This window comes from Microbacterium rhizomatis (genome assembly GCF_008710745.1).
Classification (GTDB): domain Bacteria; phylum Actinomycetota; class Actinomycetes; order Actinomycetales; family Microbacteriaceae; genus Microbacterium; species Microbacterium rhizomatis.
This window is the reverse complement of record NZ_VYSA01000001.1, coordinates 1,713,813-1,811,712: the sequence shown is the minus strand read 5'-3', so window position 1 is coordinate 1,811,712 and position 97,900 is coordinate 1,713,813. Positions and strand designations below refer to the sequence as shown.

Below are 97,900 nucleotides of genomic sequence, written 5' to 3'. Positions count from 1 at the left end.
GGCACAGGAGAACGCTGGGAGGCAGGATGCTGAGGGCCGGAGCATCCTGTGTGCGTGCGTTCTCCTGCACCCGTGCAGCCGGCGCACCGGCACAGGCGTCGGCTCACCGGCGCAGGCGTCGTCGCACGCACGGCAGAGGCGTCGGCGCACTGACGTAGGCGTCGTCGCACTGACGCAGGCGTCGTCGCACCGGCACAGGAGAACGCTCGGGGGCAGGATGCTTAGGGGCGGAGCATCCTGTGTGCGTGCGTTCTCCTGCACCCGTGCGGCCTGCGCACCGGCACAGGCGTCGGCTCACCGGCACAGGCGTCGGCGCACCGGCACAGGCGTCGTCGCACGGCACCGGCGTCGTCGCACCGGCACAGGAGAACGCTGGGAGGCAGGATGCTGAGGGCCGGAGCATCCTGTGTGCGTGCGTTCTCCTGCACCCGTGCAGCCGGCGCACCGGCACAGGCGTCGGCTCACCGGCGCAGGCGTCGTCGCACCGGCACAGGAGAACGCTGGGAGGCAGGATGCTGAGGGCCGGAGCATCCTGTGTGCGTGCGTTCTCCTGCACCCGCGCGGCCGGCGCACCGACGCAGGCGTCGTCGCACCGGCACAGGAGAACGCTGGGAGGCAGGATGCTGAGGGCCGGAGCATCCTGTGTGCGTGCGTTCTCCTGCACCCGTGCAGCCGGCGCACCGATCAGGCGAGGGTGTCGAGGATCCCGGTGAGGATCTCGTAGGTCGTCAGCGGGCTGATGATCGCGAAGCGCAGCACCGGCTCGCCGGCGTGCGAGCTGGGCACCACGAACCCGATCTGCTCTTCGAGCAGGCGGTCCGACCATGCCTGGTAGTCGGCGGCCGACCACCCCTCGCGGCGGAAGACGACGACCGAGAGCTGGGGATCGCGCACCAGCGAGAGGCCGGGGCGTGCCTCGATCTCGTCCGCGATGCGGCGCGCGAGTTCGATGCCGTACTCGATCGCGGTGCGGTACAGGTCGGTGCCGTGCGTGGCGAGCGAGAACCACAGCGGCAGACCGCGCGCCCGGCGGGTGAGCTGAATGCCGAGATCCGACGGGTTCCAGTCGGGCGTCTCGGTGAGCGTGTCGAGGTACTCCGCCTTCTGGGTGTGGGCGGCGAGAGCCTTCGCGGGGTCGCGGTAGATCAGGGCGCACGCGTCGAACGGCGCGAACAGCCACTTGTGGGGGTCGACGATGAGCGAGTCGGCGTGCTCGACCCCGGCGAAGGCGGGCCGCATCCGTTCGACGAGCATCGCCGCGAGCCCGTAGGCGCCGTCGACGTGCAGCCAGACTCCGCGACGCGTGGTCACCTCGGCGATCGAGGCGATGTCATCGACGATGCCGAAATTGGTGGTGCCGCCGGTCGCGACCACCGCGAAGACCGCGTCGCCGTATTCGTCGAGGGCGGCATCGACGCCTGCGCCGTGCATCCGTCCCTCGGCGTCGGATGCGACCGCGACGGTGTCGACGTCCATCACCTCGGCGGCCGAGACGATCGACGAATGCGCCTCGGCGCTGCAGACCACGACCCAGCGCGCGGGGTTCGGCCTGCCGGCATCCGCATTCCGTCGACGTGCCGCGGTGCGAGCCGTGACCAGCGCCGACAGGTTGCCGATCGTGCCGCCCTGCATGAACACACCGCCGGCGCCGGCCGGCAGCCCGAACTCGGCCGCGAGCCAGTGCAGTACCTCGTTCTCGGCGAAGACGGCGCCCGACCCCTCCATCCACGACCCGCCGTACACGGACGAAGCCGAGACGACCAGATCGAACGCGATGGATGCCTTGCTCGGCGCCGACGGGATGAACGAGAGGTAGGCGGGGTGATCGGTCGACACGCACGCCGGGGCCAGGACGTTCTCGAACAGGGCCGCGGCGCGCCGGCTGCCGATGCCCTCCGCGGTGATCGTGCCGCCGGCGAGACGGGAGAGGTCGCTCGGTCGCAGCGGCTTGTCGAGCGGGACGTCCTGATAGGTGACGCGGCGTCGCGCGTAGCTGAGCACGTCGTCGACCGTCGAGGCCGTATCTGCTGAGAAGGCGTGCATCGCCGCCGCGTGGGTCTGATCTGTCATGTCGTCTCCGTTGTTGAGGGCAAGCTGCGGCGCTGCGCTACAGCTTGCGCAGCAGTACGCTCTCGACCTTGTGGTCGGCGCCCTTGGTCAGCACGAGCGTGGCCCGATGCCGGGTCGGCAGGACGTTCTCGACGAGGTTCGGGAGGTTGATGCCGTTCCAGAAGCCGAGGGCCGTCGCGACGGCCTCCGCATCGGAGAGCTCGGCGTACTTGTTGAAGTACGACGCCGGGCTCGCGAAAGCGCCCTTCTTCAGCGCCATGAAGCGATCGACGTACCACCGGGCGATCTCGTCCTGGTCGGCGTCGACGTAGATCGAGAAGTCGAAGAGCTCGGCGATCGATGTGCCATCCGACCCCGGCGGCGGTTGCAGGACGTTCAGGCCCTCCACGATCACGACGTCGGGGCGGCGGATCGTGACGTGCGCGTCGGGCACGATGTCGTAGCGCAGGTGCGAGTAGATCGGGGCGTGCAGCTCGGGCGCGCCGCTCTTGACGAGCGTGAGGAATTCGAGGAGGGCCCGCCGATCGTACGACTCCGGGAAACCCTTGCGCGCCATGAGTCCGCGCCGCGCGAGCTCGGCGTTCGGGTAGAGGAAGCCGTCGGTCGTGACCAGATCGACGCGGGGGGTGTCGGCCCAGCGGCTGAGCAGCTCGCGCAGCAGACGCGCGATCGTCGACTTGCCCACCGCGACCGAGCCGGCGATGCCGATGACGAACGGCGTCGTGGTGTCGGGCTCGTGCAGGAAGGCGCTGGTCGAGGCGCCCAGCGCCTTCGCCGCCCGCGCGTACAGACTCAGCAGGCGACTGAGCGGCAGATAGACCTCGCGCACCTCGTCCATGTCGAGGCGGTCGCCGAGCCCCCGGATCTGAACGAGCTCGGTCGCGCTCAGAGGCTGGGGCATCCCCGGCGCCATCGCCGCCCACTCGGATCGCACAATCCGGCGATACGGGCTGAGAGCGGAGGGGGCCGGATCGGTGCTGCTCGTCATGGCGTCACGGTGATCAGGCACGTCAGCTCAGGCCGTCGGTGAGGAGTCCGGCGATGAGGTCGAGCACGGCGTCCGCCACTTCGCGCTTGCTGCCCGCCACTTCGGCCACGACGTCGCCTGAGGCGGAGATCACGATCGTGTCGTTGGCGTCGGTGCCGAAACCTCGGCCCCCGCCGACCGGGTTGGCCACCAGGAGGTCGGCGGGCTTGCGGGCGACCTTCTCTCTGGCGAGCGCGATGAGCTCGTCGCGATCGTCGGCGGTCTCGGCGGCGAAGCCGACGACGATCCTTCCCGTGACCGGGTGGGCCACGAGTTCGCCGAGCACGTCGCGCGTGCGCACGAGCGCGAGATCGAGCCGTTCGCCCTGTCCCGCCTTCTTGATCTTGCGGTCGGCGGTGACCTCGGGGGTGAAGTCGGCGACCGCCGCGGCCATGATGACGACGGATGCGGCGCCCGCGCGCTCGTCGACGGCTGCGGCGAGCTCAGCCGCCGTCGAGACGGACACGACCCGCACGGAATCGCCCGCTGCCGCGGCGAGGGCCGCCGCCGGCTCGGCGTCGAGGTGGGCGGCGATGACGGTCACCTCCGCGCCGCGAGCGGCCGCGGCGAGGGCGAACGCGACACCCTGCTTGCCGCTGGAGTGGTTGGCGAGGTACCGCACGGGATCGATGGGCTCCCTCGTGCCTCCGGCAGTGATGAGCACGGTGCGGCCGGTGAGGTCCTGCACGGACGGGGTGCGATCCGCGTTCGCCTGGCCGGCAGCATCCAGAACCGCGGCGACGATCGTGCCCGGCTCGCTCACGCGGCCCGGCCCGACGTCGGGCCCGGTCAGCCTGCCGGTCTCGGGGCCGACGATCACGACACCGCGCTCACGCAGCGTCTGGATGTTGGCCACGGTGGCAGGATGCTGCCACATCTCGGTGTGCATCGCGGGCGCGATCACGAGCGGCGCACGGCTCGCGAGCACCGTCGTGCCGAGGAGGTCGTCGGCGATCCCGGCGGCGAGCTTGGCGATCGTGTTCGCCGTGGCGGGGGCGATGACCACGACGTCGGCCTGCTGGCCGAGGGCGACATGCCGGACGGCCGCGACGTCGTCGAAGATCGAGGTGTTCAGCGCGTTGCGGCTGATCGCCTCCCACGTCGGAGCGCCGACGAACCGCAGCGCCGCGTCGGTCGCGATGACGCGCACGGTGTGGCCGGCGAGCACGAGCTCGCGCACCACCTGGATCGTCTTGTAGGCGGCGATGCCGCCGGTGACGCCGACGACGATGTTCAGCGATCGATCGGCGCCCGCGTGGTCTGCGCTCATGCGTCCATCATCCGTGGCTTCATCGCCGGTCGGCTCCTCGCTCATGTGTACATCGTCCGGTAGGAGGGAACGTGGCCGGTCGGTGTGGTCACCGGCTCGACCGCGAGAACGGCGTGCACGATCGCGCGTGCCATGACGTCGGCACCCGCGGTCAGCACCTGGTTGACCCGGTCGCCGGGGTGCAGCGCCTCGATGGGGCCTTCACCCGGCGGCCACGCGCCCGTTCCGGTCGACACCGCGAAGGCGACATCCCCGTCGGACAGGGTGTGGATCGGGCGGATCGCACGCGCCATGCCGTCATGGGCGCACCCGGCCAGGCGCAGCAGCTCTCCACGGCTGAGCGGGATGTCGGTGGCGACCACCGCGAGGGTCGTGTTCAGCGGTCGCATGGGCAGCCGCCCGCCGGCGAGTTCGGCCAGCGCGGTCAGGGCGCGCTGACGCGCCGCTTCGGAGGGAGGGACCAGGTCGAATTCGGGGGTGCCGTCGTCGTGAGCGAGTCCGAACATCTCGCCCCACGGAAGGCCCGTGCGCTGATTGACCGTGCTGCCGGCGGAATTGACGACGACGAGTGCGCCGACCACCCCGCCGCCCGGGAGCACGACGCTCGCCGTGCCGACGCCGCCCCGGATCTCGCTCGCGATCGCGCCGGTGCCGGCGCCGACCGATCCCTGCGCGACGGCCGCTCCGTCGTCGCTCGCGAGGGCCGCTTCGAGCGCCTCCCGGGCGAGGGCGGCATCGGGGCGCGCGAAGAAGTCCCCGCCGCGACCGAGGTCGAAGAGGGTGGATGAGGGCACGACCGGCACGACGTGCGTCGGTTCCGGGCCGACCTGGAAGCCCAGGCCGCGCTCGGCGAGCCCCGCCATGACGCCGCCCGCGGCATCCAGTCCGTATGCGCTTCCCCCGCCCAGGTACACCGCGTGGATGCGCTGGACGACTCCGGTGGGGTCGAGCGCGGCGATCTCGCGGGTCGCCGTGCCGCCGCCGCGCGCGTCGACGGCTGCGGTCACCCCCGTCTCGCCGCCGTAGACGACGGTCGAGCCCGACAGCCACCCGTCGCCGACACGCTGCGCATGGCCGACGCGGATGCCGGTGACATCGGTGATGGCGTTGCGCGGGCCGATGCGCAGTCGGCCCGTGCCGCCGACGCGCCAGTCGAGCCGGGTCACATCCACGCCCCCACCCTAGTGCGGCCCTCGCCCTCGTCGCGGCCCCTCCCGCAGCGCCTCACCGGCCCCGCTCACCCACGCGACACGCCCTTCGGTGCGGCGGTGACGGGCGTGTTCCGCCGGGTGAGCGGTCGCGGTGGGGTGAAGCAGGAGCCGGGGGTCAGCGCGGGGTGACGCGGAGCCAGACGAAGCCGTGCGGGGGCAGCGCGACGCCGTGGGCGAGGTCCACCTCGCGCGCGGTCACGATGTCGGTCGCCTCGGGGGCGAAGCCCGAGAGGGTCAGCGGGTCGATCAGCGCGAGGTCGTCGCCGACGTTCGCGAGAACCAGCACCGCGCCGGCCTCACCCGGCCGTTGGTAGGCGAGCACGGTCGGGTGGTTCGCGCCGAAGCCGATGAGCGCGTTGCCGCCGAACTCGGGCGTCGCTTTGCGGGTCTCGATCAGCCGCGACAGCCGCTGATACACGCGGCCTGCGGTGGTCGCCGCATCCGTCCGCGCGTCGTACGCGGCAGCCGGCCGCTCGGGGCGGTGCACCCACCGCGTGTCTCCCGCGCGGTCGGGGTCGTCGCGGAACGAGTAGTCGTTGAGCTGCCCCACCTCGTCGCCGAGGTACAGCAGCGGGATGCCGCCCGTCGACATCGCGATCGCGTGGGCGAGCACGACTCGGTCCTCGCCCCCCGCGTCGCCCGCCTCGATGCCGGCGAGCGACGCGGTCGTGCCCGTCACCCGCGCATCGCCGGTCTTCGGGTTCTCCTGGAACGGAACGCCGCGGGCGAAGCTGCCCTCGACGCGGTTCACGTAGAAGTCGTTGAGGAAGCGGCGGTGCGGGTACCCCTGGATGCCGAGCTCGGCTGCGTCCTCGTCGGCGAAGGTCCAGCCGATGTCGTCGTGACTGCGGACGTAGTTGACCCACGCCGTTCCCGCCGGCAGCGCGTGCCGGCGTTCGAGAGCCTGCTGCAGAAGGCGCGGATCGCGGGTCGCGAGCGCCTCCCACGTCAGCGCCATCTGGAGCGGGTTGTACGACAGCTCGCACTCGTCGGGAGAGATGTAGGCCGCGACCTCGTCGGGGTGCACGATCGCCTCCGACTTGAAGAGCATGGACGGTGCCGCCAGGTGCAGCACGGCGTTGAACGCCTGCAGCAGCAGGTGGGCCTCCGGCAGCGATTCGGATGTCGTTCCGAGACGCTTCCAGATGAAGGCGACGGCATCCATCCGCAGGATCTCGACGCCCTGGTTCGCGAGGAAGAGCATTTCGCCGGCCATCGCCCGGAACACCGCCGGGTTGGCGTAGTTGAGGTCCCACTGGAAGTGGTAGAACGTCGCCCAGACCCAGCGCCCGTCCTCCAGCGGCACGAACGCGCCGGGGTGGTCGTCGGGGAAGATCTCGCGCACGGTCTCTTCGTACGCGTCGGGCATCGTCCGGTCGGGGAAGATCAGATAGAAGTCCTCGAAGCCGGGTACGCCCGCCACGGCGTTGCGGGCCCACTCGTGCTCGTTGCTCGTGTGGTTGAAGATGAAGTCGACCACGAGCGAGATGCCCGCCAGCCTCAGGTCGGCGGCGAGTTCGGCGAGCTCTTCCATCGTGCCGAGCGCAGGGTTCACGCGGCGATAGCTCGACACCGCGTACCCGCCGTCGGAATTGCCCTCCGGCGCCTCGAACAGCGGCATGAGGTGCAGATAGGTGAGCCCGAGCTCCTGGAAGTACGGGATCGCCTCGCGCACCCCCGCGAGCCCGCCGGCGTAGCGGTCGACGTAGCAGACCCCGCCCAGCATCCGCTCCGATTGGAACCAGTCGGGGTCGTCCGCGCGCTGCGCGTCGCGGGCACGGAGTTCGAGAGGGCGACGACTCCAGGATGCCGCGGCCTCACCGACCACGGCGCTCAGCTGCTCGCGCGCGTCGGCGCGATGGCCGTACAGGGTGGCGAACAGGGCGTGCAGGCGCGGGAACTGCGCATCGAGCCGCTCGACGAAAGAGGCGTCGAGCGTTCCCGCGCCGGCCTCGACGGCGTCTCGGACGGCGTCGAGGTCGGCCGCGGCATCCGTGAGGGCGGTCATGCCGGCCTCCGCACGAGGACCTCGTCGAGGAAGGCGTAGATCGTCGCGTGCAGCGCGGCCGTCGCAGCGTTTTCGATCGTGCCGGCGTGCCCGCCCTCGACCGGCTCGAGGTAATGCACCTGGGCGTCGGTGTCGGCCAGCAGCCGGGCCGCCATCTTCCGCGCCTGCGCGGGGCCCACGCGGTCGTCGCTCGTCGCGGCGTAGATGAGGGACGGCGGGTAGGCCCGCCCCGGATCGATGAGGTGGTACGGCGAGAAGGTGCGCACGAACTCCCAGTCGGCGGGGTCGTCGGGGTCGCCGTACTCGGCGATCCAGCTGGCGCCCGCCGAGAGACGGGTGTAGCGCCGCATGTCGAGCAGGGGCACCCCGCACACGATCGCGCCGAAGCGCTCGGGGAACTGCGTGAGCATGTTTCCGACGAGCAGGCCCCCGTTGCTGCGCCCGTGGCACCCGATGCGGTCTGCCGTGGTCACGCCGCGATCGACGAGATCGGCGGCCACTGCGGCGAAGTCCTCGTAGGCCTTGTGCCGGTTCTCGCGGAGCGCGGCGAGATGCCACGCGGGCCCGAACTCGCCTCCGCCGCGGATGTTCGCCACGACGTACACGCCGCCGCTCTCCAGCCACGCCGGCCCGACGAGCGTCGGGTACTCCGGTGTGAGCGCGTGCTCGAAGCCGCCGTAGCCGTTCATCAGCACGGGCGCATGGGCAGCGTGCTCGCGCGGGCCGACTTCGAAGTACGGGATGCGGGTGCCGTCGGCCGACACCGCCCAGTGCTGGGTCGCCGCCAGCGCCGTGGCATCGAAGGTCTCGCGCGACCGCGCGACGGTGGTGGGCCCCTGGTCCACGGCATCGGTGACGATGAGCGTCGGGGGAGTGAGGAAGCCGCGCACGACGATCCACAGTTCGTCGTCTTCGTCGGCGTCGGCCGTCGCCACCCCGGCGCTCAGCAGGTCGTCGGGCGACGCGCCGAGGTCGAGGTCGGTGGCACGCCAGCCGTCGGAGGGGTCGAGCGCCAGCATCCGCGACTGCACGTCGTCGAGGAGCGTGAGCACGAGGCGGCGCTTGGTCCAGCGCCACGAATCGAGCACCGTCGTCGAGGTCGGGGTGAACACGACCTCCAGCCCGGAGCCGTCGCCGTCGGTGACCGTCTCGAGCGGGCCGACCAGGAGCGACCCGGCGGCGACCTCGTGACCTGCGACCGTCCACGCCGTCGTGGTGCGGATCACGACGGAGGCTCCGTGCACCGCAACCAGGGCGTCCTGCGGGGCGGCGACGAGCTTCGGGGCAGCGCCGAGCGCAGCATCCCAGACGTACTCCTCCGAGTGGAAGAAGTCGTGCGCGACATCGACGGTCGCCGTCGCCATGCCATCGGTGCGATCGACGCTGACGAACACGCCCACGTCGGTCGTGGCGGCCTCGATGGCGGTGAAGCCCGAGTACACGGGCGTGCCGCGCTGCCAGACACGGGCGGTGAGCGGGTAGCCGGAATCGGTGCTGCCGCCGCCGGCCAGAGCGGTCGCCACGAGCAGTTCGTCGGCGCTGATCCACGCCACCGATGTCTTCTCGACATCGAGCGCGAACGGGGTCTCGGTGACGAACGCGACCGTGGCGAGGTCGAACTCGCGGAGCACCGTCGCATCGCCACCGTCGGGCGAGAGCTGCAGCAGGACGCGGTCGGTGCCCGCGGGCCCGTGGATCGCCCGCGAGAACGACCACGTCGTGCCTTCGGCACGGCCGAGCGCATCGATGTCGAGCAGCACCTGCCACTCGGGCGTGCCGGCGCGGAACGCATCGCGGCCGCACCGGCGCCAGAGGCCCCGGGGGTTCTGTGCATCGCGCCACACGTCGTACATCCACTCGCCGTGCCTGCTCGGCACGACCAGCCGATCAGGGTCGTCGAGGATGCCTCGAAGCCGCTCCTGGAGAGCGCTGCGCGCCGCGGAGGCGAACCTCGCCTCCGTCTCGGCCGAGCGCTCGGCCGCCCACGCGAGGGCGTCGTCGCCGCGGACCTCTTCGAGCCAGAGATACGGGTCGGCGGGTTCGTCGGCGGCGTCGGTCGTGGGGGCGCTGGTCGTGCCGGACGTGCTGTCGGTGGTGGTGCGGGTCACGCCGTCAGCCTAAGCGCCGGTCGTCGAGCCGCACTACGCCGGTCGCAGCCTCGAGGACGGAGTGGGTTTCATCGCTGCCCGCACTCCCGACGCACCCGGCGTAGCCTGGGGGGATGAGCGCCTATGTCTCGGCGTTCGAGCTGTTCTCCATCGGTGTAGGACCCTCGAGCTCCCATACGGTCGGCCCGATGCGGGCCGCCCTCGATTTCGTCGAGCGGCTGAGGGCGTCCGGCTCTCTGACGCGCGCCTCCCGCCTCGCGTGCACGCTGTACGGATCACTGGGCGCGACGGGGATCGGCCACGGCACGCCCGACGCGGTCGTGGCCGGATTCCAGGGTCTGGAGCCCGCGACGGCTGATCCGGATGCCGTGCGCTCGGCCTGGACCGACTGGCCCGAGGGTCGCCCGCTGCTGCTGGCGGGGGTCCACCCGATCCCCTTCGCCAAGGGCGACATCACGTTCGCCCCGCGGACGCGGCTGCCGGGGCATCCGAATGCCATGACGATCGAGGCGTTCGACGCGGGCGGCTCGCCCTTGTCGAGCCAGACCTACTACTCGGTCGGCGGCGGCTTCATCCGCCGCGACGGCGAAGCGCCGCGCGTGCAGGCCCGGCCGTTCCCCCTCGACTTCGACGACGCCCAATCGCTCATCGCCCTCTGCGACGAGCGCGGCATCACGATCGCCGAGGCCGCAAGGGTGAATGAAGAGGCGCTGCGCACCGATGCGGAGATCGCTTCCGGCCTCGACGCGATCTGGGACGCGATGGCGGGCTGCGTCGAGGCGGGGCTGCAGAACGACGGAGTGCTCCCCGGGATGCTGCGGGTCAAGCGGCGAGCCTCGGCCATCCGTGCACAGCTCGAAGCGGCCGAGGCCGACGGGCACCGCGAACTGCCGGGGGAATGGCTGGGCGCGTTCGCGCTCGCCGTCAACGAGCAGAACGCCGCAGGCGGGCGGGTCGTGACCGCACCGACGAACGGCGCTGCCGGCATCGTGCCGGCGGTCGGGATGTACTGGTGGCGCTTCCTCGCCGACTCGGGGCTCGGGGTCGGCAATGCCGTCACGCCCCATGGGGAGCTGGTCGGCAGCGCGCTGCTGGGTTTTGCCGGGCCGCGCTCGTTGAGCGATGCGTTCGGGGCTGCCTCGGCAGGCGCGTGGGACGAAGACGCGGTGGCGGAGGCGAACCGCCGCCGGGGCATCCGCCGGTACCTCCTGACTGCGACGGCGCTCGGATCGCTCTTCAAGGCCAATGCCTCGATCTCGGGCGCGGAGGGCGGCTGCCAGGCCGAGGTCGGGTCGGCGTGCGCGATGGCGGCCGGCGGCCTCACCGCGGTGATGGGCGGCACCAGCCGCCAGATCGAGAACGCCGCAGAGATCGCGATGGAACATCACCTCGGGCTCACGTGCGACCCGGTCGGCGGGCTCGTGCAGATCCCGTGCATCGAGCGCAACGCGATCGCCGCCTCGACCGCGGTCACCGCTGCGCGGCTGGCGCTTCGCGGCGACGGGAGCCACTACGTGTCGCTCGACACGGTGGTCGAGACGATGCGCCAGACGGGAATCGACATGTCGACGAAGTACAAGGAGACGAGCGAAGGCGGCCTCGCCGTCAACGTCATCGAGTGCTGAGCGCCCACGCGGCGCCCTCCGGCCCCCGAGTCGCCGCCGTCGAGGTAGGCGGGCCAGTTGGGGTCGCTCTCGTCGGGTTGTGGCGGCGCAAGCCGGCCCCCGAGTCGCCGCCGTCGAGGTAGGCGGGCCAGTTGGGGTCGCAACGAGGGGCGCGATGCGGCAGGAAGCGGCCCACGAAGCTCGCGGAGTGGTTCGCGGGCCAACTCCGGTCGGATGCTGTCACTCGAGGCGCTCACGGGCGCCAGCCGCGACGGTAGAGAACCTCTCGGACGATGGCGGAGGCCTTCGGGTCGGCGCCGCGGATGTGGGCCGAGGTGAGCCTGATGACCTCCCATCCTTCCGCGACATATGCCGCGTACTTCTCGATGTCGCGGTTCCACTGCTTCCTGCTCGTCCGGTGATGGTCGCCCTCGATCTCGACCAGAACCTTCCACCCGCGGTACGCGATCTCGGTGATACCGAGCCGACGCCCGCGCGTGCACATGATGTCGACGTCCAGCTCGGGGTCGGGGAGGCCGCTGGCCGCGGCATCCAATCTGTACTCGGTCTCCAGCGGCGAGGAGCTGCCGACGCGGATGAGTTCTACCGCCTCACGCAATCTCGACACTCCGGGGCGACGCCCCGCGGCCATAGCCCGGCGAAGTTGCTCGATGTCGGTCAGCTGTGCGAGTGGGCGACGAACGCCGCGGTCGTCACGCGGCACGCGAACGAGACCGTCGCCGACGATGACGAGTTCGCGCACGCTGAGCTCCGAGGCGAGCATGGCCCAGGTCGAGGCAGGGCTCGAAAGGCGCAATCCGTCGAACTCGCGGATCGTCGCCAGCTTCCGCTCCACCTTGATCCCGCGCACGCCCCGGCGTCGGATCGATCTCGCCGGGACGTGCACTCCCACGTCGAGGTCGTCGCCGTGTGCGATCGGGGCCCGGTAGATCACTGCGGCGGTGCGCGCGGCGAAGAAGGCGTGCGCCGGCATCACGTGCGTGTACGCCTGGGCAAGGCGCAGGACACGTCGGCGGGTGCGGCGATCCGCCGCAAGCGGATCGTCCTCATCGGTGTCGACGATCGCCTTCTCCGGCCTTGCGCGGACTCCGCGGAATGGTGTCTCGAGATCTTTCGCCCGCAATCGCCGCTCCGTGACCCCCGCCGCGACCGCCTCGCGGCGCGCGAAGGACGCGCCGAGGCCCGGGGGGAGGGGTGACGGAGGCCGCGACATCCGTCCACTATTGCCGTCCCACGGCCTCCCCCCGGGCCGACGGCCGCGCATTCGTGGAAGGCGGGCTCGCGGCACCCTGTGGGGGAGGAGCCACCGCGTGCGCGGGTTCTCGCATTTCGCGGGCCGGATGTCGTCGGTTCCGGTGGCGCGAGGCGGCGAGAGCCGCCCCGTGAGCTGGGGCAACGTGGTGTTCGCGGGACAGCTGGCGGCACATGCATCAGAGGACGCGGCGCCCTAGGCTGGCTGGGACAGAACGTGACGGAGGCCGGTGCATGTCATTCCAGTCGTACCTCGACAACATCGAGGACAAGACCGGGCTCACGCCACGGCAGTTCATCGACCTCGCGACCGAGAAGGGCTTCGGCCCCGGCACGAAGGCGGGTGAGATCGTGACCTGGCTGGCCGAGGACTACGGCCTGGGCCGCGGCCACGCGATGGCGCTGGTGCACGTCATCACGAAGGGCCCGCAGATCTCGGCGAAGCACGTCGGCACGGGCGCGGCGCACAGCGACCCATCCGACACGCTCTGGCTCGACGGAAGAGCGACCAACCCGGCCGGCTGATCCCGGTCTGATCTCTCGGCGCCCGTCTCCGATCCCGCCACGGCGCCTCAGCGTCGAACGGCCGGGACCTTCCCTGTGTTTCGCGCCGCCCGGGCGCCTCGGGGCCTGTTTCGTCTCGGCGGTCTGACGGCCGGGCGAGGCGGCTCAGCACTCCGGTGCGGGCCTGCGCAGCTTCTCGGTGAGATCGCGCAGCTGCACCAGCTCCTCGTCGTCGAGCTGCGACATGCGCTCCGCGATCGACCTGCCGTGCGCGAGGGCCACCAGACGGAATGCCGCCGCCCCCTCCTCGGTCGCGCGGACGAGGGCGCCACGACCGTCGTCGGGATCGGAGCACTTCGAGATGAGCCCGCGCGCGGCCATCCGCTCGACGAGCCGCGAGACGCTCGGCTGGCTGATCAGCATGTTCGCCGTGACGTCGCGCAGCCGCGCGGTCATGTCGTCGCCGCGCGTGACGGTCAGCAGAACGTCGTATTCGGCCTGGCTCAGGCCGGTGTCGTCGAAGTCGCAGCTGATCTCGGCGAACACCTCGTGCTGCGCCCGGAAGAGACTCTCCCAGGCGTCGACGGCGAGGCGGCGATCGGTCATGCACTAAAGAATAAGCCGCACAGTGTGCGCATAGGCTATGGCGCATGGGGCGGATTCTTCGTGTGCTCGCGGCCGCCCTCGCGGTGGTCGCAGCATCCGTGGCGCTCGCGGCGTGCGGCGGAGCCGCGGCAGCGCCAGAGCTCGCCGCCAGCCGGGTCGTTCCGGCAGGCCTGCAGGACTTCGGGTTCGACAGCCTCGACGTCGACTACACGCTGACGCGTGCCGACGACGGCACCAGCCGGATGACGGTGGTCGAGACCTTCGACGCCGTCTTCCCCTCGTCCGACCAGAATCACGGGATGCAGCGCAGCATCCCCGACTCGTACAACGGTGCGCCGCTCTTTCCCCGGCTGGTCTCGATCACCGACGGGGCGGGAAACCCCCGGCCCTCCGAGACCGGCTCCGACAGCGGCACGTTCACGATGACCTCTCGCGACGCCGACTTCGTGCACGGCCCGCAGACGTACGTCTTCACCTACACGCTCGAGAACGTCACGTATTCCTTCGCCGACACGGACGCCGACGAGTTCTACTGGGACGTCAACGGCGTCGAGTGGGCACAGACCTTCGGTCGTGTCACCGCGCGCCTGCATGTCGCGCCCGACCTCGCCGACGCCCTCACCGGGGCGGCATCGTGCTACGTCGGCTACCAGGGCTCGACGCAGACCTGCGACATCGCTCGGGATGCCGGGCCCGACGGCGGCGCGATCGTCCGGGCCGACGCGGGGCAGGTCTACCCGTACCAGACCGTGACAATGGCGGTGGCGTTCGAGAGGGGCACGTTCGCGCCGTTCGATGCGTCCTACCTGGCCTCGCCGTGGGGCTGGCTGCAGGGAGCGGCCGGTCTCGGCGTGCTCGCCGCCCTGATCGCGGCGATCATCGTGCGGGTACGCCGGCTGAGGGATGAACCGGGGCGCCCGACGATCATCGCCGAGTACACCCCGCCTCCCGGCGTCGACGCCCTGCAGGGCGCCGTGCTGCTCGGCAAGGACGCCAAGGCGATCCCGGCCGAGGTTCTCGAGCAGGCGGTGGTCGGCAGCATCCGCATCGTGGAGGGCGGGCACAGCTGGTTCGGGCGCGTCAAGCTCGTGGCCGAGCTGCTCGACCCTTCGCGTGCGGACGGCGACGGACGGATGCTGCTGGCCGGCCTGTTCGGCATGATGTCGCCGGGTGCGACCTTCGAGTTCGGCCGCAGCGACGCGCGCTTCTCGGCCGCGGCGCAGTCGATCCTGAAGGCGGCCGGCGCCGAGCTCGCCCGCCGCGGGCTGCGCCGCCAGGTGGCGGCTCGCACGCGGGCGCTGCCCGTCGTGCTCGCGGTCGTCGCGGCCGTTCTGGTCTGGGTGCTGGGCTTCTTCGCCCTCGGGGCAGGGGTGTCGGCCCTCATCCCGATCCTGCTGATGGTGGTGTCGATCCCGGTCGTGTTCATCGTCGGCGGGCTCGTCGCGCGCAAGCCCCTCACGGCCGCGGGCGCAGAGGTGCGTGACCACCTCGCGGGGCTCAAGGTGTTCATCGAGTGGGCCGAGGCCGACCGCATCCGCATGCTCCAGTCGCCGTCCGGCGCGGAGCGGGTGCGCGTCGACCCGAGCGATCCGCGGCAGATGCTCAGGCTGTACGAGGTGCTGCTGCCGTTCGCCGTCGTCTTCGGCCAGGAGAAGGCGTGGGCCCAGCAGCTCGCCGTCCTATATGGACCGGATGCGACGCCCTACTGGTACGCGGGCACCTCGGGGTTCAACGCCGCATCGTTCTCCGCCGGGATCTCGTCGCTGTCGGCGGTCGCGTCGTCCTCCTCGTCGACCTCGGGCGGATCCGGCGGCGGCGGTTCTGCGGGCGGCGGAGGCGGGGGCGGCGGAGGCGGCGGCGTCTGACCCGCGCCCCGGAGGTCTGCGGCCTGGGCCGGCCCGCGGTCCTGTGCCCCGGGCCTAACCTGGACGCATGGCAGAGGTATCCGCTCGCACAGCCCTGGAGATCGCCGATTGGCGCCGCCGGGTGTTCGCCCTCTACGACGCGGTGCGCGCCGCGGACGACCCGGAGGACGCGCACGAGCTCTGGCGCATCGAGCGTGACGACCTCATGGCACGGCACCCCGCGACGCCCCTCATGCCCGCCGACCGCTGGGGCTTCACCGGCCTGCCCATCGCGCCGTACGACCCCGATTGGCGCTTCGAACTGCCGATCCTCCCGACCGAGCCGGCCGGGTTCGGATTCGAGACCGGCACCGACGGCACCGTGCCGTTCGAACGCATCGGACTCGTCGACATCCCGGATGTCGGAACTCTCGACGTCTGGCGCCTCGCGTCGTACGGCGGCGGCGTGTTCGTGCCGTTCCGCGACGGGCTGGCCGGCCGTCCCGGCGGCACGTACGGCGGGGGACGCTACCTGCTTGACACCATCAAAGGTGCGGATCTGGGCGCGGATGCCGCGGCCGGCACGATCGTCGTCGACTTCAACTTCGCCTACAACCCGTCGTGCGCGTACGACCCCGCGTGGGCATGTCCGTTGGCGCCGCCGAGCAACCGGCTCGCCGTGCCCGTTCCGGTGGGCGAGCTGTACGGCTGAGCTCCGGGACGTCCAGACAGTCGGGCGTGTGCGGAAAGGGCCGGCCGGAGATTCCGACCGGCCCGTGTCCCTGCACCAAGAGTGTCCTGCAATCACATGACGGTCGCTGCCACAGCAAACAACTTCCGCTTCCAGAACTGTATAACGGCGAGGTAACGACGGCAAGGGGTTTCCGTTATCTTTCCGTGATTCTTTTCTCGCGCATCGTCGATGCCCAGAATGGGCCGGCATCCGTCGGTTCGGCATCCTCAGGCATGATGGCACCGGAGAGGTGACCGGATGACGATGACGCACACCCGAGCCGGAGCCGTCCGCGGCCGCGAGGTGGTGGGGGGCATCCAGGAGTTCCGCGGCATCCCGTATGCCGAGCCTCCGATCGGCGAACGGCGCTTCCAGCCACCCCTCGCCCGCGAGCCGTGGGAAGGGGTTCGGGATGCGGTCGACTTCGGCGCCACCGCGCCGCAGCCGGCGCACGGAGCGCTCGAGGGCCTCCTGCCGAACCGCGTCCACCCCGGCGACGACTACCTGACCCTGAACGTCTGGACGCCCGACCTCTGGGGGTCGGCCCCCGTCATGGTCTTCATCCACGGCGGCGCCTTCAGCACGGGCTCGGGGTCCGTGTCGATCTACGACGGGGCCCGGTTCGCGCGCGACGGCGTCGTGCTCGTCACGATCAACTATCGCCTCGGTGTCGACGGCTTCCTCTGGACCGGAGAGGGCGTGCCGAATCTGGGGCTGCTCGATCAGGTCGCCGCCCTGGAATGGGTGCGCGACAACATCGCGGCGTTCGGAGGCGATCCGGGCAACATCACGATCTTCGGTGAGTCTGCCGGCGCGATGAGCGTGTGCACCCTGATGGTCATGCCACGCGCGAAGGGCCTGTTCCATCGGGCCATCGCGGAGTCGGGTGCGGGCGTCTCGGCGATCAGTCCGGAATCGGCGAAGAAGGTCGCCGCCCGCGTCGGCGAGGTCCTCGGCGTCGAGGCCACCCGCGAGGCGATCGGCGCGGTACCGATCGAGCGCGTGCTGGCCGCGGCAACCCAGGTGAGCGCCGAGGTCTCGGCGAAGCCCCGCAAACGGCTCTGGGGTGATGTGGCTCGAAACCTGATGCTGTTCGAACCTGTGGTCGACGGCGAGGTGCTGCCCGGCATCCCGGAGGACCTCCTGACAGCCGGCGTCGGCAACGGGGTCGACCTGCTGATCGGGACCAATAGCGACGAGGCGCGGCTGTTCTTCGTGCCCAGCGGCGCGATCGACAGGATGCCGCGGGTCGTGGCGTCGCTCTTCGGCTGGACGTACGGCGCTCGCCGCCCCGGGACGGTCCGGCGGTATCGGCGCAACCGCCCCGGCGCCGGGAGCGGCGAGATCGCGGCGGCGATCATGACGGACGGCTTCTACCGGATGCCGGCGCTCCGCCTCGCCGAGGGGCACGCGGGGTCGTTCGTCTACGAGTTCGCATGGCGCTCCGGCGCCTACGACGGCCGGCTCGGCGCGTGCCATGCGCTGGAGCTCGGGTTCGTCTTCGACGCCCTCGACGATCCGGCCGGCGCGGCGATGCTGGGCGGACCCGCCCCGCAGGAACTGGCCGACGCGATGCACTCGGCGTGGGTGCGGTTCGCGGCGACCGGAGATCCGGGGTGGCCCGCGTACACGCCCGCCACGCGGATCGCGATGAGGTTCGACACGGTGAGCGGCATCGTCGCCGACGATCGCGCCGACGAACGCGCGCTCTGGCGCCGTCCCTGACCCGCGGCGCCGGGCCCGACCCGGACATCTGGAAGGACAGAGGGCCTGCCGGTTCGGCGCGGGGGCCACTCCCGTGCTCACCCGCACCATCGATCCTTCGAGATGTTCGCGAACGACCCGAGAAGGCGAGACGCCGGTTAACGGGTGAGGGCCGGTCGGAGAGGCATCCGACCGGCCCGTGTCCCTTTGCACCAAGAGGTTCCTGCAATCACATGACGGTCGCTGCCACAGCAAACAACTTCCGCTTCCAGAAGCGTATAACGACGAGGTAACGGAACACCAGCCCTGTCGTTATTTCTTCGTTATGTGATCTCCCAGCGGCAGCTGGGAAGCGTGCGAACCTCAAAGTAGTTTCCTCAGGACATTGACTCGCCACCGAAGGCGGCATAGAGTCGCGTGCGTTGGAACGATTCATCGACGTTTCGACACACTGACGTGTTCGAAGGAGAACCCATGTCGATCGAAGACCTCGCGAAGCTCGTGGCCTCACCGGCGATCGAGTACCGCCCCGAACTGCGATGGTGGCTGGCCGAAGGCCTGCACACAGACAAGACGCTGCGGCACGAGATCGAGACCGCGCACCGCCTCGGATTCGGCGGGATGGAGTTCCTCGCAATGGATGAGGAGGCGATCGACCACTCCCGCTACGGCTGGGGAGCCGAGGAGTGGGTGCACGATTCGCAGATCGTCGTGGAGGAGACGACCGCACGCGGCATGTCGGTGAGCTTCACCTCCGGCACGAACTGGTCCAACGCCAATCTCCCGTCGATCGATGCCGACCACCCGGCCGCCGCGAAGGAGCTCGACGTCACGATCGAGGATCTGAAGGGAGGCGGCCGTCGGGAGGGCGCTCTCGCCCGCATCGACCTCGAGGCCGAACCCCCCGCGGGGATCCTTCCCGGGCATCGGGGCACGATCCGCGATCAGCACCTGGTCGCCGTCGTCGCGGCACGCGTGGTGAGCGGGAACATCCTGGATGCCGAGTCCCTGACGGATCTCACCGACCAGGTCTCCGATGAGGCCCTGGACTGGACCGCCCCCGACGGCGAGTGGAAGCTGTTCACCTTCTGGATGCACGGCACCGGCCAGACCGCGTCGCCATCGGCGTCGGTCAACTACACCGTCAACTACGTCGATCCCGACGGCGCGCTCGCGGTCATCGACTACTGGGACACCGTCGTGCTGACGCCGGAGCTGCGCGCCCAGATCGCCCAGAACCCTCGCGCTCAGATGTACATGGACTCGCTCGAGCTGACCACCTACGGTGCGGGCGGACTGTTCTGGGGTCGCACGGTGGCCGCCGAGTTCCGCGCGCGCCGCGGCTACGACATCGCGCCGTGGCTGCCCTTCCTCACGCGGAGCGTGCCGTTCATGGCGGTCGGGACGATCTACCACTACGAGCCCCTCGCAGAGCAGTCCGTCACGATCGAGAAGGTGCGCTTCGACTACGTCCGGACGCTCACCGACCTCTACATCGAGAACATGCTGCGCCCGTTCGCGGCGTTCCTGCACCGCAACGGGATGACGCTCCGCTCCGAGATCAGCTACGGGCTCCCGTTCGAACTGACCCGCCCGGGGCCCGAGGTCGACGGCATCGAGACCGAGTCTCTCGAGTTCGGCTCGCAGATCGACGCCTACCGGCTGCTCGGCGGCCCCGCGCACCTGTTCGGCAAGCAGTACTCGTCCGAGACCGGGGCGACCACGCGCAACCACATGCTCGACCACCGCTTCTACGATCAGATCATCGCCACGCAGCTCGCGGCAGGCATCACCAAGACCGTGCTGCACGGCTGGGCGAGCACCGCCGGAGCGGAGAGCGTCACCGAGTGGCCGGGCCACGAGGGCATGTGGAGCATGTTCTCGGAGCGGTTCGACACCCGGCAGCCGGCATCCGAGTTCTATCCGCTCTGGAACGACGCGATCGGGCGCTACCAGGCGGTGCTCCGGCAGGGTCGCCCGCGCATCGACGTCGGTATCCTCCGCACCGACCACTTCACCGACAACACGTCGGGCTTCGCGTTCGGCGACGGCCGGGGCGGCCGTATCCCCGACGAGGTCGCCTATGGCCGGATGTGGATGCGCGACCGGCAGAACCACTGGTGGCAGGACCTCGGGATGCAGGATGCCGGGTGGACGTACGAGTTCTTCGACGGCTCGCTGCTGATGCACGACGAGGTCTCGTTCGACGGCGAACTCGTACAGCCGGACGGCCCCGGGTACCAGGCGCTCATCGTCTACCAGGGCGAGCTCGATCCCGACGTGGCGGCCTACGTGCTGAGCTGGGCCGAGCGCGGGCTGAAGGTGCTCGTCGTCGACGGCGCGCGCGAGCTGAAGCAGCTCGCCACCGGGGAGCACTCGGTGTATCCGCACGCGGCCGCCCGCACCCCGGGGCTGGACGGGCGCGACGATGAGCTCGCCGCGACGATCGCCGCCCTGGTCGCCCAGCCCACCGTCGCCCGCATCGACGACCCGGCCCGCACGGTCGAGGCCCTCCGCGGTCTGGGGGTGACGGGGCGCGCCGAGTTCGTGCGCGAGAACCGGAGCATCCTGACGCATCTCCGCGAAGACGGCGACCTGCTGCACGTCTACGTCTACAACTTCCTGTACGAGACGGGTCAGGCGACGACCGTCGAGCTGGCCCTCCCCGGCCGGGGGGCGGTGCATCGCATCGACGCGTGGTCCGGGGCCGTGCGCCCCCACGCGGGGGTGCGCGCCGACGGCGACCGCACGATCGTGTCGGCGCGGCTCGCCCCGGGTGAGACGGCGCTGTTCACCCTCGATCGGTCGGGGGCCGCGGCATCCGATTCCGAGATCCGCGAGCCTGAGACGGTCGCCGAACTGGCTGAGTGGCGGATCGCCGTGGAGAGCTGGGATGCCGGCGAGCTCGAGGTCATCACCGAAGACCGCGGGCTCGGGTACGAGTCGCGCGAGGTGCGTCCGCATACGGCAGTCACGCGACGGGATGCCGGCACCGGGGCGCTGCGGTCATGGCACGAGATCGCCGAGGTCGGGCCCGACGTGTCGGGCGTGGGCGAGTATGCGACCCGCTTCGGGGTCGACCTCGTCGAGGGGGCCAAATACCTGCTGCAGCTCGGATCGACGGCGGGTGGGCTCGGGTCGGTGCGCGTCAACGGCGGTGCGCCGCGCGGGCTCGACACCGCGCATCCGGTCGTCGATGTGACCGACGACCTCCGCCAGGGTGAGAACGAGGTGGTCGTGCGCGTCTCGAGCTCGCTGAACAACCGGCTGCTCGCGCGCGGGTACTACGACGATCTGCCGGACATCATGGGCCAGATGGCCGGCGATGCGGGGCTCATGCAGAAGACGCACGTGCGCGAGTACGGCCTGCTCGGCCCGGTGCGTCTCGTGCGGGAGTGAGGCCGCTACTGTTCTGCTGAGCCACGGCGAGGCTGTCGTGCGGGTGTTCCGGTGTCAGGGTTTTCCCGGTGTCGGGGTCTTCCGGGTTGAGGCGAGCGGGCGAGGGGGATGAGCATGGCGCGGAGCGAGTCTCTCGAGGCGGGTGCGGTCGATCTGAGCGCGGTGATCGAGCAGGACCCGCTCGACCTGCGCATCTCGGTGTCGTCGATCGTGCACTGGGCCGACAGTCACGAAGTGCGGCGGCGCGTGATGGCCGCGGTCGACTTCCCGATCGACGACATGGCCATGTTCCTCGTCGTCAACCAGCTGAGCTACCGCGGGGCCATGCGCCCGAGCGAACTCGCTTCGGCGCTCGGCACGGGCCGGGCCAACCTCACGAAGATCACCCATCGGCTGCACGACGCGGGGTTGGTCGTGCGCGTGGCGGCGCCGGGCGACGACCGTGGCGTGCTCGTCGCGCTCACGCCGACGGGGCGTGAGATCGGCGCGCGCATCATGAACAACGCCGGGAGTACGTTCCGAGCGGCTCTCGCGCAGTGGGATCCGGCCGACGTCGATACCCTCCGTCGCCTGCTCGCACGGCTGGCCGAGGAGACGGTTTCGCGGCCCTGAGGTTCGCCTTCTCGTAGCCCTCCCCAAGCGCTCGACCTCGCTGCTATCCACAGCATGGGCGAAGATATGAACGAATGTCCGTTGGACTCTGGCATTCTGTATATATGAACATTCTCACGTCGATGCGCGAGCGACTCGACGCGCTCGCGGGGTGGGAAGAGCTCGATGTCGATGCCGCCGTCCTGCCGGCCTTCGCCTTGAGACTCAGTGACGAGTCGGTGGTCGGTGCTCTGGCTGACGTCGCGGCGCTGGCCAATCACGCGGGTCGGCTGCAGGCGGTACTCGCCGGTGTCGCCGCGCAACGCTCTCGTCGCGGTGAGGGGCACACCGGGTTGGCGGCGGGGCACGGGCACGCGACCCCCGCGTCGCTGATCCAGTCGATCACCGGGGGCACGAAGGCCGACGCCGCCCGGCAGGTGCGCGTCGGGGTGTCGCTGTTGGAAGGCGTGGCAGACCCTGTGTCGGCTGAACCCACGTCGCCGCCTGCTCTTCAGGCCCCGCCGTGGGATGAGCCGCTGCGGCGCGCCCTGCTGGGTGGCGCGGTGACTCCGGCGCAGCACGATGCGATCCGGTGCGGGCTCGGCGATCCTGATGTCGCCGCTCCGCCCTCGGTCGAGGGTGGAGCGGGCGAGTCTGCTGACGCGGATCAGGCTGCCGTACGCGAGGCGTGGATGCTCGCTGCCGAAGGCCTCGTGGCGGAAGCATCCGGTATGCCAGTGGAAGAGCTGGCGAAGCGCTCGCGTGTGGTGCGAGACCTGCTGGATCCGACCGGAGCCGAGGCGCGGTACGCGCGGCGCTACGAGAATCGCAGCTACCGGGCGTGGGTCGACGGCGGCGGGCAGCACCACGCGCGGATCGTCTTCGATGACGAGATGGCGCTGTGGGTGCGGTCGATGCTCGATTCCGCACTGCGCCCCCGCCGCGGCGGACCCCGCTTCGTGAACAGCGACGATCGTGCCGTGGCGGATCAGTTGCGCGACGATCCGCGCAGCAATGAACAGCTCGCTTATGACCTTGTCATGGACGTATTGCGCGCCGGCGCCCTCGCCACCGCGAGGGATGTGTTCGGTGCTCGGCAGCCCGGCGTGCGCATCGTCACGGTCAACGACATCGAAGGACCGCGCGACGCGTTCGGGCGGCTCCTGGCGATCGGGCACGCCGAGGACGGCGGCGACGCGCTGCCGGGGTCGGTGGTGGGCCGCGCCGTGTGTGCGACCGGCACCGTGGCGGTGACGGTTGACCGGCACGGCAATCCCCTCGACGTGGGTCGCGAACATCGCCTGTACACCCCGAAACAGACACTCGCCCTGGCCGTCCGCGACGGGGGGTGCCGGTGGCCCGGCTGCGCTCGCCCCGCCTCGTACTGCGAAGCCCACCACTGCGACCATTTCAGCGAGGGAGGCGGCACCGACATCGATCGAGGCATTCTTCTCTGCCGCCACCACCACATGACCCTGCACAATCAGGGCTGGCGGATCACTCGCGACCGGCTCGACGAGTTCGTCCTTCATCCGCCGGGTGGGGGTGAACCCACCCCGATGCCGACGAACGCGGCATGGAAGTGGGCATGGGATCCACCGCCGCCCCCGCAACGAGCACAATGGCGTGCGGCGTGATGTGCCGCTCGAGGGAGAGGCGAGCCCTTCGCCTCGGCCCGTCTTCTCGTGCACGCTTGTGCAAGAGAGTCACAACCCAGGGCTGCGGGGTGAGCAGCGGTGTCGGCTCACAAGCGACTGTCAGGGTCGGCGCCCACTCACCGCGGGCCGACACGAGCTGGACTATCGGCCCGCGGCTACTGTCCGTGCCATCAATTACCGGGATCTACGAACCCGTTTCCGGGGCGGGTTCGCCGTCGGGCGCGGTCACGGTGATGCTGTCACGGTGCGGCCCGCTCCGGTCGCTATTCTTTCCAGTAGAACTGGAAGGTATAGGTTCCCTCGGTGGTAGGCGTTCCGCTGATCTTTCCGGTCAGGCTGTCCATGCTCAGCGCGGAGGCAGCGCTCCGTCGGTGATCTGCACCTCTTGCGCGTTGACTTCACCCACGTTGTAGGTGACGTCATACGGGGCATTCAGCCGCGCGGCCTCAGCCGGTGGGTGGCGGAGTTTCGATGAGCTCGCAATGCAGAATAATCGTGACTTCATTACGCATCCAGCTGTAGTTCCTCATACGGATTTCTGTCGCGCCGATCCGGTTGCCGACGGCATCGTTGAGGTTTGTTCCCACCAGCGCGACGAGGTCTCCGATCACCTCGACTCCCCGCGGCACCACTCTCATCGGAGAGTAATCCCGATTCTCCAGCCGAAAGCCAGCCGGACAACTCATCTCCTGGTTTGAAACGACTTCATTACCGTCGAGGGTCCAGGTCCTCGACACGGTCGTGGTCGGCGGCGGGGTGACGATTGCGGTCTCTGTCGGAGCGGCGTACGCCGCGACGGGGACTGCGACCCCCGCCATCAGTCCTGACATGACCACACTTGCCACGATAAGAGAACTCCGCAGCTTCATGCTGACACCAACTTTCAAGACGAGGAAATACCAATATATTACAGGGGGTGGAGCCCGCCCGTGACCACTCGACGAGAACGGACTACCGACCCCCCGGCGTATCGTCGGGTGACGTGATCGACCTGCGTACAGCCCGCCTCACCCTCCGACCCTGGACCGACTCGGCCGACGACCTGGCATTCCTGTTCGACATGTACTCGCGCGAGGAAGTGCAGCGCTACATCGGCGTGACCCCACAGCTGATGCAGAGCACCGACGAAGCCCGCGAGCGCGTCGCGCGGTGGAAAGGCATGCACGACGGATGCCGCGGAGTGTGGGGCGTCACCCTGCACGACGGCACCCGACTCGGGACCGTGCTCTGCAAGCGCATCTCCTGGTCGGCGGGCGCGGTGGAGAAAGGCGCGGTGGAGAAAGGCGCGGTGGAGGTGGGGCTCGCGCCGCAGGACACGGGGCAGGATGCCGCTCAGGACACGGGGCGGGATGCCGAGCAAGACACCGAGATCGGCTGGCATTTTCACCCCGATGCGTGGGGCCGGGGTTACGCGAGCGAAGCGGCGACCGCCGTGCTGCGGCATGCCTTCGAGGCCGGACTCGAGCGTGTGGTCGCCGTCACGAATCCGGCGAACACCGCCTCTCAGCGCGTCTGCCTGCGGATCGGCATGACCGATCTCGGGCCCACGACGAGCTACTACGACACGACGTGCGAGCTCTTCGAGCTCGCGGCACCCGGGCGCCGGTGCGTCGCGTTCTTCCGCAACGTCAACCAGGGGCAGCGCGGGCATCCTTCGGGGACCCACCTCGGGGAGGCGATGACGGATGCCGGGTTCCTCGGCTCAGAGGGATTCCGGGCCAACGGCATTGTCGTCGGCACGGCTGTCGGCGCCCCCGCTCAGCTCGCCGCGGACACGGCCGACGCCCTCGCCGCGAGGAGCGGTCTGCAGCGCGCCGTGTTCGTGCTCGCGTTCGACGAGGTCGCCGACATCGTCGACGCGTTCGCGCCCGTCGACGTCGATCGCCTGCAACCCGGTGTAGCCGACGGGGTCGCGCCCGATGAGGTCTCGCACCTCGAGTTCTCGGTGTTCGATCGGCGCGTCGTCGTCGAAGGGGTGCCGGTACGCGGCATCCACTGCGAGGTGATCGCGAGCGGTCACGGGTGGGCCGTGACCCGTAACGACCACGTCGATCGCTCGCAGGGCACGCCGACGATCGAGCGCCTGATCGGCTCGCCGGTGACCTCGCGGGGGATGTCGACGATGCGCGGACTCGTGAGGAGGTATTCATGAGCGTGGGTCGGTAACTCGCTCGCAACAGTTGTGGTGAATGCTTAGGCCATGTCGATCAAGGTGTCGCTGACGCACTTCACGGGCTATGAGTTCGCCCGCCCGGTGAAAGTCACTCCTCACGTGGTGCGCTTGCGCCCCGCCCCGCACTCGCGCACCCCGATCGAGGCGTACTCGCTGGACGTGAGTCCGAAAGAGCACTTCATCAACTGGCAGCAGGACCCGTTCGGCAACTGGGTGGCGCGCCTGGTGTTCCCCGACAAGATCGATCACCTCTCGATCACGGTCGGGCTGGTCGCCGACCTGATGGTGATCAACCCGTTCGACTTCTTCATCGAGGAGTACGCCGAACGCTTCCCTTTCGAGTACGAACCGGGGCTGAAAGCCGACCTCGCGCCCTACCTGCGACCGGTCGACGACAGCGACGGCGCCGACGCGTGGCGCCGGCGCCTGCCCCCGCTCCCGCCCGAGGGCGTGCCGATGGTGCAATTCCTCGCCGGACTCAACTCGGCGGTGAATCGCGACGTCGCCTACGACGTGCGCATGGAGCCCGGCGTCCAGACTCCCGACCTCACGCTCGAGCGCGCCATCGGATCGTGCCGCGACAGCGCATGGCTGCTCGTCAGTCTGCTGCGGCAGTACGGCCTCGCCGCACGATTCGTCTCGGGCTATCTCGTCCAGCTCGCCGCCGACCAGAAGTCGCTCGACGGTCCGAGCGGCCCCGAAGCCGACTTCACCGACCTCCACGCCTGGACCGAGGTGTACGTTCCGGGCGCGGGCTGGATCGGCATGGATCCCACCAGCGCCCTGTTCGCGGGCGAGGGGCACATTCCGCTGAGCGCGACGCCGCATCCCTCCAGCGCCGCCCCGATCGAGGGCGCCACCGAACCCGTCGAGGTCGCCTTCGCGTTCCGGAACGAGGTGCTGCGCATCCACGAGGATCCGCGCACGACCAAGCCCTACACCGACGATCAGTGGGAACGGATCGACGCTCTGGGCGCCGCGGTGGACGAGCGTCTCGCCGCCGGCGATGTACGGCTCACGATGGGCGGTGAGCCGACGTTCGTCGCGCTGGACGACGCGACGAGCAAGGAGTGGAACACCGACGCCGACGGCCCGCACAAGCGCGAACTGGCCGGCGGCCTTGCCGAGCGCCTCCGCGCGACGTACGCCCTGGGCGGGGTCGTGCATCGCGGTCAGGGCAAGTGGTACCCCGGCGAACCGCTCCCGCGCTGGAACATCGCCCTGCAGTGGCGCACGGACGGCGTGCCGCTCTGGAACGATCCGGCACTGTTCGCCGACCCGTGGGCGAAGGATGCTCCCGCCGCCGTCGCCGCGAAAGCCGCCGCGGCAGCGGCCGACGCAGAGAAGAACGAGGTGCCCGGCCCCGCGCTGCGCGCCGCGCGCGCCGCGGCCGAGGCGGCCGCGGCGGAGGCCGCTGAGGTCTCCGCCGCCGCGGTGCGGCAGGCCGAGTCGCTCGCCCGCACGATCACGGCGGTGCTCGGGCTGCCCAACCGGCAGCTGATCCCGGCCTATGAGGATCCGCTCGCCGTGATCGCCGCAGACCTCCGCACCCCCGACGGTCCTGCACCCGGGGAGCCCGAACCCGGCACCGACGACGTCGCCCGCCTCGACGATCGCGTGGGCGAGCCCACCGGGTGGGTGCTGCCCCTCACCACCGACGACGACTGGACGAGCCCCTCGTGGACGTTCCGCCGAGGTCGCCTCGTGCTCATCCCCGGGTCGAGCGCCGTCGGGCTGCGCCTTCCGCTCGACGCGGTCTCGTGGGTCGATCCCGAGCACCCAGGCGAGCCCTCATACCTCGAGGCGGGGCCCACCCGCGCGCCAGGGGTGCCCGAGGTGACGGTGGTCGCCGCCGACGGTGCACCCACCACAGCGCTCGCGATCGAGTCCCGCGACGGCGAGCTGTACGTGTTCCTGCCCCCGACGCTGACGCTCGAGGCGTACGCCGACCTGCTCGCGGTCATCGAGCGGGCCGTGCAGATCGTGGGGTGCCGGATCGTGCTGGAGGGGTACGGCCCCCCGCCCGACCCCCGGCTGAACCAGCTCGTCGTCACGCCCGATCCGGGTGTGATCGAGGTCAACGTGCAGCCGACGTCGTCGTGGAACGAGCTGCGCGACCTCACTCTCACGCTGTACGACGAGGCGAAGCAGAGCCGCCTGGCGACCGAGAAGTTCGACCTCGACGGCCTGCACACCGGGACGGGGGGCGGCAACCACATCACCCTGGGCGGCACGCAGCCCGTCGATTCCCCGCTTCTGCGGCGCCCCGACCTGCTGGCCAGCCTCGTGACGTACTGGCAGCGGCATCCGAGCCTGTCGTACCTGTTCTCGGGCCGCTTCATCGGCCCGACTAGTCAGGCGCCGCGGTTCGATGAGGGCCGCCCCGAGGCGGTGTACGAGATGGAGATCGCGCTGCAGCAGGTCGCGCGACTCGTGGAGCACGCGAACTCGATCGACCAGCATCCGTCCCCGTGGGGCGTCGACAGGGCGCTGCGCCACCTCCTCACCGACCTCACCGGCAACACGCACCGCGCCGAGTTCTGCATCGACAAGCTCTACAGCCCCGACAGCAGTCGCGGCCGGCTCGGCCTGCTCGAACTGCGCGGCTTCGAGATGCCGCCGCATCCGCAGCTCGCGCTCGTGCAGGCGCTGCTCGTGCGCTCGCTCGTTGCGATGTTCTGGGAGAAGCCGTACCGCGCACCCCTCGTCCGCTGGGGGACGAGGCTGCACGAAGACTTCCTGCTGCCGCACGGGGCATCGGCCGACATCGCCGAGGTCGTGGCCGATCTTCGCGCCCACGGCATCCCGTTCGAAGACACCTGGCTCGATGCATTCACCGAATTCCGGTTCCCGCGCATCGGCATGGCGCGGGTCTCCAGTGGGCTCGGCGGCGCGCTGTCACCCACGGAGGCGCGCTCGATCGAGCTGGAACTGCGACAGGCGATCGAGCCGTGGAACGTCCTGGGCGAAGAGGCGACGGCAGGTGGAATGTCGCGGTACGTCGACTCGTCGGTCGAGCGCGTGCAGGTGAAGGTCCGCGGCATCGATCCGCATCGCCACGTCGTGACATGCCAGAATATTCCTGTGCCGTTGATCCCGACCGGCCGGAGCGCCGAGTACTACGCCGGTGTGCGCTACCGCGCCTGGGCGCCGTGGTCGGCGCTTCATCCGTCGATCCCCGTGCACGCGCCGCTCGTCTTCGACGTCGTCGACACCGAGTCCGCCGTCAGCCTGGGCGGAGCGACGTACCACGTCGTGCACCCCGGCGGCCGGGCATACCATTCCCCACCGATCAACGCGAACGAGGCGGAGGCGCGACGCGCGAGCCGCTTCGAGCCGCACGGGCACACCGCGGGCCGTCTCGACGTGGCCGCACTGCAGGAGGCCGCGCGTCGCGCCTACAGCCCGGACTATCCGCACACCCTCGATCTGCGGAGGGTCACCGCACCGTGAGTCATCCCGCATGAGCCTGATCCGCGATTACGCCTCGTCGCTGGCGCAGCCGACGCTCCCCTTCGGGCCGGGCGAGGGGGAGCGCGGCGCGCGATTCGACGAAGTCGTCTCGCCCGACGGCACCCTTCGCCTGGCGTGGAAGGGGATGGCGGCGCTCGCCGTCGACCTGACCGCCGGCGACCTCGATCGCGTCGACCGCGAGATCACGGCGCTCCTCGCGGATGAGGGCGTCACCTACGAGAGCCCCGAGGCCGGCTCGCAGCCCTGGCAGCTCGATCCGATGCCGCTGGTGCTGGATGCGGCGACCTGGGGTCGCCTGGAAGTCGGGCTCGCCCAGCGGGCTGAGCTGCTGAACGCCCTCCTGGCGGATGTCTACGGCGAGCGCAGGCTGCTCGCCGAAGGGCTGATCCCCGCGGCGGCGGTCTTCGGGCACGCCGGCTACACGCGGCCGATCGCCCGCGCGACGGGTTTCGACCCGCACCCGCTCATCCTCTCCGGGACCGATCTCGGCCGCGACGCGGCGGGCGAGTGGAGGGTGCTCGCCGATCGTGTGCAGGCGCCGTCGGGTCTGGGCTATGCGATGGCGAATCGCCGGGTGATCGCACGCGTGATCCCCGAGCTGTATGACGAGGCGGGCCTGCACCGCGTGGAACCATATTTCTCGGCGGTGCGGTCGGCGCTGCTGCAGGCCGCGCCGGCGGAGGTCGCCGACCCGCGCGTGGTCGTCCTGTCACCGGGCACGCACTCCGAGACGGCGTACGATCAGGCCTTCCTCGCCAACATCCTCGGATTCCCCCTCGTGCAGGGCGGCGACCTCGTCGTCCGCGACGGCTGGGTATGGATGAAGCCGTCCGGCTTTCCTCGCCAGGCGCCCGTCGAGCGCGTCGACGTCATCCTCCGCAGGGTCGACGCCGACTGGTGCGACCCGCTCGAGCTTCGAGGCAACTCGCAGCTGGGCGTGGCGGGGTTGACCGAGGCCGTCCGGCGCGGCCGGGTTCGGCTCGTGAACGGCCTGGGCGCCGGGGTCCTGGAGAACCCTGCCCTCATGCCCTTCCTCCCCGCGGTGTGCGAGCGTCTTCTCGGCGAGCAGCTGCGTCTCTCGTCGGTTCCCACCTGGTGGTGCGGCACCGGCGAAGGCCTGGACGCCGTCTTGGAGGCCATCGCGCGTGACCGCGATGGCCTCATCGTGCGCCCGATCGACGGACGTGTCGCCGACCTGGAAGAGCTGGACGACGCGGCGCTCCGCGACCGCATCCTGATGGCGCCGCACCGCTATGTCGGCCAGGAGCGCCTGCCGCTGTCGCAGGCGCCCGGGTGGGGCGACGAGGGGCGCCGGACGGGCCGTGCGACGCCGCACTCCGTCGTGCTCCGGACGTTCACGGTCCGCGACGGCGCCGCCTACCGTCCCCTGGTCGGCGGCCTCGCCACGCTCGTCGACGACACGCGGGCCGCGCCGAGCACGAAAGACGTGTGGGTGCTGAAGGCGAACCCCGGCGACCCCGATCAGGGACTGGCGGCCATCACGCCGCTCACGGTTCCCCGCGTCGCTCCCATGCTCGGCCCGCGCGCCCTCGAGGACATGTTCTGGGTCGGCCGGTACGCCGAGCGCGCCGAAGACCTCATCCGCCTCGTCCTCACGGCGCACGCGCACGCGGAGCAGCTCGACTTCGCCTCCCCCCTCCAGGGCGACGCCGTCCTCGCCGCGCTGATCGGCGCGCTCCGGCGCCTGTGCGGCACGCGGTCGGTCGATGCGGATGCCGAGCTGCGCTCGCTCCTCCTCGACATCGACAGGCCCGGATCGGCAGCGCATTCGCTGGACAGGCTCCGCGACGCGCTCGAGGGTGTCCGCGACCAGCTCTCGGGTGACACGTGGCGCGTCTTCGGCATCACCGACCAGTCGATGAAGCTGCTGCGGGTATCGCGCCGTTCGCCCCAGATCGCCGAGTCGGCGGGACGGATGCTCAGCGGCCTGCTCTCTCTCCAGGGCGTGACCGCGAACATGATGCGCGATGACGGGTGGCGCGCGATCGAGATCGGGCGCTACCTCGAGCGATCGGTGCAGGTGTGCAGCCTTCTCGCCGCCACGACAACCGTTCCGCCGGGCGCGGGAGTAGAGCGCGCGGTGCTCAACGGCGTGCTGATGGCGGCCGAGAGTGCCGTCACCCACCGTCGTCGCTATCGCGGTGGGGTGCGGGCGTCCGGCGTGCTGGAGCTGCTCCTGAGCGACCCGGGCAACCCCCGGTCGGTCGGATTCAGCCTGGCGCGGCTGCGCGAGCACCTCGGCGAGCTGTCGTCGTCGACGGGTTCCACGCGGCCCGAGCGGCTCCTCGAGCACCTGGAGGATTCGCTCGAGGCCACCGACATCGCCGCGCTCGCGGCATCCGAAGGCGGGAGCAGGCCGCGCCTTGCGGAGTTCCTGTCGGAGACCCGCGCGCAGCTGCACCAGCTCGGTGATGCGATCGCCCACGTGCACTTCGAGGGCGGCCCTCGTCCGCAGTCGCTGTCCGCGCTCGCGCTCATCGAGCTCGGCGTCGGATCGACGGGCGGGACGCTCTCGTGAAGTATCGGGTGGCGCACCGTACCGAGTACTCGTACGACGACGACGTCCGCGACAGCCTCGGACTCGCGCACGGCGTTCCGCGGCCGCTGCCGTGGCAGCAGGTGGCGTGGCATCGCGTGACGGTCGACCCCGCCCCGGGGGACCTCACCGAAGACCTCGACGGGTATGGAAACGTCGTGTCGTACTTCCACGTGACCGAGCCGCATCGACGCCTCACGATCGAAGCCCAGAGCGAGGTGACGGTGGTCGCGCCCGAGTACGACGCGGCGGCCCTCGCCGAGCCGTGGGAGCGCTCGCGACCGCTCGTACATCCTGACGTGCCCGGTGCCTGGGCGGCGACGGAGTTCGTGCTCGAGTCGCCGAGGGCGAAGCATGTGGATGAGGCGCACGATTATGCGAGAGCATCCCTCCTCCCCGGGCGCCCGATCGGCGAGGCGGTCACCGATCTGATGCACCGGATCAAGGCCGACTTCCAGTACGACAGCAAGGCGACGACCGTCACGAGCACCGTCGCCGACGTCATGGCGACCAGGGCCGGGGTGTGTCAGGACTTCGCGCACCTCGCCCTCGCGTGCCTGCGGACCCACGGGGTCGCCGCCCGCTACGTCAGCGGCTATCTGGCCACGCGTCCGCTGCCCGGCCGCGAGCGGGTGGTCGGGGCGGATGCCTCGCATGCGTGGGTCGCCGCGTGGATACCCGGTCCGGGGCGTTCGGGGTCGGGTCAGTGGCTCGCGTTCGACCCGACCAACGACCAGTGGATCGCTGATCGCCATGTCACGGTCGCGTGGGGTCGCGACTACGGCGACGTGTCGCCGGTGAAGGGCATCATCTTCACGGAAGCGAAGAAGTCGACGCTGCGGGTCTCGGTCGACGTAGCTCCTCTCGAGGAGTACGCGCAACCCTGACGGGCAGTGATGGTCGGTGTGCGACCATTCACACGTGAAGGCCTACCGATGCCGCGTCTGCGGGAACCCGCTCTTCTTCGAGAACTCCGTCTGCGTGTCGTGCGGAACAGCACTCGGCTACTCGCGCGCTGAGGGTGAGATCGTCCCGCTCGACGCGACCGGGAGGTACGTCGACACGTCGGGACTGGTGTGGCACATCTGCCGCAACCTCAACCTGTCGGGCTGCACGTGGCTCGCCCCGCTCGAGGGCGGACAGTGCTTCAGCTGCGACCTCACCCGCACCAGGCCGAACGATGCCGACCTGGACGGGATCGAGAACTTCCCGCTCGCGGAGCGCGCGAAGCGTCACCTGATCGCCGAGCTCGACGCGCTCGGGTTCCCCGTCATGGGCCGCAACCCTGCGACCGGCGGTGATCCCGTGAACGGACTCGCGTTCGACCTTCTCTCGAGCACGAACGAGAAGGTGATGATCGGCCACGACGACGGCATCATCACGATCAACCTCGCCGAGAGCGACCCCGCCTACCGGGAGCGCGTGCGCGGTGAGCTCGACGAGCCCTACCGCACGATGCTGGGCCACTTCCGTCATGAGATCGGCCACTATTACGAGTGGCAGCTGCTCGAGGTGGCGCAGCGCAGCGATCTGCTCGCGCGAGCGCGCGAGCTGTTCGGCGACGAGCGCGTCTCGTACCAGGAGTCGCTCGACCGGCACTATGCCGACGGCCCGCCGAACGGGTGGGCCCGGTCGTACCTCACGACCTACGCGACGATGCACCCCTACGAGGACTTCGCCGAAACCTGGGCGCACTACCTCCACATCTGCGACACCGTTCAGACTGCGGCCGAATACGGGCTGACCGCGGTCGCCGTCGGTGCGTTCTCGCGATTCCGCGACCTCGTGACAGGGGTGTGGGTGCCGCTCTCGACCGCGCTCAACATGATCAACCGGTCGATGGGCAAGGAAGACCTGTACCCGTTCGTGATTCCCGTGCCCGTGCTCGACAAGCTCGACTTCGTGGCGTCGCTGCGCCCGGCCGCCTGACCCGGCTGCTGAGGCGAGTCGTGCCGTGGGTGGCCCCGGATCGCACGCGCGTGTCCGCCAGCTGGCAGGCATGGCCCGCGTCGGCGACCATCTGCCGGACACGGGATGCTGTCGACCCGCCGATCATCCCGGGTGGGAGAGGAGCGCGATTGCGTCGCGCACGGCCCGATACGTCTCGGGTCGGCCCAGGATCCGGAAGTGGCCCCTAGCCGACAGGAGGACGTTCGTCGCGCCGTCGAGGGCGCTGCCGCCCGGGATGTGCGGGTCGAACCTCCCGAACACCGACACGATCCGACCGTTCATCGACGTGTCGCGGCCGAGGCTGACAATCGTCGCGTCGGACGGGAGGAATGCCCGGATGCTGGGGGCCCACACCAGCCGCGCGAGCGGCGATCCGCCGAACGGCGTGCAGACCGCCACCATTCCGATCACGCCGAGTGCGCGCCCTTCCTGCTCGGCCGGGTCGTCCGCGCCCGGCTGATCGGGGTCGGGCTGGTCGGCGGCCGGGTGGCCCGCGCGGGGTAGCCCCGCCTCCGGCCGCCCCGCCTCCGGCTGACCGGCTCCCGGCCGCTCCGCTCCCGGCCGCCCCGCCCCCGGCTGACCGGCTCCCGGCTGGTCGGCGGGCCGCCGAGCCGCTCCCCGATGACCGGCGGATGCCGGAGCCGTCGCCCGCGCGGCGGCCTCGGCCGGATCGCCGCCTGCGTGGGCTTCGCGTGCCGCCGCGTGCGCCGCGCCCGAGGCGATCAGCAGGTGCTTGCCGATCAGTCCGCCCTTGCTGTGGGCGATGAGCACCCGCCCGGCCGCGGGCGGAGGGGTGCGGGCGAGCGCGCGACCCAGGCGCTCGGCGGTCTCGACGATGTCACGGGTGTTCGCACCGAGACCGTGCACCACCCGGACGCGGTATCCGTCCGCATTCAGCGCGTTCGCGAGGGGGCGCAGAAAGGTCCAATGCTCGTACACGCCAGGCAGGAGGATCACCTCGGGAAGGCCGACCGAGCCCCTCGCCCACGCCCGGGGCGTACCGCGATGACCGCTCGCGCCCCACGGCGGAGCGAGCACGGCGAGCTGGCGCCAGGCGGCGTACGCGTAATCCGCCGCCCACCACACCGCCCGCTGCACGAGCGACCCGCGGGTGGCCGCGGCGAGTGTCATACGGCGCAGTCTATGAGCCGGGGTGATCCCCCGGGTCGCCCGGAGCGGGTGAAAACTTCGGGAGGAATCAGGTCCCATGCCCGAGTCGGCAGGGGTGACCGCGCTTCGCGCCCGGCAGTTCGACCGAGATTCGCGAGCGCAGGCCGATCGACGTGTCGATCGGCCCTGTGCTCGATCGTCATCGTGGTGAAGCATGGAGCACAGGCCCATGCCCGACACGAAGGAATCGTCATGCGCTACACACTGCTGCTGCACTATCCCGAGATGACCGCCGACGACCTCGGCCAGGACGCCCTCGACGAGGGGATGCGGGCATTCGATCTCTATGCGAAAGAGCTCGACGCCGCCGGGGTCCTGGCCTCGGCGGAAGTGCTCCAGCCGTCCATGCTCACGACCACCGTCTCGCGAGCGAACGGCGAGCTCATCGTGCAGGATGGGCCGTTCTCGTCCACGAGGGAGCAGCTCGGCGGCACGTTCGTGATCGACGTCGACGATCTGGATACCGCGATCGCCTGGGCCCAGAAGGCGCCATCGATCGCGTGGGGCGTGGTCGAGATCCGTCCGACCGCCACCCGCTTCGTCGACCACGCCTGGGTCGGCTCGCCGAGCGTGTGACGACACCTCCGCACGCGTGATCACGCCACTGGACGAGGTACGCGCCGCAGCGTTCCGCGCGGCGCGCACCTCGTACGGGCGCCTGGTCGCCCTGCTCGCGGCGCCGACCCGCGACATCCCGCTCGCCGAAGACGCGCTGGCCGATGCATTCGAGCGGGCCCTGCGGTTGTGGCCCGATCAGGGCGTACCCGACCAGCCCGATGCGTGGCTGCTCACCGTGGCCCGTAACCGCCAGCGCGATGTGCTCGGATCGGCTTCCCGGCGCACATCGGTCGCACTCGACCCGGAGGCTCCCGTCATGTCCGCACTCGGCACCGTCGACCTGGACGCTCTCGACGACATCCCCGACAAACGCCTCGAGCTGCTCTTCGTGTGCGCCCACCCCGCGATCGACCCCGCCGCCCGGACGCCCCTCATGCTGCAGACCGTGCTCGGGATCGATGCCTCCGACATCGCCCGCGCATTCGCTGTCTCGCCGGCGGCGATGGGTCAGCGGCTCGTCAGGGCGAAACGCCGGATCCGCGACGCGCGAATCCCGTTCGTCGTGCCGACCCGGGCCGACATGCCGGTGCGGCTGCCTGCCGTGCTCGAAGCGATCTACGGCGCGTACGCGCTGTCGTGGTCCGGTTCGGAAGCCGGGGCCGATCTCGCGGGAGAGTCGCTCTACCTCGCCGTGACCCTCGCCCAGCTGCTCGTCGACGAGCCGGAGGCGTACGGACTGGCGGCCCTGATCGCGCTGTCCTCCGCGCGCTCCGATGCCCGCACCGTCGATGGCGAGTACGTCCCGCTCGAAGAACAGGATGCGACGAGGTGGGATGCCGATCTCATCGCCCTCGGCGAGCGGCTGTTGCGCACCGCTCACGCCGGGCGAGCGCCCGGCCGCTTCCAGCTCGAGGCGGCGATCCAGTCCGCCTCCGCCGTGCGCGTCCGAGGCGAGCGACCCGATTCGGCCGCGATCCTGCGGCTGCATCGCGCGCTCATCGCCGTGAGCCCCACGCTCGGGGCACGCACCGCCCTCGCGGCGGCCGCGGGAACGACGATCGGACCCGACGCGGGGCTGGCCGAGCTCGACGCCATCTCCGCCCCGTCGGCGGTCGAGCGGTTCGGTCCGTACTGGGCGACGCGCGCCCACCTCCTCGCTGCCTCCGGCCGAGACGCCACGGACGCCTACGAGCGGGCCATCGCCCTCGCAGAACGCGCCGACGAGCGCCGCTGGCTCCGCCGGCGCGCGGATTCGGCCCGTCATCGACAGGGGTGACCGGGGAGCGAGATGCACGTCGCTGCACAACGCAGGATCGCTGCTCGGCTGGCGGCTGCTCGGACGGCGTGTCGTGGCTTGGGGTGCAGATCGATCCTGCGTTGTGCAGGCGGCTCGGCGCAGATGAACCACACGACGGCCTCGTGCGACCGCCGGCGAGCGCGTCGATACCCGTCCCACCGCCGGACGACCGAGAACTGACGCACGTCTTGCGCTCGCACATCCCGTCGTCCTATATTCAACTCATCAGTTCTCAACCGTATAGTTGAATAAGGAGGGATGCCGGATGCCGACCGATCAGCTCAGCCGCACGTTCAGCGCTCTCGCTGATCCGACCAGGCGCGCGATCCTCGCGCATCTGGCCGCAGGGGAGGCTACCGTCGGCCAGCTCGCCGAGCCCTTCGACATGAGCTTCGCCGCCGTCTCGAAGCACCTGCGCGTGCTGCAGAGCGCGGGGCTCGTGACCCGTGGGCGCGACGCGCAGTATCGACCCGCCCGGCTCGATGCTCGGCCGCTGGCCGCAGCATCCGGATGGATCACCGATTTCGAGCGGTTCTGGGGCGAGAGCCTCGATTCGCTCGGCACCTACCTCACCGAGCTTCAGCAGTCAGCCACCGTCCGCGCCGACCCTGCGCGCACCGAACCGAAGGACCGATCATGACCGAATCCATCACCGTCACCCGTACGTTCGCCGCTCCGCGAGAACTCGTCTGGGAGGCATTCACCGCACCCCAGCACTTTGCGTCCTGGTTCGGCACCGACGCCGTCGAGGTGCCGCTCGACACCCTCGTCTGGAATGCTGCGCCGGGCAGCGCGTGGAGCGCCGTGATGCATCTGCCCGATGGAACCACGAAGGACTGGGTCGGCGAATTCGTCGAGGTGGATGCCCCGTCGCGGCTGGTCTTCACGCTCACGGATGTGCCGGAGCATCCCGAGAATGCGGCCCCGACGACGGTATCGCTCACCGAGGCCGACGGCGGCACGATCGTGACCCTCACGCAGGAGACGCCCGGATTCACCCCGGAGCAGCAGGCCGGCGTGACCGCCGGCTACGGCGCGTTCCTCGACACGCTCGGCCGGGTCGTGCTCGGGCTCTAGGAGGCCGGCGGGGCGGGTGCGGTCCCCGTGAGAGGCGGCTGCGCCAGGATCGCCCCGGCGAGCTCCCGCGGCTTCGTGAACTGCGGCCAGTGGCCCGTCGGCAGATCGACGTAGGTCAGATCGCGGAAGCGGGTGAAGTCCTGCACCGAGGCCTCGCCGCCCGCGATCCACTCCTGGAGGTCGGCTGCGGAGAACTCGGTGCACACTGCCGTCAGGGGCACGCCGTATCGCCGTTCGTCGTGGAGTGCCACGGGATCGAGCGCGAGTGCGGCGGGCGACGGCACCGCCCGGTCGGAGAAACGCGACAGCGCATCCTCGTCGAGATCACGAAGGTCGGCCTCGTCGAAGTCCGACCACGGCGGCAGGCGCAGATCGCCCCCCTCGGCCGAGAACCCCGCCATGAGCGGCTCGCCCGCCAGCGCAGGGAATCCGCCGACCAGGATGATGCGCGCCACCCGGTCCACTCGCCGGTCGAGGGCGACGGAGGCCACCCCGGCGCCCGCGGAATGCCCGGCGAGCACCACGGGTCCGTCCGCGGCGTCGATCGCGTCGGTCACCGCACCCACGCAGTCGGCGAGCGTCACGGCCGTACGATCCGCGTCCGAAGACTCCATGCCCGGCAGCGTGACCGGATGCGGGGTGTGCCCCGCCTTCGTCAGTTCGGCCGCGACGTCGTTCCACGTCGCGCCGTTCAGCCACAGCCCGGGGACGAGCACGATGTCCATCGATCGACCTCCTCGCGCGCGTCTCGGGGGCGCGCTGTGGCCCTAGCATCCCGCACCCGTCCGACATCGTCGACAGGCACCGTCGACTCGCGCGACTCGGTCGCTCATGCCGGCCATATGCAGGGCGAGATGTGAAACCTGTGGCGAACGGACGGCAACACCCCGACGTTGCGTGGGCGGCTCCCTGCAGACGGCGGCAGTCCTCCCGCGAAACACCCGCTCCAGGGCGTGGGACGATGGAAGGATGTCCGTCGCCCCGTTCCCGTTCGTCGAGGAACTGACGATCGCGCGACTCGTGGGGCCGTTGTCGTACAGCCGCGGGCGCACGTACGCGGCGAACGGGCGGGTCACCCATCTCGAGTGGAACCCCGCCGCGCAGCGGCTCTCGGCCGATGTGCAGGGCACCGACCCTCGCCCGTATCGCGTCGTCGCGCTCCTCTCCGGTGCCGCGACCGCCCGGGCGCTCGTGCGCAGTGCAACGTGCACCTGCCCGCTCACGATCAACTGCAAGCACGCCGTCGCGATGCTCCTCGAGTCGAACTCCCGCCACCGCGCCGACGAGGCGAAGGCATCGCCCACCGGGGCGCCGGCCGGATGGCGTGGCCTGGTCTCGACGTTCGAACCGATCGTGTCGGATGCGGCGACTCCGCGCCGTACGCTGGCCCTGCAGTTCGCGCTCCGCGCCGGCCGCGCCCGGGGCGGCAAAGGCGGGAGGGACGTCCGCAGCGGTCGCGCGGTGCGCGACGAGCTGGCGACCGACGCGGCATCCGTCAACGGCCTCGGCGTGCGACCGGTGACGCGCGGCGTGCGCGGCGGATGGATCAAAGGCGACCTGACGTGGCAGAACGTCGGCTACCAGGGCGCTGCGGGCGGATTCGAGCCCGCGCAGGCGCGGTGGTTCGCGCAGCTCGTCACGCTCCGCAACGCGTCCCTCGGAGGCATCGCCGATTACGGGTCGGAATGGATCGGCCTCGACGGGTTCGAGTCGGCGCTGCTGTGGGCACTGCTCGACGAGGCTCAGGCCCTCGGCATCCCGCTCGTGGCTGCCGGCTCGCCCGGAGGCTCTCCATCGTCAGCATCGGTCGAGATCGCGCCCTCCGCGACGATCGGGTTCGATGCCCGCGCATCCGAAGGCGGTCTCGAGCTCGCGCCCCGCGTCGTGATCGGTGACGCGTCGTACGACGCCGCCCAGACCGGGCTGATCGGCTCGCACGGTGTCTACGGCTACGAGTTCGGCGCGCCCGAGGGGCATCCAACACTGCGCCTCGCGCGCCTGAGCCGGCCCGCGACCCGCGCCGAGCGCGGCATCATCGGGCGACCCGAACCCGTTCGTGTAGAGGCCGACGAACTGCCCGAGTTCCTCGACGAGCACTTCGCCACGCTCGCCCGCGCTGTGCGCGTCACGAGCGACGATGCGAGTTTCACGCCCCCTGCGCTTCCCCCCGCGACCCTCGTGCTCACTGCGCGCTATGAGCCGGGCAACGTCCTGCGGCTGGACTGGGACTGGCAGCTCGCCGACCGCCGGCGCCTTCCGCTCACCGTGCCCGACAGCGCCTTCCTCGACCCGGTCGCCGAGCGCGCCCCTGCGGCGGCCGTCGCCGACATCCTGCGCGCGGACCCCGCCGGTGCTCCCGCGTTGAGCGGGGGAGAGCTGCGGGCAGCGCTCATCCTCCGCGGTGTCGACGCCGCGGAGTTCACCGCCCGCGTGCTCCCCGCGATCGAAGACATCCCGCACGTGCGGATCGAGGTGATCGGCACGAAGCCCGACTACCGCGAGATCGTCGAAGCCCCCGAACTGACCGTCTCGGCGGTCGAGACCGAGTCCAACGACTGGTTCGATCTCGGCGTGATCGTCAAGGTCGAGGGCAAGACGGTGCCGTTCGGGCCGCTGTTCCGCGCGCTCTCGCGCGGGGCGACGAAGCTGCTGCTGGTCGACCAGAGCTATCTGTCGCTGAATCAGCCCGTCTTCGCGCCGCTCCGCGAACTGATCGACGAAGCCGGCACCCTCGAGGAGTGGGAGACCGGTCTCCGCATCAGCAAGTACCAGACCGCGCTGTACGCCGAGTTCGAGGATCTCGCCGACCAGAGCGAGGCCGCCGTCGCATGGCGGGCGACGGTCGACGGCCTGCGCGATCTCACGGCGATCGAGCCCGTGCCCGTTCCGCCCGGATTCACGGGCGAGCTGCGTCCGTACCAGCTCGACGGCTTCCGCTGGCTGGCGTTCCTGCACGCGCACGCCCTCGGCGGGATCCTCGCCGACGACATGGGCCTCGGCAAGACCGCGCAGACCCTCGCGCTCATCGCGCACGCCGCGAGCGACCGCCCCGCTGCCCGCGCGACGGGGCCCTTCCTGGTGGTCGCTCCCACCTCGGTCGTCTCGAACTGGGCGCGCGAAGCATCCCGCTTCACTCCCGGCCTGCGAGTCGCCCTGATCACCGAGACGAGCGGCAAGAGCGGGAAGACACTGGCGGATGCTGCGGCTGGCGCAGACATCGTCCTCACCACGTACGCGATCCTGCGCCTGGACGCCGAAGAGTTCGCAGGTCACGAGTGGTCCGGGCTCGTGCTCGACGAGGCGCAGTTCGCGAAGAATCCGGCATCCAAGGTCCACGAGGCCGCGCGCGGCATCCGGGCGCCGTTCCGGCTGGCCGTCACCGGCACGCCCATCGAGAACAACCTGACCGAGCTGTGGGCACTGTTCCAGATCGTCGCACCCGGCCTCTTCCCGTCCGCCCGCGAGTTCGCCGAGAAGTACCGGCGGCCCATCGAGGTCAATCACAACGGCGAGCGGCTCGCGCGGCTCCGCCGACGGGTTCGGCCGTTTCTGCTGCGCCGCACGAAAGAGGCTGTGGCGCCCGAGCTGCCGCCGAAGCAGGAGCAGGTGCTCGAGATCCCGCTCGACCCCCGGCACCGTCGCATATACGACACGCACCTGCAGCGCGAGCGGCAGAAGATCCTGGGGCTGGTCGACGATCTCGACCGCAACCGGTTCATCGTCTTCCGCTCGCTCACGCTGCTGCGCATGCTGAGCCTGGACGCCGCGCTCATCGACCCGGACGGCTACGCCAACGTCCCCTCGGCCAAGCTCGACGCGCTGCTGGAACAGCTCGACGATGTCGTCGGCGAAGGCCACCAGGCGCTCGTGTTCAGCCAGTTCACGTCATTCCTGCAGCGCGCAGCGGCGCGATTGGATGCTGCCGGCATCCCGTACTCGTACCTCGACGGCACGACCCGCCGCCGCGGCGAGGTGATCGACGGCTTCCGCCGAGGGGACGCGCCGGTGTTCCTGATCAGCCTCAAGGCCGGGGGGTTCGGGCTCAACCTCACCGAGGCCGACTACGTGTTCCTGCTCGATCCCTGGTGGAATCCGGCCAGCGAAGCGCAGGCCATCGACCGCACCCACCGCATCGGGCAGGACAAGCAGGTGATGGTCTACCGTCTCGTCGCCGAGGGGACGATCGAGCAGAAGGTCATGGCGCTCAAGGAGAAGAAGGCGGCCCTCGTCTCGGCTGTGCTCGACGACGATGCGTTCTTCAGCGAGGCGCTGTCGGCCGACGACATCCGCGGCCTTCTGGAGACATAGCGCGGGGCCGCACGCGAGAGTGGAAGGATGGCTGCATGCTCATCCCCACCGTGACACTCAACGACGGCACCGCGTTCCCCGAGCTCGGGCTCGGCACGTACAACCTCCGCGGAGAATCGGGCATCGACGCGATCGTCGCGGCGATCGCGTCGGGCTATCGCCTGCTGGATTCCGCGGTCAACTACCAGAACGAGCAGGAGGTCGGCGAAGCCGTCCGCCGATCCGGCCTCGACCGCGACGAGCTGATCGTGACCACCAAGATCCCCGGGCGCGATCACGGCTTCGACGAGACTCTCGCCAGTGCCGAGGCATCCCTCCAGCGTCTCGGCCTGGACCGCATCGATCTTTACCTGATCCACTGGCCGAACCCGAGCGTCGGGAGGTTCGTCGACACCTACCGTGCGATGGTCGAGCTGCAGCGCCGCGGCGTCGTCCGATCGGTAGGCGTGTCGAACTTCACCCCCGAGATGCTCACCCGCCTGATCGACGAGACCGGAGTCACCCCCGCCGTCAACCAGGTCGAGCTGCACCCCTACTTTCCGCAGGCCGAGCTGCGCGCGTTCCACCGTGCGCACGGCATCCGTACCGAGAGCTGGAGCCCGCTCGCCCGGCGAAGCGAGCTGCTCAGCGAACCGGTCATCAACAGCCTCGCGGAGCAGCACGGCGTCACGCCCACGCAGATCGTCCTGCGGTGGCACACTCAGCTCGATTCCACGCCGATCCCGAAGTCGGCCGACCCGGTACGCCAGCGCGAGAACGCCGATGTGTTCGGCTTCACCCTCGACCACTCCGAGCTGGGTGACATCTCCGTGCTCGAGCGCGGCCGGCTGTGGGACGGCGATCCCGACACGCACGAAGAGATGTGAGTGAGGCCTCGGCCTGAGGCATCCGTCCGTCTCGATGGGCGCTCCGTCCTTGCGATCCGTCTGCAGGGAGCGGTGTGGCGGGAGTGAAGACCGATCCGCTCGAATCACGCGTTGCGAAGGCCTGTCCCTGCAGACGGCCGGAACGGACGCTGAGGAGAGGGGCGCGGTCGGTCAGTGATTCTCGGCGGAGAGGGCGCCGAGCCACTCGTCGAACGTCTGCCGGCCGAGAAGGGGCTTGCCGGCGGGAAGCAGAGACCCGTCGCGCTGCGCCCTGCCGGAGGCGCCGGGGAGGGCGACCGACGGGATCCAGGCGCGCGACCCTCGAGCGCGGGCGTAGGCGCGGATCATCCGGGGGAGGTCCTCCTCGCGGGGCCCGGCCAGCTCTCTCGCTCGTCCCGACGCGCCTGTCGCGGCGAGATCGATGAGGTGCGCGGCGACCTCACTCGCCGCGACGGGCCGGGTGCGCATCTTCGGCGCGAGGTGGAAAGGCCCGACCTTCGCGCGGCCGTACATCTGGGCGGCGAATTCGTGGAACTGCGTGGCCCGCAGGATCGTCCACGGGGTCGGTCCGGCCTCGACGAGACGTTCCTGAGCGAACTTGCCGGCGTAATACGCCTCGGGCGCCCGGTCGATCCCGACGATGGAGAGCACGAGGTGGTGGCGCACGCCCGCGGCGGCCCCGGCATCCAGCAGGGCGCGGGAAGTGGTCGTGAAGAACTGGGTCGACTCGTCCGCCGAGATCGTCGGCACGCTGAGCACGTCGATGACGACATCGACCCCCGCGAGGCGGTCGGTCAGGCCGGAGACGGACCGCAGGTCGACGCCGGCCGCGCGCGCCAGGGTGATGACCTCATGCCCGCGCGCGTGGGCAGCCTCGCCGACGTGCGTGCCGACCGTTCCCGTGCCTCCGGCCACGGCGATTCGCATGGTCTCTCTCTTCTCTTCGGTCCGTCTTTCCGGAGGCCGCCCGCGGCGCGCTCCGCGATGGCAGCAAGAGCACGATATCGAAGGTCCGCGTGCACAACGCAGGATGGATCGGCGTAAGGGAGATCCCCCGCCGCGGAATTCCGCGGGTCAGGCCGCGAGCATGTGCTCTTCATCCTGCGTTGTGCATGTCAGCGCCGAGGCAGTGGAGGCAGCGCGGTCGAAGAAGGGGGCCGTCGTGTCGGGCGCCCGGCGTATCGTCGCGAGAGCGACGGCACGAGAGCGACCGGCACGAGAGCGACGCCACGAGAGCGACGGCACGAGAGCGACCGGCACGAGAGAGCGAGCAACGCGATGAGCGACCCGATTCCCCGCACCTACCCGCAGGGGGTGCCCTGCTGGGTCGACCTCCAGGCTCCCGATCCCGACGCGGCACAGAAGTTCTACGGCGCCCTGTTCGGGTGGACATTCACCGAGGCGATGCCGCCGGGCGCTCCCGGGTCGTACCTGATCGCATCGCTCAGCGGTGCGGATGCTGCAGCCATCGCCCCGCGCGGCGACAGCGTCGGGTGGGTGAGCTACATCGCGTGCGACGACGCCGACGCGACCGCCGACGCGGTCATCCGCTCCGGGGGCTCGGTCACGTCCCCGCCCGAGGACGCGGGCCCCGGTGGCAGAGCGGCGACGTGCGCCGATCCGCAAGGAGCGATGTTCCGGCTGTGGCAGCCCCGTCGTCGCCTGGGCGCGCAGATCGTGAACGCGCCGGGCGCTTGGAACTTCAGCGACCTGCACACCCCGGATGCCACGGCCGCACTCGCGTTCTACGGCGAGGTGTTCGGCTGGCGGCTCGACCCCGACCTCGGCGCCGGGATGATCCGGCTCCCGGGGTACGGCGAGCATCTCGCATCGACGTCGGATCCCGACATCCACGAGCGCCAGAGGTTCGCGCCCGCGGGCTTCGCGGATGTGATCGCCGGCATCACGGTCGATGACACCGCCGGCAACCCCGCGGCGGGCCGGCCGGCGTCGTGGCAGATCCGCTTCACCGTCGCCGATCGAGACCAGAGCGTCGCGCTCGCCGAGCGGCTCGGGGCACATGTGGTCTCGAACGGCGACACCCCGTGGACCCGCGAGGCGCGGATCGTCGACCCTCAGGGGGCCGAGCTCATCCTCAGCCAGTTCGCCCCACGGGGGTGAGCGGACGGCGGGCAGCTACAGCTGCGCGCCGTTGTCGTCAGGATCGTCGAGCCCGGCGGTGCGCCCGCGCCACGACTCGTAGGCGATGAGCCACCCGATTCCGATCGCCGCGCCGAGGACGAGCCCCAGCCACAAGCTGCCCCAGATCAACCCGAACAGCGCGCCGAGCGCGATCAGCAGGACGGTACCGAGGATCCATCCGATGCGGCCGCGAGGAAATCCGGTGCGCTCTTCGGTCATGCGCTCATCCTACGGCGAGCTCGCGACCGTCGACGGCGCGGCCGAGCGAGCGGGGCCGCGTCAGGATGCCGGGGCCGCGTCAGGATGCCGGGGCCGCGTCAGGATGAGGGGGCCGCGTCAGGATGCCGGGGCCGCGTCAGGATGCCGGGGCCGCGTCAGGATGAGGGGGCCGCGTCAGGATGCCGGGGCCGCGTCAGGATGCCGGGGCCGCGTTGAGCGACAGCATCCATTCGATGCCGAATCTGTCGGTCAGCATGCCGAAGCGACCGCCCCACGGCGGCGTCTCGAACGGCATGGTGACGCTGCCCCCTTCGGCGAGGCCGTTCCACCACCGCTCGAGGGCGGCCTCGTCGTCGCCGCTGATCGACACCGAGATTCCTGCCGGCTTGACCCACTCCATGTGACGGGGTGTGTCGGCGCCCATCAGCACGAAGCCGTCGGGCGTCTCGAGCTGCGCATGCATCACGAGATGGAGCTCGGAGGGCTCGACGCCCATGTCGGGAAAGGCCTCGAACGTCATGACGTCGAGTTCGCCGCCCAAGACGGACTGGTAGAACTCCATGGCCGCGCGCGCGGAGTCGTGGAACGAGATGTAGGGATTGAGGCTGGGCATGCGAGGCTCCCGGTATCGGTGGAACGCCGTGAGGATGCGCGGCACGGCTCAGTGTCGTCCGGGCCTCCGACATCCGCAAGACCCCGCATGGCGGACCCGAACTCAGGCCGGCGGCTCTTGCGGAATGAGGATCCAGAGCAGGATGTAGACGAGGATCGAGACGCCGAAGAACACGACGCCGATCACGGTGAGCACCCGGACGACGGCGGTATTCCATCCGAAACGGTTTGCGACAGCGGCGCAGACCCCGGCGAGGACTCGACCCTGACGAGGGCGGATGAGTGCGTTCATAGGTTCATCCTCCCAGCCCGGACGCCGCCGCACAGGAGGGGTGCCCCGAGCGACCAGGGCTCAGCGCGCGCGGTGATCCTCGGGATGCAGCCGAGGCCCGCGTCGCGGCTCGTGGACGCCGCTGGCGTAGATCAGGCGGATCACGCGCTGACGCTGACCGGCCCACGGGGCGAGGAGCCGCAGCATCCCATCGTCATCGACTCGGTGCCCGGTGAGCGCGTACCCGACCTCGTGCGCGAGGTGGAAATCGCCGACGCTCACCGCATCCGGGTCGCCGAGCGCGCGGATGCGGGTCTCGGCGGAGGTCCACGGCCCGACGCCGCGCAGCGCGATCAGCACGCGGTCGCGGGCTTCTCCGTCCGGCGCTCCGGCGACCGCGCGGGCGATCGCGTCGCCGCGGCGAGCCGCCTCGACGATCGCTCGCGCCTGCGGCGGCTCGAGGCCCGCGCGATGCCACGCCCAGGACGGCACGTGCCGCCACCCGTCGATCGTGGGCGGAGCGAACATCGGCCTCGGGGTCGGCCCCGGGGCGCGCTCGCCGTGCCACACGACGATTCGGCGCCAGGCGCCGAACGCCTGCATCCCGGTGACCTTCTGCTCCATGATCGCGCCCGCGAGCGCGTCGAACACGAGGTCGGTGCGGCCCAGCCGGAGTCCGGGATGACGGCGGTGCGCGTCGGCGATGAGCGGATGCGGCGACCCGTCGAACTCCGACGCGTCATCGCCCGCCCCGCACAGGGCGGGCAGCTGCGTGATCGCCCAGCGCGCCCCGGGGCCCCAGGCGGCGCCCCGGATCTCGCCCGCCGTCGTCTCGCGCAGTGCGAGCGTCGCGACCCCATCGGGGGTCCGGCTCACGCGCCATATCACCGCGCCGTCGACGGTCATCGTGGGGTCGCCAGCGCCCCGTCGCTGAGGCAGCACGGTGCCACGGAGGTCGAGCGGGTGCCGCGGGCGGTACACGGTCTCGATCGGCCGGCCGTCGTCGGGCCGGGGACCGCGGGTCTCGATCGAGCCGTTCGCCCGAGCGCGGCGCACCTTCCGCCCCGCGTACCCGATCTCCGTCACGCGCTCACCCTACGCCGACCCGTCTGACATTCGGGCCGGGGGATGCCGCTGCGCGGCGCTTTTTCGGAGGTCTGCGGTTCTTCGGAGCGCGCGGGGTGAAAGCATCCGAGGTTGTGCGGTTCTCCGAGGTTGCGCGGTTGTCCGAGGTTGTGCTGTCGGGCTGGGGGATGCCGCTGCGCGGCGCTTTCTCGGAGGTCTGCGGTTCTTCGGAGCGCGCGGGGTGAAAGCATCCGGCGCTGTGCGGTTCTCCGTGGTTGCGAGGTTGCGCGGAGCGCGTCAGAAGCGGTCGGGAGAGGGAGCGCCGTGACCGTACCGGATCGCGACGTCGGCGTGCCGATCGAACCGGTACCCGACACCACGGACCGTCCGCACGATGTCTTCGTACCGACCGAGCTTGGCGCGCAGGCGCCGCACGTGCACGTCGATCGTGCGCTCGCCCGGGGCGTCGTCATCGGTCGCCTGCCACAGCGACGCGACGAGCTCGGTGCGCTCGATCGTGCGGCCCTCGCGAAGAACGAGGTACTGCAGCAGCTCGAACTCCTTGAACGTGAAGGCGGCCGACTCGCCGTCGATCAGCACGCGCTTGCGCGAGATGTCGACGACCACGCCATCGGCAGCGCGATCCTCGTCTTCGGGCTCGTCCTTCGTGCGCGCGACCGCCGAGGGCTCGTGGAGTGCGAGTCGCACGACGTCGACGTCGCGTCCCCCTGCGCCGGCCGGGGCGAGGGCCACGGTCGCGTAGGTCTCGGCGGCGGGCGCCAGCTCGGCGATCGTGCGACGCAGCGCGTCGACGAGCACGCCGAGCGAGACTCCGGATGCCGCGGCCTTGAGCTCGTCGATACCCACATAAAGGGCGAATCCGCGGGGCGACGTGCCTGCGGGGAGGTTGTGCCCGGGCGCGGCGGGCGCTGCGGGAGCGGGCGCTGCGGGAGCGGGCGCTGCGGCGGCGGGCGCTGCGGGAGTCGCTCGCTGCGCGTCCGACAGCGGCGGCACCGCCTGCAGGTGACGCGTCGGGGCGGGACGATCGAGGAGGAGTGTGTTCGACATGATGTGAAGTCCTTGCGGATGGGAACCCGGGCCGTCTGGCCTCATGGGTTCGGATGTGCTGCTGTTCGGCCGGATATGGCCGGGGTACGAGTCATCCGGATGCGCGTGATCGACGCGAGGACCGGAGCTCGGGGGATCCGCGGCGCATTCAGAAGCGACGGCTGGATCCGGCGGGGTTTCACCGTGTGGGTGAGAGCTCGTGTCAGCGACACATTCGGCAACACATGGCAACGCGCCCGGCCATCATGCCGGTAGTCCCGTTCGCCTCCAGGGCGGACAGAGAGCGTGCGTTGTCAGTCATGAAGCTGATTATGACCGAATGCGTCGCAATGCGTCAAATCGCACGGATGCTACGCCATCCGTGTGACGAAATGTTGCAGATTGCTCAATTCATCGCCCGACACGCGGTCTCGTCCGCCTGACCCATAAGTTGGCTCCGCCGACAAATGTCTTGCGCTCACGCCGTAAGCGTTCTAGCATCCCTATCGAAGCGGTTCCGCGAAGCGCTTCGATGATCACGCAGCGCAAGTCAGACGACGGAGTCTTCATGGCGAAGATCGACGAGGTGGCCAAAGCCGCCGGCGTGTCCATCAGCACCGTGTCGTACGCGTTGAGCGGCAAGCGCCCGGTCTCGGCCGAGACGCGCACACGCATCGAAGCCGCCGTCCTCGAGCTGGACTACCACCCCAACGCCGGTGCTCGGATGCTGGCGGGCAGCCGCACCAACATCTTCGCCCTGACCGAGCCGTTCCGTGGCGACACGCACGCCCCGACGCACATGTCGTTCGTGCTCGCGGCCTCGATCGCCGCGCGTCGCAACGACTACGACCTTCTCCTCCTCACCCAGGAGGACTCCTCCCGCGGGATGAGCCGCGTGGCCTCCAGCGGGCTCGTCGACGGGATCCTCGTGCTCGACGTCGCCCCCGCGGATGAAAGGGTCGCCCTGGCGCGTCGGATCGACATCCCCACCGTGTTCATCGGCGTGCCCGACGACCACGAGGGTCTCGTCTGCGTCGACCTCGACTTCGAGGCGGCGGCAGCACTGGCCGTGCAGCGCCTCGCCGATGCCGGGCACCGCAGCGTCGGGCTCATCGGCCAGCCCGCGATCGCGTACGACAACTCCAACTTCCCGCCGCGCGTGCGCCGAGGGTTCGACGCGCAGGCGGACGAGTGCGGTCTCGACGCCCAGTTCCGCACGTCGGGTTCGGTGCGGCCGGATGCGATCACGACGCGGCGCGGCACCGCCGAACTGCTCGATGCCGGTGTCACCGGCCTCGTCGTGCACGCCTCGGAAGAGGCGATCCGGGAGGTCCTCGCCGAGGTGGGCGAGCGGGGACTGTCGATACCCGCCGACGTCTCGGTGATCTCGGTGGCGTCGAGCTTCGACGCGGCATCCCTCGCGCCTCCGCTCGACGACATCCCCCTCATCCCGCAGCGGTCGTGCGACGTCGCGGTCGACCTCGCTCTGCGAGCGCTCGAGGCGAATCCGCCCGCGCCCAGCGTCCACCTGATCGCCCCCGAATACCACTCCCGCGGTTCCGTCGGATCCGTGCGCGAGGGGCCTGAGGACACGGCCCGCTGATGCCCGGAGCCCATCGGCGCTGTCGCATCCCCTGCATCGAAGCGCTTCGACGATAACTGAAGACACCCGCACCACACCCTCCGTCCCACCGCTGGGACGCCTCAGAAAGGAGTGCCGAAGATGGCACAGCACCACAGCAGGAAGACGCGCCGCCTCATCGCGGTCGCGGCGGCGATCACGGCGAGCGGCCTCGCCCTGGCCGGTTGCGCAGGGGGAGGGGGCGGCGAGGCCTCTTCCTCGAACACCCTCAAGCTCTGGCACTACGAGGGCGCCGACAGCGCGATGGGCAAAGCCTGGGCCGAAGCGATCAACGTCTTCGAGAAAGAGACCGGCGCGAAGGTCGAGTTCGAGGAGAAGTCGTTCGAGCAGATCCAGAAGACGGCGAGCCAGGTGCTCGACACCGACGCCGCTCCCGACCTGATGGAGTTCAACAAGGGCAACGCGACCGCGGGCTTCCTCGCCAGCAGCGGCCTGATCACCGACATCTCCAGCGCGGTCGACGAGTACGGCTGGGCCGACAAGCTCGCGCCGTCGCTGCAGACCACAGCCAAGTACTCCGACACCGGTGTCATGGGCGGCGACAAGTGGTACGGCATCCCGAACTACGGCGAGTTCGTCGGCGTCTACTACAACAAGGACGCGTTCGCGGCAGCGGGGCTGCAGATCCCGACGACGTACGCGGAGTTCACCGCCGTGCTCGACGCCTTCGTCGCGAAGGGCATCACACCCCTCGCCGAGGCGGGCGCCGAGTACCCGCTGGGGCAGCTCTGGTACCAGCTCGCGCTCGCGGGCGGCGACCGCGACTTCGTCAACGACTACCAGCTCTACAAGAACCCGGTCGATTGGCAGGGCAAAGAGATCACGAGCGCGAGCACGACGCTGAAGGAGTACGTCGACAAGGGCTACATCGCCAAGGACGTGTCGTCCGTGAAGGCTGAGGATGCCGGTGTCTCGTTCATCAACGGCACGTCGCCGATCTTCGTCTCGGGCTCGTGGTGGTTCGGCCGGTTCGTCGAGCAGGCGACCGGATTCGACTGGACGCTCAAGGAGTTCCCCGGCGCCGACCTGTCGCTCGGTTCTTCGGGCAACCTGTGGGTCGTGCCGGAGAACGCGAAGAACAAGGACCTCGCATACAAGTTCATCGACATCACGATGCGTCCCGAGATCCAGGCCATCATCGGCAACAACGGCGGTGTTCCGGTCGCCGCCAACCCCTCGGACATCACCGACCCGAAGAGCGCCGAGCTCATCGACACGTTCAACGGGATCCTCGCCAAGGACGGCCTCTCGTTCTACCCCGACTGGCCGGCGCCCGGCTTCTACGACGTGATCGTGCAGCAGCTGCAGGGCCTGGTCACTGGCGTGCAGGACGTGCAGACCACGAACGCCAACCTCGGCAAGCAGTACGACGAGGGAACCGCCGAGTTCCGTTGATCCACCGGTGGGGGCGGTGCCCGCGAGGATGCCGCTCCCACCCTCCCCGTTCCGCCCGCCCCTGTCCTGGAGTGCGAATCATGTCCGTTGACACCCGCCCGACCCGCAAGGTCCGTGCGAAGCTTCCGCCGGAGCAGCCGTCGATCCCCCAGCGCAAGGGGGGAACGGGTGCGTACTGGGTCTACCTCCTGCCCGGTTTCGTGCTGCTCCTGGCGATCGTGATCGTGCCCCTCATCTGGAACGTCTACCTCACCTTCACGAAGTGGAAGGGCGTGGGAACGCCCGAGCTCGTCGGCCTGGAGAACTGGCAGAAGATCCTCACCGACGACGCGTTCTGGACGTCGTTCACGAACTCCATCTGGATGGTCGTGGCGATGGTGATCGTCCCGACGACCGTGGGGCTGCTCGTCGCGGCACTCCTCTTCGACGTGATCGGGCGCAAGTTCGGCGGCAAGGTCGGAAGCTTCCTCCGCGCGACCTACTACCTCCCGCAGATCCTCCCGATCGCGATCGCCGGCATCGTGATCGGCTGGATCGTGCGGCCCGGGGCGGACGGCGCCCTCAACCAGATCCTCGGGTTCTTCGGCGTCCCGCCGTTCGACTGGCTCGGGCAGATGCCCTCCGCGCTGATCGTGCTCATGGTCGTGCTCATCTGGGTGCAGATCGGCTATCCGGTCGTCATCTTCATGGCCGCCCTCCAGCGGGTCGACCCCGAACTCTACGAGGCGGCCGAGCTCGACGGCGCCAACTGGTTCCAGCGGTTCTCGGCGATCACGATGAGCATCATCCGCCCCGAGATCTTCGTCGTCACCCTCACCTGCACGATCGCCGCGCTCAAGGTCTTCGGGCCCGTGTACGTGATCACCCGGGGTGGCCCTGCCGGAGCGACGCAGGTGCCGGCGTACTACGCGTACACCGAGTTCTTCACCAAGCGGAACGTCGGGTACGGCGCCACCATCGCCACGGTCCTGACCATCGTCGTGATCATCGTCTCGATCGTCTTCATCCGCGTCCAGAACGCGGCCGAGCGCAAGGAAAGGGCGGGTCTGTGATGGCCGCCGGACTCGTCCTGGAAACCACTCCCGCCACCAGCGCCAAGAAGTCAGCGCCGACCCCCCGCGCGCGCGGGGGGATGACCAAGAAACGCGGGATCGACTGGCTGCTCCTCGCGCTCGTCATCGTCGGCGCGCTCGCGGTGCTCGCGCCCTTCTACCTGGTGCTCGTGAACTCCTTCAAATCGCCGGTCGACTACGCCAACTCCGGCCCGCTCGCGCTGCCGCAGTCGCTCGACTTCAGCGGGATCGTCGCGTTCTGGGAGCGCGTCAACTTCCCCGAGAAGGTCTGGAACTCCCTCTTCATCTCGGGAATCGTCGCGGTGCTCGCCGTGCTCATCTCGATGCTCAACGCGTTCGCGATCGGCATCGGCCGGGTCAGGGGCCGCGCCTGGATCGTGCTGCTGTTCCTGCTCGCGAACCTGCTGCCGCAGGAAGTGCTCCTCTACCCCCTGTACTACATGTTCAAGACGGTCCACCTCTACGACAACGTGTGGTCGGTCATCATCGTCTTCACCGTCATCCAGGCGGCGTTCGGCACCTACCTGCTGTCATCGGTGTACGGCACGTTCCCGAAGGAGATCCTGGAGGCGGCATCCATCGACGGTGCCACGCGCTGGCAGATCCTCTGGCGGGTCGTGTTCCCGATCAGCCGGCCCACCCTCTCGGTGCTGCTCATCTTCTTTTTCATCTGGACATGGAACGAGTTCCTGATCCCCCTGACGTTCCTGGCCTCCAACGCCAACCAGACGGTGCCGGTCGCGATCAGCGTCCTGCAGGGCGACCGCCTCATGGACGTCACCACGACGAGCGCATCGGCTCTGCTGGGCATCATCCCCACGCTCATCTTCTTCCTCATCTTCCAGCGCACGCTCACACGCGGCATCACGGCAGGAGCAGTCAAGTAATGAAGTTCACCGACGGGTATTGGCAGCTGCGTCCCGGAGTCACCGCGCTCTACGCGCAGGAGGCATACGACATCGCGCAGGCCGCCACCGTGGACGGCGCCGGCCTCGTGGTGACCGCCCCGACGGCAGTGATCCGAGGGCGCGGCGACACGCTCAATCGCCCCGTTCTCACCGTCACGCTGAGCTCACCGCTCGAGGGTGTGGTGCGCGTGCGGATCGCCCACCACGAGGGCGGCGGGTGGCACGGCGGGTTCGAGCTGCCTGGCGCGCTCGCAGGGGGTGCGGGGGCAGCATCCGTCACCGCCGACGGCGGCGCGCTCGAGACCGGACGCCTCACGGCGCGCGTATCGCCCGGTGCGCCGTGGTCGCTCTCGTTCGAGGTCGACGGGCAGCGCGTGACCGGGAGCGCACTGCGTTCGCAGGCGTTCGTCCGCCTGTCCGCGGATGCCGCGGCCGATCATGGCGTCGTCGGCAACGCTCGCGCCGACAGCGGGGTTCCCGACGAGCGCACGTTCGTGCACGAGCAGCTCGATCTCGGCGTCGGTGAGCTCATCTACGGGCTCGGCGAGCGCTTCGGCCCGGTGGTCAAGAACGGGCAGAGCGTCGACATCTGGAATGCCGACGGCGGAACCTCGAGCGAGCAGGCGTACAAGAACGTGCCGTTGCACCTCTCGAGCCGCGGTTACGGGGTGCTCGTCAACGACCCCGGCCACGTGTCGTACGAGATCGGCTCGGAAGCTGTCGAGCGCGTGCAGTTCTCGGTACCGGGCGAGGTCCTCGAGTACTTCGTGATCGCCGGACCCACCCCGAAGGACGTGCTGGAGCGCTACACCGCGCTCACCGGACGCCCGCCGGTCGTTCCCGCGTGGTCGTTCGGGCTGTGGCTCTCGACGAGCTTCACCACCGATTACGACGAGGCGACCGTCACGGGATTCATCGACGAGATGGCGCGGCGCGAGCTGCCCGTGTCCGTGTTCCACTTCGACTGCTTCTGGATGCGCGAATTCAACTGGTGCGACTTCGAATGGGACCCGCGGGTCTTCCCCGATCCCGACGGAATGCTCGCGCGTCTGCACGAGCGCGACCTGCGCGTGTCGGTGTGGATCAACCCGTACATCGCGCAGCGGTCGCCGCTGTTCGCCGAGGCGGCAGGCGCCGGCTATCTGGTGAAGCGCGCAGACGGCTCGGTCTGGCAGTGGGACCTGTGGCAGGCAGGCATGGGCCTCGTCGACTTCACGAATCCCGACGCGACGGCCTGGTTCCAGTCCAAGCTGCGCGCCCTGATCGACCAGGGGGTCGACTGCTTCAAGACCGATTTCGGCGAGCGCATCCCGACCGACGTCGTCTGGGCTGACAGCGCCGACCCCGCTCGCATGCACAACCTGTACGCGCAGCTCTACAACAAGGCCGTGCACGACGTGCTCGTCGAGGCCCGCGGGGAGGGCGAGGCGGTGCTGTTCGCGCGGTCGGCGACCGTGGGCGGCCAGAGCATGCCGGTGCACTGGGGCGGCGATTCCACCTCGACGTTCACCTCGATGGCCGAGACCCTGCGCGGCGGTCTCTCCCTCGCGATGAGCGGGTTCGCGCACTGGAGCCACGACATCGGCGGGTTCGAAGGAACCCCAGATGCCGCGGTCTTCAAGCGCTGGACGGCGTTCGGGCTGCTCGGTTCGCACAGTCGGTTCCACGGCTCGCAGTCCTACCGGGTGCCCTGGATGTTCGACGAGGAGGCTGTGGAGATCACGCGCATCTTCACGCACCTGAAGATGCGGCTCATGCCGTATCTGTTCGCCGCCGGCATGGAGGCCTCGAGATCGGGCGTGCCGATCCTGCGCCCGATGCCGCTCGAGTTCCCGGACGACCCCGCGGTCGGGTACCTCGACCGCCAGTACATGCTGGGCGCCGACATCCTCGTCGCACCGGTCTTCTCGGCCGAGGGGGATGTGGAGTTCTATCTGCCTGCGGGCACCTGGACCCACTTGCTCACCGGCGCTGTCGTCGAGGGCGGCGGATGGCGCCGAGAGCGCCACGGCTTCGACAGCCTCCCTCTCTATGTGCGGCCGGGCGCGGTGCTGCCGTGGGGCGGGCGGTCGGATCGCCCCGACTACGACTACCTCGAGGGTCTGCGGCTCCGGGTGTTCCCCGGTGGGTCGGGCACAGCATCCCTCACCGTGACGACGCCGGACGGGCGCTCGCAGACGTTCGAGGTCGACCGCGCGGCGGTCACGGAGTAGGCCATACGTGGGCCCCCCGACATCGGGAAGGACGCGTGGTGCAGAACGGGGCTCCTGTCTACCCGGGAGCGGCGTGGAGCCTCATCCATCCTCCGAGATGTTCGGGTGGCCCGGCGAAGCGGCGACGCGGCGGGGCGCGCGGAGCCGACACGCCGTGGCGGACGTACGCTGGAGGGCGTGGAACTGACCTTCACCAACGAGCCGGACGCTTCGCGCTACGCGCTGCGCCGCGGTGACGACCTCGTGAGCATCCTCGACTACCGCGACGACGGGCGCACCGTCGCGATGACCCGTGCGTACACCGTGCCGACCTTCCGCGGCCACGGCTATGCGGGTGAGATCACCGAGCGCGCCGTCGCCGAGCTGGAGGCACGCGGAGACCGCGAGATCATCCCGGTCTGCTGGTACGTCGCCGACTGGTTCGCCGCGCACCCTGAGCGCGCCGGCATTCTGCACCAGCGCCAGGCCCACTGACCCCACACCCCGGGGCGTCGCCCTACACTGACGTCGTGGACATCGAGGCGATCTTCGTCGGGGTCGCGATCGGCTTCGAGATGATCGGCGCGGTCGCGATGATCGTCGGCTTCGTCATCGCCCTCGTGCTGGGATATCGCGCGCTGCGACGCCGCGAGGGCGGCCGAGCCGCCTACGAGGTGCTGCGCAACACGCTCGGCGCCGGCATCCTGCTCGGACTGGAGGTGCTGGTCGCGGCGGACCTGATCCGCACGATCACGTCGAAGCCCTCGCTCGAGGACGCGGCGATCCTCGGCCTCATCGTCCTTATCCGGACCGTCCTGTCGATGTCGATCCAGATCGAGATCGACGGGGTCCTGCCGTGGCGCAAGGCGCTGCTGACCAGCGGCGGCCAGCTGCTCGGCGATGCGGTGGCACGGGATCGGGATGCGGCATCCCGTGCCCCGTCCGGCTCGACACCGGTCTGACGTCCCGCTCGACTCAGGAGGTGGGCGGAGCGCCCTGTCAACCCCTTGGGCTGGCGCCTCCCGCACGCGAACCTGGTTACAGAGAGAAGGTGCGCCATGAGCAACGAGCGTGATCTACCAGAGGGCGTCATCGACGCCGACCCGCCGGGTGGCTGGGAGAGTGAAGAGGCCGCCGACCGCGAAACCGCCGCAGCGAACGCGGATGCGATCGAGTCGGCGTCGCTGATCAGTTCCGGTCTTCCGCCGCTGACACCCGAAGGGTCTGACGCCACGGCGGATTCCGACGAATCGGACGGCTCGGTGGAGGATGCCGCCATGAGCGCGGGCGTCGACCCCGACCTCCGCACCGACGCCGACGTCGACGAGGCACCGTGACCGGGCAGGATGACGCGGCCGAGACGGTGCATCCCGATGCGGGCGTCGGCGGAGCAGTCGTGCAGGGAACCGATGCGGACACATCCTCTGCGGGCGTCGGGGAGCAGTCGGAACCGGCGATGGACCTCGATACGGTGACCGACCAGGAGCGGATCGACGGCATCCTCGCCCAGACGCGGGTGGACGTGGGCGACGAGGATGCCGCGCGCATCGCGGAGGTGCTCAGACAGCGATTCGAGGATGCCGGCATCCCGGCGTCCGCGGACGAGCTCGCGTCGTTCGCCGAAGGCCTGGTCGCGGGCTGAGCCGTCAGGCTCCTGCGAAGGTGATGATGCGGGCGGCGGCCGGCCCGGCGTCCCGGATCATCGTCTCGTGTCCGTGTCCGTCGATCTCGGCGAATTCGGGGTCAGCGAGCCTGCCGACGACGAAACGGCACCAAGAGCGCGGTGACACGTAATCGTGCGCACCGCGCAGCACGAGTGTCGGGGCGTGGATACGCGGATACGCGTCCTCGGGCCGGTGCACGAGCATCGCGCGGAGCTTGCGGCGCAGGTGCGGGCCCGCCCGCAGGTACTCCTTCGCCCCGATGGCGATCACGCGAGGGCTCTCCACCGCCAGATCCTGGGCGAGCCGGAGCAGCTGGCGCCATGCGCGGCGCTCGCGGATGTTCACCGTCGGCGCGATCAGCACGAGCCGGGCCACGAGCGCGGGGTGACGCGCGGCGAGTTCGGCGGCGACCTGTGTGCCCATCGAGTGCCCGACCACGACGACCGGCCCGATCGCACTCGAACGCAGGAAGGCCGCGACCAGGTCGGCGGTCCGTTCCATCGTGAGAGTCCGCACCGGCTCGGGCGCCGCGCCGTAGCCGGGCAGGTCCACGGCGACGATCCTGCCGTGACCGCTCAGGTGCGCCGCCAGGTCGCCGAACACGCTGCGTCCCATCCCGATGCCGTGGAGGAGGAGGAAGGCGGGGGAGCCGTCGCCGAACTCCTCGGCGATGAGGGTCGCTCCCCCGTGACCGAAAGGGGTGACGGACGCCTGGGTCCCCTCCGGCGCGGTGACGGGCGTCGGGTTTTCCACCGTGCGAGCGTACCTGTCGGTCGGCGAACGGCGCGCGTACCCTCGTACGCATGTGCCGGAACATCCACACCCTCCACAACTTCGAGCCCGCCGCGACGAACGACGAGATCCACGCGGCCGCCCTCCAGTACGTGCGCAAGATCGCGGGCACCACGAAGCCGTCGAAGGCGAATCAGGCCGCGTTCGACCACGCCGTCGCCGAGATCGCACATATCACGGGGCACCTGCTGCAGGATCTGGTCGCCGTCGCGCCGCCCAAGAACCGCGAAGAGGAGGCGGCCAAGGCGCGTGCTCGCGCCGAGGCATCCGGACGATACGCTCCGCGCGTCGCATGAACTGACGCGGGGTCGCGCCACCGTGGCCCCCGGCATCCGCTCTCGGCGAACCGCCCGGGCGCCTCAGCCGCGATGTCGGGCGTCGATCGTACGGTGTGAGCATGCGCATCCTGCACACCTCGGACTGGCACATCGGGCGGTCATTCCACGGCCACGCCACGCTCGATGCGCTGCGCGGCGTGCTCGCAGCGCTCGCCGCGCAGGTCCGTGACAACGACGTGGACGTCGTGGTCGTCGCGGGCGACGTGTTCGATTCGGCGACGCCTGCGGCCGCGTGCTTCCCCGTCCTGACCGAGGCCCTCCTCGCCCTCCGTGACGCCGGTGCGCAGGTCGTCGTCACCTCGGGCAACCACGACTCGAGCGCCCGGCTCGGTTTCCAGTCCGCGCTGCTACGCGAGGGCATCCACGTCGTAACCGACCCGGCGTCCGTAGGTACTCCGATCACGATCGAAGACGCCCACGGGCCTGTGCACTTCTATGGCATCCCGTACCTCGAGCCCACGATGGTCCGCTCGGTGTGGCCCGGTGTCGAGCTGCGCACGCACGCGCATGCCCTCACGCACGCGATGTCGCTCATCGGCGCCGACCGTGCGTCGCGCGAGGGGCGCTCCGTCGCCGTCGCACACTGCTTCGCCGCGGGCGTCGAGCCGACCCCGCAGCTCGAGCGCGACATTCAGCAGGGCGGCCTCGACGTCGTCCCGGTCTCGGTGTTCGAGGGCGTGGACTACACGGCCCTCGGCCACATCCACGGGCGCCAGCAGCTGGCCGAGGCCGTCCGCTACGCGGGTGCGCCGCTGCACTACAGCTTCGGCGAGGCCGACAAGCCGCGCGGGTCGTGGCTGGTCGAGCTGGATGCCGGGGGTCTCGCGTCGGCGCGCTGGCTCGAGCTCCCCGTACCGCGGCGCCTGGTCTCGCTGCGCGGCACGCTCGACGAGCTTCTGACCGACCCCGGCCACGAAGCCCATCGCGACGACTGGGTGTGCGCGATCCTCACCGATCCCACCCCGCAGATCGATCCCATGCGCAAGCTCCAGACGCGGTTCGCGTGGTGCGCGAACATCAAGCTCGACCCGCAGGGCGCCCCGGCGGGCGACCGCGCGAGCTATGCCGAGCGGGTGCGAGACGCCGCGAGCGACCCCGAACTGATCGAGCGGTTCCTCTCTCACGTCCGCGCGGGCCAGGGGCCGGACGATGACGAACGGGCCCTCATCGAGGAGGCCGTCGCAGAGGCGCGCGTGTCGGAGCTGACCGCATGAGGGCTTTGCGCGCACGAAGGCGGCGACCGTGAGGCTCCACCTGCTCGAGCTCGAGGGGTTCGGGCCGTTCCGGCGGCCGCAGACGGTCGACTTCGACGCGCTCGCCCGCGACGGCATCTTCCTCATCGGCGGCAAGACGGGCGCGGGCAAGTCCAGCATCCTGGACGCGGTCTGCTTCGCGCTGTACGGCGGGGTGCCGCGCTACGAAGAGGGCGAGAAGCGCATCCGGAGCGATCACTCCGCGCTCGATGAGCCCACGAGGGTGCGGCTCGAGTTCTCGAGCGGCGGCAGGCGCTGGCGCGTGGAGCGCGTCCCGACCTACGAGCGACTCAAGCGCAACGGGCGGGGGACGACGCTGACCCCGGCCGAGGCGCGACTGGAGGAATGGATCGACGACCGGTGGGTCGGGCGCGCGGCGCGCCCCGTCGACGTCGGCCACGAGCTCGGGCCGATCCTCGGACTCAATCAGCATCAGTTCCTGCAGGTGATCCTCCTCGCGCAGGGGAGGTTCGCGCAGTTCCTGCTCGCCCGCAACGACGAGCGGCAGACGCTTCTGCGCACCCTGTTCGATTCGAAGCGGTTCCGCGGGTACGAAGAGAGCCTCGAACGCCGCCGCAAGGCGACTCTGGACCGTCTGGCACTCGAGAATCGCACGTTGCTCGCCCAGCTCGAGAACGCCGAACGACTCGCACGCGTCGATGCCGGAGAACCGGGCCGGCAACACGGCGACCCCGAGAGCCTCGGCCTCGACGAGCGCGTCGAGCGGGTGCGTCAGGCGGGGCTGAAAGCCGCGCACCAGCGCGAGCTCAGCAGCGCACGAGAGGGCACGGCGCGGGCAGCGCATCTCGCGGCGGATGCCGCGCACGCCGGTCTGGTCGCGCAGCGGTCTGAGCAGATCGCCCGCAACGAGGCCCGTGCCGCCCTCTTCCGGCTCGACGAGCGCTCTGGCGAGATCACGGCGACCAGGGCGGTGCTCGCCGCGGCCGAGGAGGCCGAGCCCTTCCGGCCATTGATCGCCGCGCTCGATCGTGCCGACGCTGCCGCGCGCGAGGCCGCGGCGGCGCACGCCGATGTCTTGGCCCGATGGGTCGCGGCCGGCGAATCGGCGGAGGACGAGACGGCGGTCACGGTGCGCGCCGACGCGCTGATCGCGGATGTCGGTGCATGGAAAGCCGGGCAGGAGGCCGAAGACCGGCTCGGGCGACTCGCGAGCGACCGCGCGGCGACAGCATCCCTGATCGCCGCGGCTGACGACGAGATCGCCGCGATCCATGCCCGTCGCGCTGCCCTCCCCGCGCTGCTGGAGGGTGCGGCGGCGGCGATCGCGGCCGCACGTGTGCAGGCCGACGCCGAGCAGAATGCGACGGCGCGGCTCGACACCGCACGGCTGGTGCGCGCGGCGGCCGAGCGGGCAGAGCAGCGGCGAGCGGCGGTCGCCATCGCCGAGACGGCGGCTGCGGCCACCGGCCGTGCCCTCACGCGCGCCTCCGCGGCGCTCGACGACCTCAGGGACCGCCGGTTCCGTGACCACGCCGGCGAGCTGGCCGAGACCCTCGTCGACGGTGACCCGTGCCCCGTCTGCGGGGCGTGCGAGCACCCGGCTCCGACCGCGCGCTCCGGCGAGCCCGTCACCGACGACGACATCGCCGCCGCCGAAGCGCACAAGGCCGCCGCCGTCGATGCCGACGCCGCGGCGACGAACGACCTCCGCTCCGCACGGGATGCGGTGGCCGCCGCGGCGGCGCAGGCCGGGGGTCTCACGCCCGAGGCCGCGACGGCTGCGGTTGCCGCCGCCGAGGCGGAGCTGGCCGCGGCGGTGGCGGCTGCGGGCGAACACGCGCGGCTCCTCCACGAGAGGTCTGCCCTCGAGGCCGAGTCGGCGGCCCTTGAGAGCGCCCACCTCGATCTCACGACCGCCCGCGCGGAGGCTGCCGCCGCCCTCGCCGGCGTCGATCGGTCGATCGCCGAGGCGGAGCAGGCCGTGCGGTCGGCTCGAGGCGATCACGAGAGCGTCGCCGCACGGGTCGATGCTGCACAGCGGATCATCCGGCTCGCGCGTGAGCTGGCCGCAGCGACGGGCGCGGTGCGGGCACGCGGTGAGGCAGTCGAGTCGGCGGCGGCGGCGTGGGAGAAAGCACTCGGTGCGTCGCGATTCGACTCACGCGACGAGGTCCTCGATGCCCTCCGCGACGGCCGCGACCGCGAACTGCTCGACGCGACGGTGCGAGAGTACGACGCGCAGCGCGCCGGTGTGACTCAGAACCTGCTCGCCCTGGAGCTGCGGATGCTGCCGGAAGAACTCGTCGACATCGGGGCGTCCGACGCTGCGCTGGCCTCGGCATCCGACGCCTGGCGCGCCGCCGTCGCGTCGTCCGCCGAGGCGGCCGCGCTCGCGCAGCAACTCGACGAGGCCGTCGAGGCGACCGACATCGCGCACGAGGTGATCGCTGCGCTCACCGCCGAGGCGGGGGTGATCGAACGGCTCGCCAATTCCGTCGCGGGCCGTGCCCCCAACACCCGCAAGATGAATCTCGAGACCTTCGTGCTCGCGGCCGAGCTGGAAGAGATCGTCGCAGCGGCCAACGAACGCCTCGACGAGATGACTCAGGGGCGGTACCGGCTGCGGCACACCGATGCGAAGGCGGCGCGAGGAGCAGCATCCGGTCTCGGTATCGACGTCGTCGATGCCTTCACCGGTCAACCCAGGCCCGTGCAGTCACTCTCGGGGGGCGAGACCTTCCTCGCCTCGCTCGCCCTCGCCCTCGGCCTCGCCGAGGTGGTCACGGCTCGCGCCGGCGGGATCCGCCTCGACACCCTGTTCATCGACGAGGGCTTCGGCTCGCTCGACGCCGACACTCTGGACGTCGCGATGCGGACGCTCGACGAACTGCGCCAGGGTGGTCGCGTGGTCGGCGTGATCAGCCACGTCGAGGCGATGAAAGACCAGCTGCCCGCACAGCTGACGGTGCGCACGGGCCCGCACGGCGACAGCCTCATCGACCAGGACCTCAGCGTCACGGCTTGACCCCGCCACGGCCCCCCGTGTCTGGACGCGCGAGTAGCCTGGATCCGATGTCCGATGCGAAGCAGTCCACCGCCAGATCCGCAGCGCAGCCTCAGACCCTGACGATCGAGCTGAGTCCGGCCCGGCGGTGGCGGGCGTTCTGGGTCTGCGTCACGGTCGCGGCGATCACGATCCTCGACCTGTCGAAGGTGAACGTCGCACTGCCATCGATCGAGGCCGCCCTCGGTGCCCAGTCGACCGAGCTGCAGCTGATCGTCTCGGGCTACGTGCTCACCTTCGGGCTGTTCCTCGTGCCGATGGGTCGCCTCGGTGACCAGCGCTCGCGCCGCACGCTGTTCATCGTCGGCCTCTCGCTCTTCACTCTCGCGAGCCTCGTGTGCGCGATCGCGCCGACCACGACCGTTCTGCTGATCGCCCGCCTCGTGCAGGGTGTGGCCGCCGGCATCCAGATGCCGCAGGTGCTCGGGCTGATCCAGCAGCTCTTCCAGGGCAAGGAACGCGGTCGCGCGTTCGGGCTGTTCGGCGCGACGATCGGCGTCGCGACCGCATTCGGCCCCACACTCGGCGGCCTCGTGATCGCTCTGGGCGGCCCGACCGACGGATGGCGCTGGATATTCTGGATGAATCTGCCCCTCGGGCTCATCGCGATCGCGCTGGCCATCTGGGTGCTTCCGACCACACGCACGCGATCGCGTAAACCCCTCGAGCTCGACCCGGTCGGCGTGGGTCTGTTCGCCGTGACCGTGCTCGCTCTCATGTGGCCGTTCCTGTTCACCACCGGGTCGCCCGACGACAACCCGCAGCGCTGGTGGCTGCTGGTCGTGTTCGTGCTGTTCGCGGGAGCCTTCGTGGCGTGGGAGCGGCGGTACACGGCATCCGGTCGCAATCCGTTGATCCCGTTCTCGCTCTTCCGGGTCTCGTCGTATCGCAACGGAACCATCATCCAGTCTGCGTACTTCACCGCCCTCCCCTCGATGTTTCTGCTCACGACGCTGTACTTGCAGAGCGGGCTCGGAATCCCCCCGGTGTTCGCCGGCATGGTCACGATCGGGTTCGCCCTTTCGAGCGCCATCTCATCGTGGTACGGCGGCAACCTCGTGAGCCGATTCGGGCGGCCGATCGTCGTATGGGGCCTCGCGCTCGTCCTCCTGTGTGTCGCGGGCCTGACCATCGCGGCGCTGTATGCACCGGATGCGATCACCGCGTACGTCATGGCGGCTGTAATGGTGATCGGCGGGATCGGTGGGGGCCTCGTGATCGCGCCCAACCAGACGCTGACGCTCGCCGACATCCCGGTCAAGCAGGGCGGGCTCGCCGGATCAGTCGGCCAGCTCGGCCAGCGGATCGGCACGGCCGTGGGCACCGCCGTCGCGCTCGCGCTCTTCTATTCGACGATCTACCGCGAAGATCCCGGCAGCAGCTCGGATTCCGTCGTCTTCCACGACGCGTACGGTTTCGGCATGATCGCCGTGGCGCTGTTCGTGTCGATCGCGTTCGTGGTCGCGGTGGTGGACCTGTCGGCACGGCGCCGCAGCGCGCCGCGCGCGCAGGCTCGGGCGCGGACCTGACGGCCTGAGGAGGCGCCCGCGCAGGCGGGTTCGGCGATCAGACCCCGTAGTCGGCGCGGATGCGCGCCCACAGGTCGGCGCTGCATGCGGCGACGGTTGCCCGCCAGTCGGTGATGGCGTCATCCTGCGCGCGGTCCGACACCGACTTGAGCACGCGGATCGGGACGCCGAACTGCTGCGCGACCCACGCGTACGCATAGGTCTCCATGTCGACCAGCTTCGCGCCCAGCGGCAGGATCTTCTCCACCGCCTCCGCGTCGTCGACGAAGTGGTCGCCCGTCGCGATCGTGACGCCGTCGCGGTCGAGTTCGACCCGCATCGGCAGTGACACATGCTGGCCGACGACCCCGTCGATATCGGTGACATCGTGCTGGACGGCTGCATCGACGTCGTAGACGGATGCCTCGAGCCGCGCGTCGATCGCGCCCGCGGTGCCGACGACCACGATCTCGTCGTAGGTCCGCGCATCCAGCGCCCGCGTGAGCGCATAGGTCGCCTGAAGCTTCCCCGGACCCGTCACGAGCCTTTCGAAGCCGTCGATCTCGGAGGGGAAGGCGACGAGTTCGGCGTCGAGGGCTGCGACAAGAAGTTTCACCCGCCCATTGTCTCCCGCCGGCCGGGCTCAGCCGAAAAGGCCGGTCAGCCGTTCCCGTTGGAGCAGGTCTGTTGTCCAGCGGTCGTGCCCGTGATCGACGGGGGTAACACGATCGGCACGCCACCGGATGCATCGGTCGGCGCAGCCGACGCGGAAGCGTCGACAGGGGGCTCCCCGCGAGGAGAAACGACGTCGACACCGTCGCCTGGGCTCGGCTCGCCGCTCAGTTCGAGTGCCTTATTCTCGGCGAGTGCCCTCCAGAGTTCATCAGCGGCGCCCTCGTTCGGTACGACACGGTTCGGGTCGTCAGCGTCGGGGAGGGTCGGATATTGAACGAAGACGACCTGATCGAACGGAACGTTCTTCGCGGCGAGCGCGATCTGGATCAGCGTCGAGGGATTGGCAAGGTTCTGACTCGGGCTGATGTTATCCAGGCGGTCTTCGCGAGTCTGTACAGCGTAGGCATGTCCGAGAGGACTTCGGGGCTGGCGATCTTTCGGGCAAGTCGCGCGAAATACTGCTGCTGGTTCGAGATCCGTGCCAGATCGCCTCCGTCGCCGACGCCGTGACGCGTGCGCAGAAACGCGAGCGCTTGCGCCCCTCGTATGTTGGTTACGCCTGCGGGGAGGTGAAGTCCCGCTTGCGGATCGTTGATCCCGTTCTCAACGCAGACGTCGATTCCGCCGATGGCGTCTGTGATGTTGATGACGCCGCCCCAAGTGATCTTCGCGGCCATGTCGATGGACTCGCCACTGAGCGCTTCCACGGTCTTCACGACGCAAGAAACGCCGCCGTCCTGCAAGGTCGAATTGAGCATCTGCTTGCTCATGGCGGAGATATTCTCACCCGTGCGGTCGTTCGTGCAGGGAGGGATTGGAATCATCAGGTCTCGCGGGAACGAGATAACGGTGATTCGCCGGGGACCATTCGAGATGTGCGCAAGAATCGTGACGTCGTTGCGGGCCCCGCCGACGTCGGGATCCGAGCATCGATCCCCGAAGAGGTAGTCCCAATCCTTCTCGCATTCGTCCGAACCGATCAGAAGGACGTCGACGCCCCCCTCGATCGCTCCGATGTCGGGCGGTAGTGGCTTCTCGCCTACGAAGGCGATCTCATTGCGGGCGAAGCTCGCCGTGAGATCGTATGCTGCGTAGCCTGCGACGCCGAGCGTCGAGACGACGAGAACCGCCGCCGATACCGCCAAGAGCTTGAGCAGTTGCCGTCCAGGACCCGGACTCGGTAGCTGGCCGTGGCGGGCGAGTGGCCGGCGGACGGGGCGCGTCAACTTCATCTGTGAGTGCTCTTCATGTCAATCGATGTGAGGGGGGCGACGCTTTGCCTGAGGCGGCCGGGCGTGAACGGGATCTGCAGATGCTCACAGTCCAAAGGTGTAGCCGTGAGCGCAGTTTCCAGAAGTCGTCCTGCTCGGCCATCTCAGGTACGAGCGGCTTTGAGAGCCGTACACACCGTCGACGCCGATACCCTCGACTCTCTGCGCGTTCAGCAGTGCGTTGTATGTCGCGGGACCGAATTCCGAGTCCAGCGTGAGGCCGGCACAGCCACTCGCACCTCGGCCAGAGGACCGTCGTGCAACACGCTAGTCCGCCGTCGCCTCCGGGTGGGCGCGTACGGACCGCCCTGTGGATAACTCGCGACGGGGCTCAATCGAGCCGGTCTCCCGGTGGTGTGACCGGCGCGACGACAGACGACCCGCGGCCAGTGCCTGACGCGCCCGCCGGCTGGGCTCAGCCGAACAGGTCCTCGAGCTCGATCCCGACCCCGGCGTTGTCGGCGAGGGCCTGACGGGCGGCGTACCATCCCGGCATCCCCGTCACTCCGGGCCCCGGTGGCGTCGACGCCGAGGCGAGATAGACGCCGCGGAGAGGCGTGCGCCACGGCACCGGCGAGACCACGGGGCGCCGGATCGACTGCACGACCGAGAATGCCCCGCCGAAGATGTCGCCGCCGATGGATGCCGGATTGAACCGCGCACGCTCGGCCGCCGTCATCGCGGTACTGGCGAGGATGAGGTCGCGGAAGCCGGGCGCGAACCGCTCCACCTGCCGCGTGACGTGCTCGGTCGGGTCGAGCGTCGAGCCCGCAGGTACGTGCATGTACGCCCACAGCACGGCCTTCCCCGCAGGCGCCCTGGTGTCGTCGAGCACCGATGGCTGAGCTGCCAGCACATACGGTCGATCGGGCACGCGGCCGCTCGCGACCGCGGTCTCGGCCGCCTCGATCTCCGCGCGCGTACCGCCGAGGTGCACGGTCGGCGCGCGCGCGACGTCGGCATTCGCCCACGGGATCGGTCCGTCGAGCGCGAAGTCGACCTTCGCGGCTGCGGATCCGTAGCGATACGCGCGGATGCTGCGCGCATACCGTGCCGGAATTCCGGGGTGCGTCAGCAGAAGGCGAGGGGAGGTGTCGAGCAGGAGAAGGTCCCCTGCGTCCGGGTCGCCGTAGTCGAGTCCGGCGAGGGAGACGACCTCGACGCCCGTCTCGACCACACCGCCGTGCGCGCGCAGATCGGCGGTGAGGGCGTCGGCGATCGCTTGCGCTCCCCCTCGCGGATACGCCCACCCGGTGGCCGTGTGCGCGTGGGCGGCGAGGAACAGGCCGGAGGCGGCGGCCGCGAGCGACGGCAGCGCGGTGTTGCCATGCGCGAAGACGCCGGTCAGCAGCGCATCCGCCTCGGGGGTCGTGAACGTCCGGTGGCCGAGTCTGGTCCCGAGCTCGAGCATCCGCAGCGCGAAGCGCGTCGCAGTTACCGGATGCCGCGGCATCCGCAGCAGCTGAGAACCGGTGAAATCGACCAGACCGGTCATGTGGGTGCTCAGGGGCCGGACCACGGCGCGCCACGCGCGCGCATCGCGCCCCAGGGCGTCGGCGGTGCGTGCGAGATCGCGCCAGGCGATACCCGCACGGCCGTCGTCGAGCGGGTGCGCGTACGACACGTCCGGCACTATCCACTCGAGCCTCTCCCGCAGCCCGAACGCCTGGAAGAAGCGCGACGTGAGGGCAGCCGGATGCACGGCCGATCCGATGTCATGGCGGAACCCTGGGAGGGTGAGCTCAGCCGTGCGGACCGCGCCGCCGATACCGTCAGCCGCTTCGAGCACCCTGACGTCGTAGCCGGCCCGCGCGAGGGCGACCGCTGCGGTCAGGCCGTTCGGTCCGCTGCCGACGATCGTCGCCATCCTCGCCATGTCGCCCAGTCTGTCACCCGCGGGCTCGCCGCCCCGCGCTCCGCAGAAAGGGGAGCGCATGGGGAATCCGCCCCATGGCCTGGCCAGATCGCCGCCCATAAGGTGGAAAACGATCGGACGGGGGAGCGCATGTCGTTCGCAGGAATGGACATCGAGGCGACGCGGTCGCTGGGGTCGACGTTCGCGAAAGCGGCCGACGCGCTCGCCGCGGCCGAGACCCAGCTGAGCGGCGAACTCGCGCGCTCGCCGTGGCAGGGCCCCGACGCGTCGTCGTTCCGGTCGGATTGGAACGGACCCCATCGCGCGGCCCTGCGCCGCACCGCCGACAGCCTGCGGTCGATCGGTTCGCTCCTCCTGCGCCAGGCCGAACAGCAGCAGAATGCGTCCGAACGGGACGGAGGGGGGCTCCCCGCCGGCTTCGCAGCCGGCCAGGTCGGCGCGAGCCGCGGATACGGCGGTACCTCGTCGCACGCGACCGGTGGCGGCGACATCTTCAGTCAGCTGGCGCCGCTGCCACGCACCCTCACCGGGCTCGTGCCAGGCCTGCAGAACGCGGTCGGCAACCTCGCCGACCTCGCGATGCGCGTGCCGCTCGTCGAGGCCGCGATTTCGGCCGGGTTCGGGTTCGAGTACGTCAAGGGCCAGGATTTCTACACCACCAACCAGACCTCGATCCAGAGCCACCTCGGATTCATGGACGCGTTCGACAAGCTCGGCTTCGCCGGAGGGATGGACCTGGACGACAGCGTGACGCAGTTCGAGTACGGCGGCCAGGAGTACCGGCTCGAACTCTGGAAGGGCAATTACGGGGCAGGCGCGGCGTTCGGCGGCGAGATCGGGCTGTATGTGCGCGACCCCGACAAGGACGTCTGGGAGTCGCCGGGTCAGGCCATCCCAGGCTTCTATCCGGCCGCCGATCAGGACGAGCGGATCCATATGGTCCAGCAGATCTACGACGTCAACACGGGCGAGACCTACTTCACCAGCGACGGGCACGACACCATCGGCGGCGACCAGTACTGGAACGCGGCGATCCGGACGACCCCGGGCATCGACAAGGACGACCTCGGGCAGAGGGGAACCCTGTACGTCGACGACCCGGGCCTGCGCGATGCGATGGTCAGCGAGATGCGGCGCGAGGGCCTGGATGTGCGCGTCGACGTGCGCACCGGCGCGATCGACTACGACTGGCGGTAGTCCTTCGGCACATGCCGGCCGGTGAAACCCGATCGACCGGCGCGCGTCATCCGCACGCAACAGCGGGGGATCTACGCTGGAGCATGGCGCACATATCGAGCACAGGCACTGTCGTCGCGGTGGTCGGAGCGGCGTCGGGCGACGCGATGGCGACGCTCGACGGCATCCCGGGCATCGAGACCCTCTCTCTGCGCGGTACCGATCCTGCGGTGGCCGCGCACCGGATCGCGGCAGCCGGCGCACCGTGGATCGTCCACGACGCCGACCCGCTGGAGCATGTCGCGGCCGCGTGGGTCGAACTGTACGAAGAGCGCGCGACGCTCGGGACTCTCGAGCTGGAGGTCGAGACGACGCTCGCCCAGTTCGAGTCGGGCGATGCGATCATGCCCGACTACTACATCGTCCTCGATCCGGATCAGGCGCAGTCGACCTGGCGCCACTGGTGGTGCGGCGCGCTCGGGCATCGCGCTCCTCGCCGGGTGCTGCCCGCCCACGCCCCGGTGCGGCCGCACGACGCGGCGTTGCGCACCCTCCTGACGGCGCTGCCCTCTTCGCGGCCGTGGCCCGAACCGGCGTCGTGGCTGCCCGGCCTTCCCTTCGACATCCCCGATCGGGTCGGCCTGCACCGCGACCGCCCGCCCGCCTGAAATGCTCTCCGCGAGCCGGGTGCCGTTCCTCGTCCGGAGGGGCAGGATGGACCTGCGGCGCGGGCCGCGGACAGGAGTTGACGATGGAATCCGTACTGCTGGATGCGCCGCAAGGCATCACCGCCCGCCTGGGGTGGGACCCCAAGCTCACCGTCCATGATCGGCGGCGGATGCTCGCGAGAGAACTCGTCGCGGATCAGCGCGGCGTCGACGAGAAGACCGTTCTCGTCGAGCGCGAGGCACCGAATCAGTTCGGGCACCACACCCACCTGATCGCGATGGAGGGGACGGAGGAGCTGCCGATCCTGATCAGCACAGCGAGCTTCCGGACTGCCACGGTGGTCGCGATCTCCGATCCGTCGATCCCGGTCGGCCTCGACATCCGCGACATGCATCCCGACGATGCGACCCTGCACGAGATGACGCGTCACTCGCATCTGCTCGAAGGGTCGGACACGAATGCCCTGCTCGCGCACTGGACCAAGGTGCAGGCCGTGCGCGAGGCGGACGGCCGCGGGGTGCGTGTCAAGGCCGACTACGTGCGGCTCGATCCCGCCCGACACCGCGGGTGGGTGCCCGATCGCAGGGTGTACTACGAGATCGCCGACATGTCACGCGACGCATGGATCATCACGATCGCCTACGGCGCCTTTCCGCACTGATCCCGGGAGCTCGCCCTTACTCGGACATTTCGAAGGATGCCAGGGCCAGATGTGGGCCAGCGGCGCGCCGTAGGGGCAAATCCGGCTCGATCATCCTTCGAGATGTTCGCCGGTACCCGTACCCCGGGCCCGGATCAGGCCTCGAACGACTCGGGGAGTGCCGAGCGCAGCTCGGCGAGCCACACCTCGGCGTTGCCATCCGACGGCGCACGCCAGTCGCCGCGCGGTGACAGCGATCCGGCTGCCGAGACCTTGGGCCCGTTCGGGATCGCGGAGCGTTTGAACTGCGCGAACGCGAAGAAGCGGCGGAGGAACACCTCGAGCCATTTCGCGATCGTCGGCAGGTCGTACGCGTAGCGATCCTCCGCGGGGAAGCCGGGCGGCCAGGCGCCGGCATCCGCGTCTCGCCACGCGTGCGACGCGAGGAACGCGACCTTCGACGGCCGAAGTCCGTAGCGCACGACGTGGAACAGGGCGAAGTCGTGCAGGGCGTAGGGCCCGATCCGGTCTTCGGTGGACTGCATCTTGCCGTCCTGCCCCGCCGGGACGAGTTCGGGGCTGATCTCTGTGTCGAGCACGGACTGCAGCACGGCGGCGGCTGCGGCATCCACGCCTTGCCCTTCCGCGATCACCCAGCGGATCAGATGCTGGATCAGCGTCTTCGGCACGCCGGCGTTCACGGCGTAGTGGCTCATCTGGTCGCCCACGCCGTAGGTCGCCCAGCCGAGCGCGAGCTCGGAGAGGTCGGAGGTACCGACCACGATCCCGTTGTTCTGATTCGCCAGGCGGAAGAGGTAGTCGGTGCGCATCCCGGCCTGGACGTTCTCGAACGTGACGTCGTGGACGGGCTCGCCGTCGGCGAAGGGGTGGCCGATGCGGGTGAGCATCTCGGATGCCGCGGGCCGGATGTCGATCGTCTCGATCGAGGCACCCATCGCCTCGGCGAGGGCGATCGCGTTGGATTTCGTGTGCTCGGAGGTGGCGAAGCCGGGCATCGTGTAGGCGAGGATGTCGCTGCGCGGCCGTCCCATGCGATCCATCGCCCGCGCGATCACGAGCAGCGCGTGCGTGGAGTCGAGTCCGCCGCTCACTCCGATCACGGGCCGCGGGTCGCCGATCGCGCGCAGACGCTGGACGAGGCCCGAGACCTGGATGCTGAACGCTTCGTAGCAGTCCTGCGCGAGCCGCGCCGGGTCATCGGGCACGTAGGGGAAGCGGTCGAGCGCGCGTCGCAGGCCGATGTCGCCGGTGGGCGGATCGAGCCGGAAGTGCACGGTGCGGAAATGCGGATCGTGCGTGCGGCGGTTGTCGTCGAACGTGCCCTGGCGGAGGCGGTCCTGGCGGAGGCGATCCAGGTCGACGTCCGCGACGCTGCGCCGAGGGCCGTCCGGAAACCTCTCCGTCTCGGCGAGCAGCAGCCCGCCCTCGTAGATCATGGTCTGGCCGTCCCACGACAGATCGTTGGTCGACTCGCCTGTGCCGGCCGCCGCGTAGGCGTAGGCGGCGAGACAGCGCAGCGACTGCGACTGGCACAGGTCTTTGCGGTCTTCGGCGCGGCCGATCGTGATCGGGCTGCCCGACAGGTTCAGCAGCACGGTCGCGCCGGCCAGCGCCGCGGGTGAGGACGGGGGGATCGGCACCCAGACGTCCTCGCACACTTCGGCATGCACGACCAAGCCGGGCACGTCGAGGGCCTCGAACAGCAGGTCGGTGCCGAACGGCGCTTCGAGTTCTCCGACTCGGATGTCACCGCCGCGCTGGTCATCGCCCGAGGCGTACCAGCGGCGCTCGTAGAACTCGCGGTACGTCGGAAGGTACGACTTGGGGACGACGCCCAGCAGCTCTCCGCGGTGGATCACGACGGCACTGTTGTAGAGGCGGTTGCGGTGGCGAAGCGGCGCGCCGATGACGAGCATCGGGAACAGCTCCTCGGATGCCTCGACCAGCCGCATGATCGCCGCCTCGACGGCGTCGAGCACGGCATCCTGCAGGACGAGATCGTCGATCGCGTAGCCGGTGAGGCACAGCTCGGGGAAGACGGCGACCGAGACGGCATCCGCATCGCACTCCCGCGCGGCGGCCAGCACGGCCTCGCCGTTGCGCGCGGGGTCGGCGATCGCGACGGGGATCGTGCATGCCGCGATCCGCGCGAACCCGTGGCGGTACGCGCTTTCGAAGCTGAGGCTCATGCCCCCAGTCTGGCACCACCACTCGAACCCGATGTCGGGCGCGGCGGCTATCGTCGTCGAGACGGAAGGGATCCATGCGATACATCGAGGACGAAGGGCGCATCGTCTGGAGTGCGAGCGACCTCAAGGCCGCCGCAGAGTGCGAGTTCGCCTGGCTGCGCGCGATCGACGCGCGGCTCGGTCGGGTCGCACCGGTGGACGAGCCGGAAGACCTCACGCTCGCACGCGCGGGCACCCTCGGGATCGCCCACGAACATCGCGTGCTCGCGGCGTACCGCGAGAGGTTCGGCGAGGGGGTCGTCGAGATTCCCGAGGCCCGGTCTTCGGATGCTGCGGCTCTCGCCGACGCCGTCGCCCTGACGATCGCCGCGCTCGAGTCCGACGCCGATGTGATCTACCAGGCGACGTTCGCGACCCCCGACTTCGTCGGTTTCGCCGACTTCCTCACCCGTGACGAAGAGGGGCGGTGGATCGTGCAGGACAGCAAGCTCGCCCGCCACGCGCGCGTGACGGCGCTCATGCAGCTCGCGGCATATGCCGATCAGCTCGATCGTCTCGGCGTGCCGCGGTCCGAGCGCGTCGAACTGCTTCTCGGTGACGGAACCGTGAGCGCGCACGCCGCCGACGACCTGCTTCCGGTGTTCGAGCTTCGGCGCGAGCGGCTCCGCGCCCTCGTCGCGGACCGCAGGCTCGATCTCGGTCCCGGGGGCGACGCGATCCCATGGGGCGACGAGCGCGGAGACCTCGGCGTGATCGCGTGCGGGCGCTGCGCGACGTGCGACGGGGAGGTCGTGGCATCCCGTGATCTCCTGCTCGTCGCGGGCATGCGGCCCGTCCAGCGCGAGCGGCTGCGCACCGCGGGCATCTTCACGCTCGACGACCTCGCCGACGCGGTCGAGCCCGCGCCCGGCATGAACCCGGACGTCTTCGCGATGCTCCGAACACAGGCGCGGCTGCAGCGCGAGAGCCCGGCAGGCATCCCGCCCCTGATCCCGCCGCCGGTGTCGCCGCTCGCCGCGGAGGCCGAGTCTGCCGCGCCCGCGGGCGCGCCGCCAGTCCCGACGTACGAGGTCGTCGCGCCGACCGCTCTGGGGGCGCTCCCGCTGCCCGACGCGGGCGACATCTTCTTCGACTTCGAGGGCGACCCGCTCTACACCGAGGGCGATGCGACGTCGTGGGGCATCGACTACCTCTTCGGCTGGGTCGACGTGCGCGAGCAGTACAGCGCGCTGTGGGCGCACTCCTTCGCCGACGAGCGCATCGCGCTCGAGACGTTCCTCGACACCGTGAATCTCTTGCGGCAGCAGCATCCGGGAATGCACATCTACCACTACGCGCCGTACGAGACCGCGCATCTGCTGGCCATGGCCGCGCGGCACGGCGTCCGCGAGGGCGACGTCGATCGGCTGTTGCGCGACGGCGTCTTCGTGGACCTCTACCCGATCGTGCGCCGCGCGCTGCGCGTCGGGTCGCGCTCGTACTCGATCAAGAAGCTCGAACCTCTGTACATGGGCGCCGAGGTGCGCACGAGTGACGTGCAGAAGGGCGACGACTCGATCGTCCGCTACGTCGAGGCGCGTGCGCTCGGCGACGACGGGCGGACGACCGAGGCGCAGGAGATCCTCGACGATCTGGCCGACTACAACCGCTACGACTGCGTCTCGACGCGACGTCTGCGCAACTGGCTCGTCGCCCGGGCCCGCGAGGCCGGGCTGCGTCCGTCGCCGGATTCGGAACCGGGTGAGAACTCGTACGAGCCCTCTCCCCGGTCCGTGGAGCTGAATCGCCTCGCGGCCCAGCATCCCGCCGACTCCGCCGAGGATCGCGCTCTCCGGCTGGGCGCGGCGGCGATCGACTACTACCCGCGTGAGGCCAAGACGTTCTGGGCCACGCACTTCCTGCGCCTGCGCGAACCGGTGTCGGTGTGGGAAGACTCCCGTGACGTCGTCGTGCTCAACGCCGCGCTCTGCCGGGTCGTCGAGGACTGGCACCGCGAAGAGGGCCAGCGCACCGACCGGCGTCGCATCGAACTCCGCGGCGAGTTCGCGCCCGGTACCCGGCTGACGGTGGGCTCCGAACCCTCTCTCATCTACGACCTGCCGGCACCGTTCCCGTTCACCCCGTCGCCACGGTGGATCCACGCGGACCATCGCGCCAAGGTCATCGAGCTCCTCGACGACGGGGCGATCGTCGAGGAGTTCGCGGTGCAGGACGTGACCTGGGCCGAGCTCCCGATCGCGATCACGCCGCCCTCACCGCCCTCGGCGGGCAACCAGCAGAAGGCGATCGATGCCTGGGCGGACGCGGTGGCCGCCGCGGCTCCGGTGCTTCCGGCCGATCCCGCGACCGACATCCTGCTCCGGCATCCGCCCCGCACGTTCTCGGGCGCCCTCGCCTCTGCAGCTCCCGGAGGCGAGGTCGATGCGATCGTGCGCAGCCTCCTCGACCTCGACCGCAGCTACCTCGCGGTGCAGGGCCCACCCGGCACGGGCAAGACATACGTCGGCTCGCATGTGATCGCCCGACTCGTCGCCGAGCGCGGATTCAAGGTCGGCGTCGTGGCGCAGTCGCATGCCGTCGTCGAGAACATGCTCGCCCGGGTCGTCGAGGCGGGCGTGCCGGCGGCCCAGGTGGGGAAGGCGCCGAAAGACGCCGCGGCGACCGACCTTCCGTTCACGCCGCTCCCGAAGAACGGTCTGGCGGCATTCACGCAGGAGAACTCCGCCGTCGGGTTCGTCGTCGGCGGGACCGCTTGGGACTTCAGCCATGAGGGGCGCGTGCCGCGCGGCTCGCTCGACCTGCTCGTGATCGACGAGGCGGGGCAGTTCTCGCTCGCCTCCACGATCGCCGTCTCGCTCGCATCGTCGCGCCTGCTGCTGCTCGGCGACCCGCAGCAGCTCCCTCAGGTCAGCCAGGGCACCCACCCCGAACCGGTCGACACATCGGCGCTCGGGTGGGCCATGGACGGTGCCGACGTCATTCCCCGCGAGATGGGCTACTTCCTGGCGCGCACGTGGCGCATGCACCCCCGCGTGGCCGAGCCGGTCTCGCGCCTGTCGTACGCGGGTGAGCTCGCGTCGCACCCGTCGACCGAGCTGCGCACGCTCGAGGGCATCAAACCGGGTCTTCGCACGGTCGCGGTGCGCCACCACGGCAACGCGACCCAGTCGCCCGAAGAGGCCGACCAGGTGGTGCGGATCGTCCGCGAACTGCTCGGGCGACGGTGGACGGATGCCGTGACCACCGATGCCGGCGCACGCGTCGTGCCTCCGCGCCCTCTCGACGAGGCCGACATCATCGTCGTCACCCCCTACAACGCGCAGCAGGTCGTGGTCGAAGAAGCACTGGCCCGTGCGGGGCTGCATCGCGTTCCCGTCGGCACGGTCGATCGCTTCCAGGGGCAGGAGGCGGTGGTGGCGATCGTCACCCTCGCAGCATCCGCCGGGCGCGATGCTCCGCGCGGCTTGGAGTTCCTGCTGCTGCGCAATCGGCTCAACGTCGCGATCTCGCGAGCCAAGCACGCTGCGTACCTCGTGTACTCGCCGGGGCTGCTCGACGACCTGCCGCGTACCCCAGAGGGCGTGGCACGGCTCAGCGGGTTCGCCCGTCTCGTCTCGGCGCCGCAGGCGCGGAGCAGGCGCGAGAGCACGGTGCTCACGGGCGCCGCATAGACTGGCGCCGACGAGGGGAGGCCGCCATGGCCGACGATGCCAGGCAGTTCGAGATCGACCTTCCGCCGGAGCTGATCGGCGGGGCCTACGCCGACTTCGCGAATGTGTGGCACACGCCGACCGTGTTCGTCATGGACTTCGTCACGCTCGCTCAGCCGCCGCGCGAAGAGATCGATTCCGAGACGGGCGAGCACCGCACGGTCGTTCCCGCCCGGGTGGTCAGCCGCATCCGCATCCCTCCCGAGCAGGTCTTCGAACTCGCGAAGGCCCTCACCCAGCAGCTGGAGTTCTGGGAGCAGGAGACCGGTCGTCGTTCGCCGACGACCCCTCTCATCGACCCCGGGGTCTGACGACTCGCGACCCGAACGCTCGACGCCGTGTAGACAGTCAAGCCGTGGATGTCAAGCCCCGAGGCCGATTCAGGCCGCCCACGTACGCTGATCTCGCGCTTCGGCGCACGCCGCGGCATCCGTTCGGCGAGGGATGGATGCCGCGGCCCCTCTCCTTACGTCTGTGTCGGGCGACGTCGGAGAATCGTGTCGAAGTCGGGCGATTCGGGGCGGAATCCTCCGACGAAAGCCCGATCTTCCGACGACCGCGCGCGGCGCGGGGTCAAACCGTGCCGTACAGCCGGTCGCCGGCGTCTCCGAGGCCGGGCACGATGTAGCCCTTCTCGTTGAGCCGCTCGTCGAGTGCGCCCAGCACGAGCGTGACATCGCGGCCCTCGACCTGCTTCTCGATCGCTGCGACGCCCTCGGGCGCGGCGAGGATGCAGATCGCAGTGATGTCGCGGGCTCCGCGGCGGAAGAGGAACTCCATCGCCGCGCCGAGCGATCCGCCGGTCGCCAGCATCGGATCCAGGACGAAGCACTGGCGGTCGCTCAGGTCCTCCGGGAGCCGCTCCGCGTACGTGGTCGGCTCGAGGGTCTCTTCATTGCGCGCCATGCCGAGGAATCCGACCTCCGCGCTCGGGAGGAGTTTCACCATGCCCTCGAGCATTCCGAGCCCGGCCCGCAGGATCGGCACCACCAGCGGGCGCGGCTCGCTGATGCGCACCCCGATCGTGGTCGTCACCGGCGTGCGGATCTCGACCTGCTCGACCGCGACATTGCGGGTGGCCTCGTAGGCGAGCAGCGTCACGAGCTCCTCGGTGAGCTGCCGGAAGACCGGCGACGAGGTGCGCTCGTCGCGCAGCACGGTCAGCTTGTGGGTGATGAGGGGGTGGTCGGCCACGTGCACACGCATACGCTCAGGTTAGGGCACGTGCCGCGGCGCGCCCTACGCTGGCTCCGTGGGATTGCCGGTGACCGCGCAGGACGATGGCGCGATGGCGCACGCCCTGTCGCTGGCGGCTGCCGCGGCGCGCGAGGGCGAGATCCCGGTCGGCGCCGTGGTGACGGATGCTGCGGGCACGGTGATCGGCACGGGGCGCAACGCTCGCGAACTCACCCACGACCCCACGGCGCATGCGGAGGTCGTCGCGCTGCGGGCGGCTGCGGCGAGCGTCGGCTCCTGGAACCTCGAGGGCTGCACGCTGGTCGTCACCCTCGAGCCGTGCCTGATGTGCGCGGGCGCGGCCCTGCAGGCGCACGTCTCCAGGATCGTGTTCGGGGCCTGGGACGACAAGGCCGGCGCGGTCGGATCGGTTTACGACGTCGTCCGCGACCGCCGCCTCCCCACCCGCGCGGAGGTGGTCGGCGGGGTGCGCGAGCACGAGGCATCCGCCCTCCTGCGTACCTTCTTCGCAGCCCGGCGCTGACGTCTCCCGCGGTCAGTGCGGCAGCCGGGGGAGGACTTCGCCGCCCAGGTAGGCCGTCTGGTCGAGGTCGCGCGCATCCACCGTCTGGAAGTAGACCCGCTCGGCGCCGAGCGCGATCAGCCGCTCGACCTTCTCGATGACCTCATCGGCGTCGCCGCAGATGTTCGTCCCGTCGCGGAACTGTTCGAGGCTCTTCCCCGTCGCTTCCGCTCGCCGGCGCAGCGAGGCCTCGTCGGGCGCGGCGATCGTCGGGAGCGCGACCGACAGCTTGAGGGTCGCCGGGTCGCGATCGGCCCGCTCGCACGCGATGCGCACCCGCTTGAACGCGGCGGAGATCTCGCTCTCGGGGCAGAACCCGATGTTGTATTCGGTCGCGAAGCGAGCGGCGAGGGCAGGCGTGCGCTTCGCGCCCGCGCCGCCGATGATCAGCGGCACGCGCTCCTGCACCGGTTTGGGCAGCGCCGGAGCGCCCGCGAGCGAATAGTGCTCACCCGCGAAGTCGAACGTCTCGCCCACGGGCGTCGCCCACAGCCCTGTCACGATGGCGAGCTGCTCTTCGAAGATGTCGAAGCGGCGCGAGGGGAACGGGATGCCGTAGGCCCGGTGCTCGGCTTCGAACCACCCCGTCCCGAGCCCCAGCTCGATCCGGCCGCCCGACATCGCATCGACCTGGGCGACCTGGATGGCCAGCACGGCGGGCAAGCGGTGCGTCGCCGATGAGACCAGGGTGCCGAGGCGGATCCGCGTGGTCTCTCGCGCGAGGCCGGCGAGCGTCGTCCAGGCGTCGGTCGGACCGGGGAGCGGATCGCCGTCGCCCATGCGCATGTAGTGATCGGACCGGAAGTATCCGTCGAATCCGGCACGCTCGGTCGCCAGGGCGAAGGCGAGCAGTTCGTCGTACGTGAACCCCTGCTGAGGCTCAGTGAAGGTGCAGTACTCCATGGCTCCAGCCTGCCAGGCCCGGCGAGGTGGGGCGTTCTCGTCAGTCGGACGAGGCGATCACGACGGTCTCGGTCGGGGGTCCGGGCTCGGCAGGGCGACGGTAGATGTCGGGTTCGAGGTAGATGACGGTGGCGGCTGGCACCGCGGTGCGGATGCGCGTCTCGACGGTGTCGATCTCTGCGGCCACGTCGGCGAAGCTCTTCTCGGCGGCGAAGCCGAGCTTGGCGGCGACGAGGAGCTCGTCCGGGCCGAGGTAGAGCGTCTTGACGTGGATGAGCTTCTCGACCTCGGGTCCGTTCTCGATGGCACCGACGATGCGGCCGTGATCGGCATCCGTCGCTCCTTCTCCGACGAGGAGGCTCTTCGTCTCGATGCCGAGCGTGATCGCGACGAGGATCAGCAGCGTGCCGATCGCGAGCGTGCCGACGGCGTCCCACACCGCGTCGCCGGTGATCGCGGTCAGCCCCACGCCGAAGAGGGCGAAGGTGAGGCCGATCAGGGCCGCGACATCCTCGAGGAGGACGACCGGAAGTTCGGGCGCCTTCGCGTGGCGTACGAACGACACCCACGACTGGCTCTTCCCGCGGATGTGGTTGCTCTCTTTGATGGCCGTGCGCAGCGAGAAGCTCTCGAGACCGATCGCGATCACCAGCACCCCGATCGGGATCCAGATGTTCTCGAGCGCGTGCGGGTGGATGAGCTTGTCGACGCCCTCGTAGATCGAGAACACGCCGCCGACCGAGAACAGGATGATCGAGACGACGAATGCATAGACGTAGCGTTCGCGGCCGTGACCGAACGGATGCTCTTTGTCGGCGGCTCTGCGCGATTGGCGCCCGCCGAACAGGAGCAGCAGCTGGTTTCCCGAGTCGGCGACCGAGTGGATGGCCTCCGCGAGCATCGACGCCGAGCCGGACAGGAACCACGCGATGAACTTCGCGAGCGCGATACCCATGTTCGCGAGGAAGGCCGCGATGATCGCCCTGTTGCCGCCCGATGCACTCATGGCGATGAGTCTACGGACCCCGCGCCCTCCCGCCCGCACGGAAGGAGCGGTGAGGAAGGAGCGGTGAGGAAAGAGGAGAGAGGTGAGGGGCTAGTCCGAGGAAGGGATGATGATCGCCTCGGTAGGCGGGGCGGGGTCGGCCGCCATGCCCACGTAGCCGATCACCTGCAGCAGCGCCTGCCGCACCTCCGCAGGGCGCTCCAGGTGCGGCGCGTGGCCGACGCCCTCGAGGCTCAGCTCGGAGACCGCGCCCCCGGCGGCGGCGTACGCCTCGAGTACGTCGCGCGTCTGCGTCACCATGGGCTGCGCCGGTGCGACCTCTTCGCCGGGCCAGCCCGGGATGATCCCGAGCTGCCCGAGGTGATTGAGGTCGTAGAACGACGCGTCCGACACGATCGCGTCAGCCGTGCCGTGCACCCAGAGGATCGGAGGCTTCTCGGCGAGGTCGACGATGCCCGACGCGTCGAAGTACTTCGGCGCCATCGTGTTGAGCACACCGATGGTTCCCGCGGCGAAGCCGGGCCAGTTGGGGCTCGCCGCGCCGTCGCCCGGATAGTTGCCCGTGGCGGTCGAGGTCGTCAGCATCGATTCGACCCAGACGTCTTCGTGCTCCGTCGTATATCCCGACGAGACGTACCCGGAGCGGAAGACATTGCGGGGCGAGGTCTGCGCATCATCCGAGGCGTCGCCGTCGATCAGACGCTGTACGAAATCGGGGTTCGCACCGCCGCCGCCGACTCCTGCGTCGTCGTCGGTGAGTCGTGTTCCGTCGCGACGGGTGCCGCCGAACCCGTAGGGCGAGACCGGCGCCTGCAGCGTGAGACTGAGTGCGGGATGCTCGAGCGCGTACTGCAGCACGACACCGCCCCCCATCGACCAACCCATCAGGTGCGCCGTCGGAATGCCGAGCGCCTCGAGCGTGGCGTGGACGTCGTCGCTGAAGTCCCGGAGGCCTCGAGTGGCGTCGATCGGGGCGTGTTCGGTGGAGCCGAACCCGCGGAGGTCGATCGCGATCACCCGCAGGTCGGAGGGGAGGTCCAGCATCAGCTCCTGCCAGAACAGCGATGACGAGACGTTGCCGTGGATCAGCACGAGGGTCCGGTCGGGCGGAGTGGCCGGGTCGTCGCCCTCGCGCTCGAGGATGCCGACGGTCAATCGCGGGGTCTCGACCGCGCGTGCCGTGATGCCGTCGAAAAGAGTCATGGAAGGGTTCCTCCGTCGATCGTCTCGGGGCCACCACGCCCCGCGATTCCGACTATAGACCGCAGGGCGCGAGCGCCGAGGCGAACACCCGTCGGTCCGCGCGACCGCCGTAGGATGGCGCGCATGACGAGCAACGGTGTCTCCCTCCCCCCGATCGCGATCCTCGGCGCCGGGTCGATGGGTGGAGCGATCCTGCACGGACTCGTCGGCTCCGGTCTCGCGGTGGGCGGGGTGACCGTCACCAACCGCTCCGCACAGAAGGCCGAAGCCCTTGCAGGACTCGAGGGCGTCACGAGCGTCGCCCTGGAGACGCAGCAGGACGGCAATACGGATGCTGCAGCCACCGCCGACGTCGTGCTCATCGGTGTGAAACCGGCCATGGTCCCCGACCTTCTGCGTGAGGTCGCCCCCGTCCTGCGACCGGGCACGATCGTGGTCAGCCTCGCGGCGGGCGTGACGATCGCGACGTACCAGGCGATCCTCGGCGAGCGGATCCCGGTGCTGCGCTCGATGCCGAACACTCCCGCGGTCGTCGGCAAGGCCGTGACCGGCCTCGCGGCGGGGCACGGCGTCACCCCGGCGGACGTCGCGGTCGTCCGGTCGCTGTTCGAGACGGTGGGGGTGGTCATCGAGGTGCCCGAGTCGCAGATCGACGCGTTGTCGACGATCTCCGGCTCCGGCCCCGCCTACGTCTTCCTCCTCATCGAGGAGCTCACGAAGGCCGCGAGGGGCAAGGGCTTCGACGAGGCGCAGGCGCGGCTCATGGTCGAGCAGACCTTCATCGGGGCGGCGGCGCTGCTCGAGGCTTCCGGAGAGGATCCCGCCGAGCTGCGACGCAGGGTCACGAGCCCGAAGGGCACGACGGAGCGGGCGATCGCGGTGCTGCACAGCGCCCGGCTCGACGTCGTCTTCGAGTCGGCGACGGATGCTGCGCTCGCCCGCGCGCGCGAGCTCGCCGCCGGCTGACGCTGCTGCCTGTGCGGGCGACTCCGCGCCCGACGGGTCAGAAGTCCTCGGAGGTCCTGGCTCGCGCGATGAGCGCGGTGTGCTCGGCGATCGCCGCGGCGACCGAACTCAGGTAGCCGGTGAACTCCTCGACTTGGCTCGGGTCGAGGTGAGCGGTCGCGCTCGAGACCATGGTGTTGAAGTCGGCGTGGATGCGCTCCATCACCGCGTGTGCGCGGGGTGTCAGCTCGAGGAAGATGCTCCGCCGATCGTCCGGATGATCGACTCGGTGCAGCAGATCGCCCTCGACGAGGCGACGTGAGATGAAAGTGATGGCGGCGGTCGTCACGTGCATGTGTTCGGCGAGCTGTTTGGGGGTCACGCTGATGTGCTCCCCGATGTAGAACAGAGCGCGCAGTTCGCTCGCCGAGAGGCCTTCTTCTTCGGCGATGCGTTCGCGATTGCGGTCGAGCGCGCGCGAGAAGCGAACCGCCGCCGCAGGAAACGCATCGAGTCGATGCGACCTCGCTTCAAGATCCGTCATGTCCACCTCGCCAGATCGCAAGCTTACCTGGGCTGCTGAAACAACATCTGTGACAAGAGATAACTGAGTTACTAAGTTGTATAGTACCTTTACTACTGCGGGTCGTCCGATCCCGCGACACAGTGACAAAGGAGCATGACGTGATTCCCGATCTCCTGACCGCGGGGCAGTTCGCCACGGTGTACAACGCGCTCTCGCTGGTGATCGCCGCACAGCTTTTCACGGCGATCTTCCTGGTCGTCTCGCTTCCGCGCGTTCTGGCGCGGTATCGCCCTGCCGTGACGGTCGCCCTGATCGTCTGCGGGATCGCCGCCTACCACTACTTCCGCATCTTCGACTCGTTCACCGCAGCCTTCACGACCGACTCCGTGGGTGGCACCGGCGAGTACACCCAAGCCGTGGGAGTGGCGTTCAACGAGGGCTACCGCTACGTGGACTGGCTCCTGACCGTTCCGCTCCTGCTGGTCGAGTTGGTCGCCGTGCTGGCGTTGGCCCGGGCGATGCAGAACCGTCTGCTCCTCCAGCTCGTACCGGCGTCGATCCTCATGATCGCCCTGGGCTACCCGGGCGAAGTGAGCGGCGACCTCGTCGTGCGGACCGTGTTCGGCATCCTTTCGACGATCCCCTTCCTGTTCATCCTGTACGTCCTTTTCGTCCAGCTGAGCAAGTCGCTCGCGCTTCAGCCCGAGGCGGTGCGCGGCACGCTCAGCCGCCTCCGCTTCCTCCTTGTCTTGAGCTGGGGCGTGTATCCGATCGCATACCTCCTGCCCGCGCTCGACCTCGGCGCCGACGGCTGGGTGTGGAAGCAGGTCGGCTACTCGATCGCCGACATCGTCGCCAAGGCCGTGTACGGCCTGCTCATCTACCAGGTGGCCAAGACGAAGTCGTGGCTCGAAGATCCGAAGTTCGCCGAGCACGAGCGCCCGCTCGTCGGCTCGGTGCGCAGGGTGGCGGACCTGGACAAGGCGGCCTGAGGCCGACGCCGCCCTCGGTCAGCGATCGAGGGCGGCGAAGCGCTCGATGTCGACGTTCGTACCCGACACGATGATCAGGTCGTGGTTGGTGACGACGGTGTCGGCCTCCGCGTAGCGGAACGGCTTGCCGGGGCTCTTGACACCCACCACCGTCACATTGAACTTGGTGCGCACACCGGATTCCATGAGCCCTCGGCCGCGGATGAACTTCGGCGGGTACATCTTCGCCAGCACGAAGTCGTCGTCGAAGCGGATGAAGTCCAGCATCCGGCCGCTCACCAGGTGAGCGACGCGCTCGCCGGCCTCCCGCTCGGGGTAGATCACGTGATTGGCGCCCACCCGCGCCAGGATCTTGCCGTGCGACTGCGACACCGCCTTCGCCCAGATCTGCGGCACCTTGAGGTCGACGAGGTTCGCCGTGATGAGCACGGACGCCTCGATCGAGGAGCCGACCGCGACCACCGCGACCTGGAAGTCGGCGGCGCCGATCTGCTTCAGCGCGTCGATGTTCTTCGCGTCGGCCTGGACGGCGTGGGTGACACGCTCCGACCACTTCTGCACGAGATCGAGGCTCTCGTCGATGGCGAGGACATCACGGTCGAGCCGGTCGAGCTCCCCGGCGCATGCCGCGCCGAACCGGCCGAGACCGATGACCAGGACCGGCGCATCGCCGCGGATCTGCTCAACCAACGATCGGCCTTTCCACCGGCAGCGAGTACAGCTGGGAACGGGAGGACGCGGCGACCGCCGCGGCCAGAGTCACAGTACCAACGCGGCCCATGAACATCGTCAGAGCCATGACGTAGATCGCCGGATCGGTGAGCTCCGCCGTCAGCCCTGTCGACAGGCCCACCGTCGCGAACCCCGAGATGACGTCGAAGAGCACCATTTCGATCGGGCGCTGCGAGATCTGGGCGATCGTGATCGTGGAGAGGGCGACGATCGTCGCCCCCCACGCCACGACCGAGAGCGCGACGCGCTGCACGTCGCTGGGGATCCGGCGTCCGAACGCCTCGACGGACGGGCGGCCCTTCGCCTCCGAGAACACGGCGAGGGCGAGCACGGCCAGGGTCGTGACCTTGATGCCGCCGGCGGTCGAGGCCGAACCGCCCCCGACGAACATCAGCATCGATCCGACGACGAGCGACGACCCGTTCAGATCGCCGATGTCGATGACGGAGAAGCCGCCGGACCGAGTCATCGCAGACAGGAAGAACGACTGGAAGACCGTGTCCCACGCGTTCATGCTGCCGAAGGTCTTCGGGTTGTTGAACTCCAGGAGGAGGAACGCGCACGCCCCCGCGACGAACAGCACGATCGTCGTGATCAGGGTGAGCTTGGCGTGAAGCGACCAGCGGCGCACGTGCCAGTAGTGGCGCGACAGCGTGTAGATGACCGGGAAGCCGATCGACCCGAGGAACACGCCGACCATGAGCACCGCGAGCATGAAGTAGTCGGTCGCGAACGGTGCGAGACCGCCCGCATTCGGACTGAACCCGGTGTTGGTGAACGCCATTGCCGCGTAGAAGGGCGCCTCCCACAGCGCCAGCAGCGGTGAGACGCCGCCGATGATGAGCGACGGGTACAGGAGAACGGCGAGCCCGAACTCGATCACGAGGGTCGAGAGGGCCACCGTGATCAGCAGTTGGCCGACCTCTCCGAGCCGGACGGTCTGCCCTTCGTTGACGGGGCCCCCGTGCGCGCGCAGTGGATTCGTGTCGCCCGCTGCGATGAGCTTGGCGCGCAGCCCCAGCCGCTTCGAGATGATGAGGCCGAGGATCGAGGCGAGCGTGAGCACGCCCATCGCGCCGACCTGCACGCCGATGAACACGAACACCTGGCCGAGCGGCGACCAGTAGGTGCCCATGTCGACGGTCGAGAGCCCGGTGACGCAGATCGTCGACACCGCGGTGAACAGCGCATCCGCAAACGGTGCGCGCTCGCCGCTGGCGGTGGCGGCAGGCAGCGAGAACAGCGCGGTGAAGAGCAGGATCAGGATGATGAACACCCCGACGGCGAAACGAGCGGGGGATGCTGTCGTCAGATCCCGGAACGCGTCGAACGCGTCGGCGAGCCAGGCGCGGACCGAGCGGGAACGCCGGGGGCCACCGGGGCTCGCCGCCATCCGCAGACCCCTTCCGGTTCGCTCCGCCTGCTCGGCGGACCTCCGCCGGTCCGAGCCCTGTCATGGTACTGCGGCGGGCGCGCGACTAACCTAAACACATGGCGGACATCTTCGACGTGATCGCGGACGGTACCCGTCGCGAGATCCTGCAGCTTCTCCTGGATCGCGCGACCACCGGTCAGCGGGGCACGAGCGTGTCGCACATCGTGCAAGAGCTCGGGGTGAGCCAGCCGACCGTGTCGAAGCATCTCAAGGTTCTGCGCGACGCCGAGCTGGTGTCGGTGCGCGAAGAGGGGCAGCACCGCTACTACAGCCTTTCCGCCGCGCCGCTGGACGAGGTCGACGACTGGATCGTGCCCTTCCTCAGCGACGACACCGACACCGAGGATGCGGGGGCGAGCTCGATCCTGTCGGATTCCGCCGCCCACACCGCCGAGGTGGTCGGCCGGGCCGCGGCATCCGCCAAGCACGTGGTCGCGAACGCCCTGAAGAAGCTCCCCGGTCGCTGAGCCGCCTCGCCGGAGCGCGCGTGGCGCTCGGGGAGAGCTCAGAGGGTCGGAGCAGGGGTCGGCGTGGAAGGCGTCTCGTTCGGATTCGGATTCCCGTTCGGATGCCGAGGTGTCTGCCCGTGCCTGTTCTGGCGCTGCTCGGGCCGCTCCCGGACGTCGTCGCGCCCCTGAGGCCCCGTCATCGTCTGGTGTGAGGCGGAGGCGACGTGTCCCACATGGTGCGTGGCGATGGCCCACCCGACGACGGCGCCGCCGCCGAACGTGAGTCCGAGCAGCAGGACGCCTCCGACGATGCTCCCGATGATCAGACCCACGTGGCTTCCGCCGCGTGCGGGCGGGGTGGGCGGAGCCGTGGTCTGCGGCTGGTCGTGCGGAGCGGCAGGATACGGCTGATCGGTCATGCCTGCATTAGGCGACACGATGCTGTGGGGTCATCGGGCCGGGGCTATGGGGCCGCTGGGAATCGAGTACCAGCCGTGGCATGCTTTCCCATCAGCCCCACGGGTTTACACGCGTTGCGTGCGGCCCATAGAGTGTGTCTGCCGATATCTGGGGAAATCGTGCGTCGCGCAGTGCGCTCGCATCGCAAGGGGAGAAATGACAGAGCTGGCTGAAGTTCGGTTTCTGACGGTGGCCGAGGTCGCCGAGCTCATGCGCGTCTCGAAGATGACCGTCTACCGGCTCGTGCACTCGGGCGAACTGCCCGCGGTGCGCTTCGGGCGAAGCTATCGGGTACCCGAAGCGGCGGTGTCCGAGGCTCTGCAACGGCCGATCGCCGACGTCGGCTAGACTGTCCCCAGGCATATTCCGCATCTGCCTTTTTCCTGGGTCCCGGATCGCTGAGCGATTCTCCGGCCCAACCCCCGACGTAGTGAGGTTTTCCGTGGGTTCAGTCATCAAGAAGCGCCGCAAGCGCATGGCGAAGAAGAAGCACCGCAAACTGCTTCGCAAGACTCGCCACCAGCGCCGCAACAAGAAGTAGCGGCAGCGAACACCGAGCGCCTGTCCACCGGACGGGCGCTTCGTGCATCCCACGCGGGACGCCATCGCAGGACACGACAGGCACGCATCCGGCACCGCCCGAGGAGGATTCCGATGAACACGATCACGGTCCAGCAGCTGCGCGAGCGCGTCGGCGTGCCGCTCATCGACGTGCGCGAAAGCCACGAATTCGAGGCCGGGCACATACCGGGCGCCGTCAACCTGCCGATGTCGAGCATCGGCGAGCACCTCGACGAGCTGCCGGACGGCGCGTTCGACGTGGTCTGCGAAATCGGCGGCAGGTCGGCCCGAGTGGTCGAGGCGCTCGAAGCGCGGGGTCACGACGCGACGAACGTCGTGGGCGGAACAGCCGGCTGGGTCGCAGCCGGCTACCCCGTCGAAGTCTGAGTGTCACCGGTCATCCCTAGGATGAGAACCGTGACTTCGCGAATCTCCTTGACCGTCATCGGCAAACCCGATTGCCACCTGTGCGATGTCGCGCATGACATCGTCGAGCGTGTCGTCGCCGACCTGCCTGATCACGTCGCCGATCGTGTCGATATCACCGAGCTGTCGATCCTCGACGACCCCGCTCTCTACGAGCTGTGGTGGGAGAAGATCCCCGTCGTGCTCATAGACGAAGACCTGCACGCTCACTGGCGTGTCTCCTCCGAGGGCCTGCGCGGTGCGATTCTGACCGCGAGCGATCGGGCGGAGGTGCGTTCGTGAGCATCCGCCACATCGTTCTCTGGCGCCTGGCCGCCGACGACGCCGACACCCGGGCGGTGCACGCCGAAGAGATGACGCAGCAACTCGAAGGGCTCGCCGACGTGATCGATGAGATCGAGAGCATCCAGGTGCGCCCCAATGTGGCGTTTCCCGGCACCAACTGGGACGTCGCTCTCGTGGCCGACTTCGCCGACACCGCTGCGCTCGAACGGTACATCGAGCACCCCGCGCATCAGAAGGTCGTGGGCTTCGTACGCGAGGTCACGTCCGAGCGAGCGGCGATCGATCTGCCGCTCTAGCGGCTACTTCTCGATCTCGACGGTCTCGGCTCCGGGGGCGTTGCTCTTGACGGACTCGATGCCGCCGATCGCGCTCGCTTTCGAGGAGTATCCCTGACTGGTCGCGATGACCTGGCCGTTGGATGCTTTGAGGTTGAAGCGCCAGTCGCCACCCTTGTCGACCCACAGTTCGAATTTGCCAGCCATGTCCGTTCCCTTTCCCACCCGGTCGACCGACCGCTGCCGGTCGGGGCCCCAATGCCCTCGGCTCACGCTAGCGGCGGTCCCGGTGCGGAGGCAATGGAGCGGTGAGAGGCGTGCTACGCCGTGAGGACGGTGCGCAGTGCGATGAGATCGGAATCCGTCAGCCCGCCTGCGCGCAGATACTCCGCCGACCCGCCCGCGTGATCTTCGACCCATGCGAACGCCTCCTCGATCGCGGCCGGGGGGGGGTCGTCGAGATGAGGTCCTTGACGTGAGCAGTGAGAGGCACTCCCATCTGGCGTAACTGGCCGTACACCCCCTCGGACCACGTGCCCGCGAGGCGCTTCTCGCTCGCGGCATAATCGGCCACGACGGCGTCACGCGTCACCCCGATGGCGTCGAGCAGGATCGCCGTCGCGACTCCGGTGCGATCCTTGCCCGCGGAGCAATGCACCAGAACGGCGGAGCGCCGCCCGGCACTGACCGCGGCCACCAGCCGGGCGGCGCCCGCGAAGGAAGAGGCGCCGTGCTCGAGCATCCTCACGTAGACCTCGCCGAGTGTCGGGAGCTGTGCCATCGTGTCTGCGACGGCGTCGGAGGGGAGGGCTGCGTTCGCACGGCCCTCGAGCGCGTCATTGGCGGCCTGCTGAGCCGTGTCGTTGAATGTGCCCTCCAGCAGCGGCAGCACGACCGACTGGAGCGGTCGCGACGTCGGCAGGCGATCAGGGGCCAGCCGACGCTCCATCGGGGTGCGGAAGTCGACCACGACACCGATGTCGCTCGCAGCGAGTTGTTCGACCCCTCTCGCCGTCAGATTGCCGAGCGCGTCCGACCGGTACAGGATGCCGGAACGTGTCGTGCCGCCCCCCTTGAGAGGGAGTCCACCGACATCTCGGAAGTTGAATGTGCCATCGAGTCTGCGAGTCGTCACGCACCGAGCCTAAGCGCAGTTACGCTCTGGTGCGAATCGGCCGTTATGGTTTCGATCGCGCTTACGGCGCCAGACGGGTCGGCCCGCGGAACAGGAACGTGACCTCGCGGATCGACGACTCGCCGAGCAGGAGCATCAGCAGGCGCGCTTGGCCCATGCCGAAGCCGCCGTGCGGAGGCACGCCGTAGCGGAAGAAGTCGAGGTAGTGCTCCAGACCTCCGAGCGCGAGCCCCTTCTCCACCGCCTGCGCCTCGAGGACCTCGATGCGGTGCTCGCGTTGAGCTCCGGTGGTGATCTCGACGCCCTTGTACAACAGGTCGTAGCTCTTGGTGAGGCCGGTCGCGGCATCCTTCATGTGATAGAACGGCCGGATCTCGAAGGGGTAATCGGTCACGAAGACGAAATCGTGGTCGAAGGTCTCTTTCACGTGTGCCGAGACCTGGCGTTCGCCCTCGGGCTCGAGGTCGCCGTCGGTGCGCTGGGTCACGTGACCTCGGGCCGCCACGATGTCGCGCGCCTCGGCGAGCGGGATCCGCGGGAAGGGGAGCGAGGGGACGATCACCTCGACGCCGAAGAGTTCCTCGATCTCGGCGCCGTGCTTTGCTTTCACCGCCGAGATCGCGGCCGCCAGCAGCTCCTCCTGCATGGTCGCGACGTCTTCATGCGAATCGATCCAGCTGATCTCGGCGTCGATGCTGGTGAACTCGGTGGCGTGGCGACTCGTGAAGCTGGGATCGGCGCGGTACACGTCGCCGATCTCGAAGATCTTGCCGAAGCCGGCGGCCTGCGCCATCTGCTTGTAGTGCTGGGGGCTCTGTGCGAGGTAGGCCGTCTGGTCGCCGAAATACTCGAGCGAGAACAGCTCGGCGTTGGACTCCGAGGGGCTCGACATGAGCTTGGGGGAGTGGATCTCGATGTAGTCGCGCTCGATCCACCACGTGCGCATCGCGTGCTCGAGGGTGGTGGCGACGCGGAAGATGAGGTTGTTGCGGCGCTGGCGCAGATCGAGGAACCGCCAGTCCATCCGCTTGTCGAGGCCGCTGTCTGCGGCGATGGGCGTCTCGGCGAGGGCGGCCCCGGCGATCTCGAGAGCGCCGATCTTCACCTCGACGCCGCCGAGCTTCACGCGCTCGTCGTGCTTGAGCTCGCCGGTGACCGTCAGGAACGTGCCGGTCGCGAGAGCCGAGATGGTGTCGGTCAGTGCGAGCGCGTCGGCGTCCTGCGGGTCGGGCGAGTCGGCGACGGGGCGGGTCGCGGGGTTCACGAGCTGGACGGCGCCGGTCTCGTCGCGGAGGATGACGAACTGGACCTTCTTCTGGTCGCGCACCGTCTCGACCCACCCCGACACCGAGACGGGTCCGTCGGGAAGGGATTGCAGCTGGTCGATCACTACGCGCTCACTCACGAGGGTTCAGTCTACGGGGGCTGCCGGGCTCGACGATCGGCGGCCTACGATGAGCGGGTGACGATGCCGCCCGACCACCCGCGCCCGTCTCTGCGGCGCCCCGGGCGCAAGCCGCTCATCGTGTGGGACGTCGTGGTGACGTCGATCCTCCTGACGGCGCTCGCGTTCGTCTCTTTCGCCGTCTCGGTGTTCGGAGCGTTCCTAGTCATGGCATCGGACCCGTGCGGATCGACGAACTGCAACAACGGCCTCATCGCCTTCGGCGTCCTGGTCGCGATGGGGCTGCCGTGGATCGTGTTCGTCGCCACGGTGGTCGTCGCGATCATCCTGATGGCCAAGCGCCGCATCGCCTTCTGGGTGCCACTGGCCGGCTCGCCGCTGGTGGTCGGCGCGTGGTTCCTCGGTGCGGCGCTCGCCTCCGCCGGCGGACCGGTCGGCTGACGCTCAGCCCGTCCTCAGATCAGCCCGCCGTAGACTGGATGCGTGCCCGCCGATCGCCTCCACCTCGTGCGCCACGGCGAGGTCCACAACCCCGGCCGCGTGCTGTACGGGCGGCTGCCGGACTTCCGCCTCAGCGCCGACGGCCGTCGGATGGCGAGGGACGCCGCCGAGTACGTCCATGCCCTCGCGCGGCCGGTGTCATCGATCGTCGTGTCTCCACTGCAGCGCACGCGCGAGTCGGCGGAGCCGTTCACCTCACTGTTCGGGATCGACCCGGTCATCGATGAGCGGGTCATCGAGCCGACCAACGTCTTCGAGGGCAAGCGCATGAAGCGCGCACTGCTGAACCCGCTCAACTGGCGGTATCTCGCGCGTCCCGCGATCCCCAGCTGGGGCGAGCCGTACGCGCAGATCATCGGCCGGATGGACGCGGCGATGACGGATGCCTGGAATCGGGCCCCCTCGGGCGACGTCGTCGTCGTCTCGCACCAGCTCCCGATCTGGGTGACGCATCTGTCGGTTGCGGGACTTCCCGCGCGCCACGACCCGCGCCAGCGCCGCTGCGGGCTGTCCAGCGTCACGAGCTTCGAGCGTCGCGACGGAAAGTGGACCGAGGTCGGCTACGCCGAGCCGGCGGCCACATCCGGCTCGATCGATGTGGGAGCGGTCTGATGCCGTCGTCGGGTCCGCGAACCGCGAGGCAGCGCCGGCGCTGGCGCGCTGCATCCGCGATCCTCGCGATCGGACTGGTCGTGGGGCTTTCGGCCTGCGCGAACGATCCGCTCGCCGAGCAGTACAAGGCGGGCGACAACAAGGGCTTCATCGCCGCCAACGGGTTCCAGGTCAAAGAGATCGCCAGCGCAGACCGCGGAGCGCCGGTGGTCTTCCAGGGGAAGACAGAGTCGGGAGTCGTCGTCGCGAGCGACGACTACGCCGGCGACGTGCTCGTCGTGAACTTCTGGTACGCCGCATGCGGGCCCTGCCGTGCGGAGGCGCCGCAGCTCGAGAAGGCGTATGCGGCGTTCACGGGCAAGCCGGTCTCGTTCCTCGGCGTCAACACGAGCGATTCGCCCGAGACGGCCGCGGCGTTCGCGAGCGACTACGGCATCACCTACCCGAGTCTCATCGCGGCCACCGACGGCGCCATCAAGCTCGCGTTCGCCGACGCGACCTCGCTCAACGCGACGCCGACCACGCTCGTCATCGACAAACAGGGCCGGGTCGCCGCTCGTGTGATCGGTCAGCTGGAGGACGCGTCGATCCTGCAGACGCTCGTCCAAGACGCCTTGGACGCACAGTGACCGCGGGCGCGGCATCCGTTCGTCGGAGAATCAGCCGAATGTCGGAGGATTCCGCCGAAATCCTCCGACCGAAGCCCGATTCTCCGACCGGGGCGGTCCGATGAACCTCGACGCGATCGTCGCCGGCGGGGCGCTCTGGGTGGCGGTGCCGCTCGCGCTCGCCGCCGGGCTGCTGTCGTTCCTGTCTCCGTGCGTGCTGCCGCTCGTTCCGGGCTACCTGGGGTTCATCGGCGGGGCCGTGGCTCCACGACCGCGGGTGAACGCTCGTCGCGGGATGCCGGCATCCGTCCGTGACTCGGACGATCGGGCGGCAACCGTGCTCACCTCGACCGACGTTCCTCCCGTCGAGGTCGCGCCCGGCCGCGGCCGCCTCCTGCTCGGCGTGCTGCTGTTCATCGCCGGATTCACCGTGGTGTTCATGGCCGTGACGATCCTCGGCGGGACGCTCGGCCGGTTCTTCCTCCAGTACGCCGACGTCATCACGCGGGTGCTCGGTGTCGTCGTCATCCTGCTCGGACTGGTGTTCATCGGCGTGTTCGGGCTCGCCCAGCGCACGGTGCACCCGCAGGTGCGCTCGAATGTGGGGCTCATCGGCGCTCCGCTCCTGGGGCTCGCGCTCGGCATCGGGTGGACGCCGTGCATCGGCCCGACGCTGGGGGCGATCATCTCGGTGTCGTGGAATCTCGGCGATCCGGGCCGTGCCGCTCTCCTCGGGCTCGCGTATTCACTGGGGCTGGGCATCCCGTTCATCCTCCTCACACTCGGCTTCGGCTGGGCCTCTCGGTCCGTGACGTTCCTTCGCCGCCACATCCGCACGGTGAACCTCATCGGCGGAGCGCTACTGGTCGGCCTCGGTGTGCTCATGGTCACCGGCGTCTGGACCACGATGATGGCGCAGCTGCAGGGGGTGGTCGGCAATGTCCCACTCCCGCTCTGACGCCGACGCGCGCGGCGCGTCCGAGGCGGATGACGGCAGCGAGCCGCTCCGCCCGTCCGATCACGTCGACGGCGTCGCGGTGGATGCTCCGGCATCCGACGACATCATCTCGCCGAAGCTCGGTCTCGTCGGTTGGCTGCGCTGGGGGTGGCGGCAGCTCACGAGCATGCGCACCGCGCTCGTGCTGCTGCTCCTGCTCGCAATCGCCGCGGTACCCGGATCCATCGTGCCGCAGCGCAGCGCCGACCCCAACGGCGTCACGCAGTACTTCGCGAGCAACCCCGACCTCGCGCCGGTGCTCGACAAGCTTCAGCTCTTCGACGTCTATTCGTCGGCGTGGTTCTCGGCGATCTACATCCTGCTGTTCATCTCGCTCATCGGCTGCGTGATCCCGCGCACTCAGCACCACTGGAAGGCGCTGCGCGCGCGCCCACCGCGCACGCCCGCCCGCCTCGCGCGACTGGACGACCACACCGAGTCCCTCGTCGAGATCGTGCCGGGTCAGGATGCCGCGGCCACCGCCGACCTGGCGATCGGCCTGGCCGAGACCCAGCTGAAGCGGGCCGGGTACCGGGTGGAGCGCTACGACTCGCGCGGCGTGCTGTCGGTCTCGGCTGAGCGCGGGTACATCCGAGAGACGGGAAACCTCGTCTTCCACACGGCGCTGATCGGCGTGCTGCTCGCCGTCGCGGTGGGCGGCGGCTTCACCTACACGGGCCAGGGCGTGATCATCGAGGGGCGCACCTTCGTCAACACCATGCTCGACTACACCTCGTTCAACCCCGGCCGGTTCGTGGATCCCGAGCAGCTCACGCCCTACGGGCTCACGCTCGACAAGTTCTCGATCAATTACCAGCCGGCCGGCACGAAGGGCGAGGGGCAGGCGGGCGACTTCGTCGCGCATCTGACCACGCAGCTGTCCGGAGAGCCCGCGCAGACCGGCGAGGTGCGGGTGAACCATCCGCTCGACATCGCCGGCGATCGCGTGTACCTGATGGGCAACGGCTACGCGCCGACGATCACGATCCGCAATGCCGCCGGCGACGTGATCTACGACGAGTCGGTGCCCTTCCTCCCGCAGGACAAGAACATGACCTCGGTCGGCGTGATCAAGGTCGCCGACGGGCTGCCCGAGCAGCTCGGACTGGTCGGCTTCTTCTATCCGACCCAGGCCCAGCTCGAGAGCGGTGCGTTCACCTCGCGGTACCCCGCGCTGATCAACCCGGTCGTGACGCTCAACGTGTACTCGGGCGACCTCGGGATCAACGACGGCACGCCGCGATCGGTCTACACGCTCGACCCGACCGGGATGACCCAGCTGACCGGCGGCACGACGGGCGTCGATTCGATCCAGCTCGCCCCGGGGGAGACGGCGGATCTGCCGGACGGCTACGGCACGATCACGTTCGACAACGAATCGCCCGCCGGGGCCAAGGGGTACGACGGATCGGTCAAGCGCTTCGTGTCGCTGTCGGTGCACCGCGACGTCGCCGCGCCCTGGGTGCTGGCCTTCGCGGTCATCGCACTGCTCGGCCTGATGGCCGCGCTGTTCGTGCCGCGCCGGCGCATGTGGGTCAAGGCGACCCGCGACGGCAGCACGGTCCGGATCGAGTACGCCGGACTCGCCCGGGGCGAGGATCCGACGCTGGGCGCGGCGGTCGAACAGGTCGCGCAGCGGCACGGCGACGCGCTCGAGGCGGCGCTGCGCGCGCAGCGCTGACGGACTCGATCCGGCCGGGGCGCAGCATCCGCGCCCCGCGTAGACTTGAGGCATGCCCGAAACCGACATCCTCACACTCGACTCGGTGTCGGTGCTGCTGGTCTGGACGGCGATCGCGATCTACGCGCTCGCGTTCATCGCCTACGCCGTCGACCTCGCCACGCGGTCCGCGCTCGCCGTCGACGCGCGGGGGGTGCGGGCGGATGCGGCACGCGTGCGCGTCCGAGAGACCGTCGGCGCCGCTGTGGGGGCTGCCGGTGCGAATTCGGTCGCGTCAGATGGCTCGGTCGACGAGCTGCACGCCGAGGAGCGCGCCGCCGACGCGGCGCTGAACGCACCCCCGAGCCGGCGCCCTCGTCTGATCTGGGCGCGCATCGGCACGGCCCTGACCGTGCTGGCGTTCTTGTTCCACGTCGCCGGCGACGTCACCCGCGGCATCGCGTCCGGACGCGTCCCGTGGTCCAACATGTACGAGTTCTCGCTCACCGGAACGATGCTCATCGTCGGGGTGTACCTGGTCGTGCTGTTCCGCTACGACCTGCGCTTCCTCGGGTCGTTCATCACCGGCCTGGTCGTGCTGCTCCTCGGCGGCGCGACCATGGCCTTCTACGTCGAGGTCACTCCGCTGGCCGACCCGCTGAAGTCGATCTGGCTCGTCGTGCACGTCTTCGTCGCTTCGCTCGCGACGGCGCTGTTCGCCCTCGCGTTCGCACTCTCGGTGATCCAGCTCATGCAGGCACGCCGCGAGGCGCGCGTGGTGGCCGCGGCATCCGCCTCGGGTGCGAAGCAGGGCGCGGGCCTCACAAAGACCGGCCCGCGCTTCCTGCGCGCGCTGCCGTCGGCCGACGCCCTGGAGTCGCTGGCCTACCGCTTCGCGATCCTCGGGTTCATCTTCTGGACCTTCACGCTCATCGCCGGTTCGATCTGGGCCAACGACGCGTGGGGCCGCTACTGGGGCTTCGACACGAAGGAAGTCTGGACCTTCGTGATCTGGGTGCTCTACGCCGGCTACATCCACGCCCGCGCGACGCGCGGCTGGCGCGGCACCCGCTCGGCGTGGCTGTCGATCATCGGCTTCTCCGCCGTGATGTTCAACTTCACGATCGTGAACCTGTTCTTCAAGGGCCTGCACGTCTACTCCGGCCTGAGCTGACTCGCACCCCGCTGCGGTGATCGTGGCGCGAGCCGCGAGCGTATCGAGAATCAAGGCCCCGCGTAGCGCGTCGGTCCGGTGGATCTCGGCGCGCTCGCCCGCGCTCGCCGCTCGATCGACGAATCGCTCTGCGCGCGAACGACCCGGTGGCGGCCGAACGCGTCAGGCCGGGAGCGGGGATGCCGTCAGCAGCGTCCGCGCCGAGACCGTCCGCCGCCGTGCCACAGCCAGGGTGCTCGCCACGAGGGCGAGGGCCGCCCAGACCACCATCCCGACGATCGCCGCGCCGACACCGCCGGTGGAGGTGAGCGCGGAGAGCATCCCGTTGTAGGCGGGCGAGGTGGGCAGAAGCCCCGCCGCAGCCGACAGCACCCCCGGAACCGTGGAGACGACTCCCGTCGCGAGCCCCAGCACGCCGATCAGGCCTGAGATCCAGCGCCCCGCGCCGCCGAAGACGGCCACGAGCGCCTGGTTGACGGCGGCGAACGCGACGCCGGCGACGGCGCAGACGGCGGCGAAGACCGCCCACGTCGCCGCGTCGTACGAGGCTGCGAGCTGCACGACTCCGGCCACCATGAGTCCCTGGGCGAGCCCGATGAGGGCCGCCGGGGCGAGCGAGCGCAGCGCGAGGAGCGCGGAGGGCCGCCGCGAGGTCAGGGCCCGTCGTGAGACGGCCTGCAGCGCGATGAACGAACCCAATCCGCCGAACCACAGCGCGAGCATCGCGAGGAGGGGGATCGCGGATGCTCCGAAGAGGTTGGTGCCGATGCCCTTGGCGGCGACCGGATCCGCCACGACCGACGCCAGGTTGGTGGCCTGCGCGTCCGTGTAGTTCGGAACAGAGGCGGCGGCGGTGTGGAGCCCGTCGGCGAGGCCGGATGTGCCGGTCGCCAGCTGCGCGATCCCGTCCGAGAGCGACTGCGCGCCCGTCGCCAGAGTGGCGGCGCCGGTGCCGAGCTGCGATGCCCCCACCGCGACCTGCGTCGCGCCGGATGCGAGGCCACGCGCGCCGTCGGCGGATTGCGTCGTGCCGCCCTGGATCTGCGTCAGACCGGAGGCCAGCTGCTGTGCGCCGGTGGCCGCGGAACGCATGCCTTCCGCCGCTCCGGCGGTCAGCTGAGGGATGCCGGCGGCCACGGCGGGCGCGATGGCGTCGGCCGTGCCGGCCGCTGTGGCGGCCGAGCCTGCGGTCGCGGCGGTGGCGGTCAGCGAGTCGCAGAACGTCTGGGTCGCCCCCGACGCTGTGCACTGGGCGGAGAGGGTGCCGAGAGACACCGCGACGCTCTTCGTGTCGGCGGCCGCTTGCGACACGTAGCCCGCAGTCGCCTGCCCGGCCTGGACGAGTTTCGTCGTATCGGAGCCGTACTGCAGCGTGTCGGCGCCTGAGCTGAGGCCGCTCGCCAGCGACGATGCACCGGCGGACGACGAGCCGACCCCCGT

At 69.9% G+C, this 97,900-nt stretch carries 87 protein-coding genes (1 of these 87 running past the window's edge); 53 read left to right on the top strand and 34 right to left on the bottom strand.

All coding sequences use genetic code 11. The annotated features are described in order from the left end of the window. Positions 1-684: 684 nt before the first annotated feature. The 6 genes from F6B43_RS08365 to F6B43_RS08340 form a co-directional block, all read right to left on the bottom strand. Positions 685-2,070: a pyridoxal phosphate-dependent decarboxylase family protein gene (locus F6B43_RS08365; protein ID WP_150448327.1), complete on the bottom strand. Its 1,386-nt coding sequence runs from the start codon at positions 2,068-2,070 to the stop codon at positions 685-687. Positions 2,071-2,107: 37 nt separating this feature from the next. After that, entirely contained in the window at positions 2,108-3,058 is a 951-nt protein-coding gene (gene coaA, locus F6B43_RS08360) for a type I pantothenate kinase (protein WP_150448326.1), read from the bottom strand. Between the two features lie 22 nt (positions 3,059-3,080). Beyond that, positions 3,081-4,334 (bottom strand): bifunctional phosphopantothenoylcysteine decarboxylase/phosphopantothenate--cysteine ligase CoaBC, encoded by a 1,254-nt coding sequence (coaBC, locus tag F6B43_RS08355; protein ID WP_150448518.1) that lies wholly within the window; start codon positions 4,332-4,334, stop codon positions 3,081-3,083. A gap of 74 nt (positions 4,335-4,408) precedes the next feature. Then, a complete protein-coding gene (locus F6B43_RS08350) occupies positions 4,409-5,539 on the bottom strand; it encodes a P1 family peptidase (RefSeq protein ID WP_246159851.1) in 1,131 nt (376 codons plus the stop codon). A 154-nt stretch (positions 5,540-5,693) separates the two neighbouring features. Further along, entirely contained in the window at positions 5,694-7,586 is a 1,893-nt protein-coding gene (locus F6B43_RS08345; protein ID WP_150448325.1) for an alpha-amylase family protein, read from the bottom strand. Next, on the bottom strand, positions 7,583-9,694 hold the full coding sequence (locus F6B43_RS08340; protein WP_150448324.1) for a prolyl oligopeptidase family serine peptidase: 2,112 nt from the start codon (positions 9,692-9,694) through the stop codon (positions 7,583-7,585). Before F6B43_RS08340 ends, F6B43_RS08345 begins: the two co-directional genes overlap by 4 nt. Before the next feature lie 113 nt (positions 9,695-9,807). Here F6B43_RS08340 and F6B43_RS08335 point away from each other — a divergent pair, with 113 nt between their 5' ends. Beyond that, positions 9,808-11,319 (top strand): L-serine ammonia-lyase, iron-sulfur-dependent, subunit alpha, encoded by a 1,512-nt coding sequence (locus F6B43_RS08335; RefSeq protein WP_150448323.1) that lies wholly within the window; start codon positions 9,808-9,810, stop codon positions 11,317-11,319. Positions 11,320-11,551: 232 nt separating this feature from the next. Here F6B43_RS08335 and F6B43_RS08330 read toward each other — a convergent pair whose 3' ends face one another. Then, positions 11,552-12,532 (bottom strand): hypothetical protein, encoded by a 981-nt coding sequence (locus tag F6B43_RS08330; RefSeq protein WP_150448322.1) that lies wholly within the window; start codon positions 12,530-12,532, stop codon positions 11,552-11,554. Between the two features lie 272 nt (positions 12,533-12,804). Here F6B43_RS08330 and F6B43_RS08325 point away from each other — a divergent pair, with 272 nt between their 5' ends. Beyond that, the gene (locus F6B43_RS08325; protein WP_150448321.1) at positions 12,805-13,095 is read left to right on the top strand and encodes a DUF4287 domain-containing protein; all 291 of its coding nucleotides are present in this window, start codon (positions 12,805-12,807) and stop codon (positions 13,093-13,095) included. A 144-nt stretch (positions 13,096-13,239) separates the two neighbouring features. Here the strand turns inward: F6B43_RS08325 and F6B43_RS08320 are convergent, their stop codons facing one another. After that, a complete protein-coding gene (locus F6B43_RS08320) occupies positions 13,240-13,680 on the bottom strand; it encodes a MarR family winged helix-turn-helix transcriptional regulator (protein ID WP_150448320.1) in 441 nt (146 codons plus the stop codon). 44 nt (positions 13,681-13,724) lie between these two features. Here F6B43_RS08320 and F6B43_RS08315 point away from each other — a divergent pair, with 44 nt between their 5' ends. The 6 genes from F6B43_RS08315 to F6B43_RS08290 all read left to right on the top strand — a co-directional run bounded on the left by F6B43_RS08315 (position 13,725) and on the right by F6B43_RS08290 (position 23,588). Continuing rightward, positions 13,725-15,545, top strand: a complete 1,821-nt coding sequence (locus tag F6B43_RS08315) for a DUF2207 domain-containing protein (RefSeq protein ID WP_150448319.1) — start codon at positions 13,725-13,727, stop codon at positions 15,543-15,545. Between the two features lie 67 nt (positions 15,546-15,612). Then, complete coding sequence (locus tag F6B43_RS08310; RefSeq protein ID WP_150448318.1) at positions 15,613-16,236, top strand: DUF1684 domain-containing protein; 624 nt, start codon at positions 15,613-15,615, stop codon at positions 16,234-16,236. Positions 16,237-16,515: 279 nt separating this feature from the next. Continuing rightward, positions 16,516-17,982, top strand: coding sequence for a carboxylesterase/lipase family protein (locus F6B43_RS08305; RefSeq protein WP_150448317.1), 1,467 nt, complete (start codon positions 16,516-16,518; stop codon positions 17,980-17,982). Positions 17,983-18,435: 453 nt separating this feature from the next. Then, on the top strand, positions 18,436-21,360 hold the full coding sequence (locus F6B43_RS08300; protein WP_150448316.1) for a glycosyl hydrolase: 2,925 nt from the start codon (positions 18,436-18,438) through the stop codon (positions 21,358-21,360). Between the two features lie 114 nt (positions 21,361-21,474). Beyond that, entirely contained in the window at positions 21,475-21,972 is a 498-nt protein-coding gene (locus F6B43_RS08295) for a MarR family winged helix-turn-helix transcriptional regulator (protein WP_170285589.1), read from the top strand. Between the two features lie 104 nt (positions 21,973-22,076). Further along, entirely contained in the window at positions 22,077-23,588 is a 1,512-nt protein-coding gene (locus tag F6B43_RS08290) for an HNH endonuclease signature motif containing protein (protein ID WP_150448314.1), read from the top strand. A gap of 467 nt (positions 23,589-24,055) precedes the next feature. Here the strand turns inward: F6B43_RS08290 and F6B43_RS08280 are convergent, their stop codons facing one another. After that, complete coding sequence (locus F6B43_RS08280; RefSeq protein WP_150448313.1) at positions 24,056-24,439, bottom strand: hypothetical protein; 384 nt, start codon at positions 24,437-24,439, stop codon at positions 24,056-24,058. A 152-nt stretch (positions 24,440-24,591) separates the two neighbouring features. On the opposite strand from F6B43_RS08280, the gene F6B43_RS08275 reads away from it, so the two are divergent. Genes F6B43_RS08275 through F6B43_RS08255 form a run of 5 tightly spaced genes read left to right on the top strand, consistent with a single transcriptional unit; the run spans position 24,592 to position 33,742 of the window. Then, positions 24,592-25,761 carry a GNAT family N-acetyltransferase gene (locus F6B43_RS08275; RefSeq protein ID WP_150448312.1) on the top strand — a complete coding sequence of 390 codons (1,170 nt, stop codon included), beginning with the start codon at positions 24,592-24,594 and terminating at the stop codon, positions 25,759-25,761. A 48-nt stretch (positions 25,762-25,809) separates the two neighbouring features. Then, complete coding sequence (locus F6B43_RS08270; protein ID WP_150448311.1) at positions 25,810-29,235, top strand: transglutaminase family protein; 3,426 nt, start codon at positions 25,810-25,812, stop codon at positions 29,233-29,235. 10 nt (positions 29,236-29,245) lie between these two features. Further along, on the top strand, positions 29,246-31,795 hold the full coding sequence (locus F6B43_RS08265; RefSeq protein ID WP_150448310.1) for a circularly permuted type 2 ATP-grasp protein: 2,550 nt from the start codon (positions 29,246-29,248) through the stop codon (positions 31,793-31,795). An 8-nt stretch (positions 31,796-31,803) separates the two neighbouring features. Then, positions 31,804-32,700 carry a transglutaminase family protein gene (locus tag F6B43_RS08260; RefSeq protein ID WP_246159850.1) on the top strand — a complete coding sequence of 299 codons (897 nt, stop codon included), beginning with the start codon at positions 31,804-31,806 and terminating at the stop codon, positions 32,698-32,700. Positions 32,701-32,734: 34 nt separating this feature from the next. Beyond that, on the top strand, positions 32,735-33,742 hold the full coding sequence (locus tag F6B43_RS08255; RefSeq protein WP_150448308.1) for a zinc-binding metallopeptidase family protein: 1,008 nt from the start codon (positions 32,735-32,737) through the stop codon (positions 33,740-33,742). A 123-nt stretch (positions 33,743-33,865) separates the two neighbouring features. Here F6B43_RS08255 and F6B43_RS19740 read toward each other — a convergent pair whose 3' ends face one another. Beyond that, positions 33,866-34,894: an esterase/lipase family protein gene (locus F6B43_RS19740; protein WP_211368063.1), complete on the bottom strand. Its 1,029-nt coding sequence runs from the start codon at positions 34,892-34,894 to the stop codon at positions 33,866-33,868. Positions 34,895-35,125: 231 nt separating this feature from the next. Between F6B43_RS19740 and F6B43_RS08240 the strand changes: the two genes are divergently transcribed. The 4 genes from F6B43_RS08240 (at position 35,126) to F6B43_RS08225 (ending at position 37,865) form a co-directional block, all read left to right on the top strand. Then, positions 35,126-35,509, top strand: a complete 384-nt coding sequence (locus F6B43_RS08240; protein ID WP_150448307.1) for a YciI family protein — start codon at positions 35,126-35,128, stop codon at positions 35,507-35,509. A 16-nt stretch (positions 35,510-35,525) separates the two neighbouring features. Continuing rightward, positions 35,526-36,767, top strand: a complete 1,242-nt coding sequence (locus tag F6B43_RS08235; protein WP_150448306.1) for an RNA polymerase sigma factor — start codon at positions 35,526-35,528, stop codon at positions 36,765-36,767. 286 nt (positions 36,768-37,053) lie between these two features. Further along, a complete protein-coding gene (locus F6B43_RS08230) occupies positions 37,054-37,428 on the top strand; it encodes an ArsR/SmtB family transcription factor (RefSeq protein ID WP_150448305.1) in 375 nt (124 codons plus the stop codon). After that, on the top strand, positions 37,425-37,865 hold the full coding sequence (locus tag F6B43_RS08225; protein WP_150448304.1) for an SRPBCC family protein: 441 nt from the start codon (positions 37,425-37,427) through the stop codon (positions 37,863-37,865). Before F6B43_RS08230 ends, F6B43_RS08225 begins: the two co-directional genes overlap by 4 nt. On the opposite strand, the gene F6B43_RS08220 is transcribed toward F6B43_RS08225, so the two are convergent. After that, positions 37,862-38,590: an alpha/beta fold hydrolase gene (locus F6B43_RS08220; RefSeq protein WP_150448303.1), complete on the bottom strand. Its 729-nt coding sequence runs from the start codon at positions 38,588-38,590 to the stop codon at positions 37,862-37,864. The genes F6B43_RS08225 and F6B43_RS08220 overlap by 4 nt on opposite strands. A 244-nt stretch (positions 38,591-38,834) precedes the next feature. Here F6B43_RS08220 and F6B43_RS08215 point away from each other — a divergent pair, with 244 nt between their 5' ends. Both F6B43_RS08215 and F6B43_RS08210 read left to right on the top strand, forming a co-directional pair. Continuing rightward, entirely contained in the window at positions 38,835-42,173 is a 3,339-nt protein-coding gene (locus F6B43_RS08215; RefSeq protein ID WP_150448302.1) for a DEAD/DEAH box helicase, read from the top strand. 35 nt (positions 42,174-42,208) lie between these two features. Next, a complete protein-coding gene (locus F6B43_RS08210) occupies positions 42,209-43,039 on the top strand; it encodes an aldo/keto reductase (protein ID WP_150448301.1) in 831 nt (276 codons plus the stop codon). A gap of 171 nt (positions 43,040-43,210) precedes the next feature. Here F6B43_RS08210 and F6B43_RS08205 read toward each other — a convergent pair whose 3' ends face one another. Continuing rightward, complete coding sequence (locus F6B43_RS08205; RefSeq protein WP_150448300.1) at positions 43,211-43,966, bottom strand: SDR family oxidoreductase; 756 nt, start codon at positions 43,964-43,966, stop codon at positions 43,211-43,213. 351 nt (positions 43,967-44,317) lie between these two features. On the opposite strand from F6B43_RS08205, the gene F6B43_RS08200 reads away from it, so the two are divergent. After that, positions 44,318-45,160 carry a VOC family protein gene (locus tag F6B43_RS08200; protein WP_150448299.1) on the top strand — a complete coding sequence of 281 codons (843 nt, stop codon included), beginning with the start codon at positions 44,318-44,320 and terminating at the stop codon, positions 45,158-45,160. Between the two features lie 15 nt (positions 45,161-45,175). On the opposite strand, the gene F6B43_RS08195 is transcribed toward F6B43_RS08200, so the two are convergent. From F6B43_RS08195 to F6B43_RS08175, 5 genes are all read right to left on the bottom strand, one after another. Then, a complete protein-coding gene (locus F6B43_RS08195) occupies positions 45,176-45,400 on the bottom strand; it encodes a hypothetical protein (protein ID WP_150448298.1) in 225 nt (74 codons plus the stop codon). 193 nt (positions 45,401-45,593) lie between these two features. Continuing rightward, positions 45,594-46,013 (bottom strand): VOC family protein, encoded by a 420-nt coding sequence (locus tag F6B43_RS08190; RefSeq protein ID WP_150448297.1) that lies wholly within the window; start codon positions 46,011-46,013, stop codon positions 45,594-45,596. 102 nt (positions 46,014-46,115) lie between these two features. Further along, positions 46,116-46,304 (bottom strand): PspC domain-containing protein, encoded by a 189-nt coding sequence (locus tag F6B43_RS08185; RefSeq protein ID WP_150448296.1) that lies wholly within the window; start codon positions 46,302-46,304, stop codon positions 46,116-46,118. A gap of 60 nt (positions 46,305-46,364) precedes the next feature. Continuing rightward, positions 46,365-47,312 carry a DNA-3-methyladenine glycosylase family protein gene (locus tag F6B43_RS08180; protein WP_150448515.1) on the bottom strand — a complete coding sequence of 316 codons (948 nt, stop codon included), beginning with the start codon at positions 47,310-47,312 and terminating at the stop codon, positions 46,365-46,367. A gap of 333 nt (positions 47,313-47,645) precedes the next feature. After that, positions 47,646-48,416: a winged helix-turn-helix domain-containing protein gene (locus tag F6B43_RS08175; RefSeq protein WP_150448295.1), complete on the bottom strand. Its 771-nt coding sequence runs from the start codon at positions 48,414-48,416 to the stop codon at positions 47,646-47,648. Positions 48,417-48,963: 547 nt separating this feature from the next. Between F6B43_RS08175 and F6B43_RS08170 the strand changes: the two genes are divergently transcribed. The 9 genes from F6B43_RS08170 (at position 48,964) to F6B43_RS08130 (ending at position 57,247) form a co-directional block, all read left to right on the top strand. Further along, positions 48,964-49,998, top strand: a complete 1,035-nt coding sequence (locus F6B43_RS08170) for a LacI family DNA-binding transcriptional regulator (RefSeq protein ID WP_150448294.1) — start codon at positions 48,964-48,966, stop codon at positions 49,996-49,998. 120 nt (positions 49,999-50,118) lie between these two features. Then, positions 50,119-51,432: an ABC transporter substrate-binding protein gene (locus F6B43_RS08165; protein WP_150448293.1), complete on the top strand. Its 1,314-nt coding sequence runs from the start codon at positions 50,119-50,121 to the stop codon at positions 51,430-51,432. 80 nt (positions 51,433-51,512) lie between these two features. Beyond that, a complete protein-coding gene (locus tag F6B43_RS08160; RefSeq protein WP_150448292.1) occupies positions 51,513-52,484 on the top strand; it encodes a carbohydrate ABC transporter permease in 972 nt (323 codons plus the stop codon). Then, positions 52,484-53,392: a carbohydrate ABC transporter permease gene (locus tag F6B43_RS08155; protein WP_211368061.1), complete on the top strand. Its 909-nt coding sequence runs from the start codon at positions 52,484-52,486 to the stop codon at positions 53,390-53,392. The genes F6B43_RS08160 and F6B43_RS08155 overlap by 1 nt, the downstream gene beginning before the upstream one ends. Then, a complete protein-coding gene (yicI, locus tag F6B43_RS08150) occupies positions 53,392-55,626 on the top strand; it encodes an alpha-xylosidase (protein WP_150448291.1) in 2,235 nt (744 codons plus the stop codon). Before F6B43_RS08155 ends, yicI begins: the two co-directional genes overlap by 1 nt. 177 nt (positions 55,627-55,803) lie before the next feature. Further along, positions 55,804-56,100 carry a GNAT family N-acetyltransferase gene (locus F6B43_RS08145; RefSeq protein ID WP_150448290.1) on the top strand — a complete coding sequence of 99 codons (297 nt, stop codon included), beginning with the start codon at positions 55,804-55,806 and terminating at the stop codon, positions 56,098-56,100. 35 nt (positions 56,101-56,135) lie between these two features. Beyond that, positions 56,136-56,567, top strand: coding sequence for a DUF1622 domain-containing protein (locus tag F6B43_RS08140; protein WP_150448289.1), 432 nt, complete (start codon positions 56,136-56,138; stop codon positions 56,565-56,567). Positions 56,568-56,663: 96 nt separating this feature from the next. Further along, positions 56,664-56,942, top strand: coding sequence for a hypothetical protein (locus tag F6B43_RS08135; RefSeq protein ID WP_150448288.1), 279 nt, complete (start codon positions 56,664-56,666; stop codon positions 56,940-56,942). Next, positions 56,939-57,247, top strand: a complete 309-nt coding sequence (locus tag F6B43_RS08130) for a hypothetical protein (protein ID WP_150448287.1) — start codon at positions 56,939-56,941, stop codon at positions 57,245-57,247. Before F6B43_RS08135 ends, F6B43_RS08130 begins: the two co-directional genes overlap by 4 nt. A 4-nt stretch (positions 57,248-57,251) precedes the next feature. Here the strand turns inward: F6B43_RS08130 and F6B43_RS08125 are convergent, their stop codons facing one another. Next, on the bottom strand, positions 57,252-58,022 hold the full coding sequence (locus F6B43_RS08125; protein ID WP_150448286.1) for an alpha/beta fold hydrolase: 771 nt from the start codon (positions 58,020-58,022) through the stop codon (positions 57,252-57,254). Between the two features lie 50 nt (positions 58,023-58,072). On the opposite strand from F6B43_RS08125, the gene F6B43_RS08120 reads away from it, so the two are divergent. From F6B43_RS08120 to F6B43_RS08105, 4 genes are all read left to right on the top strand, one after another. Continuing rightward, a complete protein-coding gene (locus F6B43_RS08120; protein WP_150448285.1) occupies positions 58,073-58,357 on the top strand; it encodes a DUF2277 domain-containing protein in 285 nt (94 codons plus the stop codon). Between the two features lie 101 nt (positions 58,358-58,458). After that, positions 58,459-59,613, top strand: coding sequence for an exonuclease SbcCD subunit D (locus F6B43_RS08115; protein WP_150448284.1), 1,155 nt, complete (start codon positions 58,459-58,461; stop codon positions 59,611-59,613). Positions 59,614-59,641: 28 nt separating this feature from the next. Further along, entirely contained in the window at positions 59,642-62,638 is a 2,997-nt protein-coding gene (locus F6B43_RS08110; protein WP_150448283.1) for an AAA family ATPase, read from the top strand. Positions 62,639-62,685: 47 nt separating this feature from the next. After that, on the top strand, positions 62,686-64,206 hold the full coding sequence (locus tag F6B43_RS08105; RefSeq protein ID WP_150448282.1) for an MFS transporter: 1,521 nt from the start codon (positions 62,686-62,688) through the stop codon (positions 64,204-64,206). A gap of 37 nt (positions 64,207-64,243) precedes the next feature. Here F6B43_RS08105 and F6B43_RS08100 read toward each other — a convergent pair whose 3' ends face one another. The 3 genes from F6B43_RS08100 to F6B43_RS08090 all read right to left on the bottom strand — a co-directional run bounded on the left by F6B43_RS08100 (position 64,244) and on the right by F6B43_RS08090 (position 68,007). Further along, positions 64,244-64,801, bottom strand: a complete 558-nt coding sequence (locus F6B43_RS08100) for a phosphorylase family protein (RefSeq protein ID WP_150448281.1) — start codon at positions 64,799-64,801, stop codon at positions 64,244-64,246. Positions 64,802-65,186: 385 nt separating this feature from the next. Further along, positions 65,187-66,092 (bottom strand): LCP family protein, encoded by a 906-nt coding sequence (locus tag F6B43_RS08095; RefSeq protein ID WP_246159849.1) that lies wholly within the window; start codon positions 66,090-66,092, stop codon positions 65,187-65,189. A gap of 454 nt (positions 66,093-66,546) precedes the next feature. Further along, a complete protein-coding gene (locus F6B43_RS08090) occupies positions 66,547-68,007 on the bottom strand; it encodes a phytoene desaturase family protein (RefSeq protein ID WP_150448513.1) in 1,461 nt (486 codons plus the stop codon). Positions 68,008-68,136: 129 nt separating this feature from the next. Between F6B43_RS08090 and F6B43_RS08085 the strand changes: the two genes are divergently transcribed. The 3 genes from F6B43_RS08085 (at position 68,137) to F6B43_RS08075 (ending at position 70,513) form a co-directional block, all read left to right on the top strand. Then, a complete protein-coding gene (locus F6B43_RS08085; RefSeq protein ID WP_150448280.1) occupies positions 68,137-69,204 on the top strand; it encodes a DUF4474 domain-containing protein in 1,068 nt (355 codons plus the stop codon). Between the two features lie 83 nt (positions 69,205-69,287). Further along, a complete protein-coding gene (locus F6B43_RS08080; protein ID WP_150448279.1) occupies positions 69,288-69,851 on the top strand; it encodes a hypothetical protein in 564 nt (187 codons plus the stop codon). An 83-nt stretch (positions 69,852-69,934) separates the two neighbouring features. Continuing rightward, positions 69,935-70,513, top strand: a complete 579-nt coding sequence (locus F6B43_RS08075; protein ID WP_211368059.1) for a hypothetical protein — start codon at positions 69,935-69,937, stop codon at positions 70,511-70,513. Between the two features lie 134 nt (positions 70,514-70,647). Here F6B43_RS08075 and F6B43_RS08070 read toward each other — a convergent pair whose 3' ends face one another. Beyond that, entirely contained in the window at positions 70,648-72,702 is a 2,055-nt protein-coding gene (locus F6B43_RS08070; protein ID WP_150448277.1) for an NAD(+) synthase, read from the bottom strand. A 74-nt stretch (positions 72,703-72,776) separates the two neighbouring features. Here F6B43_RS08070 and F6B43_RS08065 point away from each other — a divergent pair, with 74 nt between their 5' ends. Both F6B43_RS08065 and F6B43_RS08060 read left to right on the top strand, forming a co-directional pair. Continuing rightward, the gene (locus F6B43_RS08065; RefSeq protein ID WP_150448276.1) at positions 72,777-76,373 is read left to right on the top strand and encodes a TM0106 family RecB-like putative nuclease; all 3,597 of its coding nucleotides are present in this window, start codon (positions 72,777-72,779) and stop codon (positions 76,371-76,373) included. A 26-nt stretch (positions 76,374-76,399) separates the two neighbouring features. Continuing rightward, a complete protein-coding gene (locus F6B43_RS08060; protein WP_150448275.1) occupies positions 76,400-76,723 on the top strand; it encodes a DUF3467 domain-containing protein in 324 nt (107 codons plus the stop codon). Between the two features lie 262 nt (positions 76,724-76,985). On the opposite strand, the gene upp is transcribed toward F6B43_RS08060, so the two are convergent. Beyond that, a complete protein-coding gene (gene upp, locus F6B43_RS08055; RefSeq protein WP_150448274.1) occupies positions 76,986-77,618 on the bottom strand; it encodes a uracil phosphoribosyltransferase in 633 nt (210 codons plus the stop codon). A 46-nt stretch (positions 77,619-77,664) separates the two neighbouring features. Between upp and F6B43_RS08050 the strand changes: the two genes are divergently transcribed. Continuing rightward, positions 77,665-78,132, top strand: coding sequence for a nucleoside deaminase (locus tag F6B43_RS08050; RefSeq protein ID WP_343030082.1), 468 nt, complete (start codon positions 77,665-77,667; stop codon positions 78,130-78,132). A gap of 12 nt (positions 78,133-78,144) precedes the next feature. Here the strand turns inward: F6B43_RS08050 and F6B43_RS08045 are convergent, their stop codons facing one another. The 3 genes from F6B43_RS08045 to F6B43_RS08035 form a co-directional block, all read right to left on the bottom strand. Further along, positions 78,145-79,074, bottom strand: a complete 930-nt coding sequence (locus F6B43_RS08045; protein ID WP_150448273.1) for an LLM class F420-dependent oxidoreductase — start codon at positions 79,072-79,074, stop codon at positions 78,145-78,147. Positions 79,075-79,114: 40 nt separating this feature from the next. Further along, positions 79,115-80,080, bottom strand: coding sequence for a cation diffusion facilitator family transporter (locus tag F6B43_RS08040; RefSeq protein ID WP_150448272.1), 966 nt, complete (start codon positions 80,078-80,080; stop codon positions 79,115-79,117). Positions 80,081-80,170: 90 nt separating this feature from the next. After that, complete coding sequence (locus F6B43_RS08035) at positions 80,171-81,283, bottom strand: alpha/beta fold hydrolase (protein ID WP_150448271.1); 1,113 nt, start codon at positions 81,281-81,283, stop codon at positions 80,171-80,173. 123 nt (positions 81,284-81,406) lie between these two features. On the opposite strand from F6B43_RS08035, the gene proC reads away from it, so the two are divergent. Then, on the top strand, positions 81,407-82,249 hold the full coding sequence (gene proC, locus F6B43_RS08030) for a pyrroline-5-carboxylate reductase (protein ID WP_150448270.1): 843 nt from the start codon (positions 81,407-81,409) through the stop codon (positions 82,247-82,249). Between the two features lie 37 nt (positions 82,250-82,286). Here the strand turns inward: proC and F6B43_RS08025 are convergent, their stop codons facing one another. After that, on the bottom strand, positions 82,287-82,772 hold the full coding sequence (locus F6B43_RS08025; RefSeq protein ID WP_150448269.1) for a MarR family winged helix-turn-helix transcriptional regulator: 486 nt from the start codon (positions 82,770-82,772) through the stop codon (positions 82,287-82,289). A gap of 140 nt (positions 82,773-82,912) precedes the next feature. Between F6B43_RS08025 and F6B43_RS08020 the strand changes: the two genes are divergently transcribed. Further along, positions 82,913-83,746, top strand: a complete 834-nt coding sequence (locus F6B43_RS08020) for a bacteriorhodopsin (protein WP_150448268.1) — start codon at positions 82,913-82,915, stop codon at positions 83,744-83,746. Positions 83,747-83,764: 18 nt separating this feature from the next. On the opposite strand, the gene F6B43_RS08015 is transcribed toward F6B43_RS08020, so the two are convergent. Together F6B43_RS08015 and F6B43_RS08010 are read right to left on the bottom strand one after the other, a co-directional pair. Continuing rightward, positions 83,765-84,436, bottom strand: a complete 672-nt coding sequence (locus F6B43_RS08015) for a potassium channel family protein (RefSeq protein WP_150448267.1) — start codon at positions 84,434-84,436, stop codon at positions 83,765-83,767. Then, positions 84,429-85,871 (bottom strand): TrkH family potassium uptake protein, encoded by a 1,443-nt coding sequence (locus F6B43_RS08010; RefSeq protein WP_150448266.1) that lies wholly within the window; start codon positions 85,869-85,871, stop codon positions 84,429-84,431. The genes F6B43_RS08015 and F6B43_RS08010 overlap by 8 nt, the downstream gene beginning before the upstream one ends. A gap of 98 nt (positions 85,872-85,969) precedes the next feature. Between F6B43_RS08010 and F6B43_RS08005 the strand changes: the two genes are divergently transcribed. After that, the gene (locus F6B43_RS08005; protein ID WP_150448265.1) at positions 85,970-86,380 is read left to right on the top strand and encodes an ArsR/SmtB family transcription factor; all 411 of its coding nucleotides are present in this window, start codon (positions 85,970-85,972) and stop codon (positions 86,378-86,380) included. A gap of 38 nt (positions 86,381-86,418) precedes the next feature. On the opposite strand, the gene F6B43_RS08000 is transcribed toward F6B43_RS08005, so the two are convergent. Further along, positions 86,419-86,781, bottom strand: coding sequence for a hypothetical protein (locus F6B43_RS08000; RefSeq protein ID WP_150448264.1), 363 nt, complete (start codon positions 86,779-86,781; stop codon positions 86,419-86,421). A 196-nt stretch (positions 86,782-86,977) separates the two neighbouring features. Between F6B43_RS08000 and F6B43_RS07995 the strand changes: the two genes are divergently transcribed. The 5 genes from F6B43_RS07995 to F6B43_RS07975 all read left to right on the top strand — a co-directional run bounded on the left by F6B43_RS07995 (position 86,978) and on the right by F6B43_RS07975 (position 88,389). Next, positions 86,978-87,169, top strand: coding sequence for a helix-turn-helix domain-containing protein (locus F6B43_RS07995; RefSeq protein WP_150448263.1), 192 nt, complete (start codon positions 86,978-86,980; stop codon positions 87,167-87,169). A gap of 94 nt (positions 87,170-87,263) precedes the next feature. Next, the gene (locus tag F6B43_RS07990; protein ID WP_003792170.1) at positions 87,264-87,362 is read left to right on the top strand and encodes a 30S ribosomal protein bS22; all 99 of its coding nucleotides are present in this window, start codon (positions 87,264-87,266) and stop codon (positions 87,360-87,362) included. 113 nt (positions 87,363-87,475) lie between these two features. Beyond that, positions 87,476-87,769: a rhodanese-like domain-containing protein gene (locus F6B43_RS07985; RefSeq protein ID WP_150448262.1), complete on the top strand. Its 294-nt coding sequence runs from the start codon at positions 87,476-87,478 to the stop codon at positions 87,767-87,769. A gap of 30 nt (positions 87,770-87,799) precedes the next feature. Continuing rightward, complete coding sequence (locus F6B43_RS07980; RefSeq protein ID WP_425486807.1) at positions 87,800-88,090, top strand: glutaredoxin family protein; 291 nt, start codon at positions 87,800-87,802, stop codon at positions 88,088-88,090. Further along, the gene (locus F6B43_RS07975; protein ID WP_150448260.1) at positions 88,087-88,389 is read left to right on the top strand and encodes a Dabb family protein; all 303 of its coding nucleotides are present in this window, start codon (positions 88,087-88,089) and stop codon (positions 88,387-88,389) included. Before F6B43_RS07980 ends, F6B43_RS07975 begins: the two co-directional genes overlap by 4 nt. Before the next feature lie 3 nt (positions 88,390-88,392). Here the strand turns inward: F6B43_RS07975 and F6B43_RS07970 are convergent, their stop codons facing one another. The 3 genes from F6B43_RS07970 to aspS form a co-directional block, all read right to left on the bottom strand. After that, positions 88,393-88,575 (bottom strand): YegP family protein, encoded by a 183-nt coding sequence (locus F6B43_RS07970; RefSeq protein ID WP_150448259.1) that lies wholly within the window; start codon positions 88,573-88,575, stop codon positions 88,393-88,395. Between the two features lie 157 nt (positions 88,576-88,732). Next, positions 88,733-89,503, bottom strand: a complete 771-nt coding sequence (locus F6B43_RS07965) for a tyrosine-protein phosphatase (protein ID WP_150448258.1) — start codon at positions 89,501-89,503, stop codon at positions 88,733-88,735. A 61-nt stretch (positions 89,504-89,564) separates the two neighbouring features. Next, positions 89,565-90,908 (bottom strand): aspartate--tRNA(Asn) ligase, encoded by a 1,344-nt coding sequence (gene aspS, locus F6B43_RS07960; protein WP_150448257.1) that lies wholly within the window; start codon positions 90,906-90,908, stop codon positions 89,565-89,567. A gap of 57 nt (positions 90,909-90,965) precedes the next feature. On the opposite strand from aspS, the gene F6B43_RS07955 reads away from it, so the two are divergent. From F6B43_RS07955 to ccsB, 6 genes are all read left to right on the top strand, one after another. Then, positions 90,966-91,349 (top strand): hypothetical protein, encoded by a 384-nt coding sequence (locus F6B43_RS07955; RefSeq protein WP_150448256.1) that lies wholly within the window; start codon positions 90,966-90,968, stop codon positions 91,347-91,349. 42 nt (positions 91,350-91,391) lie between these two features. Then, the gene (locus F6B43_RS07950; RefSeq protein ID WP_150448255.1) at positions 91,392-92,021 is read left to right on the top strand and encodes a histidine phosphatase family protein; all 630 of its coding nucleotides are present in this window, start codon (positions 91,392-91,394) and stop codon (positions 92,019-92,021) included. Beyond that, complete coding sequence (locus F6B43_RS07945; RefSeq protein WP_150448254.1) at positions 92,021-92,650, top strand: TlpA family protein disulfide reductase; 630 nt, start codon at positions 92,021-92,023, stop codon at positions 92,648-92,650. The genes F6B43_RS07950 and F6B43_RS07945 overlap by 1 nt, the downstream gene beginning before the upstream one ends. Positions 92,651-92,750: 100 nt before the next feature. Beyond that, positions 92,751-93,587: a cytochrome c biogenesis CcdA family protein gene (locus tag F6B43_RS07940; protein ID WP_150448253.1), complete on the top strand. Its 837-nt coding sequence runs from the start codon at positions 92,751-92,753 to the stop codon at positions 93,585-93,587. Beyond that, the gene (gene resB / locus F6B43_RS07935; RefSeq protein ID WP_150448252.1) at positions 93,568-95,307 is read left to right on the top strand and encodes a cytochrome c biogenesis protein ResB; all 1,740 of its coding nucleotides are present in this window, start codon (positions 93,568-93,570) and stop codon (positions 95,305-95,307) included. Before F6B43_RS07940 ends, resB begins: the two co-directional genes overlap by 20 nt. Before the next feature lie 52 nt (positions 95,308-95,359). Then, entirely contained in the window at positions 95,360-96,460 is a 1,101-nt protein-coding gene (ccsB, locus tag F6B43_RS07930) for a c-type cytochrome biogenesis protein CcsB (protein ID WP_150448251.1), read from the top strand. 162 nt (positions 96,461-96,622) lie between these two features. Here the strand turns inward: ccsB and F6B43_RS07925 are convergent, their stop codons facing one another. Then, on the bottom strand, positions 96,623-97,900 hold the 3' portion of the coding sequence (locus tag F6B43_RS07925) for a YhgE/Pip family protein (RefSeq protein ID WP_150448250.1). 729 nt of this gene lie beyond the right edge of the window; 1,278 of the gene's 2,007 nt are visible here — the last part of the coding sequence; the start codon falls outside the window, past its right edge — the gene reads right to left on this strand; the stop codon is at positions 96,623-96,625.

Excerpts from the sequence above, each read along its gene's own strand:
- F6B43_RS08200 (WP_150448299.1), top strand. The coding sequence starts at position 44,318 with ATGAGCGACCCGATTCCCCGCACCTACCCGCAGGGGGTGCCCTGCTGG.
- F6B43_RS08075 (WP_211368059.1), top strand. The coding sequence starts at position 69,935 with ATGGAATCCGTACTGCTGGATGCGCCGCAAGGCATCACCGCCCGCCTG.
- F6B43_RS08215 (WP_150448302.1), top strand. The coding sequence starts at position 38,835 with ATGTCCGTCGCCCCGTTCCCGTTCGTCGAGGAACTGACGATCGCGCGA.
- F6B43_RS08045 (WP_150448273.1), bottom strand. The coding sequence starts at position 79,074 with ATGGAGTACTGCACCTTCACTGAGCCTCAGCAGGGGTTCACGTACGAC.
- F6B43_RS08010 (WP_150448266.1), bottom strand. The coding sequence starts at position 85,871 with ATGGCGGCGAGCCCCGGTGGCCCCCGGCGTTCCCGCTCGGTCCGCGCC.
- F6B43_RS08240 (WP_150448307.1), top strand. The coding sequence starts at position 35,126 with ATGCGCTACACACTGCTGCTGCACTATCCCGAGATGACCGCCGACGAC.
- F6B43_RS08175 (WP_150448295.1), bottom strand. The coding sequence starts at position 48,416 with ATGTCGAACACACTCCTCCTCGATCGTCCCGCCCCGACGCGTCACCTG.
- F6B43_RS08170 (WP_150448294.1), top strand. The coding sequence starts at position 48,964 with ATGGCGAAGATCGACGAGGTGGCCAAAGCCGCCGGCGTGTCCATCAGC.
- F6B43_RS07940 (WP_150448253.1), top strand. The coding sequence starts at position 92,751 with ATGAACCTCGACGCGATCGTCGCCGGCGGGGCGCTCTGGGTGGCGGTG.
- F6B43_RS08270 (WP_150448311.1), top strand. The coding sequence starts at position 25,810 with ATGTCGATCAAGGTGTCGCTGACGCACTTCACGGGCTATGAGTTCGCC.
- F6B43_RS08310 (WP_150448318.1), top strand. The coding sequence starts at position 15,613 with ATGGCAGAGGTATCCGCTCGCACAGCCCTGGAGATCGCCGATTGGCGC.
- F6B43_RS07985 (WP_150448262.1), top strand. The coding sequence starts at position 87,476 with ATGAACACGATCACGGTCCAGCAGCTGCGCGAGCGCGTCGGCGTGCCG.
- F6B43_RS08305 (WP_150448317.1), top strand. The coding sequence starts at position 16,516 with ATGACGATGACGCACACCCGAGCCGGAGCCGTCCGCGGCCGCGAGGTG.
- F6B43_RS08000 (WP_150448264.1), bottom strand. The coding sequence starts at position 86,781 with ATGACCGATCAGCCGTATCCTGCCGCTCCGCACGACCAGCCGCAGACC.
- F6B43_RS08220 (WP_150448303.1), bottom strand. The coding sequence starts at position 38,590 with ATGGACATCGTGCTCGTCCCCGGGCTGTGGCTGAACGGCGCGACGTGG.
- F6B43_RS08105 (WP_150448282.1), top strand. The coding sequence starts at position 62,686 with ATGTCCGATGCGAAGCAGTCCACCGCCAGATCCGCAGCGCAGCCTCAG.
- F6B43_RS08265 (WP_150448310.1), top strand. The coding sequence starts at position 29,246 with ATGAGCCTGATCCGCGATTACGCCTCGTCGCTGGCGCAGCCGACGCTC.
- upp (WP_150448274.1), bottom strand. The coding sequence starts at position 77,618 with ATGCGTGTGCACGTGGCCGACCACCCCCTCATCACCCACAAGCTGACC.
- F6B43_RS08365 (WP_150448327.1), bottom strand. The coding sequence starts at position 2,070 with ATGACAGATCAGACCCACGCGGCGGCGATGCACGCCTTCTCAGCAGAT.
- F6B43_RS08325 (WP_150448321.1), top strand. The coding sequence starts at position 12,805 with ATGTCATTCCAGTCGTACCTCGACAACATCGAGGACAAGACCGGGCTC.
- F6B43_RS08280 (WP_150448313.1), bottom strand. The coding sequence starts at position 24,439 with ATGTCAGGACTGATGGCGGGGGTCGCAGTCCCCGTCGCGGCGTACGCC.
- F6B43_RS08300 (WP_150448316.1), top strand. The coding sequence starts at position 18,436 with ATGTCGATCGAAGACCTCGCGAAGCTCGTGGCCTCACCGGCGATCGAG.
- F6B43_RS08225 (WP_150448304.1), top strand. The coding sequence starts at position 37,425 with ATGACCGAATCCATCACCGTCACCCGTACGTTCGCCGCTCCGCGAGAA.
- F6B43_RS08160 (WP_150448292.1), top strand. The coding sequence starts at position 51,513 with ATGTCCGTTGACACCCGCCCGACCCGCAAGGTCCGTGCGAAGCTTCCG.
- resB (WP_150448252.1), top strand. The coding sequence starts at position 93,568 with ATGTCCCACTCCCGCTCTGACGCCGACGCGCGCGGCGCGTCCGAGGCG.
- F6B43_RS08040 (WP_150448272.1), bottom strand. The coding sequence starts at position 80,080 with ATGAGTGCATCGGGCGGCAACAGGGCGATCATCGCGGCCTTCCTCGCG.
- F6B43_RS08095 (WP_246159849.1), bottom strand. The coding sequence starts at position 66,092 with ATGAAGTTGACGCGCCCCGTCCGCCGGCCACTCGCCCGCCACGGCCAG.
- coaA (WP_150448326.1), bottom strand. The coding sequence starts at position 3,058 with ATGACGAGCAGCACCGATCCGGCCCCCTCCGCTCTCAGCCCGTATCGC.
- F6B43_RS08345 (WP_150448325.1), bottom strand. The coding sequence starts at position 7,586 with ATGACCGCCCTCACGGATGCCGCGGCCGACCTCGACGCCGTCCGAGAC.
- F6B43_RS07995 (WP_150448263.1), top strand. The coding sequence starts at position 86,978 with ATGACAGAGCTGGCTGAAGTTCGGTTTCTGACGGTGGCCGAGGTCGCC.
- yicI (WP_150448291.1), top strand. The coding sequence starts at position 53,392 with ATGAAGTTCACCGACGGGTATTGGCAGCTGCGTCCCGGAGTCACCGCG.
- F6B43_RS08330 (WP_150448322.1), bottom strand. The coding sequence starts at position 12,532 with ATGTCGCGGCCTCCGTCACCCCTCCCCCCGGGCCTCGGCGCGTCCTTC.
- F6B43_RS08080 (WP_150448279.1), top strand. The coding sequence starts at position 69,288 with ATGGCGCACATATCGAGCACAGGCACTGTCGTCGCGGTGGTCGGAGCG.
- F6B43_RS08115 (WP_150448284.1), top strand. The coding sequence starts at position 58,459 with ATGCGCATCCTGCACACCTCGGACTGGCACATCGGGCGGTCATTCCAC.
- F6B43_RS08060 (WP_150448275.1), top strand. The coding sequence starts at position 76,400 with ATGGCCGACGATGCCAGGCAGTTCGAGATCGACCTTCCGCCGGAGCTG.
- F6B43_RS08165 (WP_150448293.1), top strand. The coding sequence starts at position 50,119 with ATGGCACAGCACCACAGCAGGAAGACGCGCCGCCTCATCGCGGTCGCG.
- F6B43_RS08230 (WP_150448305.1), top strand. The coding sequence starts at position 37,054 with ATGCCGACCGATCAGCTCAGCCGCACGTTCAGCGCTCTCGCTGATCCG.
- F6B43_RS08155 (WP_211368061.1), top strand. The coding sequence starts at position 52,484 with ATGGCCGCCGGACTCGTCCTGGAAACCACTCCCGCCACCAGCGCCAAG.
- F6B43_RS08315 (WP_150448319.1), top strand. The coding sequence starts at position 13,725 with ATGGGGCGGATTCTTCGTGTGCTCGCGGCCGCCCTCGCGGTGGTCGCA.
- F6B43_RS08290 (WP_150448314.1), top strand. The coding sequence starts at position 22,077 with ATGAACATTCTCACGTCGATGCGCGAGCGACTCGACGCGCTCGCGGGG.
- F6B43_RS08085 (WP_150448280.1), top strand. The coding sequence starts at position 68,137 with ATGTCGTTCGCAGGAATGGACATCGAGGCGACGCGGTCGCTGGGGTCG.
- F6B43_RS08120 (WP_150448285.1), top strand. The coding sequence starts at position 58,073 with ATGTGCCGGAACATCCACACCCTCCACAACTTCGAGCCCGCCGCGACG.
- F6B43_RS08190 (WP_150448297.1), bottom strand. The coding sequence starts at position 46,013 with ATGCCCAGCCTCAATCCCTACATCTCGTTCCACGACTCCGCGCGCGCG.
- F6B43_RS08335 (WP_150448323.1), top strand. The coding sequence starts at position 9,808 with ATGAGCGCCTATGTCTCGGCGTTCGAGCTGTTCTCCATCGGTGTAGGA.
- F6B43_RS08185 (WP_150448296.1), bottom strand. The coding sequence starts at position 46,304 with ATGAACGCACTCATCCGCCCTCGTCAGGGTCGAGTCCTCGCCGGGGTC.
- F6B43_RS08195 (WP_150448298.1), bottom strand. The coding sequence starts at position 45,400 with ATGACCGAAGAGCGCACCGGATTTCCTCGCGGCCGCATCGGATGGATC.
- F6B43_RS07970 (WP_150448259.1), bottom strand. The coding sequence starts at position 88,575 with ATGGCTGGCAAATTCGAACTGTGGGTCGACAAGGGTGGCGACTGGCGC.
- F6B43_RS08210 (WP_150448301.1), top strand. The coding sequence starts at position 42,209 with ATGCTCATCCCCACCGTGACACTCAACGACGGCACCGCGTTCCCCGAG.
- F6B43_RS08135 (WP_150448288.1), top strand. The coding sequence starts at position 56,664 with ATGAGCAACGAGCGTGATCTACCAGAGGGCGTCATCGACGCCGACCCG.
- F6B43_RS08005 (WP_150448265.1), top strand. The coding sequence starts at position 85,970 with ATGGCGGACATCTTCGACGTGATCGCGGACGGTACCCGTCGCGAGATC.
- F6B43_RS07945 (WP_150448254.1), top strand. The coding sequence starts at position 92,021 with ATGCCGTCGTCGGGTCCGCGAACCGCGAGGCAGCGCCGGCGCTGGCGC.
- F6B43_RS19740 (WP_211368063.1), bottom strand. The coding sequence starts at position 34,894 with ATGACACTCGCCGCGGCCACCCGCGGGTCGCTCGTGCAGCGGGCGGTG.
- proC (WP_150448270.1), top strand. The coding sequence starts at position 81,407 with ATGACGAGCAACGGTGTCTCCCTCCCCCCGATCGCGATCCTCGGCGCC.
- F6B43_RS08065 (WP_150448276.1), top strand. The coding sequence starts at position 72,777 with ATGCGATACATCGAGGACGAAGGGCGCATCGTCTGGAGTGCGAGCGAC.
- F6B43_RS08090 (WP_150448513.1), bottom strand. The coding sequence starts at position 68,007 with ATGGCGAGGATGGCGACGATCGTCGGCAGCGGACCGAACGGCCTGACC.
- F6B43_RS08205 (WP_150448300.1), bottom strand. The coding sequence starts at position 43,966 with ATGCGAATCGCCGTGGCCGGAGGCACGGGAACGGTCGGCACGCACGTC.
- F6B43_RS08070 (WP_150448277.1), bottom strand. The coding sequence starts at position 72,702 with ATGAGCCTCAGCTTCGAAAGCGCGTACCGCCACGGGTTCGCGCGGATC.
- F6B43_RS08035 (WP_150448271.1), bottom strand. The coding sequence starts at position 81,283 with ATGACTCTTTTCGACGGCATCACGGCACGCGCGGTCGAGACCCCGCGA.
- F6B43_RS08025 (WP_150448269.1), bottom strand. The coding sequence starts at position 82,772 with ATGACGGATCTTGAAGCGAGGTCGCATCGACTCGATGCGTTTCCTGCG.
- ccsB (WP_150448251.1), top strand. The coding sequence starts at position 95,360 with ATGCCCGAAACCGACATCCTCACACTCGACTCGGTGTCGGTGCTGCTG.
- F6B43_RS08295 (WP_170285589.1), top strand. The coding sequence starts at position 21,475 with ATGGCGCGGAGCGAGTCTCTCGAGGCGGGTGCGGTCGATCTGAGCGCG.
- F6B43_RS08320 (WP_150448320.1), bottom strand. The coding sequence starts at position 13,680 with ATGACCGATCGCCGCCTCGCCGTCGACGCCTGGGAGAGTCTCTTCCGG.